We start from the raw sequence: 114,232 nt of genomic DNA on the forward strand, positions 1-114,232 counted from the left end.
GCATTGCCTACATCACGCTGGCGATGGTCAAGGAGCGTGCCGAGTTGCGCTTCAAGGCCGCCGCCTTCAGCGATGCGCTGACCGGCGCCGGCAACCGCCGCGCCTTTATGCTCAAGGGCGAAAAACTGCTGGCCGACTGCAGCCGTCGCCAGCGCAGCGCGGCCCTGCTGCTGTGCGACCTGGACCACTTCAAGCGCCTGAACGACAGCTTCGGCCACCCCATGGGCGACCAGGCGCTGATCGCCTTCAGCCAGATGACGCGGACCATGTTGCGCAGCGGTGATGTGTTTGCGCGTATCGGCGGTGAAGAGTTCGCCTGCCTGCTGGCCGACAGCGATGCGGCCGGGGCGTTTGAAGTGGCCGAGCGCATCCGCCGCGGGTTTGCCGAACTGGACCTGCTGACGCCGGGGTTCTTGAGCGTGAGCATCGGCATCGTCACCACCACGGCGGCAGGCCACGACCTCTCATACTTACTGTCCCAGGCCGACCAGGCGCTGTACCAGGCCAAGGCCTATGGACGCAATCGCGTGCAGGTGGTGGCGCTCGCCTGAGCGGACGACGCTTGAATGCCGCAATACTTTGCAAGCAATCCCCACTGACGGCCGTCGAAATAATTCCTGCCTCCGTAGGCCATCTGGTAAAACCCGTGCTTCGTCTTTGCCCTGGACCCTTTATGCCTTCTCGTTTCCTCTCCCGCCTGGGCCTGCGCTGGTTTCCCCTGCTGTGCATGGCCATCCTGATCCTCGGGTTGCCGGTGGGTTGCGCCGTGCTGCAACACAAGGAGCGCGAGCTGGTGTTTCGCATCGAACCGGGCACCGCGAGCTGGTACAGCGGCTTGCCCAAGGCGGTGCAGGAGTTCGAACTCACGCCCGCCAGTTTCAAGTCGGGACAGAACATTCATGGTTGGTGGTGGCCGGCGGACAAGAAGGACGCGCCGGCCATCCTGTACCTGCATGGCGTGCGCTGGAACCTCACCGGGCAGCTGTTCCGCATCGAGCAATTGCACGCGCTAGGCTACTCGGTGCTGGCCATCGACTACCGCGGCTTCGGCCAAAGCCAGGGCGACCTGCCTTCGGAAACCACGGTGTACGAGGACGCACGCATCGCCTGGGAACGCTTCCAGCTGTTGCAACCCGACCCGAGCAAACGCCTGATCTACGGGCATTCCCTGGGCGGCGCGGTGGCGATCGACCTGGCCGCTGAACTGGGCCGGCAGGTCCCCTTGCCCGTGCGCGGGCTGGTGATCGAATCCACGTTCACTTCCCTGGCGGATGTGGCCACCGCCGTGGCGGATACCGCCTTGCCGGTGCGCTGGCTGCTGTCGCAGAAATTCGATTCCATCGACAAGATTGCCGACATCCATATGCCGCTGCTGGTGGTCCACGGCCTGGACGACCGCTACGTCCCCCCACGGTTCAGCGAGCAATTATTTGCCGCCGCCCAGGAACCCAAGCGCCTGTTGCTGGTGCCCGGCGCCAGCCACAACAACAGCATGAGCCTGGCCGGGCGCAGCTATCGCAAAGCGCTGGACAACCTGATGCAAGCGAAGATGCCGACACAGGTTGTCACCCACTCAACCGGGCGCGCCAACGACTCATAAAATGTGTTTTCGGCACTGGGTTCGCGCGGGGCTGTCAAGCGCAAACCCAGCCTATGCTGGCCCGCGCCAGAAGTTGATCAAATATTGATCTTGGGTTGAATCGCCAACCCCTGCCGGGCCCTCGCAAAGTTATCCACAGAGATACCCACGGTTTTCGTGGACAACTCTTTTTATTTTTTTACGATTTTTTTGCTCAGCCCGCGCCTTGGGGAAAGGTGCCAGGCAGCAAAATTTCGCGATTCACATCGCGTATATCGTTATACCCGCACAGCGCCATCGACACGTCCAACTCGCGGGCGATGATCTCCAGCGCCTTGGTCACCCCCGCTTCACCCATCGCGCCCAGGCCGTACAAATGCGGGCGACCGATCAGGGTGCCTTTGGCGCCCAATGCCACGGCCTTGAGCACGTCCTGGCCGGAACGGATACCGCCGTCGAGCCACACTTCAATACGCTCGCCCACCGCATCGACGATCGCCGGCAATTGGCTGATGCTCGATGGCGCGCCATCCAACTGACGACCGCCGTGGTTGCTCACCACCAACGCATCGGCGCCGGCATTCGCCGCCAGGCGCGCATCTTCCACATCGAGGATGCCCTTGATGATCAACTTGCCGCCCCAGCATTTCTTGATCCATTCCACATCGTCCCAACTCAAGCGCGGGTCGAACTGTTGGGCGGTCCATGCCGACAGCGAACTCATGTCCGCCACACCTTTGACATGCCCGACGATATTGCCGAAGCCATGACGCTTGGTGCCGAGCATGCCCATCACCCAGCGCGGCTTGGTCATCATGTTGAGGATATTCGGCAGGGTCAGTCTGGGCGGCGCCGACAGGCCGTTGATCAGGTCCTTGTGACGTTGGCCGAGGATCTGCAGGTCCAGGGTCAACACCAACGCATCGACACCGGCGGCCTTGGCGCGCTCGATCAACTGCTCGATAAAGGCGCGGTCGCGCATCACATAGAGTTGAAACCAGAACGGCTGGCCGACCTGTTCGGCGATGTCTTCCAGGGAGCAGATGCTCATGGTCGACAAGGTGTAGCGCAGGCCAAAGGCAGCAGCGGCACGAGCGGTGAGAATCTCACCATCGGCATGCTGCATCCCGGCCAGGCCGGTGGGCGCCAGGGCGACTGGCATGGCCATGTCCTGGCCGATCATGGTGGCGCGGATCGAACGTTTATCGATATTGCGCGCCACCCGTTGGCGGAATTTGATCTGGGCAAAATCGCTTTCATTCGCCCGGTAAGTGCTTTCAGTCCAAGAGCCGGAATCGGCGTAGTCGTAAAACATCCTTGGAACACGTTTTTGCGCCAGCTTGCGTAAGTCTTCGATGGTTGTGATCAACGACATCTGCGTCACCTCTCCCTGAACTGAGTAGGAAGAGTAACCGCCCATCCGCCGTACAACCAGCCATTGCGTTGATTGATCAGGCCGCTGACGGCTCGTCCGTGGCAGGTGACTCGGGGGTGAGTCCCCAGTCGCCGTGCTCGTACCAGTCATCGCCGATCATCTCGGCCGGGTGCATGGTACGGTCGGCGCCGTTGCCACAAGCCAGATCGGTCGTGGCGCAATAGCGGTCGCAGCCCCAGCAGATGCGTTCGGGGTGCTTGGGGTGCAGCGGAAAAGGCTTGGCCATGATGAGGTTCCCTACCGGCGAACAATAGAGTCAACCTAACCTGGTCGAGGGGGCATGGCCTTGACTGCGGTCAAGATTGGCCAACATGAAATATCACAGAAACTTGACAAGAATCATTATTATTTACGATCAACCTTCCTAGACTCGGGTTCTTTCCCCCTCACCCGTCAGGAAGCCTCCATGCGTATTCCTTCTACTGTGTCCCTGGTCCTGCTGTTGTCCACCTCTGCGGCGTTCGCCAAGGAGTACCCGATCGGCGAGCCGCAGCACTGCCCAGGCCTGGAAATCGGCGCGGTGTACCTGCAACCGATCGAAATGGCACCCGCCGGCATGATGCGCGCCACGGCCGACTCCGACGTCCACCTTGAAGCCGATGTGCGCGCCACGGCGGACAATGCCCAAGGCTTCCAGGAAGGCAGTTTCGTGCCCTACCTGAACCTGTCCTTTACGTTGAAAAAGCAAGGCAGCGACACGCCGATCACCGGTGATTTCCACGCCATGGTCGCCAATGACGGGCCGCACTACGGCGACAACGTCAAGCTGCAAGGCCCGGGCAAATACACCCTGACCTTCAGCGTATTGCCGCCCAGCGGCCACCAGTCCCTGGGCCGCCATACCGACAAGGAAACCGGGGTGGCACCGTGGTTCGAACGCTGCGAAGTCCACTACGAATTCGTCTATGCCGGCATCGGCAAGAAAGGCGGTTACTGATGCGTCGCGCCTTGCTGCTGGGCAGCTTGCTGCTGAGCGGCGCGGCCCTGGCGGCGCCGTTGCCGACCTATGAACTGACCTTGCAGGACGGCCACTTCATCCCGCCGCAACTCACGGTCAAGGCCGGCGAGCGCTTCAAGATCGTGCTGCACAACCTCGGCCAAGGCCCGGCCGAATTCGAGAGCACGCCGCTGCGCGTGGAGAAAGTCTTGTCGCCCGGCGTGACCACCTTCGTCGTGATCCACCCGCTCACGCCGGGGTTGTATCCGTTCTTTGACGAGTTCAACCCACAGTTGCCCGAAGGCAGCATCCTCGCCCAATAGCCCCGGGAGCCGTTGATGAATCAATCGATGTTTATTGTCTGGCGCGAAAGCGTCGAGGCGCTGCTGGTGATCGGCATTCTGCAGGTCTGGATCAGCCGCCAGACCGCGCACTCGCGCCTGGGGCGTTTCCTGTGGGCCGGGGTGGTCCTGGGCTTGTTCTGCTCGGCCGGCCTGGCCGGCTTGATGCTGTGGGCCGGTGAGGCCATGACCGGCCCCCAGGGCGAATGGCTGCAAGCGGCGCTGACGTTATTGGCCAGCGGCCTGATGGTGCAGATGGTGTTCTGGATGCATCGTCACGCGGCCACACTCAAAAACACCCTGGTACGCGAAGCCGATGAACGCCTGGCGCGCCAGGGCGGTTGGGGCGTGTTGCTACTGACGCTGTTGGCGGTGAGCCGCGAAGGCAGTGAAACCGTGGTGTTTCTGTACGGTGCCGGTGCGCGTCTGCAGGGCCCGGCGCTGAACCTGTTCGCGATCGGCGGCGTGCTGGGCCTGGTGTTGGCGGGGCTCACGGTGCTGTTGTTGCGCAGTACGCGGCGCTTCATTTCCTGGTCGCTGTTTTTCGCCCTCAGCGAAGCGCTGTTGCTGCTGCTCGGCGGGGCTTTGCTGGTGGCGGCCGTGGACCGTATCAGCGGGCAATTGCTGGCGATGGACATGCCCGAGTGGGTCTATTCGAGCTTCGGTGAAAGCCGCTGGGACAGCAGTACCCTGCTCAGCGACAGCCACGGCCTGGGCGCTATGTTGGCTGACTTTGTCGGCTACCGCGCCGCGCCGAGCCTGGTCACCGTGCTGGTGCTGCTCGGTTATTGGCTGTGGGTGGGCAACGGCCTGCGCCGTTCGCGGCACGCGGCATGAGCTGGCTGCAGCGCCTGGGCGATGGCATGCGCCGCCATGGGCGCTTGATCCGTGCCGTGCAATGGGCGGTGGTGCTGGTCTACGCCGTGCTGCTGGTGCTGCCGGCGCTGCTGCCGTTGCCGGACAGCCAGGCGCGCCTGGTGAACAACCTGACGCTGCTCGCGCAATTCATCTTCTGGGGCCTCTGGTGGCCGTTCGTGTTGCTGTCGATGGTGTTGTTCGGGCGCCTGTGGTGCGGCGTGCTCTGCCCGGAAGGTTCCCTGAGCGAATGGGCCAGCCAGCACGGGCGCGGCCTCGGCATTCCGCGCTGGCTGCGCTGGGGCGGCTGGCCGACGCTGGGCTTTTGCCTGACCACCCTCTATGGCCAATTGATCAGCGTGTATGACTACGCCCAGGCGGCCCTGTTGATTCTCGGCGGCTCGACCCTCGGCGCGGTGATCGTCGGCCTGTTGTTCGTGCGCGGCAAGCGCGTGTGGTGTCGGTACCTGTGCCCGGTCAGCGGCGTCTTCGCCCTGCTCGCCCGCCTGGCGCCGGTGCATTTCGCGGTGGATGAGCAACGCTGGAAAGCCAACGACGCGCCCCGCCTGCCGCTGCCCAACTGCGCGCCGCTGCTGGATATCCGCCGCCTGCAAGGGGCCAGCGAGTGCCATGCCTGCGGCCGTTGCAGCGGGCAACGCGGCGCGGTGCAACTGATCGCCCGCTCGTGCAATCAGGAGATCCTGCAGGCGCCGCGGCAACCCGGCTCAGTGTGGGACGCGCGGCTGTTGCTGTTTGGTGTGATCGGCCTGGCGATGGGGGCGTTTCAATGGACCGTCAGTCCGTGGTTTATCGCGCTCAAACAAACCCTGGCGACGTGGCTGGTCAGCCATGACTGGCTGTGGCCGCTGCAAGACAACGCGCCGTGGTGGTTGCTCACTCATTATCCGCAGCTCAATGACAGCTTCAGTTGGTTGGATGGCTTGTGCATTGTGTTGTATCTGGGGGGGAGTTCGTTGGTATTGGGGGGCGGCTGTTGGCTGCTGCTGCGGTTGGCCGCGTGGGTGGCGGGTGATCGTGCACTGTTTCGGCCCTTGGCGCTGACGCTGACGCCCCTCGGTGGTGCGGGTTTGTTCCTGGGGTTGTCGGCGACCACGGTGAAGTTGTTGCGGTATGAGGGGTTGGGGTTGGCTTGGGTGCAATCGGCGCGGGCAGTGTTGTTGATGGCGGCGGTTGGGTGGTGTTTGTGGTTGGGGTGGCGGCAGCTTCGGGGGGTTGGGGGGCTGCGGCGTTGGGGTGGGTGGTTGTGTGTGGGGTTGAGTGTTGGCTTGGTGGGGGGTGGATGGTGGTTGCAGTTTTGGGGGTGGGGTTGAGTACATATCCGTTGTTTAGGTTACGGCAGCTATTGGTTCCGCTCTTACAGCGGGTCACTTTGGAAAAGCCTGTACGGACCGGACACATGGTTGACGGGTGTGCGGGGCGCCTAAGATCAAGATCAAAAGCCAGAGCCAGAGCCAGAGCCAGAGCCAGAGCCAGAGCCAGAGCCAGAGCCAGAGCCAGAGCCAGAGCCAGAGCAGAATGAGTTCTATCTGATCCATGGAGATCAAAATGTGGGAGGGGGCTTGCCCCCGATAGCGGTGGATCAGTCATGCATGTAGTGACTGACATACTGCCATCGGGGGCAAGCCCCCTCCCACATTTCTGACCGAGTTCGGCTTGCAGGATCAGGTCGGATATAAGGCCGCGCCCAAGAGCAAGAGCCAGAGCAGAACGAGCTCTATCTGATCCATGGAGATCAAAATGTGAGAGGGGGCTTGCCCCCGATAGCGGTGGATCAGTCATGCATGTAGTGACTGACACACTGCCATCGGGGGCAAGCCCCCTCCCACATTTCTGACCGAGTTCGGCTTGCAGGATCAGGTTGGCTATAAGGCCGCCGCGCGTTGGTTACTTTTCGGGTTGGCCATTACCGAAGAAACGCATCGCCACACCACCTAAACCTTAAACCGCGCCACCGTCTGATGCAGTTCCCCCGCCATCCCCGCCAGATCATGCCCCGCCGTTTCGGTATGCAAGGCCCCTTGCAATACCTGTTGCGACAGGTTCCGAATCCCCACCAGGTTGCGATCCACTTCCCGCGCCACCAGTGCCTGTTCTTCGGTGGCGCTGGCAATCATCAAGTTGCGCTCATTGATCTGCGAAATCGAGCGGGTGATTTCATCCAGCGCCTCCCCCGAGCGTTGCGCTACGCCCAAGGTCGCCTGTACCCGTTCGCTGCTGCTGTGCATCGCGGCCACGGCGTGTTCGGTGTCCTGGCGGATGTTGCCGATCATCTGCTCGATCTCCTGGGTCGAGGTCTGGGTACGATGGGCCAGGGCGCGCACTTCATCGGCAACCACCGCAAAACCGCGCCCAGCATCGCCGGCCCGGGCCGCTTCGATCGCGGCGTTGAGAGCCAGCAGGTTGGTCTGGTCGGCGATGCTGCGGATCACATCCAGCACGCCGCTGATGTCTTGCACGCGGCCGGCGAGTTGCTGGATGCGTTCGGAGGTTTCCACCACGCCGGTGGCCAGGGTGTTGATCGAGGCCACGGTTTCCTGCACCTGCGCCCGCCCAAGCTGGGCGGTCTGTTCCGACAGGCGTGAGGCTTCGCTGGTGCTCACCGCGTTGCGCGCGACTTCATCGACGGCGGCGGTCATTTCGTTCACCGCGGTGGCGGCCTGTTCGATTTCCTGGCCCTGCAACTGCAGGCTGCTGCTGGTCTGGCTGCTGACTGCGCTCAACTCTTCGGATGAACTGGCCACGCCATCCACCGAGGCGGCGATCTGCCGGACCATCTGGTTGAGGTTCTGCTGCATCTGGTGCAGGTTGCGCATCACGCTGCCGTCGGCACTGTTGCCCAGCGGCACCTCGATGGTCAGGTCGCCCTGGGCGATATGGCTGAGCACCCGCGCCACCTCGTCCGGCTCGCCGCCCAAAGGCCGGGTGACGCTGCGCGTGACGATCACGGCGGCCGCCACGACCAGGCTCACGCATAGCAGCAACAGCCCGATCATCGTGCGGCGCGCATCGTCGTAGAGAATTTGCGCAGCCTGCTCGCGCTCGACGAACAGTCGGCCTTGCATGGCCATCAACGCATCGAGGCTCTTGAACACCTCAAGCTCGGCCGGCACCACCTGCTGTTTGAGCTGGGCCAGGCCCTGCTCGCGGGCGCCCTGCTTGATCAGCGCCTGCACCTGGGTAAAGGCCGCGACGTAGGTTTCCCGATGGGTTTTCAACGCGGCATAGGCCGCCTTGCCTTCGGCGGTATCGAACAGTGGCTCCAGGGTGGCGAACGCCTGGGTAATGCGCTGCCGGGTGGTGCCAATGGCCTCTTGGGCCTGCTGGTTATCCTGGTCGATCAGCAGGTCGCGGGTGTTGCGCCCGTTATCGCGCACGCCGGTGGCGATCACCATGATCGGTGCGATTTTCGGCCAGTCCTGCTGCACGATCTGTTCGGACTGTTGCTTGAGGGTTGCCAGGTCATGCAAGGCGTAAAACACCAAACCGACCAGAGCCAGCGGCGCAATCGCGAAGCCGATGACAATGCGTTGTGCCGTGGTTAACTGCGTCATTCTAAACATTCCTTGATGAATACCTGCCCGAAACGGGCAGCATCTTTAAAAATCCTGGGAGGGCGATCGGTCACCCTCGTAATACAAAAGCCGGAAACAACTCGCGCATGCAGCCCCATAACTCCGGCAATGCCATCTGTGCCGGGGCAATCGGCAGTTGCTCATCGAGCATGCTTGCCGTGCGGACCATCTGCACGGCGAAGCGCTTGACACCACTGGCTTGCAAACGCTGGGCCAGGCGCAGCAGGCGCGACGTATCAATCAGATGCCAATGCACCGTGGTGCGGCACTCGTAGTCCACGCCACTGGCCAGCAAGGTCTCCAAACTGCGCCAATTGGCGACGCCGCTGCCTTTGACCTGGGTGACCAGTTGATAGTCCTCGACCAGGGCCTTCACATCGAAGCCCACCCAGTCGGCATGGCGCAGCGCATTGGCAAAGCCTGCCGGTTTGATCCCCGCACTGTGCAGGCCCACGCGAAAGCCCATGGCGCGTACCTCGTCCATCGCCGCCGGCAAACCTTCCTGCAAGGTCGGCTCACCGCCGCTGAACACCACTGCGTCCAACAGGTCCTGGCGGCGCTGCAAAAACAGCAAAACCCGGCGCCAATCGATCTCCGCGCTACCGCGCGGTGCAATCAGGTCCGGGTTATGGCAGTAACGACAGCGCCAGGCACAACCCTGGCAGAACAGCACACAAGCGAGCATGCCGGGGTAGTCGAGGGTGGTCAGGGGCACCATGCCCCCAACCCGTAGCATTCGACTCATTGGCGCCCGGCCGCGCAAGCCGCTTCGGTAAAGTGAACACGCTCCTTGTGTTCGGACTGTTTGCCGGGGTTGAACGCGGACACCGGCCGGTGGTAACCCATCACCCGGGTCCAGACTTCGCAGCGCTGACGTTGTGGCTGGGATGTTTGCATGGTGAATCTCCTTGCGGGTTGAAAAACAGGTTCAAGACTGGGCGGCAAGCGCGAGGATCTCATCGCACTTGGGGCAGAACTCGTGTTCGCCGGCGAGGTAGCCGTGTACCGGACAGATCGAGAAGGTCGGGGTCACGGTCAGGTACGGCAGGCGGAAACGCCCCAGCGCTTTGCGCACCAATTGCTTGCAGGCCTGGGCCGAGGAAATCTGTTCGGCCATATACAGGTGCAGCACGGTGCCGCCGGTGTATTTGCATTGCAGTTCGTCTTGCAGCTCGAGGGCTTCGAAGGGGTCTTCGGTGAAGCCCACCGGCAGTTGCGACGAGTTGGTGTAGTACGGCGCATCCAGGCTGCCGGCTTGCAGGATGTCCGGGTAGCGCTTGCGGTCTTCCTTGGCGAAGCGGTAGGTGGTGCCTTCCGCCGGTGTGGCTTCGAGGTTGTAGAGGTGACCGGTTTCTTCCTGGAAGCGCAGCAAGGTGGCGCGCACATGGTCGAGCAGGCGCAGGGCGAACGCGCGGCCTTCTTCGGTGTGCGTGCCCTGCGTGTCATCCGTGAAATTGCGCAGCATCTCGTGCATGCCGTTGAGGCCGATGGTGGAGAAATGGTTGCGCAACGTCCCCAGGTAACGCTTGGTGTAGGGGTACAACCCGGCGTCCATGTGGTGCTGGATCACCTTGCGCTTGACCTCCAGGCTTTCCATGGCCATTTCCATCAGGCTGTCCAGGCGTTGCAGCAAGCCGCTGGTGTCTCCCTTGAACAGGTAACCGAGGCGCGCGCAGTTGATTGTCACCACGCCCAGCGAGCCGGTCTGCTCCGCCGAACCGAACAGCCCGCCGCCGCGTTTGAGCAGCTCACGCACGTCCAGTTGCAGGCGACAGCACATGGAGCGCACCTGGTTGGGTTGCATGTCCGAATTGAGGAAGTTCTGGAAATACGGCAGGCCATAGCGCGCGGTCATCTCAAACAGGCGGTCGGCGTTCTCGCTGTCCCAGGGGAAATCATGGGTGATGTTGTAGGTCGGAATCGGGAAGGTGAACACCCGCCCCTTGGCATCCCCGGCCTGCATCACTTCGATGTAGGCGCGGTTGATCAGCTCCATTTCCGTTTGCAGGTCGCCATAGGCAAATGGCATTTCCTCACCACCGATCACCGGCACCTGCTCGCGCAAGTCTTCCGGGCAGACCCAATCGAAGGTCAGGTTGGTGAATGGCGTCTGGGTGCCCCAGCGCGACGGCACGTTGAGGTTGTAGATGAACTCCTGCACCGCCTGACGCACCTCGGGGTAGCTCAACTGATCTTTGCGCACATAAGGCGCAAGATAGGTGTCGAACGAGCTGAACGCCTGGGCGCCGGCCCATTCGTTTTGCAGGGTGCCGAGGAAGTTGACCATCTGCCCCAGGGCACTGCTCAAATGCTTGGGCGGCCCCGCTTCGACGCGGCCCGGCACGCCATTGAGGCCTTCGTGCAGCAACGAGCGCAGCGACCAACCGGCGCAGTAGCCGGCGAGCATGTCGAGGTCGTGGATATGCAGATCCGCCTCACGGTGTGCGCGGCCGATCTGCTGGCTGTAGACCTCGTCCAGCCAGTAATTGGCAGTGACCTTGCCCGACACGTTCAGCACCAGCCCGCCGAGGGAATACCCCTGGTTGGCATTCGCCTGCACGCGCCAGTCTTCACGGTCGAGGTATTCGTTCATCGAGGTGGCGACTTCCACCAGGGTCTTGCGGTCACGGCGCAAGCGACCGTGCTGTTCGCGGTAGACGATATACGCGCGCATCGACAGGAAGTAACCGGCGTCCATCAACACCCGCTCGACGCTGTCCTGGATCTGCTCCACATCCAGCCGTTCGATGCCGCGCAGCCGCGCCAGTACCGCACCGAGCAACAGGTCGACCTCGGCCTCCCGATACTCGCCGGTGGCATTGCCGGCGGCGATCAGCGCCTGACGGATTTTTTCGGCGTCGAAGGCAACGAGGCTACCGTCGCGTTTGTGCAGGCGGTTACTGACCAGCGGGCTGAGCATGCTTTGCATTGGAAGGCTCCAGACACTACATATAGATTTAATAAATCTTTGAAACACAATATGCAGTGATATTACGGTCAAGCGTTTGGGCTGCCATTGATCAAGGTCAAGTCTGAACGAAGATCAAAATGTGGGAGGGGCGGTGCGACGATTCGGCTTGTTCCCGATAGCGGTGGATCAGTCATGCATGTATTGGCTGACACACTGCTATCGGGGGCAAGCCCCCTCCCACAGTAAGCCTCCTCCCACAGTAAGTTCCCTGCTACAGCAAGTCCCCTGCCACATTCAACCGCCGCTCATATTCATGAAGCGCACCACCTGCACCTCCCCTGCCCCGGTGAAATCATGGCGCAGCGGCTTACCCCGCAACCCCTTGTGCAACGCCTCGATCAACGGTGCGTCGTCCAACGGGTAACGCCGCAGCAAAGCGCGGAAGTCCACCGCGTTGTCCTGCCCCAGGCACAGCAGCAACTGCCCTTCGACGGTCATCCGCACGCGGTTGCAACTGCCGCAGAAGTTGTGGGAGTTGGGCGAGATAAAGCCGATACGCGTGCCCGGATGCCGCGCCAGGCGCACATAGCGCGCCGGGCCGCCGCTGTTTTCGGTGCTGTCGAGCAAGGCATGGTGACGGGCGATCACGCTGCGTACTTCATCACTGGCACAGAACGTCTCGCCGCGGGAGCGGCCCACGTCGCCCAGGGGCATTTCCTCGATAAAGCTGATGTCGATGCCTTGGTCAATCGCGTACTGCACCAGCGCCGGCACTTCATCGAAGTTGCGCCCTTTCATCACCACGCAATTGAGCTTGACCCGCTCGAACCCGGCCTCTCGCGCCGCCTCGATACCGTCCAGCACCTGGCGCAGATCACCGTTGCGGGTGATCGCGCGAAAGCGCTGCGCATCCAGGCTGTCGAGGCTGATGTTCATGCGCTTGACCCCGGCGTCCACCAGCGGCTGCGCGAGGCGCGCCAACTGCGAGCCGTTGCTGGTCATCACCAGTTCGCGCAAGCCCGGCAGTGCCGCGATATTGCGGCACAACCCGACAATGCCCGGGCGGATCAACGGCTCGCCGCCGGTCAGGCGGATCTTGCGCACGCCCTGGCCGACGAACAGCGCGGCCAGGCGTTCCAGCTCTTCCAGGGTCAGCACCTGCTGGCGCGGCAGGAACGTCATGTTTTTCGCCATGCAGTACACACAGCGGAAATCACAACGGTCGGTCACCGACAAGCGCAGGTAATCGATCGAACGGCCCACCCCATCCACCAGGCTCATGTCACTGCACCAGCGGCGAGTCGGCGCCCTGCAGCGCGATGCCACGAATGTCCGCCGCGCCGATCAGGGTTTGCAGGTACTGCACCAATGCCTTTTGCCACACGCCTTGCTGCAACTGGGTGCGGATCGCCACCGCCACCGCTTCATACGGCAGCGGTTGGCCTTCGATACGCTGATCGACATAGATCACATGCCAACCATAACGACTCTCCAGCGGCTTGCCGGCCAGGCCCGGCGCGAGGGTGAACAACTGACGCTCCAGCTCGGGCACGGTCTGGCCCTTGCTCACCTGGCCCAGCGAACCGCCCTGGGCCTTGGACGGGCACGCCGAATACTGCAGGGCCAGCTCGGCGAATTGGCCGGGCTGCTCGTTCAGGTTCTGCAGCAGCACTTCCGCCTGGCCGTGCGCCAGATGGCGCGCCTCGGCGTCGTCCGGCGCGCATTCGAGCAGAATGTGCCGCACCGCCAGCAACGGCGCGCTGTGAAAGCGCCCGCGGTTGTTCTCGAAGTAGCGCACACAGGTGGCCTCGTCGCACTCAGGCACCTTGACCTCACGCTCGAGCAGCAAGCGCGTGGCGGCTTCTTCTTCGTTCTCGCCGGCGGCGATCTCCACCGCCAGGCCCAGCTCGGCGATCCGCTGCTGCAACAGCTCGCGGATCACCAGCGCACGGGCGGCCAGATACACCGCCTCCTCGCGGCTTTCGGCCGGGTGATATTGCAACTCCAGGGCCATGGCCTCCGGCGTGACGGGCACGCCGTTGACGCTGATGATCGGCCATTCCTGTTCACTGCTGGCGATCAACTCAGGCGTCTTCAGTTCCTCGAACAGAGCCGGGGCCGCAACCTCGGCCACCACCGGTTCTTTGACCGACGAGCCGCAACCGCCGCTGCCGCCATTACCGCCACCACATCCGCATCCAGTTGTCATGACGCTCTCCTCAATACTTCTGCCGCACGATTTGATAACGACGCCCCAGGTACCAGATCGGCGCGCTGACCATATGCACCAAGCGGGTAAACGGGAACAGCACGAACAGGGTCAAGCCCAGCGCCACATGCGCCTTGTAGATCAGGCTGACCGGCTCGATCGACGCCGCCGCGTCCACTGGCCGCAACAGCACCACGTTCTGCGCCCAGTCGGCGAGCATCACCATGACCGAACCGTCCATATGCCCGGTGGACGCGACGATGGTCAGCAAACCGAGCACCAACTGCGCGAGCAGTACCAGCAGGATCAGGATGTCCGACGGGCTCGACGTGGCCCGTACACGCGGGTCGCCCAGGCGGCGCTTGACCAGCATCAGCAAGCCCACCAGGCACAGCAGGCCGAAGACGCCACCGGAGACCATCGCCAGCAACTGCTTGTGCTCAGTGCTGATCACATGGTGATAGACCGACGCCGGGGTCAGCAGGCCGACAAAGTGCCCGGCCAGCACGAACAGCACGCCAATATGGAAGAAGTTGCTCGCCACGCGCATGCCACGGTTGTTGAGCATCTGGCTGGAGCCAGCCTTCCAGGTGTACTGCGACAGGTCGAACCGCGCCCAACTGCCCAACAGGCAGATCGCCAGGGCGACATAGGGGTACACCCCGAATACCAGCAAATTCCACTTAGACATTACCCACCTCCGTGGCCGGCACTGCGGCCTGCCCTTCTTGCTGAAAATCCACCCAGTGCAACGGCACCGCGCTTTCTTCGCGGGCTTTGCCCGGTGCGCTGGGCATCGAGCTGCAACGGTCTTGTTGTTCGGCCTGCATAAAGTCCACCGCTTCCTCTTCCCAGATCTTGTCCAGGGCTTCGAGGGAGTCGTCACGCGGCTCGGCGGCGACCTGCGCGCGCAGTTCGGCCACGGCCTGGTGCGGCTCGGCACCCGAGATCTGCAGCAACGCACGGAAGCAACTGGCGTAGGCGCTCTCGCGCTCGTCCAGACGTGCGGCGAGCAGCGCCAGCAGGTGCGCCACATCCGCCAGGCCCTCGCGGGCCTCGATGTCTTCGCGGGTCGAGAGGAACTCCAGGTACAGCGGGATATAGTCCGGCAGCTCCTTGACGCCGATGGCAAACCCGGCCTCTTCGTACTGGGCCATCATGTCGACCATGGCCTGGCCACGGTCGCGGGACTCGCCGTGGACGTGTTCGAACAACAGCAACGACAGCGAGCGCCCACGGCCGAACAGCGCGCCGTAGTGTTCCTGGCCGTCCATCAGGTCATTGGCGCAGATCAGCTCGAGCAACTCGAACAACGCGCCGCGCTGCTTGGGGCTGATCTCCCGCGACTCGATGATCGCCTGTTCCAGTTCGTCGCGGCCGCTCACCAGGGTTTCGGTGGGGTAGTCCAGCAGCAACGAAATCACTTTGAGAATACGCATGCTCAGTCCTCCCAGATCTGTACGGTTTTCAACACGTCGCGACGGTTGGCCTTCTTGGCGCCGAACATGTTGGTGTCGGAGCTGCCGCTGCAACCGCTGCCGAAGCTGAAGCCACAGCCGGAGCGTTCGGCGAACGCGTCGCTCATGGCGTCTTCACGGTGCGCGCTCGGCACCACAAAGCGGTCTTCGTAGTTGGCGATCGCCAGGTAGCGGTACATCTCTTCCACCTGTTCCACGCTCAGGCCGACGTCTTCGAGCACTTGCAGGTCCTGCACGCCGTCGACTTGCTGGGAGCGTTTGTAGGCACGCATCGCCAACAGGCGTTTGAGCGCACGCTTGACCGGTTTTTCATCGCCGGCAGTGAGCAGGTTGGCCAGGTAACGCAGCGGAATGCGCAGGCTGTCGACATCCGGGATCACACCGTTCATGCCCACGGTGCCGGCGGCGGCAGCGTTCTGGATCGGCGACAGTGGCGGTACATACCAGACCATCGGCAAGGTGCGGTATTCCGGGTGCAGCGGCAGTGCGAGTTTCCAATCGACGGCCATTTTGTAGACCGGCGAGCGCTGGGCCGAGTCGATCACCGACTGCGGCACGCCATCGGCCAGGGCCTGGCGAATCACCGCCGGGTCATTCGGGTCGAGGAAGATTTCCAGCTGTTTCTCGTACAGGTCTTGCTCGTTGGCGGTGCTCGCCACTTCGCTGATGCGGTCGGCGTCGTAGAGCAGCACACCGAGGTAGCGAATCCGGCCGACGCAGGTTTCAGCACACACGGTGGGCATGCCGGCTTCGATGCGCGGGTAGCAGAAGATGCACTTCTCGGATTTACCGCTCTTCCAGTTGAAGTAGATCTTCTTGTACGGGCAGCCGCTGATGCACATGCGCCAGCCGCGGCACTTTTCCTGGTCGATCAGCACGATGCCGTCTTCTTCACGCTTGTAGATCGCACCGCTCGGGCACGAGGCCGCGCACGCCGGGTTGAGGCAGTGCTCGCACAGGCGCGGCAGGTACATCATGAAGGTGTTTTCGTACTCGCCATAAATGTCGGCCTGGATCTGGTCGAAGTTCTTGTCCTTGCGGCGCTTGGCGAACTCGGTGCCGAGGATTTCTTCCCAGTTCGGGCCCCACTCGATTTTCTGCATGCGCTTGCCGGACACCAGCGAGCGCGGACGCGCGGTCGGTTGGTGCTCGCCCAAAGGCGCGGTGTGCAGGTGCTGGTAGTCGAAGTCGAACGGCTCGTAGTAGTCGTCCAGGCTCGGCAGGTCAGGGTTGGCGAAAATGTTCGCCAACACGCGGAACTTGCCGCCGATGCGCGGGTTGATCGAGCCGTTGGCGTTGCGCACCCAGCCGCCCTTCCACTTGTCCTGGTTTTCCCATTCTTTCGGGTAACCGATGCCGGGCTTGGACTCGACGTTGTTGAACCAGGCGTACTCCATGCCTTCACGGCTGGTCCAGACGTTTTTGCAGGTGATGGAACAGGTGTGGCAGCCGATGCATTTGTCCAGGTTCAGGACCATGCCGATCTGTGAGCGAATCTTCATCTCAGTTCTCCTCGATATCAGTCGGCAATGGGCGCGGCAAGTCATCGCCGGTGGAACCATCGAGCCAGTCGACCTTGGCCATTTTGCGCACCACGACAAACTCGTCGCGGTTGCAACCGACCGTGCCGTAGTAGTTGAAACCGTAGGCTTGCTGGGCATAGCCGCCGATCATGTGGGTCGGTTTGAGCACCACGCGGGTCACCGAGTTGTGGTGGCCGCCGCGGGTCTTGGTGGTTTCCGAACCCGGCACGTTCACGATGCGTTCCTGAGCGTGGTACATCATCACCATGCCTTCCTTGACGCGCTGGCTGACCACCGCACGGGCGGTCAGTGCGCCGTTGACGTTGAAGCACTCGATCCAGTCGTTGTCCTCGATCCCGGCGCGCTTGGCGTCGATCTCCGAGAGCCACACAATCGGCCCGCCGCGGCTCAAGGTGAGCATCAGCAAGTTGTCGCTGTAGGTGCTGTGGATGCCCCACTTCTGGTGCGGAGTGATCCAGTTCAGCACGATCTCGGTTTCGCCATTGCTGCGCTTGCCCTTCACGCCTTCAATGGTCTTGGTGTTGACCGGTGGCCGGTAGCTCATCAACTGCTCGCCGAACGCCTGCATCCACGGGTGATCCTGGTAGAACTGCTGGCGGCCGGTGATGGTGCGCCACGGGATGTTTTCATGGACGTTGGTGTAGCCGGCGTTGTAGCTCACGTGTTCGTCTTCCAGGCCGGACCAGGTCGGGCTGGAGATGATCTTGCGCGGCTGCGCCTGGATATCGCGGAAGCGGATCGCTTCATGGGCCTTGGAAATCGCCAGGTGGCTGTGGTCGATACCGGTGAATTCCGACAGCGCGGCCCAGGCTTTCACCGCGACCTTGCCGTTGGTTTCCGGAGCCAGGGACAGGATCACCTCGGCGGCGTCGATAGCGGTGTCGATTTTCGGCCGGCCATGGCTGATCCCGGCATCGTTTTCGTGATGGTTCAGTTCGCCGAGGAACTCGACTTCTTCATCGGTGTTCCAGTTGATGCCCTTGCCGCCGTTGCCGAGTTTTTCCAGCATCGGGCCCAGCGACGAGAACTGCTTGTAGATGTTCGGGTAGTCGCGTTCCACCACTGCGATGTTCGGCGCGTTTTTGCCGGGTACCGGGGCCACGCGTGCGCTTTTCCAGTCGGTGCCGCCAAACGGTTGGGCCAGTTCGCCGACGCTGTCGTGCATCAGCGGTACGGTGACCAGGTCTTGTTCCACACCCAGGTGACCGACCGACATGGCCGAGAACGCCTTGGCGATGCCTTTGTAGATTTCCCAGTCGGAACGCGATTCCCACGCCGGGTCGATAGCCGCCGACAACGGGTGGATGAATGGGTGCATGTCCGAGGTGTTCATGTCGTCTTTTTCGTACCAGGTGGCGGTCGGCAAGACGATGTCGGAATACACGCAGGTGGAGGACATGCGAAAGTCCAGCGTGGTCACCAGATCGAGCTTGCCGATGGCGCCGTCCTCGACCCATTCGGCCTCGGTGGGCTTGCATTCGGTGCTGTGGCCGATGTCTTCGTTCATCACGCCGTTCTTGGTGCCCAACAGGTACTTGAGCATGTACTCATGGCCCTTGCCCGACGAACCGAGCAGGTTGGAGCGCCAGATGAACATGTTGCGCGGGAAGTTCACCGGGCTGTCCGGCTGTTCGCAGGCAAAACGCAGGCTGCCGTCCTGCCAGGATTTGACCACGTAGTCTTTCGGCGTCATGCCGGCTGCGGCCGCCTCGCGGCAGATGTGCAGCGGGTTGGTGTTGAGCTGCGGCGCGCTGGGCAACCAGCCGGCGCGTTCGGCGCGGATGTTGTAGTCCAGGGCGTGTTCGGGGAACTGCGACTTGTCGGCCAGAGGCGAGAGCACATCGTGCATGCTCATTTTCTCGTGGCGCCATTGCGAGCTGTGGCCGTAGAAGAAGCTGGTGCCGTTCATCTGGCGCGGTGGGCGGTTCCAGTCCAGGCCGAAGGCCAGGGGCAGCCAGCCGCACTGCGGGCGCAGTTTTTCCTGGCCGACGTAGTGGGCCCAGCCGCCGCCGGTCTGGCCGACGCAACCGCAGAGCATGAGCATGTTGATCAGCCCGCGGTAGTTCATGTCCATGTGGTACCAGTGATTCATCGCCGCGCCGACAATGATCATTGAGCGACCCTTGGTCTTGTCGGCGTTGTCGGCGAACTCACGGGCGATCTGGATGGCTTTCTCGCGGCTGACGCCGGTGATCGCTTCCTGCCACGCCGGGGTGCCCGGCACGCTGGCATCGTCGTAGTCCTTGGCCACGTTGTGGCCGCCCAGGCCACGGTCGATGGCCAGGTTGGCCGCCGACAGGTCGAACACGGTCGCCACCTTGGCCACGCTGCCGTCGGCCAGGGTCACGTTGTGGACCGGCACGCGGCGGTACTGCACCGCCTCGCCAGCGACGTGCTGGAAATGCTCCTGGACTTCGCCGGCGAAGTACGGGAACGCCACTTCGGCGACGTCGTCACCGATCAGGCTGAGTTTCAGGTCGATCGCGCGGCCTTCACCGCCCTCTTTGGCGAGGATGTTCCACTTGCCCTTCTCGCCCCAGCGATAGCCGATGGAGCCTTGCGGCGAGACCAGTTCACCGCTCTCGTCGAGGGCGATGGTTTTCCATTCCGGGTTGTTGTCCTGGCCGAGGTTGCCGGTGAGGTCCGAGGCGCGCAGGAAGCGGTCCGGCTGGAAGCCTGCGCCGGGAGCGAAACCGGTCATCGGCTTGAGCATCACCAGCACCGGCAAGTCGGTGAAGCGCTTGGCGTAGTCGGTGAAGTAGGCGCTCGGCTTGTCCAGGTGAAATTCTTTGAAGATCACATGGTTGAAAGCCTGGGCCAACGCGGCGTCGGTGCCCTGCTTGGGGTTGAGCCACAGGTCGGTGAGCTTGGCCACTTCCGAATAGTCGGGGGTGATCGCCACGGTCTTGGTGCCCTTGTAGCGCACCTCGGTGAAGAAGTGCGCGTCCGGGGTACGGGTCTGCGGGACGTTGGAACCCCAGGCGATGATGTAGTTGGAGTTGTACCAGTCGGCCGATTCCGGCACGTCGGTCTGCTCGCCCCACACCATCGGCGAGGCCGGTGGCAGGTCGCAGTACCAGTCGTAGAAGCTCAGGCACACGCCGCCGATCAGCGACAGGTAACGCGAACCCGCCGCGTAGCTGACCATCGACATGGCCGGGATCGGCGAGAAGCCGACGATGCGGTCCGGGCCGTATTGTTTGATGGTGTAGACGTTGGAGGCGGCGATGATTTCATTCACCTCCTCCCAGTTCGAGCGAATGAAACCGCCCATGCCGCGCTTGCTTTTATAGGAGTCGGCCTTGGCCTTGTCCTCGACAATGCTCGCCCAGGCTTCCACCGGCGCCAGGGTCTGGCGCGCTTCACGCCACAGCTTGAGCAGCGGCTTGCGGATCTTCGGGTACTTGAGCCGGTTGGCGCTGTAGATGTACCAGCTGTAGCTCGCACCGCGCGGGCAGCCACGGGGTTCGTGGTTGGGCAGGTCGTTGCGGGTGCGCGGGTAGTCGGTCTGCTGGGTTTCCCAGGTGATCAGGCCGTTCTTCACGTAGATCTTCCACGAGCAGGAGCCGGTGCAGTTCACGCCATGGGTGGAACGCACGATCTTGTCGTACTGCCAGCGCGAACGGTAGACGTTTTCCCAGTCGCGGGACTCTTTACGGGTCTCGCCGTGGCCGTCGGAAAATTCGTTTTGTTTGCGGTTGAAGAACCGCAGTTGATCCAACAAATGACTCATGGTGCTTTCCTCATCAGGCGTGCTGCGGGGTGCGTTGCCCCGCGAATTCAGGTCGGACTAGCAGGGGGTGGCGCAACCTTTGCGGGCATACCACCACCAGGTCACGACAATGCAGCTCAGGTAGAAACCGACAAACATGTAGAAGGCCATCGCCGGGCTACCGGTGGCGGCCATGGAGGTGCCGAAGGACTTGGGAATGAAGAACGCACCGAAGGCGCCCATGGCCGAACTGAACCCCAGTACGGCAGCGGATTCCTTGCCGGCATTCTTGATGGCCTGCTCGCGCTCGGCGGCGGATTTACCGGCGCTGGCTTTCTCGTGCTGGGTGCGGAAGATCACCGGGATCATGCGGAAGGTGGAGCCGTTGCCCACGCCTGTGGTGATGAACAGCAACATGAACAGGCCGAGGAAGCCGTAGAAGTTGCCGCCCTGGCCGTTCTGCGGCAGGAAGTGCAGCACGCCGAATACCATCACGATCATCAGCACGAAGTTCCACAGGGTCACTCGCGCGCCGCCCAGTTTGTCCGCCAGCCAGCCGCCCAGTGGGCGTACCAGGGCGCCAACCAGCGGGCCGAGGAAGGCAAACTTCAACGCTACTACGTCCGGAAACGAGGTTTTGATCAGCAGCGGGAACGCCGCCGAAAAGCCGATGAACGAACCGAAGGTCGCCAGGTACAACCAGCACATCAGCCAGTTGTGCTTGCGTTTGAAGATCACCGCCTGCTCGCTGAACGAAGCGCGGGCGCTGGACAGGTCATTCATGCCGAACCAGGCCGCCACGGTGACGGTGAGGATGAACGGCACCCAGATGAACCCGGCGTTCTGCAGCCACAGCTGGCTACCGTCGGGCAGGGTTTGCGCTTGCCCGCCGACCATGCCGAACACCCCGAAGGTGATCACCAGCGGCACGCAGAACTGCATCACCGACACGCCCAGGTTACCGAGGCCGGCGTTCAGGCCCAGGGCCGTGCCTTGCTGCGACTTAGGGTAGAAGAAGCTGATGTTGGACATGCTGGAGGCGAAGTTGCCGCCGCCGAAGCCGCACAACAACGAGATCAGCACGAACACGCTGTAAGGGGTGTTGGGGTCTTGTACCGCGAAGCCCATCCACAGCGCCGGCAGCAACAGCGACGCGGTGCTCAGGGCAGTCCAGCGGCGCCCGCCGAAGATCGGCACCATGAACGAATAGAACACCCGTAAGGTCGCGCCGGACAGGCCGGGCAACGCCGCCAGCCAGAACAGCTGGTCGGTGGTGAAGCTGAAGCCGATGGCGTTGAGGCGCACGATCACCGTGCTCCACACCATCCACACGGCGAAAGCCAGCAGCAGCGCGGGAATCGAGATCCACAGGTTGCGGGTAGCGGTTTTTTTGCCGCTGGCCCCCCAGAACGCGGGGTCCTCGGGGCGCCAGTCGTGAATCACCGGGCCCGAATCGGGCTTTTGCGCGATGGACATGTTCATTCTCCTTGGAGACGTTGGGCGGTGTTGCCCAGCAGCGGTTGTTTGCGGATTTCGCTGAGGTACATCCAGGTCAGGGACACCCAGACCACGCCGTACATCAACATGAAGCAGGACGAGCGCACGCCGGTGAGGTCCACCAGGGCGCCAAACAGAATCGGCAGCACAAAGCCCCCCAGGCCACCGGCCAGGCCGACGATGCCGGACACCGCGCCCATGTTCTGTGGGTAGTCATTGGCGATGTACTTGAACACCGAGGCTTTGCCGAACGCGAAGGCGATGCCCATCACGAACAGCAGCACGGTGAACAGGGTGGGGTTGAGGCCGATGTGCAAATCCAGGGGACCGTTGACGGTCTGCACCTGCAATTGAGTCTGCGGGTAGCTGAGCAGGAACAGGCAGACCCAGCTCACCCACAACACCCACCAGGTCACGCTCTGGGCGCCCCAGCGGTCGGACATCCAACCGCCGACTGCGCGCAGCACACCGCCGGGCAGGGAGAAACAGGCGGCCAGCAGCGCCGCGCTTTGCAGGCTGAAACCGTATTCCTGCACGTAGTACTTGGTCATCCACAATGCCAGGCCGACGTAGCCGCCGAAGACAATCGAGTAGTACTGGCAGTAGCGCCACACGGCCGGGTCTTTCAGGCACCGCAGTTGCTCGCGCAAGGTGGCGCCGCCGGCACTGCGGTGGGCCTTGTTCTCGCTGGTGAGGAACCAGAACAACAGCGCGGTGATGAACAGGATCGCGCCGAACACCTTGGGCACCAGGTGCCAGGTGCCGAGGGCGATCAGCGCCGGGGCGAGGAACTTGGTGACCGCAGCCCCGGCGTTACCGGCGCCGAACACGCCCATGGCGAAGCCCTGGTTGTCCTTGTCGAACCACTTGGCGACGTAGGCGATGCCCACCGAGAACGAACCGCCGGCCAGGCCGACAAACAGGCCCAGCACCAGGAACTGCCAATAGGCGGTGGCGTAGGTGATCAGGTACAGCGGCAGCACGCAGGCGAGCATCAACAGGAAGAACACGATGCGCCCGCCGAAGCGGTCAGTCAGCAAGCCCAGTGGCAGGCGCACCAGGGAACCGGTCAAGACCGGCGTGGCGGCCAGCAGGCCGAACTGGGTTTCGTTGAGTTGCAGCAGCTCTTTGATGGGCACGCCCAACACGGCGAACATCATCCACACCATAAAGCAGACGGTGAAGGCCAGCGTGCTCATGCCCAGCACCAAGCCTTGTCTTATACGGGGTTGAGTCACGGTATGCGCTCCAAAAGGTGATTTCATGAGCGCAGGTTAGGGGCGACACCCCCTTGGAACTTGACGCAGATCAACGTCGGCCAGGGGGGTATAAGGCTATGCTGATCCCATATACCTCTAAGGAGGTAGTCCCTATAACAAGAGAAAGTCTTTATTTATCAATGGATTGATCTCTTGTGCCGGCGTTTTCCCGTGGGAGGGTTTGCCGGCAACTCTTTAGAGGTAGTGCGCCAGGGATCGCCGTTTTCCAGCTCGTTTTTCCTTTTCAGGTGCCGCCATGCAGGCTTTCTCCCCCCTCCGACTACGCCGTGATGTTTAACTGGCTACGCAGCTCCCTGCCCGCACGCGCCGGCTTGGCTGTGATCCTGATCGCTATCCTGGCCCTTGCCAGTTCCTTGAGTGCGGGGCTGATCGCCTGGTTCAGCCAGGGCGACGCCGCCGCAATCAACACCGCCGGCTCCGTGCGTATGGAGACCTACCACCTCAGCTGGCGGCTCGCCGCCGCCGCGCCGGCCGAAGAGATCGACACCATCACCCAGAGCCTGCAAAGGCGACTCGACAGCGACTCGCTCAAAGCGGTGCTGGAAGACGGCCCGAACAGCGCCCTGCTGCAGAGCTACCAACAGATCCAGCAACGCTGGAACGACGAGCTGCGCCCGGCCCTGACGCGCGGTGATACGGCGCAATTCCAGGCCAGCGCGCCGACATTCGTCGAGCAAATGAATCAATTCGTCAGCCTGTTGCAGCAACAGAGCGAACGCAAACAAAGCTGGCAGCAAGGCATCCAGGGCCTGGCGCTGTTCAGCACGTTGATCATCCTGTTGATCGGCCTGTATGAATTGCAGTACGGCGTGGTCAACCCTTTGCAGGAACTGGTACAGGCCACCCGGCGCTTTCGCGACGGCGACTTCAAGACCCGGGTCAACCACCGCTCCGACGATGAGCTGGGGCAACTGGCCCTGAGCTTCAACACCATGGCCGAGACCATCGAGGCGTCCCACCGCACCCTGGAAAGCCAGGTGCGCCTCAAGACCCTCAACCTGCAACAAGCCAACGCCGCCCTCGAGCTGCTGTACCAGAGCAGCAGCAGCCTGGCCACGCGCCTGGCCAATGCCGAGGGCCTGGACGAATTGATCCGGCGCTTCCAGAAACGCCTGCCGGGGTTGCGCCTGTCGTTGTGCCTGCAAGGCCACTTCCTCGCACCGGCCCAGCAGATGCTCGCCTTGCACGGCGGCGACAGCCGTAACATCTGCGCCATCGGCGATTGCGCGAGCTGCCATAAACACAAAGTGGCGCCGCCGCAGATATTCAGCATCAGCAACCAGGGCTCGGAACTGGGCGAACTCAAGGCCCACTTCGACGATGGCCACCCTCCGCAAGACTGGGAAAAGCAATTGATCCAGGCCCTGGCCAACCTGATCGGCACTTCGCTGTCGCTCAAACGCCAGCGCGAACAGGACCATCGTTTGCTGCTGCTCGACGAGCGCACCATCATCGCCCGGGAACTGCACGACTCCCTGGCGCAGGCGCTGTCGTACATGAAGCTGCAAGTCAGCCGCATGCAAACCCTGATCCGCCGGGGCGAACCCGTGGAAACCCTGGCCACCGTCACCGCCGAACTGCGCGACGGCCTGAACAACGCCTACCGCCAACTGCGCGAGCTGCTGACCACCTTCCGCCTGCAAATCCACGATGCCGGGTTGGTACAGGAGCTATCGGAAACCGCCGAAGAGTTCTCCCGGCGCGGCGAATTCCAGGTCCACCTGCACGTCGACGCCCTCGCCTTCCAATTGTCGGCCAGCGAACAGATCCACTTGCTGCAGATCACCCGCGAGGCCTTGTCCAACTGCCTGCGCCACGCCCATGCGCAAAACGCCTGGCTGCAACTGCGCCAGGAGGGCGAGACCGTGAGCCTGAGCATCGAGGACGACGGCCGTGGCTTTTGCGGCGCCGTCGACCAACGCGAACACCACGGCCTGACCATCATGGACGAACGCGCGCGCAGCCTGCACGGCCAACTCGACATCAGCCCCCGCGAGCCCCAGGGCACACGGGTGCATTTACGTTTTCAACCGGAATTTCTCGGGCAACCTCTACAAGGTAACCTCCCATGAGCACACTCCCCCGCCACCGCATTTTGCTGGTCGACGATCACCCGATGATGCGCCATGGCATGCGTCAGATACTCGAACTCGAAGACGATCTGCAGGTGGTCGGCGAAGCCGGCAATGGCCAGGAAGCCCTGGACCAGATCGAAACCCTGCAACCGGACCTGGTGCTGCTGGACAACAACATGCCGCAGATGAACGGCCTGGAAACCCTGCGCCGCCTGCGCGCCATGAACTATGCGGGCAAGGTGCTGCTGTTTACCGTGTCCGATGCCGAGGATGACATTCGCGATGCACTGCGCCTGGATGCCAACGGGTATCTGCTCAAAGACATGGAGCCGGAGTTGGTGGTGGAGTTCATCCGTGATGCGTTGCATGGAGCGCTGGTGATCAGCCCCGGGTTGACGCGGGTGCTGGCCCAGGCACTGCGCTCGCCGCAACCCCATGCGGCAGTGGACTTGACGGAGCGGGAACGGCAGGTGCTGCGCACGATTGCCAGTGGCTACAGCAATAAGGTGATCGGGCATAAGTTGGGGATTACCGAAGGGACGGTGAAGGTGCATGTGAAGAATCTGCTGCATAAGTTGGGGTTGCGGTCACGGGTGGAGGCGGCGGTTTGGGCGATGGAGCACTTGCGGCAGGCGGGTTGATGGTTTTTCGGGGGGGTGGGTACATATCCGTTTCTTCGGTAGCGGCGGCTGGTGGCTCCGCTCTTGCCCCAACACTCGGCACCTCACTAATGCTCGGGCAAGGGCAAGAACAGATCAAAAGCAGAGCAAGGTCTATCTGACCCATGGAGATCCAAATGTGGGAGGGGGCTTGCCCCCGATAGCAGTGTGTCAGCCACTACATGCATAAGTGATCCACCGCCATCGGGGGCAAGCCCCCTCCCACATTTTTGACCGAGTCCAGCTTCCAGGATCAGGTTGGCTATAAGGCCGCGCCTAAGAGCAAGAGCAAGAGCAAGAGCAAGAGCAAGAGCAAATACAGAATGAGGTCTATCTGACCCATAGAGATCCAAATGTGGGAGGGGGCTTGCCCCCGATAGCAGTGTGTCAGCCACTACATGCATGACTGCTCCACCGCCATCGGGGCAAGCCCCCTCCCACATTTTTGACCGCGTTCGGCTTGCAGGATCAGGTTGGCTATAAGGCCGCACCTAAGAGCAAGAGCAAATACAGAATGAGGTCTATCTGACCCATGGAGATCCAAATGTGGGAGGGGGCTTGCCCCCGATGGCAGTGTGTCAGCCACTACATGCATAAGTGATCCACCGCCATCGGGGGCAAGCTCCCTCCCACATTAAGGCCACATCTTTAACCCAAGCTGACCGAACATGGGAAGAGGTACCCCCTTCGAGGCATATCCCCAAACCCCGGGCCGCCCTACCCTGATGAACCGCGGAGGCCCTTATGCTCACCCATCCCCACATCGTTCTAACCCTGCGCAGGCATCACCTGTTCAGCCGGCTGCCTGAAAAAACCTTCCAGGATGTCTGCACCCTGGCCAGTCTCAAGCGTTTGCCCAATCACACCCCGCTCATGCACCAGGGCGATCCCGCCGATCGGTTCTTCCTGCTGGTCAGCGGCCAGATCAAGCTGCACCGGGTCACTGGCGAAGGTCAGGAGCATCTGGTGGAAGTCATCCGCCCCGGCCAGACGTTTGCCGAAGCGCTGCTGTTCACCCAAGCCAAGGCGTACCCGGTGAGTGGCACCGCGCTCAAGGACAGCGTGCTGGTGAGTATCGAAGGCCAACACTATCGCCGCGCCCTGGAAGACCAACCGGCCATTTGCCTGGCGATTCTGGCGAGCATGAGTATTCACCTGCATCAGCGCCTCCAGGACATCGACACCCTGACCCTGGCCAATGCCAGTCGCCGGGTGATCAATTTCCTGTTCCAGGAGCGCGACGACGTCAGCGGTGAGGTGGTGTTGCAGGTGCCCAAGCGCCTGGTGGCGTCGAAGCTGGGGATTCAGCCGGAGACGTTTTCGAGGATTCTGCATCGGCTGGTGGAAGGCGGGTTGATCGAAGTGCGCCAACGCACCATTCGAATCCTGAACGCAGAACAGTTGATGGGGTATCAAGCCGGTTGATACCCCCTCGCGGTCAATGCCCGCTGTGCATCATCGGCATCGGTTGCTGCAACAGCGCCAGGTCGATCTGCTCGAAACGCAACAGCCGGCCACCGGTGTCCGCCGCGACTTTCTGCGCTTTGGCCTCATCGGCAAACGAAGCCAGGACCACGCCCATGGCGCCCTTGAGCCCGGTGCCGATCACGTAGTACGCAGTGCGGGCGTCGATCAGGTGCTTGTCGTCCGGGGCATTCCATTGGCTGCGGCCCATGTCGTGTACGTACAGCTTCGCGTCGTCGTGCCGGTTTTCCGGTTGCAGCCACCAGCCGAGCATTTCGGCGGTAGAACAGAATTTCTTCACCCCGCCCCGCTCCACCACTTGGCCCTTGGGCCCGGGGAATTCGTTGATCACCATACCGCACACGTGGCACTCGTCGTTGGGATGAAACGCCACCGGCGCGTCACTGAAGCTCGACTCCGGCGCCTTGTCGCACGCGCTCATCAACAAGCCGACCAACAAGGCCGCCACTACCCGTGTATTGAAACCCATTTCACTCACTCCAGCAGTCATAAAAAATCCTCACGCCGCGCGGCGGCGGAACAGCCCGTAGGCCAGCGCCAGCGGCACGGCCACCCATGCCAGCAGGCACGCCCACAGGGCCAGCGGCGGCACGTCCAGGTCCGAACCCAGGGCCATGACCCCGACGGACTGGGTGCCCGTACCGAAACCCGAGAGGTTGATCAACCGATACACGTCGGTGGGGTTGAGCAGCAGCAACCAGGGCAGCCCCTGCGGGTTGAACTGGCCTTTGCTGAGCACCAGCAAGGCCAGCAGCGCCAGGTCGAAGACCAGCACGAAGAAGAACCACACGCCGAGCGCCAGCCCGGCGGCGGTGGATTTTTCCGCGCACAGGCTGCTCAGACCATAAGCCAGCCCGAGAAAGCACCAGCCAAGCAGGGCCGAGGTCAGCATGAACCGGCCAAAGGCCCAGAGCAGCATGGCGAAGTCCACGTCGTCGACCAGCAACGCAATGGCGAGCATCGCGCAGCCGAAGCCGAGGACCGTGGCCAGCGCGAGGATCAGCCCATGGCCGACGAACTTGCCGAGCAAGATCTGCCCGCGCCCCAACGGATAGGTGAGCAACAGCAACAAGGTGCCGCTCTCGTCTTCGCCGACGATCGCGTCGTAGGCCAGCAACAGCGCGATCAGCGGCATCAGGAACGTCGCCAGGCTGGCCAGGCTGGCGATGGTCGCCGGGATCGAGGTGAAGCCCAGTTGCCCGGCGGCGGCGGCGCCCAGCCAGGCGATGCCGATGGCCAGCACCGCGAACAACAGGCTGATCGCCAACAGCCAACGGTTGCGCAAGCCGTCGCAGAACTCTTTGCGGGCCATGTTCCAGATCGGGTTCATAAGGCCGCCTCCTGTGCCGTGACCATCGCGCTGTCCATGTAATGCCGGTAGATGTCTTCAAGCGACGGCGGCAGGATTTCCACGTCGCTGGGGCTGTCCTCGGCCAGCAGTTGGCGCAGCAGTTGCACCTTGCTGCCGTTGTGCGCCGCCACTTGCAGCCCTTCGACGCCCCAGCGCCGGGTGACATGGCCGGCGGCGCTCCAGCGTTGTTGCAGCGATTCGACGCGCTGCAAGCCGCAGGTGCGGATCAGCGTCGGCAAGCCGGCCTCGGCGCGCAACTGCGCCAGGCTGCCCAAGGCCAGCAGGCGGCCCTGGGTCAGGATCGCCGCACGGTTGATGTGCGCCTCGACGCCCGGCAGCACGTGGGAGCACAGGATGGTGCTGGTGCCGGCCGCACGCAGGCGGTCGAGCAGGCGATACAAGTCCTGGGTGGCGAACGGGTCGAGGCCCACGGTGGGTTCGTCGAGCAGCAACAGGCGCGGCTCGCCGAGCAAGGCCTGGGCCAACCCGAGGCGCTGGCGCATGCCCTTGGAATAGGTCTTGACCCGCCGCCCTGCCGCCGCGGTCAGGCCGACGTCGTCCAGCAGGCTGTCGACCTGATGCATCGGCGCGCCCTTGAGCCGGGCGAAGTGACGCAGGGTTTCGACGCCGCTCAACTGTGCATAGAACGTGACGTTTTCCGGCAGGTAACCGAGCCAGCGGCGCACGTGGGGATCACTCGGCGCACGGCCGAACACCCGCACCTCGCCGGCGCTGGCGCGCAGCAGGCCGAGCACCAGCTTCATCGCCGTGGTCTTGCCCGCGCCGTTGTGCCCGAACAACCCCAGGACTTCGCCGGGGGCCAGGCTCAGGTTCAGGTCGTGCAGCACCGTGGCACGCCCATAGCGCTGGCTGACGCCTTCGATCTCGACGACATTCATCATGCAGGTTCCTTCTGAGTGGGGGCTTGCATCAGGGGGTGGCTGTCCATCACACCCGGCGACTTCATCACCGGAAACGCACGTTGCACCCAGCGCAGCAACTCGATGCCGGGGCTGTTCATCAACAGCCGCACCTGGGGGTACAACCACAGCAGGCGGTCGACGTTGTCGTTCGGCTCATACGCCACATCGCCGAGGCCATCGCCGTTGCGGTCCCAGCCGAGGTAGTCGCTCCAGTAGTTGCCCCGGCCGTCCGCCGACCATTCCTGCAAGCGGCTGGCGACGTATTTGACCTGGCGCTGGTTGTCGATGAAGGCGTTGCCGGCGATGCGGTTGTCTTCGGAGCCGGCGGTCAGGTGAATGCCCACCGCGCTGCGCGCGAAGCGGTTGTTTTCGATGCGGTTGAACAGCGAGTTGTAGATGAACAGTGCCTTGCCTTCGCCGCCGGCGATCATGGTGTCGCCGGTGGAGCCGTCGCGCACATCGGTGACGACGTTGTCCTGCAAGGTCGAATAGGTGATGTAGTTCATCAGGATGCCGTAGTTCTGGTCCTGCTCGGAGCGATTGCCGATCACCGTCAGCTTGCGGCTTTGCATCAACGCATAGCCGGTACGGGTGCGGCGGGTGGTGTTGCCCAGGACCTGGTTGTCGTTGGCAAACATGTAGTGGATGCCGTAGCGCAGGTCTTCCAGGGTGTTGCCTTGCAGCAGGTTGCCGTTGGAGGTGTCGATGTAGATGCCGTCGCGGGTGTCGCGCACGTGGTTATCGATGACGCGGGCACCATGTACCGCGTACAGGTGAATGCCGTTGCCACGGTCCTGCGAACGTACCGAGGTGTCACCCTGGATGCGGTTGCCGATCACGCTCACGTCCTGGGTACCATCGACCCAGATGCCAAAGCCCTGGCCTTGCAGGCGGTTGCCCAGCACTTGCGCGCCACGCGCCTGGGGCTGGATGAACACAGCGGCGTTCATGGCTGTGAGGTCGTCGCCCCAATCGAGGAACGTGCAGCCTTGGACGCTGACATCCGGCGCGCTGATCAGCAGGCCGTTGCCCTGCCCTTCGGCCTGGAAGATGGCGCCGGGGGCGCAGGTCAATTGCAGCGGTTGGTCGATGCGGAACGAGCCCCGGTACTCGCCGGCAGGCAAGCGCCAACGGTTGGGGCCGTCGGCTTGCAGGGGTAAATCGGTGATGGGGCGAACGGCGGCGACCGCTCCCGCCGAAGCCACTATCAGCATCACCAGGATGACGAGTAATCGAGTCACGATGATGTCCTCTTAAAGGAAATGCGGCTAAAAGTGGGAGGGACGGTGCGACGATTCGACTTGCTCCCGATGAGGGTGTGTCAGTTGATGCATCTGTGACTGATTCACCGCCATCGGGAGCAAGTCGAATCGTCGCACCGTCCCTCCCACATTTGCCTTGTGTCGTTTCTCAAACAGCGTGTCAGGCGGGCTCGACCTTCATCCGCCCGACCATTTCCATGTGCAGGGCATGGCAGAACCAGCTGCAGTAGTACCAATGCAGCCCGGGTTTGTCGGCAATGAACGTGATCGACGAGGTCTGCTGCGGGCTGATCTCCATGCTCGCGCCGTGGTTGACCATGACAAAGCCGTGGGTCACGTCTTCGATCATGTCGATATTGGTGATGGTCACGGTGACTTCATTACCCTGTTTGACGGTGAACTCCGAAAGCCCGTAGGCCGGGGCCATGGAGGTCATGTACACGCGCACTTTGTTGCCGTCGCGGATCACCTTGCTGTCGGTTTCCAGGTTGATCCCGTCCTTCTTGGCGATGGCCACCGTTTCGGCGAAGAATGGATCGTTGCGCTCCCAGATTTTCTTGGTCTTGATCTGGTCGCGACGCGCCATCACACAGTCATGGGGCTCGGCGAAAGCCGGGCCGTCGTGGACCAGTTTCATTTCATCGCCGGAGATGTCGATCAACTGGTCGTTTTCCGGGTGCAGCGGGCCGGTGGGCAGGAAGCGGTCCTTGGAGAACTTGCTCAAGACCACCAGCCACTGGCCGTCGGCGTCGCGGGTTTCGGTCAGCGACGCATGGTTGTGACCGGGCTGGTACTGCACATCGAGCTTCTGCTTGATGTAGTTGACCTTCTCGCCGCCATAGGCACGGATGGCCTCGGCGATGTTCCACTTGACCACCTGGCTGTCGATGAACAGCGTGGTGTAGGCAAAGCCGCGTCCGTCGTAGGTGGTGTGCAGCGGGCCCAGGCCCAGCTCCGGTTCACCGACCACCACACCGCGCGGGTCGCTGATCTTGCCGCTGAACAGGTCGTCGAGTTTTTCGATGGCGATGATGGTGCAGGTCGGAGACAGCTTGCCGTTGGCGATGAAGTACTTGCCATCCGGCGAGGTGTTGCAGCCGTGGGGGTTTTTCGGCACCGGAATGTAGCGGGTGAACTCGCTGTCCTTGCCGTCCTCGGATTTGCGTCCGTCCACCACCGGCACCTTGACGCCGTCCACATTGATGAACTTGCCGGCCTTGATCGCCGCTTCGATGCGCGGGATGTTGAACACCACCACCCAGTCGCGCTCATTGCGCATCATGCCGGCCAGGTCGGTGGCCTTTTCCGAGTTGTAGCAGGTGGCCGCTGCGTACTTGCCGGTGTAGTCCATGTCGGCGTTGTCGAGGTTGCCGTCGACGATCACCTGGAAGGCCATCTCCATTTTTTCCGCATCGATGGCGTTGAACATGGTGAAGCTGTTGCGATCCTGCAGGTCGAAGTTTCGGCCGTCATTGGGGTGCGGGATGATGAATTCGGCGTTGCAGAACACGTACTTGGTGTAGGGCACCTTTTGCAGGCGCAGGCCGTGGATGGCCTGGACGTTCGGTACGGTGAGGATTTTGTCGCACTTCATGATGTCCAGGCGGATGCGCGCCACCCGGCTGTTGGCCTTGTCATTGATAAACAGGTACTTGCCGTCGTAGTGGCCGTCGGTGGTGGACAAGTGCGGGTGATGGCAATCGCCGTTGGAGTACTTGGCGCCCTCGCCGAGGATGCGCTTGCTCTCGTTGGTCAGGCCCCAACCGGTGGCCGAATCGACGTTGAACACCGGGATACGCATCAGCTCGCGCATCGACGGGACGCCCATCACCCGCACTTCGCCCTGGTGACCGCCACTCCAGAAGCCGTAGTAATCGTCGAGCTGGCCGGGTTCCACATGGATTTTCGATTTGGCGTCCTTGGCCGCCGCCGCGAAGGATTCACGGGTAAACACCGCGCCGCCGAGGGCCGACGCACCCGCCAGTACGGCGCCGGTCACCGCACCGGTGCCGAGGAAACTGCGCCGGGTCAGGCCGTCATGTTTATCGTCTGTATCGTTCATGGGTTGCTCCTTCAAGCGTTGGGATTTATCTGCACTACGGGAATCTGTTCGGGCGCCGCCTTGTTGCGCTTCTTGCGTTTGTTGATCAGCGGCGGGCATTTGTTTTCGTTGTGCCAGGTCATCTGGCAGTCGAGGCAGTAGTGGCATTCGTTGGCGTTGATATGGCCGTCCGGGTGGATCGCCTGGATCTCGCATTCCTTCGCGCACAGCTGGCACGGGCTACCGCATTCCTGGCGCCGCTTGAGCCAGTCGAACAGGCGGAATTTGCTGGGGATCGCCAGGGCGGCGCCGAGGGGACAGAGGTAGCGGCAGTAGACTTTGCGGGTGAACAGGTTGATCACCAGCAACGCCACGGCGTAGAGCACGAACCACCACTGGCGGTCGAACTTGAGCGTGATGGCGGTCTTGAACGGTTCCACTTCGGCAAAGCGTTCGGCGGTGGCCATGGATTCCAGGGAGAGGCCGAACAGCACCAGCAGGATCAGGTACTTGATCGCCCAAAGCCGTTCATGCACCGCGAAGGGCAATTCGAACTGGCGGATCTTCAGGCGGCGCGCGGCCTCGTTGAGCAGTTCCTGCAAGGCCCCGAACGGGCACAGCCAGCCGCAGAACACCCCGCGCCCCCACAGCAGGATGCTGGCGGCGGTGAAGACCCAGAGCATGAAGATCAGCGGGTCGGTGAGGAACAGTTCCCAGCGGAAGTCCTGGACCAGCGCATGCACGAAGGTCAGCACATTGACCACCGACAACTGCCCCAGCGCATACCAGCCGATGAACCCCACGGTAAACACCAGGTAGCCGCGGCGCAGCCAGTGCAGCAGGTGCGGGCGCCGGGCCAGGCTGTCCTGCAGGAACAGGATCGCGGTAAGCAGCAGCAGCGCGACGCCGAGCACCATGACCTGCACCTGTTTCTGGTACCAGATGCTCAACCACAGTGGGCGGCTGGCCTCATCCAGCGCGGCTTGTTCGGCGGCGGTGGGCAGCGGCCGTTCCAGGTACTGTTCGGGCATCTGGTAAGGCAATTCGAAGCTGCTGAACGTGCCGCTGACCGGGCCGGTCTGGCGCCGCACCAGCAGTTCCAGGGTCCAGGGCGAGCCGGGGTCGAAGCCGGCCTGCGGGCGCACGATGAATACCGACATCTCGTCGAAGGCCGGGATGCCCTCGGCGTAGACATCGTCGACGCGCTGGTGGTCAAGGTCGCGGAAGCTGATCACGTTGCCGAACTGGCGCAACTGCACCCGGTCGAAAATCCCGCCGCGCACATAACCCGAACCCTTGAACGAAAACAGCCCACGGCCGAGCACGGCGATGGCCTGTTCGCCGGGTTTGAGCCCCTGCATCAGGTTGCGGTAGTGCTCTTCGCCCAACAGGTTGCGGCCGATGCTCGGCGGGTTGATGTCGGCCACATAGAGGTCGATGAAGGTCTCATCCGCGGCCTCGGCGCCTTCGGCGGCGGTGTCCTTGAAGGCCGCGTCGACCTGGCCCCGGGTCAAATGCAGGCGGCGGATCGCGCCATTGCCGGTCAATTGTGCCCAGGTGGCGGGGTCAAACCGGTCGGTGCGGATCAACGCGACTTTCTGCGCGGTCGCGGCCTTGCCGTCGATCAGCTTGAGCCACACCGCCACGTCATGGGCCGCCCGCATCACCACTTCATTGACCACCATCGCGGTCACGGTCGCACCGGCAATCGCGTCCACCGTCACCGCCTTCGGATCGCTGGAACGCCCGACCACCACGCGCTGGCGCACATCGACGCCGGAATAGTGCGCGGTGAATTCGTGCAGTTTGATCTCGGGAATACCGATCAACAGGATCGGCTCGTGGTGTTCCAGCACGTAGGCATCGCGGATCACCCCGGCGGCGTCGAGGATCACCAGGGTGTTGATCGGCTTGCCCGAATACGCCGGGATCGCCACCACATCCAGGCTCTGAAACACGTAGCCAATGGGCTTGCCGGCAGTCGAAATGGTCCGCACCTTGAACGGACCGTCGGGTGCGGAGACCGCATCCTGGGCAGGGAAAGCGCGTTCGATACGCTGCTGTTCGATGTCGCCGTAAGGCCGGGCCTGGGCGGTGAAGCTGGTGATGAGCAACACCACCAGCAGCGTCAGCCAGTGGCGTGTCAAGCGCGCGGAGCGAGTCATGGAGTCCCTTGAGGCGTCGGGCTGAAGAGGGCCCCGATAGTGGGGCGACGATGGCAAGTGGCCCTTGATCGAAATCAAGTCGAGTCCGATGAGGGTGCGGCGCATACGCACGGCTGGCGCGTTGTCGCACCTCTTACTTGAGCTTCAGGCGCCGCGCCAGCTTGTGCAGGTTGCTCGCGTCCACGCCAAGCAAGCGCGCGGCACTCGCCCAATTGCCGGCGCAGTGTTCCAGGGCGTGGCGAATGTTCCAGCGCTGGCACTCGTCCACCGCCACCGCCAAGGGTTGGAAGGCCTCGATCGATGACGCGGGCATGGCTCGCTCCACCGCGACGGCGGCCGTGTCCAGGCCCAGGGCGTGCGGCTCCAGGCGGATCACCGAAGTGCGCGGTTCGCCACGACTGAGCTGCTTCAACGCGGCGCGACTGATCACATGCTCCAGCTCACGCACATTGCCCGGCCAGGCGTACTCGAGCAGCGCCTGTTGCGCCGTCGGCGACAGTTGCAGGTCATGCAAGCCCAGGCGCTCGCGGCTGAGCTCAGCGAAATGACGCGCCAGCAGCAACACATCCTCGCCACGCTCGCGCAACGCCGGGATCGGCAGCGGGTACACCGACAGCCGGTGATACAGGTCGGCGCGAAACAGGCCGTCACGCACGCGGTCGGGCAGGTGGCGATTGGTGGCGGCGATGATGCGGACATCCACATGCAATGGCCGATCGGTGCCCAGGCGTTGGATCTCGCCATTCTCCAGGGTACGCAGCAGCTTGGCCTGGATGCTCAAGGGCAATTCGCCGACCTCATCGAGGAACAAGGTGCCGCCGTTGGCCGCATCGAACCGCCCGGCGCGGTCGTGGGTGGCGCCGGAGAAGGCCCCCTTGACGTGACCGAACAGCTCGCTTTCGGCCAACGCCTCCGGCAGCGCCGCACAGTTGACCTGCACCAGAGGCTTGTTGCCGCGTTGCGACAGACGATGCAGGCGCCGCGCGAACAGCTCTTTGCCGACCCCGGTTTCGCCGAGCAACAACACCGGCAACTGCGTTTCGGCCAGCAGCGCCAGCTCGTCGAGCAACTCCTGCAACACCGCGCTCTGGCCGAGGATGCCGTCGAGCGGCGCGGTCATTTCGACCCTCCTGGGGTTCAGAGCACCCTGGAAGCGTGTGGTCATGATTACCTTACTCCGGGATAAATCGTTACGTTTCAATGCGTTAAAATTGGCACGCTGCCTGCAATCACTGGTTCATACCCGTATTGCCGATGAGGAAAGCCCGATGACCGTGAGCGACTGGAACACCCAAACCCAGGACCACTTGATCGACCATCTGCTGGCGCGCTACCACGCACGTCATCGCGAGCAATTGCCGGAACTGGTCCGCATGGCGAGCCGCGTCGAACAGGTCCACGGTCAGCACCTGCAATGCCCCAACGGCCTGGCCGACCTGCTGCTCGACATGCAGCAGGAACTGGAGAGCCATATGCTCAAGGAGGAACAGGTATTGTTCCCGATGCTGCAAATGGGTATGGGGCCGCAGGCGTCGACGCCGATCCAGGTGATGCGCTACGAGCACGACCAACACGCCGAGGCCCTGGAGCAGCTGTTGAGCCTGACGAACCAGATCACCCCGCCGGCCGACGCCTGTAATACCTGGCGCAGCCTGTACCGCGAGCTGAGCGCCTTTCATGCCGACCTGCGCGAACACATCCGCCTGGAGAACGACATATTGTTTGCCCGGGCCGCGCCCAGCCTCGCCGCGGCCCGCGCATAGCGCACTTTCACAAGCGTTCACTGCGACGATCGTGCAGCGTTGCCTGTGCGCTGCCCTTGTCGTAGATCAAGTACGGCCGACGCCAACAGGATTAACCTTGGGTATCCCTTCCCGATATTCCCCGAGGTCAAGATGGTGCTCCATCGTGTTCATCACCAGATCCTGCGCAGCCACCACTTGTTCGAACCCCTGGACGAGGCGCAGTTGAACGAGCTGATGAGCAGCAGCCAATTGCTCAGTGTCGACAAAGGCGAACCGCTGTTCCGCCAGGGCGAACCGGCCGATGCGTTCTACTTCGTGATCGCCGGCGCGGTAAAAATCTACCGCCTCACCCCGGACGGCCAGGAGAAGGTGTTCGAGGTGATCGGCGAACGGCAGACCTTCGCCGAAGCCATGATGCTGATGGATACGCCCAACTACGTAGCGTGCGCCGAAGCGGTGTGCCCCACGCAGTTGTACCGGCTGTCCAATGCCACCTACATGCGTTTGCTGCAGAGCAACAGCCGCCTGACCTTCGCCCTGCTCGGCAAGTTGTGCGTGCGCCTGCACCAGCGGGTCAACGAGATCGAAACCCTGTCGCTGAAAAACGCCACCCACCGTGTGGTGCGCTACCTGCTCACGCAACTGGTGCGCTTGCAAAGCACCACCGACTGCAGCTTCGAGCTGCCGATGGCCAAGCAACTGATTGCCGGGCACCTGTCGATCCAGCCGGAGACGTTTTCGCGGATTATCCGACGCTTGATCGACGAGAAAATCATCACCCAGGACGGCCGGCAGATCGCAATTCTCGACCGCCCGCGCCTGGAGCAATTCGAGTGAAAACCTGCCTGGTCTGCCAGCACGGCAATGCCGTGGAGCGCGACCTGTGCGAGCGTTGCGCCACACCGCTGCCCGAGGCCCACGCCAGCACCCAGGCGCGCCGACTGAAGCGTTTCCAGTGGTTCTGCCTGGGCCTGACGCTGTTCTGCGTGGTGATGTTCTTCTGGTTGCCCAGGGACTTTTACTGAGTCTCGGTCAACTGCCGATACAGCTGCGGCAGGCGTTGCGGTAATTGTTCCGGGCGATGGATCAGGGTGAAACCATGGGCGCCGAACATGTACGGCAGATAGTCGCCGGCCTGTTTGTCGATGGTGATGCAGAACGGAATCAAGCCCTGGCGCCGCGCTTCGACCACCGCCTGGCGCGTGTCCTCCACGCCGTAACGTCCCTCATACAGGTCCAGGTCATTGGGCTTGCCGTCGGTGATCAACAACAGCAACTTACGCCGCTGCGGGCAGGCGCCCAGCAACTGGGTAGCCTGACGGATAGCCGCGCCCATGCGCGTGTAGTAGCCCGGCTTGAGGCCCTGGATCGCGCCGCGCGTGCGGTCGTCATAGGCTTGCTGGAACGTTTTGAGCACCTGCAAGCGCACCTGGTGCCGCCGCAGTGAAGAAAACCCATACAACGCAAAGCGATCCCCTGCCCCGGCCAGGCTTTCACCAAACAGCAGCAGGCTGTCGCGTATCACATCGATGACCTTTTGCTCATCGTTGACATGGGCATCGGTGGACATCGACAGATCGGCCAGCAACAGGCACGCCAGGTCGCGGTGGGTGTGGCGTTGTTCAAGGAACAGCCCGCGTTCGGCGCAGGCGCCCTGCTGGCGCTGCACATGAAAATCCAGCCAGGCCTGCAGGTCGACCTCTGACCCCTGGGGCTGCTGGCGCTGCCATTGGCGGTCGGTGCGCAGGCTCTGGAATTGCCGGCGCAAGCGCTGGGCCTGGGCCTGCAACCGCGCGGGCAAGGGTTGCGGGGCGTCGCAACGCGGCTGCATCAATTGCAGGTTGACGAAGCCTTCCTGCAAGCACTGCCGGCGATAGTCCCACTCGGGCAACTTGATGCCGTCGCCCAAGGGGATGTCGTCGACATCGGCGGGCGGCAGATCCAGGTGCAGCTTGAGCCCGCCGCTCTTGCGCACGCGCTGGCGCGACAGGCTCAACTGGTCGAGGTCTTCGGCGACGCGGGCAGCGTCCGGGTCCTGGCTATCGTCGGACCAGCGATCGAGGTCGACGTGTTCGCTCCAACTGAACAGGTTTTCCAGGCGCACCACCAGCAGGCCGCCATCGCGACTCGCGTCGTCAACGCGGGTGGCACGCTTGGGCCCGCCTTGCTGCTCGCCGGGCGGGGCTGAGAGGTCGTCGCCCTCCTCTTCCAGGTCGGTATTTTGCGCGGTGTCCAACTGCAGCGCCGGGTACAGCCATAACGGCAACGGCCAGGCGGCCCGTGAACTGCGCGGCAAGTGACGCACGCTGCCGGGTTCGCGCAGGGCCTTGCGCAAGGCCCGCTCCAGGGCGGCTTCGTCGGGTTTGAGGCTGGCGGGGTCGGGGCGCAGTTGCAGGTGCGCCTCCACCAGGCGTTGGTAGCGCGGCAGCATCGCCGGGTAGCGCTGCAACAGCAGCCAGGTCCAGCGTTGGTTGTCGCGCGCCCAGTGGCTCATCGGCCCGGCGTGGGCCGCGAGCAGCGCCAGCCAGCGGTACAACTCGTGATTCAGCGCCGCGTCGGGAAACACCGCCAGGCGTGCCGGCAAGCGCAAGCGGTTACCGTCGCAGGACGCCAGGGGGGCTTGCTTGCAGGTGCCGGCGATACGCATCAACAGGTTGCGGCGCAGCAACAGGTCGCGCTCGCAGGCCGCCTCCAACGCCATCCCGCCAGCGCCGCCCAGGGCGCGGAACAACAGGGCCAGGCTGCGCTGATGGTCCGTCAGCGCGACCTGCGCCTCGGGGAAATCGACATTGGCACGGCGGGTGATGAAGCGGTGCCAGACGCTGCCGACCCACTCTTCCAATTCCAGGGTAAAGGCCATGAGCCGTGCTCCAAACGTAAAACGGCCCGCTGTACCAGCCGGGCCGCCCTCTTAGGGATTGACGATCAATACACAATCGGCGCCGGCGCACCGGCGACGGCTTGGCGTTGGCGGAAGCTGTACAGGTAGCAGAGCAGCCCCAGCAGGAACACCACGCCACTGGCCAACCGGGCCCAGAACAAGACGGTCAAATGCTCGACCGTGGCCATGAACGGCAAGGCCACACCGTCCGCCGGCCAGCGCTGCAACCACACCTGCACCACACCGGCTGCGGTGAGGAGCAAGGTGATCATCACCATCGACAGCACCATCAGCCAGAAGCCCCAGATTTCAATGGTCTGCGAACGCGCATCGGGCGCTTCGCCGAGGCCGCGCAAGCGTGGCATGGCGTAGCTGATCAGGGTCATCACGATCATCGCGTAGGCCCCGAAGAACGCCAGGTGACCGTGGGCCGCCGTGAGCTGGGTACCGTGGGTGTAGAAGTTGACCGGTGCCAGCGTATGCAGGAAGCCCCAGACCCCGGCGCCGAAGAACGCTGTCACCGTGGTGCCCTTGGCCCACAAGGTCGCCGCGCGGTTCGGGTGCTGGCGCCGCCGACGCTTGACCATGGTGAAGGCGAACATCACCATCGCCAGGAACGGCAGCGGCTCCAGGGCCGAGAAGATCGAGCCGACCCACAGCCACACCTCGGGTGCGCCGATCCAGAAGAAGTGGTGCCCAGTGCCGATGATCCCGGTGATCAAAGCCATGGCGATGATCACGTACAGCCATTTCTCCACCACTTCACGGTCGACGCCGGTGACCTTGATCAGCACGAACGCCAGCATCGAGCCCATGATCAGTTCCCACACGCCTTCTACCCAAAGATGCACCACCCACCACCAGTAGAACTTGTCACGTGCGAGGTTGCCGGGGTTGTAGAAGGAGAACAGGAAGAACACCGCGAGGCCGATCAGGCCGGTCATCATCACCATGCTGACCGTGGTTTTGCGGCCCTTGAGCAGGGTCATGCCGATGTTGTAGAGAAAGCCCAGGCACACCACCACGATGCCCATTTTGGTAATGGTCGGTTGCTCGAGGAACTCGCGGCCCATGGTCGGCAGCAGTTCGTTATGGGTCAGCTTGGCCAGTGCCGCATAGGGCACCAACAGGTAACCGAGGATGGTCAACACCCCGGCTGCGGCAAACACCCAGAACAGCACGATCGCCAGTTTGGGGCTGTGCAGTTCGCGGTCGGCCTCCTCGGGTATCAGGTAATAGGCGGCGCCCATGAAGCCGAACAACAGCCAGACGATCAACAGGTTGGTATGGACCATCCGCGCCACGTTGAAGGGGATCAACGGGAACAGAAAGTCGCCCACCACGTATTGCAGGCCCATGATCAGGCCAAACAGCACCTGGCCGACGAACAGGATCAAGGCAAACACAAAGTAGGGTTTGGCCACGGCCTGGGATTGGAATTTCAGATAGGGATTGGCGCTGCGCATGGCTCAGCCCTCCTTGTTGGGTGGCCAGTTATTGGTATCGATCTTCGAGCTCCATTTGAGGAACTCGGCCATGTCGTCCACCTCCTGGTCGCTGAGGTTGAATTGCGGCATGGCGCGACGCCCTGGCACCCCAAGGGGCTGCATTTTCATCCAGGCGTGCAGGAACGGCTTGAACCCTTCGTCACCCCCACGACGCTTGAACACATTGCCCAGCTCCGGCGCAAAGTACGCGCCTTCGCCCAACAGGGTGTGGCAACCGACGCAGTTATTACGCTCCCAGACGCTTTTGCCGCGGATCACCGATTCAGTGAGCTGGTCGACATTGCTACGGGCGGGAAAGGTTTGTTCGGTGTGGTAGGTCAAGGCCAGGAAAATCAGGAAGAAGAACACGCTTCCTCCGAAATAGATGTTCCTGGCCATGCCCTTGGTGAAGGTCTCTGACATGGTCGCTTCCTCATGGCTTGGCGGGGGTCATGATAGGAAGGTGGAGGGTGAAAACCGCTTGATGGCGATCAAGAATTGTTGATCGGGGTGGTCAAGTATTCTTGGGGGATTGAGTCTGGGTCGGTTGCGGCGGTGACAGTGCCTGTTTTCTGGTATTGGCTGAACACTGCTGAATGGCCATTCAGCCCCCCACAAGCCCCACCACCAACACCAGAACCACCGGCCAACCCAGAACCAGCCGACGCCAAAACCTGGGAGCATGCCGCAACTCCATGAACCCATCGGCAATCAGCCACGCCTTGACCACCGCCAGCAGCAAAACCGCCAGCCACAGCCCGGAGCCGCCGGCGAGCACGGTGCCGACGCTGAGCACGACCAACGTGGCCCAACACACGATCAGCCCTTGGGAAATGGACATCGGTACCTCATCCAATCACGTAAACCAACGGAAACAGCACCACCCACACCAGGTCCACCATGTGCCAATACAGCACCCCCGACTCCAGCCCGCCGACCGACAGCCCGCCGCGCCAGCAGCCCAGCGCCAGCCACGCGAGAATCACCATGCCCAGCAGCACATGCAGGAAATGGAACCCGGTCAGTAGCCAGTACAAGGTAAAAAACGTGCTGTGCTCCAGGCCCAACCCGGCAGCGCCGAGGTGGGCGTACTCGGTGAGTTTGATCGCCACGTAGACCAGCGCCACCAACAGCGCCGCGACGAACAAGCCGGCGCCGCGCCGCCAGCGCTGCAATCGCACCTGCTGCAACGCCAGCGCGGCGAGCAACCCGGCGGTCAACAGGCTCAAGGTCATCGCCAGCCCGGTGGAGGTGTCCAGTTGCGCGCGCCCTTCGGCAAACACCTCGGGCTTGAGCACCTGGGTCACGGCGAACGCGAGGATCAGAATCGCGAACACCGACAACTCGGCAAGGATGAAAAACCACATCGCCAGGTCGCCCGGCAGGCGGCGCGGTTCAGGCAAAGTACACATCGACCACGTCCATCAAGGCGGTCACGGTGTGCGGGTCGTCCGTCAGCGCCTCGGCCAGGCATGCCAGGCAGGCTTCGCGAATGGGCATGCCGGCGGCGATCAGGCGCGCGGTGAAAATCAGCAGACGCGTGGAGGCCACTTCTTCCAGGTCGTGTTGATCGAGGCGGCGCAAGGCCTGGCCGAGGCGCACCACCTGGGTCGCCAGGGCAAGGTCCACCTGGGCCTCGCGCGCCACGATGCGCGCTTCGCCCTCGACGGCCGGGTAATCGAAGCGCATCGCGACGAAACGCTGGCGGGTGCTGGGTTTCATGCCCTTGAGCAGGTTCTGGTAACCGGGGTTATAGGACACCACCAGCATGAACGACGGCGGCGCCTTGACCACTTCGCCGGTGCGCTCCAGGTACAACTCGCGGCGGTCGTCGGCCACCGGGTGCAGCACCACGGCGGTGTCCTGGCGCGCCTCGACCACTTCGTCCAGGTAGCAGATGCCGCCTTCGCGCACGGCACGGGTCAGCGGGCCGTCCTGCCACCAGGTGCCCTCGGCGCCGATCAGGTGACGGCCGATCAGGTCGGCGGCACTCAGGTCGTCGTGGCAGGCCACGGTGTACAGCGGCAAGTTCAGACGATGCGCCATGTGCTGCACGAAACGGGTCTTGCCGCAGCCCGTGGGGCCCTTGATCAGCACCGGCATGCGGTGGCGCCAGGCATGTTCGAACAGCAGGTGTTCATTGTCCAGGGGTTGGTAGAAGGGCTCAGTCATGACAGGCATCCACAGCGGGTTTGATGGCCACGCTAAGGGCGCCTGCGACAACCTGGCAAGCACCGCCCGAGACAAACTTGATCGTGATCAAGCGAAGTTTGCGGTGCTGCCCCCTAGTCTGGCCCCGCACGAAGAACCTGCGCCCCGCACCGTGTTGCGAGGCAACGCAAAGGTCCCGCCTGAGGAGTAAATGGAATGCTGACTCGCAACAGAAAACCCTTCACCCTGAGCCTCGCCGCACTGAGTTGCGCGTTGGCCTTGGCACTGCCCTTGAGCGCCCATGGCGCACCCCAGCCGGCCGAAGTGAAAACCGCCGGCGCGCCGGACATGAGTCAGGCCGACTTCGACACCTCCAAACAGATTTACTTCGAGCGCTGCGCCGGTTGCCACGGCGTGCTGCGCAAGGGTGCCACCGGCAAACCGCTGACACCGGACATCACCCAGGCCCGTGGCCAGGCCTATCTGGAAGCGCTGATCACCTACGGTTCCCCCGCCGGCATGCCGAACTGGGGCACCTCCAATGCGTTGACCAAAACCCAGATCAGCCACATGGCCAGTTTTATCCAGCACACCGCGCCAACCCCGCCGGAATGGGGCATGGCCGAAACCCTCAAGACCTGGAAAGTGCTGGTCAAGCCCGAAGACCGTCCGAAGAAACAGCTGAACGATCTGAACCTGGAAAACCTGTTCTCCGTCACCCTGCGCGACGACGGCAAGATTGCGCTGATTGATGGCGACAGCAAGAAAATCGTCAAACTGATCAACACCGGTTATGCCGTACACATCTCGCGGATCTCCGCCTCGGGCCGCTACCTGCTGGTGATCGGCCGCGACGCCAAGATCGACATGATCGACCTGTGGCCCGCCGAACCGACCAAGGTCGCCGAGATCAAGGTCGGCATCGAGGCGCGCTCGGTGGAGACCTCGAAATTCAAGGGCTACGAAGACAAGTACGCCATCGCCGGTTCCTACTGGCCGCCACAGTTCACCATCATGGACGGCGAGACCCTGGAGCCCAAACAGATCGTGTCCACCCGCGGCATGACCGTCGACAAGCAGGAATATCACCCCGAGCCCCGCGTCGCGGCGATCATCGCCTCCCACGAATGGCCGGAGTTCATCGTCAACATCAAGGAAACCGGCAAGGTGATGCTGGTCAATTACCAGGACATCAAGAACCTCACCATCACCACCATCGACGCCGCGCCGTTCCTGCATGACGGTGGCTGGGACAGCACGCACCGCTACTTCATGACGGCGGCCAACAACTCGAACAAGGTCGCGGTGATCGACTCCAAGGAGCGCAAGCTCACTGCCTTGGTCGAGGTCGGCAAGACCCCGCACCCAGGCCGTGGCGCCAACTTCGTACACCCTACCTACGGGCCGGTCTGGGCCACCAGCCACCTGGGCGACGGCGGCATTTCGGTGATCGGCACCGACCCGATCAACCACCCGCAATACGCCTGGAAACAGGTGGAATCGCTCAAGGGCCAGGGCGGCGGCTCGCTGTTCATCAAGACCCATCCCAACTCCCGGCATTTGTATGTCGACACCACCCTCAATCCCGACGCCAAGCTCAGCCAGTCGGCCGCGGTGTTTGACATCGACCATCTGGACAAGGGTTACACGGTGCTGCCGATCGCCGAATACGCCGGCATCAAGCAAGGCGCGCTGCGCGTGGTGCAGCCGGAATACAACAAGGCCGGCGACGAGGTGTGGTTCTCGGTGTGGAACGGCCAGACCGAGGAATCGGCGCTGGTTGTGATCGACGACAAGTCCCTGAAGCTCAAAGCTGTTATCAAGGACAAGCGCCTGATCACCCCAACCGGAAAATTCAACGTCTACAACACCCAACACGACATTTATTGAGCCCCATCAACACAAGGACTTCCGATGAAAAATACTCTCCTCGCACTGCTGACCTGTGCCGCCGCATTCAGTCTGCAACCGGCCTTCGCCCAAGACGGGCTGGCCTTGTTCAGCAGCAAACCCTGCGTCGGCTGCCACATGGTTGACAGCAAACTGGTGGGGCCGGCCTTGAAGGACGTCGCGGCCAAGAACGCCGGGGTGAAAGACGCCGCCGTGACCCTCGCCAGCCACATCAAAAACGGCACCCAAGGCAACTGGGGGCCGGTTCCGATGCCACCGAATATGGTGACGGAAGACGAAGCCAAGGTCTTGGCCGAATGGGTCCTGACCTTGAAATAAGCACAAGGAGCGCGCCATGAATGCATCGATGATCGGTACGGCCATGGCGCTGTTCCTGCTGATTCCCACGTGGGCGCTGGCCACACCGGACGCCGCCCGCCTCGAACACCTGCTGACCCAGGACTGTGGCGCCTGCCACGGCCTGTACCTCACCGGCGGCCTGGGCCCGCCCCTCACCCCGGCGGCCCTCGCCGGGCAAAGCCGCGACAGCCTGACCGCCACCATTACCTATGGCCGCCCTGCCCGCGCGATGCCCGGCTGGGCGCCGTTGCTCAGTTCCAGCGAGATCGCCTGGCTGGTCGAACGCCTCTTGCAAGGAAGCCCCGCACCATGATGCGCCCCACTCTTCTATCGCTGTGCCTGCTGCTCGGTGCCTGTGCCCAACCGCCGCTGCGCGGTACTGGCGACCTGGGCCTGGTGATCGAACGCGCCAGCGCCAGTGTGCAAATCATCGAGACCAGCGGGATGACGGAGCTGGGCCGGATCGACGGCTTGGGCGACCTGTCCCACGCCTCGGCGGTGTTTTCCCGCGACCAGCGCTACGCCTACATTTTCGGCCGCGATGGCGGCCTGACCAAAGTCGACCTGCTGCGCCAACGCGTTGAAAAACGCATCATCCAGGGTGGCAACAGCATCGGCGGCGCCATCAGCCAGGATGGCCGCCTGATTGCCGTGTCCAACTACCAACCCGGCGGGGTCAAGGTGTTCGATGCGCAGACCCTGGCCCAGCTGGCCGACATTCCCGCCACGCCCCTGGCCGACGGCAAACGCTCGCGGGTGGTGGGCCTGGTGGATGCGCCCGGCCAGCGCTTCGTGTTCAGCCTGTTCGACACCGGCGAGATCTGGAGCGCCGACTTCAGCCAGGGCAACACCCCGCAGATCACCCGGTTCCGCGGCATCGGCGAACAACCCTACGACGCGCTGATCACTGCCGATGGCCGTTACTACATGGCCGGGCTGTTCGGTGAGGACGGCATGGCCCAGCTCGACCTGTGGCATCCCGAGCACGGGGTCAAACGCGTGCTCGCGGATTACGGGCGCGGCCAGGCAAAACTGCCGGTGTACAAGATGCCCCATCTCGAAGGCTGGGCCGTGGCCGACAACCAAGCCTTCGTGCCCGCCGTCGGCCATCACCAGGTGCTGGTGATGGATGCACGCAGCTGGCAGCAGACCGCCGCCATCGACGTCGCCGGCCAACCGATTTTCGTCACCGCACGCCCCGACGGGCGCCAGCTGTGGGTCAATTTCGCCTACCCGGACAACGACCGCGTACAGGTGATCGACACCGAGACCCACAAAGTGGTGGCCGACCTGCGCCCCGGTCCCGGGGTGCTGCACATGGAGTTCACCGGGCGTGGCGAACAGCTCTGGCTGTCGGTGCGCGACGGTGAGCAGGTGCAGGTCTGGGACCCGTACCGCATGACCTTGCTCAAGACCTTGCCGGCCTTGAGTCCCAGTGGAATTTTCTTCAGCAGCCGCGCGCAAAAAATGGGGTATTGAGATGGACCTTGACCTGCTTAGCCGTCAATTGATCGAACGCTACCAGCACGGCATGCCGCTGTGCGCCGAACCTTATCGCGAAATGGCCCAGGTGCTGGGCTGCAGCGAGGCCCAGTTGATGACGTGCCTGCACCGCCTGGAACTGGCCGGTTCGCTGTCGCGGGTCGGCCCGGTGTTCGAACACACCCGCGCCGGCGCCAGCACCCTGGCTGCCCTGGCGGTGCCGGTCGAACGCCTGGAACAGGTGGCACGGCGCGTCAGCCAGTACCCGGAAGTCAACCACAACTATGCGCGCGAGCATCAGTACAACCTGTGGTTCGTGTTGACCGGCCCACACCGTCAGCACCTGCGACAGATCCTCGACGAGCTGGAACAAGACACCGGCCTCATTCCCCTGGATCTGCCGATGCTCACCGCCTATCGCATCGACCTCGGGTTCTCCCTGGGAGCGCATCCGTGATCATCCCGCTGAGCCAAGAGCAAATGCTCGACCTGCGCCAATGCCTGGAACGCGGCTTGCCTCTTGTCTCGCGGCCCTACGACAACCTCGCCGAACAGATCGGCGCGCATCACGACCAGGTGTTGCAGCAGATGCAGCAATGGCAGGACCAGGGCCTGTTCCGCCGTGTCGGCCTGGTGCTCAATCACCGCGCCCTGGGCTTTGTCGCCAATGCCATGCTGGTGCTGGACGTGCCCGATGCGCTGGTGGACGAAGTGGGCAACCGCCTGGGCCGCGCGCCCGGTGTCAACCTGTGTTACCAGCGCCCACGCCGCCTGCCGCAGTGGCGCTACAACCTGTTCTGCATGGTGCATGGCCGCGAACGCAAGGAGGTCACGGCGCATATCCAGCGGATGCTGGAACAGCAGCAACTGAGTGACCTGCCGCACCAGTTGCTGTTCAGCACCCACGCCTTCAAGCAATGCGGCGGGCGCTTTACGCCGCCGTCGTCGCAGGTATGGGCCCATGGATGATCTCGACCGGCGCCTGATCAATCGCCTGCAACACGGCCTGCCGCTGGTGCGCGAACCCTGGCGGCAGGTGGCGCAGGAACTGCACAGCCACCCGAGTGAAGTGCTCGACCGCCTGCACGACCTGCTCGAAGACGGGGTGCTGACGCGCTTCGGTCCGATGTTCGATGTCGAACGCCTCGGCGGCGCCTTCACCCTGGCTGCGCTGGCCGTACCCGACGCGCGCTTTGACGCGGTCGCCGAACAACTCAACGCGCTGCCCCAGGTGGCCCACAACTACCGCCGCGAACACCGCTGGAACATGTGGTTCGTGCTGGCCTGCGGCACCGAGGCCGAACTGGCCGCCACGCTGTCCCGCATCGAGACCCTGACGGGGTTGGCGGTGCTCAATCTGCCGAAGGAGCAAACCTACCATGTCGGTCTGTATTTCCCGGTCTGACCACCACCTGGCCCTGCGCCTGGTCGCCCTCACCCAGGGTGGCCTGCCGCTGCTGGACGATCCCTGGGCCTGGCTCGCCGAGCAGTTGGGCATCAGCGTCGAGTCGACCCTCGACTTGCTCAAGCACCTGCAGGCTGAAGGCGCGATCCGGCGTGTCGCCGCCGTGCCCAACCATTACCGCCTGGGCTATCGCCACAACGGCATGACCGTGTGGGACGTGGCCGACGTGCAGATGCCGCGCCTGGGCGAATTGATCGGTGCGCAGCCGTTTGTCAGCCATTGCTACCGCCGCCCGCGCCGTCTCGACTGGCCCTACAACCTGTTCGCCATGGTGCATGGGCGTAGCCGCGAGGAAATCGACAGCTACCGCGAACACCTGCGGTTCCTGCTCGGCGATGCCTGCCGCGGCGACGAGATGCTGGTGAGCAGCCGCATCCTGAAAAAAACCGGCCTGCGCCTGACGCCGGCACCTTAGAAGGAGCGTCCTATGCTACGGATCAGTCAGTACCTGCGTACCCTGGCCGGAAAATGCCCGCCGCCCCGCACCTCGCCGCCCGGCAAGGAGCGGCCGCCGGTGGTGATCTGGAACCTGCTGCGGCGTTGCAACCTCACCTGCAAACACTGTTACGCCACCAGCGCCGACAGCGTGTTCCGCGATGAACTGGACACCCCGGCGGCGCTCCAGGTGATTGACGATTTGCACGCGGCCGGGGTGCGTGTGCTGATTCTGTCGGGCGGCGAACCGCTGCTGCGCGCAGACCTGTTCCAGCTCAGCGCCTATGCCCGGGACAAAGGTTTTTTCGTCGCGCTGTCGAGCAACGGCACGCTGATCGACGAACACAATATCCAGCAGATCACCGACGCGCGCTTCGACTATGTGGGCATCAGCATCGACGGCCTGCAGGCGACCCACGATGCGTTTCGCCAGTTGCAGGGCAGCTTCCAGCGCTCGATGCACGCCATCCGTCTGTGCCGCGAGGCCGGCATTCGCGTGGGCCTGCGCACCACCCTGACCCAGGAAAACCATGGGCAGTTGCCGCAACTGCTGGCGCTGATGCGTGACTACGATGTGCAGAAGTTCTACCTGTCGCACCTCAACTACAGCGGGCGCGGCAAACGCAGCCGGCAGTTGGACGCGCACCGGCAGATGAGCCGCGATGCGATGACGCTGATTTTCCAGCAGGCCTGGCACGACATCGAAAACGGCGTCGACAGTGACTTCGTCAGCGGCAACAACGACGCCGACGCCGTGCTGTTGCTGCAGTGGGTCCACCAGCATCTGCCCGAGCATTACCCGCAGTTGGAACACCTGCTGCACGGCTGGGGCGGCAATGCGTCGGGCAGTGGCATCGCCAATATCGACAACACCGGCGAGGTACACCCCGACACGTACTGGTGGCAGCACTCGGTGGGCAATGTGCGCAACACCACGTTCCGCCAGCTCTGGCTGGACCGGCCCGACCCGTTGCTGCTGCGCCTGCGCGAACACCCGCGGACCATCGGCGGGCGGTGTGCCGAGTGTCGCTGGCTGCCGATCTGCAACGGCAACACACGCACCCGCGCCTGGGCCAACGGCGACCTTTGGGGCCCCGATCCGGGTTGCCACCTCAGCGACGCCGAGATCGCCCTGCAGCCTCGCAACCTGATCCCTTGCTCGACCACCCGGTGACACAACCGGGGGCAGCCTACCTGATGATGTATCAAGGACGTCTCATGCACACTCCGACCACCTTACCTGCCAGTTTGCACAGCCCCTTCCACCCCGGCGAAGTCGCCTTGGTGGGCGCCGGCCCCGGCGACCCGCGCCTGCTGACCCTGCGGGCCTGGAGCCTGCTGATGCAGGCCGATGCGGTGGTCTTTGACCGGTTGATCAGCGCCGAGATGTTGGCGCTGATCCCGCTGACCTGCGCGCGCCATTACGTGGGCAAGGCCAGCGGCTGTCACAGCCTGCCGCAGGATCAACTCAATGAACTGCTGGCCGAACTGGCCGACCAGGGGCAACGGGTGGTGCGCCTCAAGGGCGGCGACCCGTTTATCTTCGGCCGTGGCGCCGAAGAGCTGGAATACCTGCTGGCCCGAGGCGTGCCCTGCCAGGTGGTGCCGGGCATCACCGCCGCGTCCGGGTGCAGCGCCTATGCCGGCATCCCCCTGACCCACCGCGATCTGGTCAACTCCTGCCGCTTCGTCACCGGGCACCTGCAACGCGACGGCGCGTTGAAGCTGCCTTGGGCCAGCCTTGCCGAGCCGAGCCAGACGCTGGTGTTCTACATGGGCCTGTCGAACCTCGCGCTGATCGCCGAACACCTGGTGGCGGCGGGCCTGCCGGCGGACACCCCAGCGGCGCTGATCAGCAACGGCGCGCGAGCCGACCAGCAGGTGGCCCGTGGCACCCTGCGCCAGTTGCCGACGATGGCCGCCGACTGCGAACCCGGTGTGCCGACCCTGACGGTGATCGGCCATGTGGTCAACCTGTTCGCCGGAGCCGCCCTGCACTTCCCCGCCAGCCTGTCGCCGGCCCGCGAAGCGGTGGCGGTATGAAACGCCTGCTACTGCTGCCCTTGCTCTGGGCCGCCGCCGCCCACGGCACGCCGGCCGAGGACTACCAGCGTCACTGCGCGAGCTGCCATGGCGTCAACCGCATCGGCGCCAGCGGCCCGGCGTTACTGCCGGAAAGCCTGGGGCGGATCAAGCCGGAGGAAGTGCGCAAGGTCATCGAGCAAGGGCGCCCGGCCAGTCAGATGGCGGCGTTTGCACCACAGTTGAGCGCTGCGCAGATCGACGGCCTGGCGAATTTCCTGCAGCAACCGCCTGCCACACCGGCGACCTGGAACGAGCAGGACATCCATAACAGCCACACCCTGCTGGCAGACCTGAGCCGCTTGCCGACTACGCCTCAGCATCATGCCGACCCGCTCAACCTGTTTGTGGTGGTGGAGTCCGGCGACCATCACATCGACATTCTCGACGGTGACACCTTTGCCGTGCTGGACCGCTTCCCGACCCATTTCGCGGTCCACGGCGGGCCGAAATTCTCCCCCGATGGGCGCTTTGTGTACTTCGCCTCGCGCGACGGCTGGATCAGCCTGTACGACTTGCACAACCTCAAGCTGATCGCCGAAACCCGCGTGGCGCTCAACACCCGCAACCTCGCGGTGAGCAAGGACGGGCGCTGGGTGCTGGTGGGCAATTACCTGCCGGGCAATCTGGTGGTGCTGGATGCCCGGGACCTGTCGCTGGTCAAGACCCTCGACACCGCGTCGCGGGTCAGCGCGGTGTACACCGCTCCGCCGCGCAACAGCTTTATCGTGGCACTCAAGGACGTGAATGAAGTCTGGGAACTGTCCTATGCCGCCGCCCGGCCCAGCTTCGAACCCCGGCGCATCCAGGCCCAGGACGTGCTCGATGACTTTTCGTTTTCCCCGGATTATCGCCAACTGGTCGCCACCTCACGCAAGGCCGGCGGCGGCCAGGTAATCGATCTGGACACCGGCCACGTGGTCACCGACATCCCACTGTCCGGCATGCCGCACCTGGGCTCGGGGACGTATTGGCAGCGCAACGGTGAGTGGGTGTTTGCCACGCCCAATATCAGCAAGGGGCAAATCTCGGTGATCGACCTCAAGACCTGGAAGCTGATCAAGCAGATCCCCACCCTCGGCCCGGGCTTTTTCATGCGCAGCCATGCCAATTCGCGTTATGTGTGGAGCGATGTGTTTTTCGGGCCGGACAACGATGCGATTCACCTGATCGACAAACAGACCCTGGAAATCGCCCACACCCTACGCCCAATGCCGGGCAAGACCGCCGCCCACGTGGAATTCACCCGCGACGGCCGCTACCTGTTGCTGAGCATCTGGGCCAACGATGGGGCGTTGATCGTCTATGACAGCCAGACACTCAAGGAGATCAAGCGCATCCCGATGAACAAACCGTCGGGCAAGTACAACGTGGGCAACAAAGTCGAATTTGCCGAAGGCACATCACACTGAACCTCGCGCCGGGCACCTGCTCGCCAGCGAGGAAACCCCGGCATGGGTTGAAATGGAAATCGACAACTCCCACAAAGAGACCGCGCTGCGGGCGGACATGGTGATCTACTGTGGGAGGTGTCGAGCCCCGGCGAGGCTGCGACGGGGCCGGTACTGCTGACAGTTTTGCTGCCTGACCGTCCGCTATCGCAGCCTCGCTGAAGCTCGACAGCTCCCACAAGGAGACCTCGGTGCGGCCGGACATGGTGATCTACTGTGGGAAGTGTCGAGCCCTGGCGAGGCTGCGACGGGGCCGGTACTGCTGACATTTTTGGCGCCTGACAGCCCGCTATCGCAGCCTCGCTGAAGCTCGACAGCTCCCACAAGGAGACCGCGCTGCGGGCGGACATGGCGATCTAGTGTGGGAGGTGTCGAGCCCCGGCGAGGCTGCGACGGGGCCGGTACTGCTGATATTTTTGGCGCCTGACCGTCCGCTATCGCAGCCTCGCCGAAGCTCGACAGTTCCCACAAGGAGACCGCGCTGCGGGCGGACATGGTGATCTACTGTGGGAGGTGTCGAGCCCCGGCGAGGCTGCGACGGGGCCGGTACTGCTGACAGTTTTGGCGCCTGACCGTCCGCTATCGCAGCCTCGCTGAAGCTCGACAGTTCCCACAAGGAGACCGCGCTGCGGGCGGACATGGCGATCTACTGTGGGAGGTGTCGAGCCCCGGCGAGGCTGCGACGGGGCCGGTACTGCTGACAGTTTTGCTGCCTGACCGTCCGCTATCGCAGCCTCGCTGAAGCTCAACAGCTCCCACAAGGAGACCGCGCTGCGGGCGGACATGGCGATCTAGTGTGGGAGATGTCGAGCCCCGGCGAGGCTGCGACGGGGCCGGTACTGCTGACTTTTTTGCTGCCTGACAGCCCGCTATCGCAGCCTCGCTGAAGCTCGACAGCTCCCACAAGGAGACCGCGGTGCGGGCGGACATGGCGATCTACTGTGGGAGGTGTCGAGCCCCGGCGAGGCTGCGACGGGGCCGGTACTGCTGACTTTTTTGCTGCCTGACCGTCCGCTATCGCAGCCTCGCTGAAGCTCGACAGCTCCTACAAAGGGACCGCGCTGCGGGCGGACATGGCGATCTACTGTGGGAGGTGTCGAGCCCCGGCGAGGCTGCGACGGGGCCGGTACTGCTGACTTTTTTGCTGCCTGACAGCCCGCTATCGCAGCCTCATGCTCGTTCCCACATGTTGATCGGTGTATGACCTAACTCATCCAGTTCCCGCCATCGACGTTGTAGGTCTGGGCGACGACATAGTCGGCGTCCTTCGACGCGAGGAAGATCGCCATACCGGTGAGGTCTTCAGCGGTGCCCATGCGTCCGAACGGCACCTCGTCGCCTACTCGCTGCTTCTTCTCGCCCGGCGCCAGGCCTTCGTGCTTGGCGAACAGTGCGTCCACCCCGTCCCAATGCTCGCCGTCGACCACGCCCGGGGCGATGGCGTTGACGTTGATGCCCTGCTTGATCAGGTTCAGCCCCGCCGATTGGGTGAGGCTGATCACCGCCGCCTTGCTCGCGCAGTACACCGCGACCAGCGGCTCGCCACGCCGCCCCGCCTGGCTGGCCATGTTGATGATCTTGCCGCCGTGGCCCTGGCGGATCATCTGCCGAGCCGCGGCCTGCAGGGTGAACAGGGTGCCGGCGACGTTGATCGAGAACAGCCGCTCGACACTCTCGCGGGTGATGTCGACAATCGGCGCCAGATCGAACAGCGCCGCGTTGTTGATCAGAATATCCAACTGGCCGGCATGGGCCACCACGGCGGCAATCGCGGCGTCGATCGACGCCTGGTCGGTGACGTCCATCGCCACCGCGTAAGCCTGCGGGCCCAGTTCGGCTGCTGTGGCCTGGGCCCGCTGCAGGTCGATATCGGCGATGGCAACCGTGGCGCCTTCATGGATATAGGCCTGGGCAAAGGCGCGACCGATGCCTCGCGCCGATCCGGTGATCAGCGCGCTCTTACCTTCCAGTCGTTTCATGGGGTGCGTGTCCCTCGGGCATTGATGGGGGATAACCGGCGCGTTTGATCTCGTGCTCGGCGGTGTCCACCGCTTGTTTTTATGGTCGAGGGCCGATTACAGCAGCTTGGCCGGGCCCTCACAAACCCGTGGCGAATGCCCGACCGATACTTTTTTAACCGCAGGCCCGGAATCAAAAAAGTATCAGTGTCGGGCGAAAGCTTCGGTAGCGCGGCTGTCGCCAACACGCGTATTTTGGCGCAATTCCCCAAGTACAAGAGGCATCACCATGCCCATCAGCCGCGCCGAGTTGTTCGAACACCGCCCCGCGGAACTCGAAGTGATCCTGCCCGAGCCGGAACACTGTTTTCGCTGGTTCGAACATGACTACCCCTACGAACTGGCGCGCTGGAATCACCACCCGGAATTCGAGATCCACCTGATCCGCCAAGGCAGCGGCAAGTTGGTGGCGGGCGATTACATCGGCGCATTCGGTGCCGGGCATGTTGCGCTGATCGGCCCGGACCTGCCCCACGACTGGATCGGCGACCTAGCCCCCGGCGAACACCTGAACGGCCGCGATGTGGTGCTGCAATTCGACGGCAGCGCCCTCCTCGCCCTGCGCAAGACCCTGCCGGAACTCGGCGACGTGCAGCCGTTGTTCGAACAGGCCCGGCGCGGCCTGGCATTCAGCGGCGAAACCGCTGCGCAAGCGGCCCGCCTGCTGGAAGAAATCGGCAGCGCCCACGGCCTGCAACGCCTGATCCTGTTCCTGCAACTGCTCGACACCCTCAAGAACGCCCCGCCGCCGCAGGTGCAGGCCCTGGCCAGCCCGTGCTATGCGCCGACCCTGGACGCGCGCAGCGCCGAGCGCATCAACAAGGCGTTCGACTACCTGATGCGCGAATTGACCGGCGATGTGCGCCTGTCGGTAATCGCCCGGCAACTGGAGATGAGCGAAGCGGGCTTCTCACGCTTCTTCAAGCGCAACACCGGCCACGGCTTTATCGACCTGATGCGCAAGTTCCGCATACAGCGGGCGTGCCGGCTGTTGCTGCAAAGCGAGCTGTCCGTGGCGGCGATCTGCTTTGAAGTGGGCTACGCCAACCTGTCCAATTTCAACCGGCACTTTCGCATCGAGATGCACCAGACGCCCAGTGAATATCGGCGCGAAACGGCCATGCACCTGTTCCAGCGCAGCGAAAAAATGACACCGCGTCAATACTGACCAAATGGTCGATTAATTAGAATTTTTCCCAAGCTATTCAGCCCATTGAGTAAAGTTGGTACAGCTTGTGCAAACGTTTGCGGAACGAACTTGGCCGCCAAGTTCACCTCAACCCGAAGAATCGGGTCTAAACCGCAACTGAATAGGGATTTTCAATGCACCCCACCTCAAGGCATTCCGCTTCCTTTGGTGTTTCCCTGCTATTGAGCGCCGTTACGGGAGTACTCAGCCCGCCCATTCTGGCGCAGGAACAACCCGTCGATGACTCAGCACAGGGCGAAACCCTGAGCCCTGAAGCCAGCCCGGCGAAAAAAGGCGTGTACCTGTCGGACTGGTTCAACCAGGACCTGACATTGATCGGCAGCAAAGACATCAGCTTCGGCCCCAAGCCGGCCGATGACGTCTACCTGGAATACGAGTACTTCGGCCGCAAGGGTCCCTTCGAGCTGTACGGTTATATCGACGTGCCGAAGATTCTCGGCATCGGTAACAGTAATGACAAAGGCGCATGGGATCATGGCTCGCCGCTGTTCATGGAGCACGAGCCACGGATCTCCATCGACTACCTGGCGGGGCGCAGCCTGGCCATCGGCCCGTTCAAGGAATGGTACGTGGCCTTTGACTGGATCTACGACCACGGCAGTAACACCGCCAACCGTGCCAACACGCTATACAGCGGCCTCGGCACCGACATCGACACCCACTCGCGGGTCAACCTGTCGGCGAACTTTTATGGGCGTTACCAATGGGAAAACTATGGCGCCAGCAATGAATACGCATGGGACGGCTACCGCGCGCAGATGAAGTACATTGTGCCCATCGACACGTTCGACAACGGCGCCTCGCTGACCTATATCGGCTTCACCAACTACGATTTCGGCTCGGACCTGCACAAGGACAACCCGGCGCGCACCGCCAACGCGCTGGTGGCGACCAACGTGCTGCTGTACTCGTTCACCCACCTGCGCTTCACTCTGGTCGGTCGTTACTTTCACAACGGCGGTAACTGGGAGGATGGCAGCGAGCTGAATTTCGGCGACGGTAACTTCCGCGCACGCTCCAACGGCTGGGGATACTACGCCGGCGTAGGCTACCAATTCTGATCAAGGAGTTTTAGATGAGTCTGTTTACCCGTGTCTCGCTGGCCGTCGGCCTGGCGCTGCTGCCCCACCTGGTACTGGCGCAGGCGCCTGCGCCGATCAAGCCCAAGGTGATGCTGATCACCATGTTCGCCCCCGAGGCGCAAACCTGGATCGATCGCCTGGCGCTCAAGCAGGAAGTCCGCGTGCCGGGCTTGTCTGCCGAATACCCGGTGATTCGTTGCAATACCGAAGACGTCTGCCTGCTGGTGACCGGCATGGGCCAGACCAACGCCGCCGCCTCCACCCTGGCGTTGGCGCTGTCACCCAAATTCGACTTGCGCCAGAGCTACTTTCTGATCGCCGGGATTGCTGGCATCAGCCCCAAACACGGCACCCTCGGCACCACCGCCTGGGCGCATTACCTGGTGGAGTTCGGCACCCAGTGGGAAATCGATTCGCGGGACGCGCCCAAAGACTGGCCGACCGGCTACATCGGTATCAACACCAAGGGTCCGAACGAAAAACCGCCGCTGGACTACAAGACCGAAGTGTTCGAGCTGAACCCGAAACTGCAGGCCAAGGCGTTTGCCCTGTCGCAGAAGGTTGAGCTGACGGAAAGCCCGGAATCCAGCGCCTGGCGCAAACACTACCCTGCGGCACCGGCCAACCAACCGCCGCAAGTTACCCGCTGCGACACCCTGGCGGGCAACACCTGGTTCTCCGGCACGCGCCTGAGCGAGCGCGCCGAAGTCTGGACGCGGTTGCTCACCGACAACCAAGGCGAATACTGCACCACCCAGCAGGAAGACAACTCCACCTATGAAGCCCTGCTGCGCGCCAGTCGCGAAGGGCTGGTGGATATCCAGCGCCTGGCGGTGGTGCGCGCCGGGTCGGATTTCGACCGGCCTTATCCGGGCTACAGCGAGGTGGATAACCTGCTCAAATATGCGGACCAGGGCGGCTTCGTGCCGGCGCTGGAGAACCTGTACCGCACGGGCAACCCGTTGGTCCAGGCGATCCTGAAGCACTGGTCGGCGTGGGAAAAAGGCGTGCCCGACGCCTAGTCAAAAACCACCGGTGGGAGCGGGTTTGCTCCCACCTGTTCAAGCGCGTCAGGGCAGCAAGACGATCTTATCGGCGCTGCCCACATTCACCTCCTCGAAGCATTTCACACCCTCGGCCAACGCCACTTCGCGCAGGCCGCTCGGCAGCGGCAGCAACCCTTCGTCAAAGAAGTGCCCGAACTGCTCCAGCATCACCGCACATTGTTCGCAGTTGTAGAGCAACGAATTGATCCCCACCACCGAACCGCCCTTGCGATACAGGGCCAGGGCCGGCAGTTGCACCTGACCGTCGACCGGCGCGGCAATGATCGCGATGCGCCCGAACGGCGCCAGCCCCGCCACGGCGGCGGGCAACCAGAACCCCGTGGTGTCGAAGATCACATCGGCGCCGCCCTTGAACACGGCATTGACCTGCGCGCCCAAATCCTCCGGCTGGCCCAGGGTAATCGCGGCGATACCTTGCGCCTGCAACACTTCGGCCTGCTCAGGGCGTCGCACCGCCGCCAGTACCTGCGCCCCAAGGATTTTCGCCAAGGCCAACGCCGCACTGCCGACGGCCCCGTTCGCACCGATGACCAGCACCCGCGTGCCCTCGCCGACCGCGCTGCGCTGCAGGGCGTCCCATGCGGTGGTGTACGGCACACCGAGGCTGGCGGCCTGGGCAAAACTCAGGTGGCTGGGTTTGTGCGCCACGCCCTTGGCCGACACAGTGAGGTACTGGGCGTGGGAACCGTCGGCGAAAAAACCGAGGTCACGCCCGGTGCCCCAGACCGCCTGCCCGACCCATTCCTGCGGGCCTTCGACCACCACGCCGGCGAAGTCGCGACCGGGAATGCGCGGCAGCGTGGTGTAGGGAAAGCGACCGAGCACATTCTTCACGTCGCTGGGGTTGAGACCGGCGGCCTTGATCTGTACCAGCACGTCCCCGGCGGCGGGCACCGGGGTGGCGACGTCGACGAAACGCAGGGTGGAGAGGTCGCCGGTGGCGGAAAATTGCAGCGCTTTCATGAGCGGCATCCATCAAAGGGGAAAGGACATTCAGGACAACCAACCACTGACCAACTGACGCCCCATCGGCCACAGTTTTTCGCCGAGCAACATGCCCATCAGGCCTACCAGCGCGATGGCCGGCGGCGCGGGCGAGCGGAAATCCAGCGCACCGTAGATCACGCCGACGAAGAGGCCAATGGCAAGGGAGATCAAGTAACTCATGGGGGCAGCGCCTGGTGGTTGGATGGCGCTTAGTGTAGGAAGCCGCCGCCCACCTCATCGGCCAAGTGCTTCAGGATTTCGGCCAAACCTTCAACCGCGGTACTGCGACGGTGCCACACCGAGTTCACGACGGAACATGTCGCTGAAACTGCTGGGCGAGTAACCCAGGGACCGTGCGATCGCGCTGACTGACTGGCCTTGGATCAACTCAGCCACCGCCGTGGCCAGTTGCACCTGGCGGCGCCATTCGGCGAAGCCCATGCCAAGGTGGTTCTGGAACAGCCGCGCCAAGGTCCGCACACTGGCACCGGCGGCCTCGGCGTGATGCTCGAAGGGAATCGCCAGGGATGGCGCCGCCATCACCGCCTGGCAGGCATTGACCAGGCGGCGGTCGGCCTCCAGCGGCATGGCGATGCGGATTGACGCACGACGTGCGCGCTGCAGCTCCAGCAGGGCCAGGCCGACCACCGCGTCGTAATAGCCGGCATCGCCACTGTCGCCCTGCTCCACCAGGGTGACGATCAACTCGCGCAGCAGCCCGCCGACTTCAATCACCTGCACCTGGCTGTCCAGCGTCGCGGCCAACGCCGGGCGCAGGTAGATATTGCGCATCTGCAAATCCGAAACCACGCGTATCCCGTGTTCCACGCCCGGCGGCAGCCAGACGGCGCGTTGGGGCGGCACCACCAGCGCTTCGCGTGGCGTCTCGACCCACATCACCCCGCTCATGGCATAGAGCAACTGGCCCCAGTCATGCCGATGGGGCTCTACATACCAACCACGCGGGTAGGTCCGCGCCAGCGGCTGCACGGGCACGGCGTGATCACTGAGGTCGGGGGGCGTGGCCAGGGCCATGGGGAACACATCCGGCAAGGGTGAGCGGCCATGGTAATGACCAGCGCCCGACAAGCCGAGCGAATTTTTACCGCGCTCAGCCTTTAGCCGACTTGGCGCATTCGCAGCCCGTCGGCGCCACACACGGCTCACCATGGGCATGGTGTTCGGCACAGCCCTGGCAGCAATAGCCCTTACCGTCTTTCATCACCGCCTCCACTCCCAGCACACATTTGCAGTGTGGGCAGGCACAGGTTGTATCTGGCATGGTCAGACTCCTTCGTTATGGTCGTCCCGGTGCGGCGGGCGCCGACACCTTTAGCAGTGACTGCGGGCCGGCGCGGATGGTTCCTCCCATCAGTCGGTGCGGGCGTTGCTGCGGTACATGAACACCAGCGCTAGCGCCAGGCAGGCCATTGCCACGATCCGGCTGCCCGACAGCTCGATGTCCGGGTGGCCCAGCCAGCCGAAATGGTCGATCAGCACGCTCATGGGGAAAACGCCTCGCGGTTAAAGTAGGTCCATTCCGATTTTTCGGGCCACTATTCCTAAGCCCGGCACGCTGCGACAGACTTCGACGAAATCCTTGTTTGGAGCAATGCCATGGATGTCATATACCGCAACCCGTCGCGCTCAAAACGGTTGGCGTCAACCAGCGGTCAGGCTGTCTTTGATAGCGCCAGCAGTTCTGGCTATATTTGGCCAAAATATGCGGAGAGCCCCATGATTACAGTGCCGTTGGGCGAAGCCAAAAACACGCTGTCAAAACTGGTTGATGAGGCAGCTGCCGGCAAAATCATCACCATCGCCAAGCATGGGCGAGCGATGGCGCAGCTTGTCCCTGTTGGAAAATCCAAAGGCCGGCGAATTGGCGCCATGCAAGGCAAGCTGGTGATTCCGGATGACTTCGACGCGCCTTTGTCCGACGACCTCATCGCGGCGTTCCAGGGCACTCATTCATGAGAGTGCTGCTGGATACCCACATCCTATTGTGGACGTTGAACGATGACCCCAAGCTCTCCAGCAAAGCCCGAAAGCTGATTGAACATGCCGCAGAGATCTACGTCAGTGCCGCCACATTCTGGGAACTGGCGATCAAGGTCGGCCTGGGGAAACTCACTGTCGATCTGGATGAAGTCCGTGAGTGCTGCCTGCAAAGCGGTTTCGTCGAACTCCCCATCACGTCAGAACACGCCATTGCGGTCAAGGATCTCGAGCCTCATCACAAAGACCCTTTCGATCGGCTCATCGCTGCAACCGCCCTGAGCGAACCAATGAAGCTATTGACGGCCGATCCGCAGGTTGCCCAATACACATCGCTGGCGGTCCTGGTGTAGATCGCCCCAGCACCGCGGGCCTTGGATCAAAACAACCACTGCCCGATCAACCACGCATTCGCGCCACTGATCAGCGCAAACAGAAACCACGCGAGCAAGCGCGTCGGCAGGCGATTGACGAACGGGCCCATCAGTCGCGCGTCGCCGGTCATGCGAATCAGCGGATACAACGCAAACGGCAACTGCAGGCTGAGCACCACCTGGCTGAGAATCAGCAATTTGCCAATGGCCGCGTCGCCCATCAGCCACACGCCCACGAACGCCGGGATCAGCGCCAGCCCACGGGTGATCAGGCGTCGCTGCCAGCAAGGAATGCGCAGGTCGAGGTAGCCCTCCATGATCACTTGCCCGGCGATGGTGCCGGTGAACGTGGAACTCTGCCCGGAAGCCAGCAAGGCGATGCCGAACAGGATGCTGGCGAAGGCGCCGCCGACCAGAGGATCGAGCAAATGGTAGGCGTCCTGGATCTCAACCACATCGGTATGCCCGGTTTTATGGAACGCAGCGGCGGCAAGTACCAGGATCGCGGCGTTGACCAGCAAGGCCAGGGCCAGGGAGCCGATGGTGTCGATACGCGCCAGCTTGACCGCGTCCTGCTTGCTGGCGAGGTCTTTGCCGATCAGCCGGGTTTGCACGATCGAGCTGTGCAGGTAGAGGTTATGCGGCATCACGGTGGCACCGAGGATACCAATCGCCAGGTACAACGGCGCGGCATCGCTGATGGCCGACAACGACGGCGCAAAGCCGCTGAACACGTCCGGCCAATAGGGCTTGATCAGCACCAGCTCGATGAAGAAACACACGCCGATGGTGGCAACCAGCGCCAGCATGATCGCTTCCAGGCGGCGGAAACCACGGTTTTGCAGGGCCAGCACCAAGAGCGTGTCAAACGCGGTGATGACAATGCCGGTGGTCAACGAAACACCGAGCAGCAGGTGAAACGCCAGGGCGCAGCCGAGCACTTCGGCGAGGTCGGTGGCGATGATGGAAATTTCCGCCAGCACCCACTGGGTGCGGGCCGAGCGTTGGCTGTAGCGTTCGCGGCACAGTTGCGCCAGGTCCTTGCCGGTGGCGATGCCCAGGCGCGAGCACAGGCACTGCACCACCATGCCCGCCAGGCTGGCCAGCAGCACCACAAACAGCAGGTTGTAGCCGTAGCGCGAGCCGGCCTCGATCGCCGTGGCCCAGTTGCCCGGGTCCATGTAGCCGATGGAAATCAGCAAGCCGGGGCCGGCAAACATCAGCATTCGTTTGAAAAACGACGCCTTGGGGTCGACGATGACAGAGCCAGCCACTTCCGGCGGGCAAAACGGAGCGGTAGCGATTTTCGGCAGGCTGAATTTCACGCAGTATCCCAGGCAAACACTCTAGACAAGCCCGTAGCTTATCAGTCGGATGCAACCGTTCGCATCACCGTGTCCCGCGGCAGGTCAAACGCTTCGACCACTTGCACCACCAGGTCCATTTCCTGGTTCAACGCTTCGCGCTCCATGCGCTGGCGGATCACCCCGATCACCAGTACCGCCAAGGTCGTGATCGAATACGCCGGGCCGGAAAACGCACGCACCCCGCTCACCAGCAACATCGCCGCCGCCAGTGCCTGGCCCACCAGCGGAATCGCCGTGGCCGCGCCGCGCCGCAGGATGAACCCGGTCAGCCCCGCCAACGCCGTACCGCTCAACGCCGTAGCGGCCGAACGGCCGACATCGATGCGATGGAACAGGCCCTGCTCCTTTTGCGCCGCCGCCTGAAGCTCGGCGTCGAACGCCTGTCGGTCGGCGTGGCTGAGTTTGTCCTTGTATTGTTCGATGAGTTTTTCCGCGACCCGCGCTTCGATATCCGCCAGCACGACGGTCTCCATCGGTTCATCGAACTTGATCCCCAGCCGCTGCGCCACATCCTCGGCGATCTGGCGATACCCCACGCCGTGCCCCCGGGCGAGGTTCATGAAGCTGTCGCCGCCCATGCGCTGCAACTCGATGGCCAACTTCAGCGGCTCGCGCACCGTGGCATCAATCGAGGCACTGCGCTTTTGCGCGATCAATTCGGCGAGGAACTTCAGCTCGTCCGGGCGCGCCCGCACCAGCACCGGGAACAGTTCGTCATCTTCTTCGGCAAAGCGCACCTCGCTACTGCGCTGGTCGGCGCGGATCATGCCGCGTCGCTCCTGCAGCAGGTCGGTGTACTGCACCACCGTCTGCAACTGCGGCCAATAGGCCGCGTGATCGAAGCTGGCCAGGTGAACGTTGGTCACCTTGGCCTTGAGCGCGGGTGTGATCGGGATGGCGTAGCGACCGATGCAACGCTCGGTATCCGGTTTCATCGCCAGGGCCCAATCCTTACTGGAGTGACAGTTGATCACCCGCCCCGAAAGCGCTGCGCACACTTCATCCCAAGGGCTCGACGTACAGATCGCCCCGCCCATCAACAGCAAATGGTTCAACGGCAGTTCGCGCGCAGTGTCGGGGTTGGCCAACACGCTCTTAACCAGGATGCGCGCGCCGAGGGAATGCCCGATCAGGTTGATGCGCCGCACCTGCAGCGACTCGCCGTGGAGGAATTCGGCCAATTCCGGCAACAGGCTGCGGGCCACTTCATCCACCCGCGCCTCGACACTTTTGTAATGGTCGAGAAAATACCCGATCGCCTTGCCCACTCCTACCGTTGCCGCTCCCAGGCCGCCGCCGCCGAGCATCGCGGTGATCACGTCCTTGAACGGTGCGAACAGGTTTTCCAGAAAATGCCCGGCCGGCCAGAACAGCATCAGGTTGGTCGAACCTTCGATACTTGCCAGTTGCGCCGTGAAGTTGCCCAGTTGCTGCCGGTTGAAGAACGCCGAGTAACCGTGAACATAGAGATTGAGCACGTCCCCCTGAGGCTCGCCGCACAGTACGAACGTGGGCTTGCGGGTACGGTGCATTTCATCCCACTGGTGCTGCATGGGCCGGTGACTCCTGGTGACGAAGGACGCCGATAGTAACAAAGGGCGGGCCACAGGAAGGTGAATCCTGACGGGCGCGGACGCCGCAACCCCCTCAGAACAACGGCGCGGCCTTTGATTTAGTCAGATAACGCGCCGGGGTATCGCCCAGGTTGCGCCGGAACAGCGCGGTGAAGGCGCTGGCACTGCTGAAGCCCAACTCAAGCGCCACCTCGGTGATGGACACGCCGTGGCTGAGCCGGGCAGTGGCTTCCAGCAGGCAGACTTGCTGGCGCCAGGCGACGAACGTCATGCCCGTGCTCTCAAGGAAATGGCGGGTAAAGGTGCGCCGGCTCATGCTCGACCACGCGGCCATTTCGTCAATCGAAGTGTGTTGCGTAGGGGCCTCCAGAAAACGCTGGCAGGCGCTCGCCAGCCGTGGCTCGCGTGGCAACGGCGCGCTGAGGGGCAACTCGGGCATCGCTCCGATCTCATCGATCAGCAGCGTCAGCACGCAGGCCTGCCTGGCATTGGGTAAGGTCGAAGGCTCGATGGCCAGCGCCGCCTGCAACAGATGCCTGAGCAGGGGCGACACTTCAAACACCTGGCAGCGTGCCTGCAACCCCGCCCGTGCGGCGGCGCCGGCGTCCAGGTAGGTATTGAGCATCACCACATCGCCGCGCATCTGCATTTCATGGGGCACGCCGCCGGGCACCCAGATCGCCCGCTGCGGCGGCACCACCCAGTTGCCCAGGTCGGTAAACATTTTCAGCGCGCCGGTGGAAGCGTAGGCGAACTGACCTCGCGGGTGCGTGTGCCGCGCAAACACGGTGCCAGAGGGGTATTCGCGCAGCGTCACCAGCGCGTCGGGGCTGTCGGAATCAAAAGTGGGCATCATGGCCCGATTCTGTCAAAAGTTGACCTGACACAGCAAGCGGGCCATTGCCTTGCCGCCTAACATCGACGCCTTTGAAGCTGCACTCTGCCTAAAAGGAAACCCCATGCAGAAAAAACACCTGGTGCTTGCTGTGCTGGTTACGTTGGTCTGGGGGGTGAACTTCCCCCTGACAAAATTGGGCCTGCGTGCAATCGACCCCTTTGTCCTCACCGGCATACGCTTTGCCCTCGCCGCCCTGCCGCTGGTGTTTTTCATCAAGCGCCCCGCCGTGCGCTTCCACTATGTGGCGGCTTACGGGCTTATCTTCGGGCTGGGGATGTGGGGCGTGATCAACTACGGCATTCAGGTCGGCGTCAGCCCGGGAATCGCCTCGCTGATCATCCAACTCAGCGTGTTTTTCAGCATGGGTTGGGGCTATGTGCTGTTCCAGGAAAAAATCCGCAGGGCCCAAGTGCTCGGCGCCGTGCTCGCGGTGACCGGCCTGGCGGGGATTATCGCGACGCAACACGGCGACCACGCGCTGCTGGGTATTCTGTTGATCGTCTTCAGCGCGCTGGCCTGGAGTGTCGGCAACGTGATCATCAAGCAATCGGGCGTGAAAGAGATCTTCTCGTTCATGGTGTGGGCCAGTCTGTTCCCACCGATTCCGCTGTGGCTCATGGCCTGGTGGCTGCACGGCAGCGCAGCGTTCGCCAACGTGGGCGCCAACCTCGACCTGACGGCGGCGGGTTCCATCCTGTTCCAGGTCTACCTGGCCACGCACTTTGCCTACTGGGGCTGGAACTCACTGCTCAAGGCATACCCGGTATCCACCGTAGCGCCGCTGTCCCTGCTGATTCCGGTGTTCGGCATGACCAGTTCGATGCTGATCATCGGCGAGCGCATATCCACGCCCAACCTGCTCTCGATCGCACTCATCATCACCGGGCTGGCCGTGGGGTTGTACCGCACGCCCGCCAGTGCGCCTGGAAAAACACTCAGCCAGTGAAAGACACGCCCGCGAGAACGCAGTCGCCCAGCAAAAAAACCCGCGCCCAGCACGATCCCACACTGCAAAAACACAATTATCGACATGTAAAAAGCGCTCTAATAGCCGCCTGTTGATTGGCTTTAAAGATTTTGGAGTTCGCAATGCCCCATGAAGGCAACCTGTTACAAGCAGCCGTGGTGTTCCTGCTCGCCGCCGTGCTGACCGTGCCCCTGGCCAAGCGCCTGCAGTTGGGCGCGGTGCTGGGCTATCTGTTCGCCGGTGTGATCATCGGCCCGTCGGTGCTGGGCCTGATCGGCAACCCGCAAAGCGTCGCGCAGTTCTCGGAGTTGGGCGTGGTGCTGCTGCTGTTCATCATCGGCCTGGAGCTGTCGCCGAAACGTTTATGGGTGATGCGCAAGGCGGTATTCGGTGTCGGCCTGGCCCAGGTGCTGCTCACCGGCCTGGTGATGGGCGGGGTCGCGCTGTGGCTGTTCGGCCAGTCGTGGAACAGCGCAATCGTGCTGGGCCTGGGCCTGGCGCTGTCGTCCACCGCCTTTGGCCTGCAAAGCCTGGCCGAGCGCAAGGAGCTGAACCAGCCCCACGGGCGCCTGGCTTTTGCGATTCTGCTGTTCCAGGACATTGCGGCGATCCCGCTGATTGCCATGGTGCCGTTGCTGGCCGGGGGCGATCACCCAAGCACCCAGGCCCAGGGCGTGCAGCACGTGTTACAGATCCTCGGCAGCATCGCCGTGGTGATCATCGGCGGGCGCTATCTGTTGCGCCCGGTGTTTCGCGTCGTCGCCAAGACCGGCCTGCGCGAAGTGTCCACGGCCACCGCGTTGCTGGTAGTGATCGGCACCGCCTGGCTGATGGAGTTGGTCGGCGTGTCCATGGCCCTGGGCGCGTTCCTCGCCGGCCTGCTGCTGGCGGACTCGGAATACCGCCACGAACTGGAATCCCAGATCGAACCGTTCAAGGGCCTGCTGCTCGGCCTGTTTTTCATCAGCGTGGGCATGGGCGCCAACCTCAGCCTGCTGCTCAGCTCGCCGCTGGTGGTGATCGGCCTGACCCTGTTGTTGATCGGTTTGAAACTGCCGCTGCTGTATGCCGTCGGCCGGCTGGTGGGCGATCTCAACCGCGAGAGCGCCTTGCGCCTGGGCGTGGTGCTGGCGGCAGGCGGTGAATTCGCCTTCGTGGTGTTCAAGATCGGCCGCGACCAAGGCCTGTTCGAACCGCACCTGTACGACATCCTGGTGCTGACCATCACCCTGTCGATGGCCGTGACGCCGCTGCTGTTGCTGGTCTGCCCGAAGCTGTTCAAGCCCAAGGTCAAACCCGTGGAAGTCCCCGAGGAATACCGCACCATCGAAAGCGATGCGCCGCGCGTGGTCATCGCCGGCATGGGCCGCATGGGGCAGATCGTCGCGCGAATCCTGCGCGCGCAGAACATTTCGTTTATCGCCCTGGACACCTCGGTCGAAACCATCGAGCTGACCCGCAGTTTCGGCGGCATGCCGGTGTTCTACGGCGACCCGCAACGTCCGGAGATCCTGCACGCGGCCAAGGTCGACCGGGCGGAGTTCTTCGTCATCGCGATGGATGACCCGGAGATCAACATCAAAACCGCCGAACTGGTGCGCAGCCTCTATCCGCACATGAAGATCATCGCCCGCGCCCGTAACCGGCAGCACGTCCACCGTTTGGTGGACCTCGACGCGTCACCGGTGCGCGAAACCTTCTATTCCAGCCTGGAAATGAGCCGCCGCACCCTGGTGGGTCTCGGCCTGAGCCAAGCCCAGGCCGACGCGCGCATCACCCGGTTCAAGAACCACGACCTGCAGGTCCTCGCCGCCCAGCACGCGGTGTACGACGACGCGGCCAAGGTCATGCAGACCGCCCAGGAAGCCCGTGCGGAACTGGCGCGGTTGTTTGAAATGGACCGTCTTGAGGAAGAGTCCGACAAGGTGTGATGGTGCGGATGAACGATCTTGCGAATTTTCTGACAGAATACGGCGCAATTTCGTTCATCTACCGGAGCGCTTCTTCATGGCCACTTTCACCAAGACCGCCGTCCTGCTGGCCCTGGCGCTTAGCGCCGGCAGCGTATTCGCCGCGGCCAAGCCGGCGGATCAGACCATCTCCACCTTGGGCGGCAAGTTCAGCTTCGACCTGCCCAAGGCCTATGTCGCCGACACCCTGCCAGCCGGCAAGGCAGCAGACGGCACCGGGGATACCCAAGGTACGATGTACGCGAACCAAACCACGAAAAGTGTGGTCATCGTCGCCGAAACCGTGCGCAACGACGGGGTGACCATTAAAGATAATGACCCGCAGTTTCTCGACGGCGCAGTCGCCGGGTTCGTCAAGGACCAGAGCGCCGCCCTGCCCGACTTCAAGAAACAGAACGAAAAGAAACTGACCTTCAAAGGCCTAGGCCTGCGCCAGGTGGACAGCACGGCCACCCAAGGCGGCGGCAAAACCTTGAACTCCACCTTCCTCGGCGGTTCCGGCAATCACTTACTGGTGATCCAGGCGATTTCGCGGGCGGATGATGTGAAGGGGCATGCGCAGTTGGTGAAACTGATCACCGGCGGCAAGTAAACCGACCGTTAAAACCACACCGATCAACTGTGGGAGGGGGCTTGCTCCCGATGGCGGTGCATCAGTCATGCATGTGTTGGCTGACACACTGCTATCGGGAGCAAGCTCCCTCCCACATTTTTAGCGGTGTTCACTTCACATTGGTTTCCAGCCAGGCCTTCAAGTCCTGCACTTCCGCTGCGCTGATGGTGTGGTTCATGCCCGGATAAGTATGAAACTGCGGCTTGAGCCCCAACCCCGACAACACCTCGTTCGCCCGCGTCGCCGAGGCATACGGCAGCGCTTGGTCCAACGTGCCGTGGCCGATGAAAATCGCCAGCTGGCCCAATCGCTCATCCGGCTTGAGCTGCGTCTTGAGCACCGGCAGCACGCTGCCACTGAGCGCCGCAATCCCGCGCACCAACTCAGGGTCACGTAACGCCACCTCGTAAGACATGATCGCGCCCTGGCTGAACCCCACCAGGAACACCCGGTCAGGGTGGGTGTGGTATTTGACGGTAGCCTTGGCGACAAACGCCTTGATCAGCCTGGCGCTGCTCTGCAGGTCGTCGGTCATCCCATCGTAATCGCCGTCACCCGGTGTCTTGGTGAACCAGCGGAACCCTTGGGCGTCCACCGGCATCGGCGCGCGCGCCGACAGGTAGGTCCAGGTGGACGGCAGCGCATCCTTGATGCCGAACAGGTCTTCCTCGTTGCTGCCAAAACCGTGCAGGAAAATCACCAGCGGCTGGTTGCGCGCATCGCCCTGGGTCTGTTCCAGGTACAACAACGGCAAGTCGGTGTGCAGGTCGGAATCGGCGTGGGCGGCACCGGCCACCAGGGTCAGCACCAGCGCGAACAGTTTGAACATGGAGATCGACCTCAGGGTTTGCGCAGCAAATAAGTGTCCATGATCCAGCCGTTGGCCAGACGCGCAGCCTTGCGCACCCGTTGGATGTCTTCAGCGACTTCACTCACCTTGCCGCTGATGAGGATTTCATCCGGCGTGCCGAGGTAGGCCCCCCAATAAATGTCCAGATCCTGATCGGCCACGGTGCGGTAGGAGTCTTCGGCGTCGAGCATCACCACCAGGGTGTCGGCATCGCTCGCCTGCCCCGCCGCCAAGCGGCGCCCGGTGGTGATCTCGATGGAGCGGCCGATGCGGTTCAGCGGCACTTTGTGCTGGGCCGCCAAGGCCTGCACGCTGGTGATGCCGGGGATCACTTCGAATTCAAAGACGCAGCGGCCACTGGCCAGGATCGCCTGCAGAATGCGGATGGTGCTGTCGTACAACGCCGGATCGCCCCAAGCCAGAAAAGCCCCCACTTCGCCGTCGGCCATTTCTTCATTGATCATGCGCTCGAAGGTCTGCTGCTTATCGCGGTTGAGGTCCTGCACGGCGCGGGTGTAGTCGATGTCCCCGCGCACCCGCTCGGGGCAATCGGCCTCGACGAAGCGGTAGCCGGGCTCGGTGATGTAGGTTGCGCAGATCTCACGGCGCAGGTCGATCAGCTTGTCTTTGCTCTGGCCCTTGTCCATCAGGAAAAACACGTCGGTGCGGTTCAGCGCCTTCACGGCCTGCATCGTGATGTAGTCAGGGTTGCCGGCGCCAATGCCGATGATCAGGATGCGTTTCATGGGTTGCTCTCATTGCGGGGCGTGGATTTTGCCATGTTCACGCACTCAGGCGTGAGTTTCCAGGCGCAGGCGCCAGACGCCGTTGAAACGCAGCTCCGTGCAAGACAGCGGCTCCACATCGATGCGATAAAACATCGCGACGGGAAACTGCATGACGTAGAGCAACGCGGCGCGGATGACAAACGGATGGGTGATGGCCACGACATGGCCGGATTCGGTCTGCAGCGACTGCATCCACTGCGCGACGCGCGCGCAGAGCCGATCCACCGACTCGCCACCGTGGGGTGCGCTCGCGCTGTCGGTGAGCCAGGTCGTCAGTTCGGCGCTGTCGAGCGCGGCGATGTCCTGGCCTTTCCAGTGCCCGACATCGCCATCGCGCAAGGCCTCTTCGATCTGCGCCCGACCGCCGAACAAGCTCGCTGTCTGACGGGTTCGCGCCTCGGGCCCACAGCGCAGCCGCACGTTTTTCTTGAAGCGACCGGCCAGGGATAACGCCGCGTTTTGCCAATCCATCGCCAACGATTCGTCATCGGCAAAGCAGCCGCGCTTTTGCAACGGCGTGACGGCATGGCAGATCAGAGTCAAACGGGTGGCTTGCATCGCGGATCGCAGCTACAGGAAGGATGAGGCCGCCAAGACTGGCGCAGTTGGGGCGATCACGCAACGTCCGGGGCCGGATCCTGCACTAATCAAACCACTCCCGCCGCCCCTCGAACGTACTGGTGATCAACTCGACGATCATCTGCACCGCCTCGGCATGCTGCACCTGCGCTTTCACCGCCAGCCACACCTGGCGCTGCATGGGCTCGGCGAGCAATCCCGGCAAGGCCACCAGGCCACGGTCGAAGCTGCCCATGTAGCGCGGCAGCAAACCGATGCAGGCGCCGCAGCGGATCATCTCGAGCATCAACGAATAGGCATGCACCTGCACGACCGCGGCCAGGCGCTGTGCCACCACCGTGTTCCATGGCTGTAAGGCGTTCACCTGCCCATCCGGCTGCCACTGCACCAGCATGTAGTCATCCAGGTCTTCGACACTGTCGGGGCGGGTTGTCAGCCGCGAGTAACGCTTGGCGATGTGCGGCAGGTACTCCAAGCGCGCCAGCACTTGAGGCGGCGCAGTGGGGAAACTCGGGCCGGGCGTGGGGCCATCGGCGTCGGAGAGCCACAGCACCACGTCAACGTCCACCGCTTGCAGGGACAATTGGCTGTCGATGGAGATGATTTCCAGGCGCACGCTGGCGTTGCGGCGCAGCAAGGCGATCAGGTCGCGCCCGAGGATGTCGTGCAGGATCGGCTCGGCCACGGCCAGGCGAATCAGCGGTTGCTCCACCACCGGCAGGCGCCGCGCATGGGCCAGGGCAATCAATTGCGCCTGCAGCAGTTGACCATCGCGGCTGAGTACCAGGCCGTTGCCCTGAAAACTGAACAACACGTGGCGCAGCTGTTCCTCCAGTTGCGCCAGGCGTTTGCGCAGCAGCGTCGCCTTGATATTCAGGCTGCGCGCCGCCTGCATGAAACAGCCGCAGCGCGCACTCACCAGAAAGTAGCGCGCGACCTCCGGCTCGATGTCGTTGGCCAGGGCCAACCAGGCGCTGCGGGACTGGCTCGGCTCGCGATAGGGTGCAGGCCCCTGGGGGCCAGACGGTTCTAGAAATGCCATGGGAGACTCCCTGTCTTGTAGGTCTTGTGCATCCAATGCGGTTGACGCGGGTTACTCCAGCACCTGGTTCAACTGCGCGCCGTCGATGCTCAAGGTCGCGGTATTGAGCATGCCTTCCAGGTACGCCTTGGCGATCTGTTCCTGGCGTTGCGCGCGCAGGGCCTGGGTCAGGCGCTCGCGCAGTTCGTCGAGGGTGGCGGTGCGCGCCGGTTGCTGGGCGGTGAGTTTGAGCACATGGAACCCCGCCGGGCTTTGCACCACCTCCGAGACCGCGCCGACCTTGAGCCGCGACACCGCTTCGCGCACCGCCGGCACCAGTTGCTGCAACGGCTGCAAGCCCGAGTCGCCACCGCGCTGGGCGGTGTCCGGGTCTTGCGAGTATTGCGTGGCCAGGGCGGCAAAATCCCCCGGCGCGGCCTGGGCCTTGCGGCTCAGTTCCTGGGCCTGGCGACGTACCGCGTCGACACTTTGCGGGTCATTCAGCGCCAGGAAGATCTGGCTGACCCGGTACATCGGCGGCGTTATCCATTGTGCTTTGCCAGCGTCGTAGGCCTGCTGCAATTCAGCGGCGCTGGGGTAGTCGGCCGGCACCTGGCTGACCGAGAGCATGTAGTCGCGAAACACGATCTGTTCGGTGGCGGCGCGGGTCTGTTGCTCCACCTCCGGGCGCTGGCGCCAGCCCTGGGCGTCGGCCTGTTCGAGCACGGCCTTTTGCGCCAGGCGCGAACGCAGCCAGCCCTCCAGGGCGCCACGGTTGCCGCGCAGTTGCTCACGGGATTCGGCCGGCAGGCTCGCCAGCACGCTTTTCAGTTCAGGCACGTCGATCTGCTGGTTGCCCAGGCGTGCCACCGCCGGCGCGCCACGCTCGTTGGGCGAGGACGTGACGACAGGCGCCGGTTGCTGAGCGGCGACCGGGTCGCTGCCCGGTCGCAGGCTCAACCCCACCGCCACCACCAGCAACGTCAGCGCCCCCGCGCCGACAACCACGGTTCGCTTCTTCACAGCACCGGTACCTCTTCAGCCACAGGTTCAGCCGCCGCCTGGGCCTGCAACTGCGCGGCGTGCTGGCTGTACTCACGCAGGTAGACGATAAATTCCTGCAGCAAGCGGTCCCACAGTTCCAACTGGCTGCGCAGGTGCGTGGCGCCGACACCGGCCACCACCACGTCCATTTCCATCAGCAGAAATTCACCCTGCACCGACAGCCGCGCAAAACGGCGCGAGGCGTTCCACACCTGGGCCAGGCCTTCGGGCAGGTCGCCCTGCACGCGCAGCGCGCAGCTGTAGGTGAAATCCACGTAGCTGCCCGGCTCCGTCGCCGGGTTGCCGAAACGCACGGCAAAGCCAATGCCCTGGCTCGCGCTGAGCAGTTGCACGATGCCGTTCTGCTCGCTCTGGTTGACCCGGTAGCCGGCCTCTTGCAGCAACTCGGTGAGGCTCTGGGCGGTGACGCTGGTGATCAATTCGTTCATGGTCTGCTCTTCCTTGTGGATCAATGATTGACGCCCGCCTGGGGCGCATCGAAGCGGGTCTTGTACAGATCGTCGCCAAACCCCTGGGCCAGTTCCTCGAACTTGACCCGCGCACCGCTGGCGAAGGGTTGGCGAATACTCATCACCTCGGCCACGTCGATTTTTTCGTAGGCCGCGAGCAACTGCTGAGCCACGCCGTACATCTGCTGATTCTTGGCTGAACATTGCTGCACTTGTGTGTCACGTTCGCTCAGTTGCGCCTGCAGGCGTGCGCGCTCGGTTTCTTTGCCCTTGGCCAACACCAGCAGTTCGTCATAAGCCTTCTTGAACTTGCCGATCTGCTCGTTGCTCGCCGCCGCCTGGGCTTGCGCCTGGCTGTGCAGGTTCTGTTGCTGGCCGGCGAGTTGCTCGGCCACGCCACGGGCCTTTTCCAGCTCGGCGGTCAATTGCTTGATTTGCGCCTGGGCCTGCTTGGCCTGGTTTTCCGCCGCCAGGCGCGCGGCACTGGCCTGGGCCTGCTCGCTTTGCAACGCCTGCAACTGCTGGGTGGTGCTGCGCAGTTGCGTGCGCAGGCGCTCTTCCATGCCTTCGGCCGAAGCACCGGTGGTAACCAGCAGCAACAGCAGCGCGCATATTCGCGTGTTCATGGGGCATCTCCCTGCGCATCAGAAGCGCGTGTTGAGTTCCAGTTGCATCACATCGACTTCGAACGGCGCGCCATACACTTCCGACGCGCTCAACCAACGCGCACTGGCGTAGATGTTCTTGTCGATGCCGTAGTTGCCGCCAATGAAGTAGCCCTTGGCGTTGGTGCCGCCGAGGTGATACGAGGAGTCGTTGAAACCGTCGGGCAAGGCGTCAGGCTGGATGTACTTGTAGCCGGCCAGCACGTTCCAATCGCCACGTTTGCGCATCTCCAGCGCACTGCCGAGGGTGAACTGCACCATCATGGCGTTGCCGCCACTTTCAAACTGGCCCTTGCTATTGATGTTGTTGACGATCTGGCCTTCGCTGCGCTTGAGCATTTCGCCTTTGTCGTAGGCCAGGTTGCGGATGTAGTTGCCTTGGGTGCGCAACTTGAAGTCGCTGGGCAGTTCGCTGTCCCAGACCAGGTTGAGGTCCAGCACGTCGAACTTGGACGCCAGGCCTACGTACTGCGGGTCTGGCGTTCTGACAGGGTCCGCCGGGTTGGTGGTGTTGTTACGCAGCAGGAACACACTGTTGCCTTTTTGCATAAAGGCCACACGCGTGCCGTCGGTGTCGCAACCGGGGGCGCCGGCCCACGGCGAACAAGGGCTGGAGCGCTCGCCCTGGATGTCCTGGAACTGGTAGTAGGCCGCGGCGAGCTTAAGGCTGTTGCCGCGGTTGATCTTCCAATCGGCGCCGATTTGCCCGCCGAACAGCCATTTGGTCTGACTGTCTTCCTTGTCCTTGCCGTTGCTGCTGGCGGCATCCGCGGTGTATTCGACCGGGAATGCACCGAGGGTGCCGAACAGACCCCACTCGTTGTTGAGCTTGTGGTTGAAGATCGCAGCCACGCCGTCGAAATTGAGCTCGTTGGAATACATCATGTCGGTGGCGTAGAACGGATTGGCGATTCGCCCGCCGGTCAAGGTCATGTAGTCGGTGGTCTTCCACCTCAGGTAACCCTGGTCGAGCCAGATGTCCTTCTTGCCGAAGCCACCGCCCAGGGTCTGGGTAGTGGACACCGGGTTATTGTCAGAGCCGGTGCCCAGGCGAATGCCGGCGGTCCATTCCGGCGAAATCACCGCTTTCATGCCCAGGCGCGCACGCAGGCGGAACAGGCTTTCGCGGTCTTCACGGGTGTTGAGCAGCGGCGGCAACTTGGTGTTGGAGTTGCGGTTGACGTCGTAAGGCCCGTTCTCATTGAGCTTGGCGTAATCGAGGATTTCATTGCTGTTGTTACCCGAGAAATAGCGCGACTCGTCACGCAGGCGGATATCGCCATCAAAGCTGATGCGCGAGACCCAATCCGGGAAGGTATTGGGCTGGGCCCAGTTTTCCTGCTTGGCGGTGGCCATGACTTCGGCCTTGACCTGATCGCGGATCTGGTCGCGCACCGCTTGCGGCACATACTGCACGCGCACATCGCCAGGTGCCGCCGTCGGGCCGCTGGCGACCACCGGCGCGGCATTGGCCTGGCGTGCCTGCTGGGCCTCTTTTTCTGCCTGGGCGATCAGCCCATTGGCGGTGTCCTGGGTGAGCACGCCTTGCTGTACCAGCAGGCGGATCAGGTTGATCGTGACGTTTTCCGAAGGGGCGACCGGGGCGGCCGTCGCCTGGCCGACCAGGGTCGCGATGACCATGCCGACCGCCAGGGTCAGGCGATTCACGGGGGAAATCATTCGTAAGCAACTCCTGTAAAAAACTGCAAAAAATGGGTTCGATCAATCCGGACGCCGACCCTTGAGGGACAGGCGCACCGGCATGCTCACCGAGGCTGGAACGCGTTGCGCGGCATGCGGTACACGCAACGCCGCCAGCACCTGGGCGTCGGTCTCGCGGTCGCCGCTGGACTTGGCCAGCTCCACACGCGTGACCTGGCCCTCGGCGCTCAACCACACATCCGCCTGTACCGCGTAGGCCTTTTTGCGTAACTCCGGGTCTTCCCTCAGCAGGCGTTGAAACACCCCCGCCAGGTATTGCTTGTACGTGCCGGTACCCAGGCCACCACCGCCGGAACCGGCCATGCCGCCGCCCTTGCCCGCGCCGATGTTGAAGCCGTCGTTACCGGACTGCGCATCGCCATCGATCTGCATCGGGTTGGCCAAGTCGTCGGCCGGCGAAGGCGGTGCTTCTTCCGCCGGCTTCACCTCTTCGGGCTCCGGCGTGGGCACCGGTTCGGGTACTTTTTCTTCCACCTGGGGCTCGGGTTCCTTGGGTTTTTCCGGCGGCGGTGGCGGCGGTGGCGGCAACGGGATAATGGTCGGCACCTTGGGTGCTTCGCGGCGTACCCCACTCATGTCATTGGCCCATTGCCAGAGAAACCAGGCGGCCACGGCGCCCAGCAGCAGGCCGGCGCCCCACTTCAGCGGGCGCAGCGGCGGCTTGTTCTTCACGGGCAACGGCGGCATCGGGATCTGTGCGGTCATGACTCAGCCCTGGCTCGGTTTGCCGGTGACCAGCCCGACCTGGGACAGCTCCAACCGCCGCAGCAGGTCGAGCACCTCGATCACCTTCTGGTACTGCACCGTGGCGTCGCCGCGCACGATCACCGGGAAATCCGGGTTCAGCGCTTTCTCGATGCGCAGGCGCTCCTCCAGCTCGCCGAGGGTGACCGGGTAGGCATCGAGGAACACCTGGCCGCCGTCGTTGACGGAGATGGCCTTGGTCTTGGCCTCCGACAGCGACACCGAGGCGCTGGCCTTGGGCAGATGAATCTGGATGCCCGAGACCTGGGCGGTGGCGGTGAGGATGAACATCACCAGCACCACCATCAGCACGTCCACCAGGGGCGTGATGTTGATGCTGTCGACGGCGGCATCGTCGTCATCGTCGTGGGAGGCATTTACGGAAGCCATGGCGATTCTCCTCAGGCCGAAACCGGCGCGTGGTGCGGCACGCGGTGCGCCGTTTCACTGAACTGGCTCTCGCCGTGCATCTCCGCCAGGCGTGTGATGAACTCGTCGACGAACACGCGCATGTCGGCGCTGACTTCCTTGTTGCGCGTGATCAGGCGGTTGTAGCCGAACAGCGCGGGGATCGCGACGAACAGGCCCATGGCCGTGGCCAGCAAGGCCGCCGCCATGCCCGGGGCGATCGCATTGATGTTCACGTCGCCGGCCATGGCCGTGCCGAGGAACACCACCATGATGCCCAGCACCGTACCCAGCAGGCCGATGTACGGGCCGCCGGCGATGGCGTTGGACAGCGTCGACAGTTTGGAACTGAGCGCCTGGTTTTCGCGGGTACGCACGCCGTCCATGGAGCAACGGATGGCTTCGATGGTGGCCGCCGACACCGACGAGGTGTCGGCGCCCTGGGCGCGGCGGGTGCGGATCTCCTTGACCGCCACGCAGTACAGGCGCCACAGCGAAGAGTGGGTCAGGCGTTCGGCGAGTACGTTGTCGTCGTAGAACATTTCCAGGCGGGTGCCGATCTGCGCGAACTGCTCGCGAAACGCCTCGTTGGCACTGCTCACACGGCTGACCATACGGTTCTTGCGAATCATGATGACCCACGACTGGAACATCATCGCCACCAGCACCAGGATGATCACCCAGGCATCCATCGGCACCGCGTTGAGCAGAAAGCCCAGGCTGCCGAAACCGTAGCCCGACTGTTCTTCATCCACGCCGTAAGCGACCAGTTTCGACTCGGCGCCCTGGGCACTCGCATCGGCCAGCAACACGGTCGCCGGGCGGGCCACCTTGGACAGGCGCAGCTCATCCATCGCCCCGGCAAACGGCAAGTGCGGGCCGGCTGCTTCCGGCAGATCGGCGCCGATCGCCAGTTGTGTATTGAACGCCGGCATCGCCACCGCCAGGCTCGCGGTTTCGCGGCCGTTGACATACAGCGTGACTTTTTCACCCTCGGCGGTGAACGCCAGGTGCTGCCATTGACCGGGGTTCAGCGGCTGGGTCGAGACGGCGCGCTGGCCGTCGATTTCCACGAACGGCATGCCTTGGTTCAACCCGAGCAACAGGCTATGCGGAGCCTCACGCCGGGCGAGGACGATCTGTTCGCCGCTGGCCTGGTCCAGGCGCAGCCAGGCGCTGAACGTGAAGGCACCACCGGCGGCATGTTGCAGCGACGGGCTGGCCGGCAACAGCAAGGGCTGGCCACTGAACTGCAAGGCCCGCCCGACCACGCCGTCGATGCTGCTGCCGGTGGCATTCAGCGCAGTGTTGGCGTAGGCGGTGGTGTCCCGTGGCGGTGTGCCGCTGGCCCCGTCAAAGTGATACAGCGCGGTGTAATTCGGGTCGAAGGTCAGCTGGCCGTTGGCGGTGGCCGGGGCCTTCTGGTTGCCGTAGTACATCCACAGGTCCTGGCGCTGAGCGCCTTCGACCTTGGGCACATCGACCCAGATCAGCGCCATGCCCATCAGCGGGTCGAAGCTTTCGATCTGGTGGTTGAACACGGTCTTGTCATCGGCACCGACAAAGCGCAGGTCGCTGCCGTCGTCCTTGACCCCGTCAAAGGTGAAGTTGCCGGTGTGCAGGCGCACCAGCAGCGCGGTGCGGCCCAGGGCCTGGTTGATCGCGGCGCCTTGGGCGGTGGTGTCCACGCTGATCTGTTTGCGATAGTGCCAATCGTCCTGCCACCAGGCATGGGCGGTGGCCGGGAGCGCGAAGCCCAGGCAGATCAACAGGCTCAGGAATAGGCGTTGCATGGGAAGAATCTCCGGGAAAAAGGGTCAGAAGGTCGCCTGCACACTGAAGTGCAGTCGCGAGTCCTGTTTCTGGGTGTTTGGTCCGTCGAGCAGCGGGTAGCCCCAATCCAGGCTGCCGGACAACCATTTGCTCAAACTGGCGCGGGTGCCAAGGCCGACACTGGCCAGGCTGTATTCGTCTTCCTGCTCGGGCAGCGGGTCGTGCAGACGCAGGCGCGCGCCTTCGGCGAACGCGTAGAAGCGCCACTCCTGCACATAACTGCCGAGGAACTTGGCCAAAGACGGTGTGCGCAGCTCCTGGGAGAGCAGCAACCCCTCATCCCCCGTGCGCTCCGCCGCCAGGTAACCGCGCACCGAGGTGGCGCCGCCAGCGGAATACTGCTCGTTGGACACCAGCGGTCCCGAGGCCAACTGGAAGCCGGCCTTGGACGCCGACTGCCAGTCGTTGGCGAAGGTGTAGGTGTAATTGGCATCGCCCTTGAGCACGGCGAAACTCGGGCTGGAGTCCCAGCGCTTGGCACGGAATTCTTCGGCGTCGCTGCCATAGCCAAAGAATGCGCGGGTGCCGACGACCAGGTTCAAGCCCAGGCCCAGCTGGGATTTTTCGCTGTAGCGGTAGCCGTTGTAGCCAAAGGTGAACGGGGCATACTTGAGCGGCACCTGGTCGCTGCTGGCGCCGAATTTCAGCTGTTCGTCGAAGTCCTTGAAGTCGATGCCGAAGGAGAACGAGTTGGCCCAGTTCCCGTCCAGCGGCAGGTTGTAGATCGCCGACACCCCGTAGGAATGGCCCTTGCCCAACACGTTGCTGCCGCCGATAGTGGCGATGTTGCTGTCGGACTGATAACCGGAAAACTGCACGGTCCAGCGCTCATCCAGCGGCGCGCTGTAGGAACCCGACCAGACCTTGGCATTCGAGCTGTCCTGGGGCGCGGTGAAATACGTCAGCGAGATGCTGTGGCCCAGTTGCCAGAGGTTGTCGTAGCCCAGGGTCGCGACCGAGCGCAGCTTCTCGGTGTCGGCGCTGTAGTCGTTGTTCAGGCCGATACTGGCGTGCCATGGGTTCTGGTCCTCCACCTGCAAGTCGACGTCCATCGTGCCGGGGCGCTGCCCCTCGCGGACCAGCGGCGTGACCTGGCGCCCGGCACTGCGGTTGAGCCCGGCCAGCTGGGTTTGCACGCTGGCGAAATCCGGCACGGCGCCTTCCTTGAGCGCCGGTACTTCCTCGCGGATTTCCACCGGCGAGTAATGCTTGGCCCCCACCACCCGCACGCGGCCGACCTTGGTTTCGCTGACTTGCAGGTAGACGATGCCGTCATCGACCTTCTGCTCCGGCAGCTCCACAAACACCGACTGGTAGCCACGCGCCTGGTAGATCTTCTGCAGCGCGTCGCGGGCGCCTTCGATATCGTTCAGGGTCTTTTGCGGGCCGAGAAACGGGTACACCGCCTCTTCGATCGTTGCCGCGTCGAGCACGGTATTGCCGCGCACGAAGTACTCGTTGACGTCCACCCGGCGCGCCGGGGCATCGCCCTCTTCGGCCAGCGCCGGCTGCACCAAGGTGCCCAGCGCCAGGCAACACAGCGCCAGCGTTGACTTGAACAGATGCTCCACACAGCCCCCTAAATATCTAAAATGTTGCGCCCTCGCCGATTGCACGGCGTTTGGCCTGCTCAATTGCGGGTTGTCGAAAGTTGGCTGTGCCGTGCCAGCCAGGTGTGCAACAAGGCGAAGTTCAACGAGAACTCCGGCATGTGCAGCAAGGCGCCACAAAACACTTCACCGATGACGGTCTGGATCAATTGCACCGCCCGCGGGTTGCTCAACAGGGTGGCGATATCGCGCTGCAGCACCTGGATGCCCCACACCTTCTGGTGCAGGTCGAGGCCGACGAACCAGCGGAACAGCAGGTTGTAATTGAGCTGTTCGTGCAATTGCTGTTCGCTGGGCACGGAGTACAGCAATTGCAGCAGCAGGATCTGCAACACGGTGCGCGGCGCGATCTGCATCCCGGGTGCGGGCTGCAGCAGGTCGTGGTGCCGGTCGAACACCGCATCGATCTGCGGGCGCAACAACACCAGCGAATGGCCGGCGGGGATGTAGCTGGAGACTTCCTTCAAAGCGCCCTGCCAATCGTCCTGCGAAACGATCCACACCCAGGGCGCGCCGTAGCGGTACACCGAAACCGGCTTCTTGCGCGCGGCTTCGACGATCTTCGACAGGCGCTGATCGAGCTCCTGCATGCCGACTTTCGAGTAACGTTCCATAGTTCCCATGTGCCCCACTCCTGGCGTCCTGCTGACGGCTGGGGAGACGACTTGTGGCCGCCTCCAGCGCGTTACATAGGCAAGACGGGCGTGGCCGGGCACTACCGAACTTTTGTCACGAAAGCTTCATTTTGGATTGAGTGGGGGGCATTTTTTGGGGAGGGGGTGATCGGCTACATGTCCGGTTCTTTGGGTTCTGATCCATGGAGATATCTGATCTATGGAGATCAAAATGTGGGAGGGGGTTTGCCCCCGATGGCAGTGTGTCAGTCACTAAATGCATAACTGATCCACCGCCATCGGGGGCAAGCCCCCTCCCACCCTTCCAGCCGAGTTAGCCATGAAACACCAGCCTGCTATTAGGCCGCCGCGCCAACAGCAAAAAAAACGGGGCAATCACTGATTGCCCCAAACGTACATCGAGAGGTCCTTCCACCTACAACGTGATCTGCTTGCGCTCCTCATCCGTCAACCGCGCACGCGCCTGTTCGCTCAACGGCCCCGCGCCCAGCACCTGCACCGGGCTGTTGGGGTTGTACTCCGAGGTTTTCTGCTGTTCCTGCGGCTCGCGCTGCACCGGCTCGGAGCCAAAGCTCAACACTTCCACCGTCACGATCGACGCCCTGCCCTGCTTGGCCGCCGCCTGCTGGCTGCGCGCCGCGTCTTCCGCCGCCTGGGACGCCGCCGCCCCCGCGGCGCTGGCCGAGGTCATGGCGCCGGTGTTGACGGTGGCCGTCACCGGCACCCCGGACGACTTGCCCTGGGTCTGGATGTTCGCCGCGTTGACCACGTGCAAAGCGGCGATGTTGACGTTGCCCGAGACCCGAATGCCCGCCTCGCCCGCGTCGATGGTGCCGGCCGGAGCCAGCAGGTCGATGTCACCGGCCGGCACTTCGGCAATCGGTGCCAGGGTGGCAATACCGGCACCGGCGCTTGGCACACTGGGTGACAAGGTCACGTTGCCCCAGGTGTCATAGAGCCGCTTGGGCGGTGTGTACAGCACGGTGGTTTTCGAGCCACGGCCGGCGTTGATGTCGCCTTCGTTGGACCAGGCGAGAATCGCCCCGCCAAAGGTGGTCATGATCCGGCTCTGGCCTAGCAGGATGCTGCCCCGGGAATACAATTGAATATCCCCGGCACCCTGCGTGAGGACCCCAGCACTGGCCGGCGGCACGTTGCCTTCAATCCCGAACACCTGCTGCCCGCCCGGGCTGAGCATCTGGATATTGCCGCCAAACAGGGTATGCACCCCGGCACCGCCGTACAGGGTGATGTCGCCGTTGTACACGATCGGGTTACCCGCCACGTCCTTGCTCGGCAACAGTGCGTTGATGGCCGCGCGGCTGCGGACAAAGCTACCGGAACGCGGGCCAGCGGCCAGGTTGTATTCGCGACCACCTTCGCGCACTTCGGCGAAGTACACCGAACGGGCGAAGATGCGTTGCTGCTCGGGGCCCAAGCCTGCAAAGTACGCCCGCGCCTGCTCGGCATCGCCGCTGAAGGCGTAGCGCTCGTTGAGCCATTGCAACAGTTCGGCCTCGTAGGTTTTCGCCACCTTGCCGGCTTGCGCGGCCAGCGCGACACCCTCGACCGCCTGATTAGCGCGGTCCAGGTAGGGCGTGACGAACTTCAGGTAATCCAGGCCGTTGAGCCCGACCCCGGCTTCCAGCACGATGGATGCCCCCGGACGGGAGTCGCCCACCGCCACCGGTCCCAGGCTGGTGATGGATGCTTTGTCGGCCATCAACAGGTTGCGCCCGGCACTGACTTCCAGGGTGCCGGGGCCGGCGACGTTGAAGCTGCTGTAGAGAATGTCGCGCCCGGCAGAAACCACTGACACGTCCTCAGGGCGGCTGTGAACGAACAGGTTGCCGCGGCTTTCACCCAAGTAATCGCCGTTGTAACCCAACAGTTTAGGAAGCACCGTCGACGAGCCCATATCGGTACCTGAACTGACAATGTCGCGCCCCGCCCGCATCCAGACCGGGCCTGCGGACTCATAGCGGACCTGGCCTTGACGCGGGCTGCCGAACGTCAGGATCTCACCGCTGCGCAGCCCCACGATGTCGCCCTGCTGGGCATAAAACCTGGCCGGCTCTGCCTGGGAAGCCGGACGCGCAAGATCAGTCGCGCTGCGGAAGGCGAACAAGGAAAGGTCGTCCTGTATCGCGTCACTGCCCAGGTTGTTGACGACTAGGCTGAACCCATTCCTGCCGACAAAGGCTGGCGCGAACGGCGTCGGTATAGCACCCTGGCTGTCACCCGACTGGTTGACCGCATAACCGCTGGCGTAAATTGAGTCCCCGGCCAACATGGCCAATCGTCCTTTGCTCGACGGCGCCAATAACAGCGAATAAGCGGGATTGTTAGGCAGCGGGCCAGCACCCAGCGCGGATGCGCCGAGATAAATACTGCCATTGGCTGCTACCACGCCGAGCTTGGAGGGGAAGATGAAACGCCCGTCCGAACTGGAGTAGTTTTGCTCGGGCAGAGGATTCAGCTGGCCATTGGCGCTCAGCGACATGCTCTGCACGCTAGGCGTCAAACTGCCACCTGCGGAGAACAAGTCGATGGCGGTACGCTCGGTCCATAATGAGAACCATGTGGTGCCATTGCCATAAGCGCTACCGTTGTAACTGAACGCTTGGGTATTTTCGGTAGAGACGCGTCCAGGGTCGCCGGTCCCCGCCAACACCAGGTCACCTCGCGTCGACAGCGTGGCCGTGGCGTCGCCCAGCATCAAGGTGATCCCGCCCGTGGCCGTGCCCAGGCTTGCGGTGTACGGCGAGTAGGCTCGGCTTTCCTTGACATCCTGATCGTTACGCATACTGCCGTAATTCAAGGCAATGCCCCCCAGACTGCCTGCCTGCAGGTTCAAGGCGCCACGCAGGTTGGTCAGCACGCCATTGAGGCTGAGTGTTTGTGCCTTATAGTCGACTGATTGCAAGCTGGCGGCATTACTGCGGGTCGCACGAGCGTCCAGCCCAGGGTTCAAATCGCCTCCCATGCGTACATCCAGGTCGCCGCCCCCCGTCAACAGCAATTGACCGTCCACCACCCGCCCGGTACTCCCCACTGCCAACACCAGGCCTTCACTGCGCGGTGCTCTCAAGCCATCCACGGAGCCACGGCGCGTCTGCATGCCACCATCGCTGCCCAGGTCCAGGGTCAGATTGCCGCCGCCCAGCGTGCCGACACCGGTGAACCCCACCAGGCGTGGCAGCTGGTCTATCTGTGCAGCGTCGTCAAAATACCGGTTGGCAGTGCCGCTTTTGCCCTTTATATAAGTGCCAAAGTTGATCCACCAACTGGTCGGTATCGGGGTGACACCCGCCGTGCTGCCTGTGCCTTGGCGCCACAACCAGTTGCCCAGGTTCGCACTGTTGAGTTGGCTGCGACCGTCATTGTCCATTGGCCTATCTTGCATCGACGTCCAGACAGCGCCCGTCAGGCTACCGCCGGTGCGCAGCAACACGTTGCCGCCGCCGTCGGGGTACCAGGCGGCGTAAGGGCTGGCGCTGCTTTCATCGACCAAGGCTTCATACGCCTTGGCCGCGCTGCCCAGCACCGTCCCATCCTCAGCGGTGACGCGAGCCTGGTTGAAGTCGGCGGCGGCACCACCTGCGCGAGACGCGCTGGACGCCCCTGCGGTGTACACGCCGTAGGGCGATTGCATTGAGACGTTGCCCGCAGCGATCAGATCCAGATCACCGGTGCCGGTGCGCAGCACACTGAAATGCTGACTCACGGGTGAAACCAGTTTGACCGGACCGACGATCACCTGTTCAGGGATTGCTGGAGTGGGTTCGCCCAAGGAAACGCACAGATCTGCGTCGCACATACTTTCGTTTTCGGGTGACACCGGCGCCCCGGGAGTAAAGCCAAACAACTCGGCTAAGTCGCTCCACACGTAGTTGACGCGCACGCACAAGTCCGGGCAAGAAGCCCACTCGGACTCCGGCACCGGAGTACCCGCCGTGACGCCGAACAGCTCGGCGGCAAAGTCACTCCAGTACCAGGCGCCGCCTGGCCGGGCCGGTTGCCCCGGGATGATGGTTTTACTGTGAGTCTCGTAAATGCCGTAGTGCGTGTCCGCCAGGGTCAGGTCGCCGGCAAAGGCCGGCTGGATAGAACGCGTGTCGGCCGCCTGGGTATCAGCACCGGACACCAGACGCAACGACCACGACTGCGAGCCTTCGGCCAACATCGGCGCTACAGCCCAGTTCTGGCGTGCCGTGGCGCCGGTCACGGTGCGCAACGGCACCGATATCGCGCCGTTCGGCAGTTTGACGTCCGTGCCATAAGGAATCAGCGCGCCAACCTTGAGAGCCAGGTTCACAGCCAGCAAAACACCGTCGGTCGCACTGCCGATCAGCACCCCTCGGCTGGGTAACGGCACGCCGGCCGGCCAGGTCATCGCGCGCAGGGCGGCAGCGCCCGCCAATACGGTGCCGGCGTCCAGTCGTGTATCGGCAGCGAGCACCACAGGTTGTTGCAACAACGTGCCGGCGGCATACAGCAGGTTGCCGGCGCTGTCGCGCACTGCCGCGCTCAACACGGTATTGGCCGGCAGGGTCAGTGGCGCATCGAGGATGCCCTGCGTCGGCAGCACAGTGCCTTGCGCCAGCGTGGTGGCCTGGATCGGTAACGAGTAGTTGAGGGTCTTGCCAGTGGGGAATGCACTGCCCTCTGCCAGCACCACACCAGGGCCGGGCACGATCACATCGCTGCCGAACCCTTGCAGGCCGGGAGTCAGCACCCAGCCGTTGTCGTCCGGGGTGGGCGGCGGCGGGGCAAAACCGTCGTTGATGCTGCCGTAGACGTCCAGATTGCCACCGGCACGCACCACCAGGCTGCCGACCTCGCCCGAACCATACACCGACGTCTTCGGCGTATTGCGGTTGAGGCTGGCATAGCGCATGCCCGACAGGTCCAGGTCGCCACTGACCACCAGATCGCCTTCGGCGACGATTTCCACGCCTGGGCGCAGGTGGAAGGCGTCGGCGTAGCGGCTGTTGTTCAAGCCCGCCAGCTTGCCTTGCGTCAACCCGAGGTTGTTCAAGGCATTGTTGATAAAGGTTTCACTGAGCGCGTGTTTTTTATTCAGGTATTCCTGATCGATCACCTGATACGGCCGGCCACTGGCCGACGGCTCAACGCCGGGCGGCGCATCGGTGTAACGGGCAACGGCGTTCAGCGCGATGGAGCGAGCGCCAAGGATATCGACGCGCCCGCGCGCATCGATGGCCACGTCATTGGCATTCAGCCGGGGGGCATTCAGTTCCAGGGTGCCACGGGCCAGGCCGTCGTATTGCCCCGGGCCACGACCCAGGACCGCAGCCGTGCCGTGGCGCACGTCGATACGCGCGCCATCGGCCAAGGTCAATTGACCGTCACCGCTGTTGAGTTCAACCATCGCCCGGTTCGGCGCATCGATGATTTTGCCGTAGCTGTCGACCCGCAACGCCGTACCGTGGGCATCCAGCACCGCACTGCCGGCGAGGGTCAGACCCTGCTTGCCGGCCAGGCGGATACTGCCGACCCGCTCACCACTGGCGTCGATAGTGCCCACCACCGTCAAACTGCCGTTATCCACCGAGACGTTGACCTGATTGGCCTTGAGTTCATCGCCGATAACCAGGTTGCCCTGCTTGAGCTGGAAGCTGCGCGAACCCCACACCTGTCCCTGGTTCAAGCGTTGGTTCAACGCGGCGAAATCCCCCATCTGCTGCGCACGAATGTCCACCCCGCCCGCCTGGTACGGTACCAGGGTGCCACCGGCATCGTAATAGCCGCTGCTACCGGCGCGGATCTGCCCTTGCAAGTCGACCTGCCCTGCTCCGGCGTCCACCGCCACGGCTTTGAGCAGGCCACCTTGGTTGTATCGGGCTGACAGGTCGACGAGCGCACCTGCCGCCTGATAAATGTTGCCGTGGCGGCTTTCCAGGCTGACGTCACCGCCCCAGCTGTATTTGCTCACGTCGTTGTTCCGCACGGTGCGACCACTGAGGTCCAGACGCGAAGAGGCGCCCAGGGTCAGCGCTTCATCGGCGCTGAGGGTCAGCTTGCCGCTGGGCAACACCACCGCCGTATCGACCGCCACGCTGCGCCCGGACAGCAATAACTCGGCGCCCAACGCGTCGATGGCCGTCGCATCCGCCGGGGCCGCACTGTTGGCCGGGGCCACTACGGTCACTGCGCCACCGGCGGTGATCCGGTTGACCGAACCGGCTTCACCGGTCAACAGCGGCGCGGTGATGGTCAAGTTGCCGCCACTGTAGGCAAAGCCCTTGCCCGCTTCATAAGCGCCCTGGGACTGATGCACCGCCAGGCTGCCTTTGTGGTTGGCCGTAATGCGTTCGTCGGCGTTGAGGTGGACATTGGCAAAGCCCAGGGTCATGCGGCCATTCTCGGTCAGGCCATCGGGCTGGGCATTGCGGCCATAGCCAAATTCGATGCGCCGAGCCTGCAGCTCCAGGGTGCCGCTGCCGGTGCCCGCACCTTGGTTGATCACAGCCGGCGGCGCACTGGTATCGCCTCCCCACACCAAGGTGCCGGTCTGGATCAACGCCACATCCGCCGCGTTGCCATAGCCATAGATCGCCGGAGTCGTCAGTAACAGTTCATCCAGCAGTGACTTACCCGAGCTGTCGAGGGTGCTCAGGGTGGCGCTGCCATAGAAGTTCAAGGATTGCCCAGCTGTCAGTGCCAGGCTTTTCAGGGCCGGTGCGCCGCGTGAGGTATCGCCGCGCAACAGGCGATCCATCACTTGCTGATTGAGGGTCAAGCCCGACGGCAACACGCCGCGCGCGGCGGCCTCAGCCAACGCCTCCGGGCTGCCGACGTTGATCCCACCCACCGCCAGCGCCAGATGACGGGTGCCGTAGCGCACACCGTCACCCAAGGCAAAGCGGTTGGTGGTGGCAAAGGCAATCGAGCCCTCGGAATACAGTGACGTTTCACCGCTGCAAGCCCCTGGATTGCACTGGCCGATCAGGATGCTGCCTGGTCCTCTATTATTGTCGCCAGCGGTTGGGGCCAGCATCTGCAAGCGCCCATTGGACACTGCCAGGACACTATGAGCGCCTGGTCGATAGATAAAACCATCATCCGAGTCATAGGCAGCCTTGCCGAGCCCCAGGGTGTTGATCGACGCACCTTGTTCGATCTCAATGGCGCCCGAGGACGTACCCGTCATCAAGAACACTTCCGGCGCCGCCAAGCTCGCACCTTGACGCACAACCACCGAGTTCGCGCTGGATCCTGTGTCGAACCCGACAAAATTACCACCCTGGCCGTACATCACCGTCGTCAAGCCGCCCACCACCAAACGGGCGGCCCCCAAGGCATTCAAATCGCTGGCGCGTACCGCCACTGTCGACGGCGTGGTACTGGCTTGGGCAGTGTCAGAAATCACCTCGATAGCGTCGCCCTGCACCGTTACAGTGGCACCGAATCCACCCTCCGCGGGTTTAAAACGCCCCTCGCCATCAAAGGTGAACCCCACGTCTTTTTGACCGGCGATCAGTTGCAACTTCAGGGTTTTGGCGTCGGCTTCAAGGGCCGCACGCGGGACGCCCAGGCGCGCAGCGTCAGCGCGCACGAAGTCTGCGTAACGGGTTTCGTTGTACTGGGAATACCGGCGCAATACCGCCGCCGGCGTGACGATCACCTGGCTCGACAGGCTGTCGCGAATGCCGGTGTGGGCAATCGACAGGAAGCCCTCGGTTGACCAGGAACCGTTATTCATGGCCGAAGCGTTCGGCATCGAACCTGCGGCAAACGCCGTTGCCAAGCCGTTGATCTCGACCCGAAACGCCCCCGGCAACAAGGCGTAACTAGACGGCAGCAAGGTGTAGGTCCCCGCCGGCAAGCCTGGAACCCCGGCACCGATACTGATTTGTTGCCCCACCAGCGGCTGGGTCGCACCCGGCTCGCCACCGCTGGGCGCGACTCCCGGCTGGGCGCCGGGAACAATCGCATAGATCGGGTTGGTGGCCAGCCCCGGCAAGGTAAAGCGCCCGTCCGCACCGATTTGCACCAACGGGTTGTAGCGCGCATCGGTGGAGCCGCCGCGCCCGGAGACAAACGCCGCGCCGAGCAACTCACCGCCACCGGCAAGGTCCAGCACCGCGCCCTGCTGCACATTCAGCGAGCGCCCGACCAATTGCATACCAACGGCCAGACTGCCCGTGTTATAGGTGCCGCCGACGCCCAGCAACTCCACCTGTTTGCCGTTGTACTGCCAGGTCACGCCGTCGACTGTCCCGCCATACGGCAGCACCAGGCCACCGGCGCTGACGGAGGTCAGGCTGCCAGGCAACAGGCTAATCACTTTGGTGGAACGGACGATGCCGCCATCCATGCCCAGGGTCAGCACGCCCATGGGCGCCCGTAACACGCCGCCTTGTTCGATGGTCGAGGCACTCAGCAGTAAGCTGCCAAACACTGAATAAGGTTGCGCCGGGGCCTCACTGCCGACCCGGCCGATGCGCAAGGTGCGTGTCGGGTCAAAGTCGCTGTTAGGCCCCGTGTAGCCGGCCGTGACCTCGGCAACGGCCCCCGTAGCCGGGTAAATCTGCGCCGCCGTCAGGCTCAAGTCGGCCTGGGTGGTCAAGGCGGTTTTAGTATTGTTCGCGCTGCGGGCCAGAAAGCGCATATCCCCCAGGCTGACCAACTGGGCCTGATCGAAGGCGCGTCGGTCAATGCCGTTGGCCAACGCCTTGGAGCGCTCGGCATGGGCACCGAAGTTGAGGCTATCACGCACATCCAGCACGTTTGCCGCTTCAACCCTCAAGAGCCCGGCTGTACCCTGCGTGGAAACGCCACCCTGGACCGTCGGACGAACGGCGCCGTCGCTGCCCTGGCTGTTGTTGCCAACCCCGGCCAGGCGTACATAAGGCGCCGCCAGGAGCACCTGGGACTGTCGGGGCGCGCCATCCGTCAACGCCATGGCCCCGGAATACAGGCTCAGGCTCTGCCCCAGACGCAGGGACACGTCACCGTCGAAGCTGATCAGACCATTGCTCAACAGCGACAGGTTATCGAAGCCGCCGGCGTCGACCTGGCTGACCGTGAGCCGGCCATGACCGTAGACCAGGCTGCCCGCGGCCGATTCGGGGGTGCTGCCGGCGGGCAACGGCACGCCCGGATCGGCGGCACTGACAATCAATTCACGGGCTTGCCGCACGCGAGCCGCGGCCGATTCGGCGTACAGCGGCGTTTCCAACGCCAGGCTCAGGGAACCACCCGCCGCACCGGCACCACCGCTGCCGGCCTTGAGCGTACCGTCGAGGTACACGCCGGTGTTGGATGCCAGGGAGATGTTGCCGCCACGGCTGGCGATCACGCTCGGGCCGGCACCGTCCAGGTCCAGCACCGCCTGGCTGCCGGAAGCGTCAAGGCGCGCGCCTTCGCGCACCACCACAAACAAGTTGGCGGCGGAGGCGATCCCAGTGGCCGGGTCGATCACCCCGCCAATCACGATAGTGCCGCCCTGGCCGACCGTACCGTAGCGCCGGCCGAGACTGTCCACTGCGGTGAACGCCCGCCCGGCCACGTCCAGTACTGCGTGTTCACCGATCCAGATCGAACGGCCATGGCCCTGGTTTTCAACGCCATCGGCCACGTTGGGTTGCACGCTGACAGCGCCCAGCGTGATGCTGCCACCCCAGGCATTCAGGCTGCCATCCACGGTCAACTGGCCAATGCTGCGTAGACTGATCGCTTGACCCGGATCAACCTCAATCCGCGCGCCCTGGCCGATGCGCAGTTGCGCCGACGCCATCTGCGCCGCTGTCGACAACAACGTACCGGCTTGCAAGCTCACACTCGCGCCTTTGCGGGGGGTCAACAGGCCCTTGGTGGGGTTTTCCTGATACTGCGGCGGAGTCCAGATCTCCAGCGCAGTGCGTGGCGCTGCACCGCTCGCCACGCTTTGTGCGTTGTCATTGAGGCGGTACACCGGGGTTGTCACGGCAAGCTGGGTGCCATCGGCGACCACCAGACCTTCATTGCCCGTGATGTCATAGGCGCCAAAGCCCTTATTGAAGAACCCACTGCCGAGCTGCAACGTCCCGGTACCTGGGGCAACCGCCGAATCGCTGATCAGCACCTGGCCGGCCTGCACACTCAGGCGCCCGCCGCCATTGACCCCATACCCGAGCAACTCACCGTCGAGGGCCAGGCTGCCTCGGCTGTCGCCACTATTGGCGTTGGCCGCGAGCGTCAGGTCACCACCCTTGCCGCCAGTGAGCTGGCCCTTGGCATCCAGGGCTGCGCCGGATGACACGTCGACCTGGCTACCTGCCGTCAGGGTCATATCACCGCTACTGCGCAACGCCACGCTGCCGCCGTTGAGATAGGGCAAACGGCTGCCATCGCCGGTGCCCAGCCGCTGATTGCTCCACAAGCCGCTGGCATCCAGGGACACGCCGTTGTTCACCGTCAGGCTGCCACGCCCGCCGAGGGTCACATCGACTTTGCCGGCGGGGGTGATCTGCGTTTGTACGTTACCCAGTTGCAGGCTGCCGGAATGCGCGGTCAGGTTGGCATTGACCTCGATTTTCGGAGCAAACAGGGTGATGTCGCCGGCTGCGGCCACCTCCAGCGCACTGTTGACCAGAATCGAACCGGTGCTGGCGATTTTGATCGCGCCCAGCTCCGTCGCGTTCAAGGCATCGGTGTCCAGATAGAGCGTGGACACCCGATCAGCCGGCAGTGCGGTGGTCAAGTCCAGACCTGCGGCGATAGCCGCCGCCCGCTGCCCGAGCACGACGTTTTTCACGGTGCCGGCATCCGCCCCCAGGGCGTACTGCAACGTGGCGCTGTCCTTGACGTAATACGGCACGTAACTACCGACCACGAATTGGGCACCGCGGGCCACGGCTTTTTGCGATTGCAAATAACCGTCCAGGCCTTTTTGCGCGGCCTGGGTCTGGCGTTCGCCCTGATAGGTGTCACCCACAACCTGGCCCTCCAGAACCGCACTGGCGGTACTGACGACCAAGCGTCCGGCATCGCGCCCCACGGTGTAGGCACCTTCTGAACGCTCACGCGGGGCGATCAAAGGGTTGTAGTAATACTCGGTCACGCCCCAGCGCTGGCTGTGGTCCTCATAGCCTTTGTAAATCCCGCTGTAGAGCAAGTCCCCCGGCGCGGTGGACAGTTCATACAAACGCCCGTCCGGCCCTTTGAGCCAGGTTTGCTGGACCTTGCCCGCCTGCACATCGAGGGTGCCGCCGGACAGGTTGATCTGCGAACCCTGTTGGGTCACCACGTCCTTACCGCTGAAGGTCACCGTACCGCCCTGGGCCATCCACTCGCCAATGCCGTGGTTACGGGTGCCCAAATAACCGCCCACTTCCAGCAGGCCGCCTGCGGTGTACCAGCGGTCGGTGGCATAGCCATTGGTGCCAGCCGCGACAAAAATCAAGTCGCGGACATCCACCCACACATCGTTGTTATTCAGGGACTTGTCGTCGCGATTGACCGCCGCATCGCGCTGCTCGTTGCCTTGGATATTGACCTTGACGCTATTGGACGCCATCGACACCTTGACCCCGGTGGCGCCGGACACGTCGATCACCGCGCCGTCGCGCACCAGGGTGCGCTGCGCAGCCTTGATACCGACTTGGCCGCCAGTGGCCAGGGTCACGGAACCGCTGCGAAAATCCACCGTGCCGTCGCTGGTGATTTCCACCAGGGACTGGTCACGGCGGTAGGTATCGGCCGGCACAATGTTGCCGTTCTGATCGAGCGACGGCGTCATCAGCCCGGCGCGCTGGCTGTCGAGGGCGCTGCTGCTGTCGAGCAAAATCGCGCTGAGGCTGCCCTCGCCCAGGGTCACGCTAGCGTTGTTGCCCGTGCCCTTTACATGCAGGGTACCCCGGGCTTCCACCGACGAACTGGCGAGTAACACACCGTTTTGCAACACCTGCTGGCCAGCCAGGGTGATGTCACCGGTAGAGGCCTGAATCAGCCCGCTGTTGCTGACCTTGCCGCTGCCGGTGACGCTGACTTCATTGCCCCGCGTGGTGGACGCAACATTGCCATCGGTGCTGTAGCCCTTCTTGATCACAAAGCTGTCGCCCGCCGCCAGGGTGGTCTGGCCTCGCGCGGTGGAAATGGTCCCGGCGTTCTCCACCTCTTTGCCGAGCAACAGCACATAACCGCCGCCCGCAGTGGAGGTGGCGGGCACCTGGGTCTGGATCTGCGCGCCACGCTCGACCGTCACCTTGCCGGCGGCCTGGGTGAAACCGGGCGCGCTGTTGCTTGAACTGTACAGCCCCTTGGCGGTGAATTGCTCATCGCTGAAGCCCGTGGCGGCAGCCACCAGGTTGCGCACGTTGACCTGGCTGCTGCCGCTGAACACGACGCCGTTGCTGTTGAGGATCAGCACCGTGCCGTCAGCCTTGAGAGCCCCTTGGATCTGGCTCGGCGCCGTGCTGTTGTTGACCTTGTTGAGCGCGGCCCAATCGCTGTTCTGTTGGAACTGCACGGTGGTGTTGCGACCGATGTTGAAGGTGTCCCAATTGAGGATCGCCTTATCGGCCGTTTGCTTGATCGAGACCAGCGTCTTGCCGTTGGCATCGGTTTGCACCGGCCCCTCGGCGTTGACGAACAGCGGCTTGCCATCCGCGCCGATCACCACATTCAAGCCGTTGCCGCCCAGACCGTTATGGATCGTCTCCGGCCCCGCGCTGGCGTTATTGCGGGCAGCGGCCTGCGCCGCCTGTTGCGCGGCAATTGCGGCGACGCTGGTGTTGAGGGTCTGAAAGGAGCGTTGCAACTGCTGACCAAGCACCTGTTGCTGGGCCAACGGCGGCGGCGTTCCCGGTGACGTCGCGCCAGGGCGTGCGCCGCCATCGGCCTGCGTCACGCCCTTGGCGGCAAACCAACCCGAACTGAACGCCTGGGGCTGCGCCGCGTGGGCACCGCCGGTAAATACCAGCAGTGCGATCACATGGGCCAGGGGTTTAAGGCGCAACACCGGTTGACCGGCAGTGGCAGGCACGTTGGCAGCGCGGTTGGCAGGCAGCTTCAGACGGGAACGCATCACTTACAGGTCCTTTTGACGGGGCAGGCGAACGACGGGCGCGCGAACACTGCGCGGGCACGTGTTGTGGTTATTGCTTAAGGCGGTTGCCGAGGGGTGCGACCGAACTGATGTCACACAATGTTCATACAACGCGGTTCAACTGGCGGGTCGCGATGCACAACGACAAAACCGGCAATGACGCGAAGTCATTGCCGGTTGTGGGGCCAACCCTGTCGAGACGGGGTGTTACAGCGGACGACCGATACCGTTGCAGGTGTTGGTGTCGCCGATGCGCAGCGAGCTGGTGGTGGCAACGAAGTTGTCGTAGACCGCTTTCTGCCAGGTGGTGGACAACGGAATGAACGAGTGGCTGCTGATAGCCGCGTTGTTCACGCCAGTGTAGTGACGTTTCAGGAAAGTCTGGATGCGGGTGTTGTCAGCGGTGTCTTTGTAGCACTGGCTGAAGACCAGGTTGGTGTAGCCGACGATGGGGTAGCCCGCAGTCGGGTTGGCAAACGTGGGGACCCAGTTCAACGGGTCGGTGGCGGCGGCGGAACCGACGGTCGGTGGCGCAATAGTATCGAGAGAAGCTTGAACGTTCACTTCAGTCGGCAGGAAGCCATTGACCGAGGCAACGGCGGCGGCGCTGTTGAACGCTGCGTAGTCAGGGCTGACGTAACCGATGGCACCGTTGTTATTGGTGATCGCGGTGGCGACACCTTGGCTGCCGGTTACAGCGAGGTAGCTTGAACCGACCGGAGCGCTGGTGGCTGGGTCAAAGCCGATGGCGGTGACGAAGCTGTTGCTGACATTCGGTACCGACGCGGGTTTTACCGCTTTGAGGTGGTTGGTAAAAATCTCGGTGGTCCCGCTGGTTTCCTGACGGTAGACCACTTTGATCTGCAGGTCTGGACCGGCAGCCCCGTTGAATTGCACGTTTTTCCAGTTAGTGATCTTGCCGGCGAAGATATCAGCCAACTGAGCACTGGTGAGCTGCAGCGAGGTTTTACCGTCGATGTGGTAAGGCACGGTCACCGAAGTGGCTTCAGCCGGGACTTGAACCAGCGGGCCATAGGCGGCGCGGCCTTTAACGGTATCAGCGTTGTAAGCAGCCAGTTCCGCGGCGCTCACCACCGAATCGCTACCGGCATAGTCAACGGTGATACCCGAGGCCAATTTCAGCTTGGTCGAATCGTTACCGAAGAACGCCTTCTTGCCGTCGCCGCTGCCTACACCGATGTAGGGGCTAAAACCTGGAATGCTGGCAGAGAGGATGCCGGTAGCCGTCGTCGATGTGGCAGTGCTGCCGTAGAGTTTTTCCGGCAAGGTGGCCCCGCCACCGACCACTGCGGCCATGGATTGGGCCGAAGCCAGTGCTGCAACTGCCAAAGAGGCCGCGATCATAGTGCGCTTAAACATGAAGAATCTCCTTTCGTCGTGTTTGTACGTTTGAGGTAGATGGCTCTTGCATGACGCCATGGCTTCGGTCCCAAGCCGTGTTCCGGGGGTGGCTGGGGGTGAGGCCATGGCTAGAGAATTTCGCAGCTTCCGATGACAGCTAAGGGAAAAAACCTCGGGAGGAAGGGCTTGATTTTTAAAAAGATTCTCGGGTGTTTTGGTCATGGTTTTGAGCGGTTTGGAGGCAGGTGACAGCGCGGTTTCAGTGGGGGTTTCGTCAAGGCGGCGTAGGCTGCGGCGAGGGGCTTGGCTGTGACGAAACGATGAACCCGAGGTTGCGGGCTGGCGGTATCGGCCCACCCCAAAATCAACTGAACAGGTAGGGTCCAATGTGGGAGGGGGCTTGCCCCCGATGAGGGAGTGTCAGCCAAAGATGCATAGATTGACCCATCGCAATCGGGGGCAAGCCCCCTCCCACATTCAGGTCACCAGTTGGTTGATCTCGATGATCGGCAACAGCACCGCCATCACGATCACCAGCACCACGGCGCCCATCACTACGATCATCAGTGGCTCGAGCAGCGCGGTCATGCCCATGGCGCGGCGTTCGATGTCCCGCGACAGGGTCTGCGCCGCGCGTTCGAGCATGGGCGGCAGTGAGCCGGTTTTTTCACCGCTGGCGATCAGGTGGATCAGCACCGGTGGGAACACCTTCTCCACCGCCAGCGCCGGAGCGAGGTTGACGCCCTCGCGCACTTTGGCGGTGGCGTCGTTGACGCACTGGCTCAGGCGCTCGTTGGACAGGGTCTGGCGCGCGGCTTCGAGGGCGCGCAACAGCGGCACGCCAGCACCGCCGAGGATCGCCAGGGTCGAGGCAAATCGGGCGGTGTTCAGGCCCAGCACAAAGCGCCCGATCAGCGGCAAGCGCAGCACGCGGCTGTGCCAGTTCAAGCGCGCCACCGGGTCGCGCAGGTACAGGCGCCAGCCCCAGAAGCTGCCGACGATCCCGGCAAAACACAGCCACCCCCAGGCGCGGATGAAGTCGCTGGCGTTGAGCATCGCCAGCGTCAGCCCCGGCAGGTCCTGGCGCGCCTGGGAGAACGCGCTGACCACCTGGGGCACTACGTAGCTGAGCAGGAAAATCACAATGCCGATGGACACCAGCCCCACCACGCCGGGGTAGATGAATGCGGTGAGGATCTTGCCGCGCAGGTTGTTGCGCTCCTCGATGTAGTCGGCCAGGCGCTCCATCACCTGAGCCAGGTCGCCGGACTCCTCCCCCGCCGCGATCAGCGCACGGTAGATCGACGGAAAGTCCCGTGGCCGTGCCGCCAGGGCATCGGCCAGGCGCATGCCGCCGCGCACATCGGCGCGCACAGCGGCCAGGGTCTGGGCGATGTGTTTTTTCTCGGCCTGTTCCACCGTCGCGCTCAGCGCCGCTTCCAACGGCAGGCTGGCGCCGAGCAGGCTCGCCAGTTGCCGCGTGGCCCAGGCCAGGTCGTTGTCCGACAGCTTGGCGCTGAACAGGCTGCTGCCGCCCGCGGCCTGTTGATTGCCTTCGACCTGCACCAGAAGCGCGGTCAGGCCACGGCTGCGCAACGCGGCAAACGCCGCGCTCTGGCTGTCCGCCTCCAGGTGCCCGGCCTCGACCTTGCCGCTGGCGTCGGCGGCTTCATAGCGATAGCGATTCATCAGGCGTCCCGTGTTACGCGCAGGATTTCTTCGGCCGCGGTGGTGCCGCTGCGCACCCAGCGCTCGCCGTCTTCACGCATGCTGAACATGCCGGCGCGGCGTGCCGCCAGACGCAGCTCCTGCTCGCCAGCGCCCTGGTGGATCAGGCTGCGCACCTCGTCGTCGACGCAGAACAATTCATGGATACCGGTACGCCCGCTGTAGCCGATCTGGTTGCACTGCGCGCAGCCCACCGGGCGCCAGGTGCCCGGCACGGCCGGGTCTGCCTGCTTGCAGTGCGGGCACAGGCGCCGCACCAGGCGCTGGGCCAACACGCCCAACAGTGAAGACGCCAGCAGGAACGGTTCGACGCCCATATCGATCAGGCGGTTGACCGCCGACACCGCATCGTTAGTGTGCAGGGTGGCGAGCACCAGGTGGCCGGTGAGCGAGGCTTGCACGGCGATCTGGGCGGTCTCCAGGTCGCGGATTTCGCCGATCATGATGATGTCCGGGTCCTGGCGCAGGATCGCACGCAAGGCCAGGCCGAAGGTCATGTCGATCTTGGCGTTGACCTGGATCTGGCTGATGCCCGGCAAGTCGTACTCCACCGGGTCTTCGACAGTGAGGATATTGCTGGTGCTCGCATCCAGCCGCGCCAGCGCGGCATAGAGGCTGGTGGTCTTGCCGCTGCCGGTGGGCCCGGTGACCAACACGATGCCGTGGGGCTGGCGGATCAGCGTGTCGAGGCGCGCCAGCAGTTGCGGCTCCATGCCCAGGGTCTCCAGTTGCAGGCGCCCGGCCTGCTTGTCCAGCAAGCGCATCACTACGCGCTCGCCATGCCCGGTGGGCACTGTCGACACGCGGATATCAATCGGCCGCCCGGCCACGCGCAGGGCGATGCGGCCGTCCTGGGGCAGGCGTTTTTCGGCGATGTCGAGCTGGGCCATGATCTTGATCCGCGACACCAGCGCGCCATGCAGCGCCTTGCGCGGCGAGACCACGTCGCGCAGGGTGCCGTCGACGCGGTAGCGCACCACGGAGTGGGTTTCGTAGGGTTCGATATGGATATCACTGGCCTCATCGCGGGCGGCCTGGGTCAGCAAGGCGTTGATCATGCGGATCACCGGCGCGCCGTCCTGGGTGTCGAGCAGGTCGGTGATCTCGGGCATGTCCTGCATCAGGCGGTCGAGGTCGACTTCGTTTTCGGCGGCACCGACCACCGCAGCGGCGCTGCCGGTGTCGGCATAGGCGCTGGCGAGCAGGCCGTCGAGTTCATCATCGCGCACCTGTTCAACGCGGCTCTGGCCGAACTGACGTTGCACTTCGCTGATCGACCAGCCGGGGGTCGACGGGCAGACCGTCAGCAGCAGGCCGGCCTCGCCGGGACGCAGGAGGATGCGTTGGGATTTGGCCCAGGCGTAGGGCAGCAGGCTCATGGGGTTGACCCTTTTGGATTGAGTACATATCCGTTGCTGCGGTAACGGCGGCTTATGGTTCCGCCCTTACGGCGGGCCGCCGCGCACTGTAAATGTGGGAGGGGGCTTGCCCCCGATAGCGGTGTGTCAGTCAATTCATCTGTAACTGAACCACCGCTATCGGGGGCAAGCCCCCTCCCACATTTTGAAGCGGTGAGTGCCCAGGAATTCTCAGTCAAATCCGACTGCACCCGTCTGGGCACTGCATTGATTGCAGCGGAGTTGTGGCACAAATCCAGGCCATGAAAAAACACCGCCCCCCCGCGTAAACACGATGCGAAGCGAGCCGCTTTTGATCTTAAACCACGCAAGCCTGCGTTCGGGCACACCGAGCCCAAGCGAGGTGCCGAGTGGTGGGGCAAGGGCCCTTTGGTTACTTTGGGGTTTTTCCAAAGTGACCCGCCGTGAGGGCGGAACCATAAGCCGCCGTTAGCGAAGCCCCGGATCTGCACTCGCTCAATATCAATCACGAGCCGGCACCGCCCTGATCACCGCCCTCGGCCCAGCCCCCGGAATCGCCTTCTCCACCGACGGCAACTGCGGTGCCTGCACATCCGGCATTGCCCAACTGCGCTCCGGCTGCAAGCCTCCCTGGGCGCGGCGCATGAACTCATAGCGGTTCAACGTGATACTGCGCCCCGCGCCACTGTCGCGAATGATGTAAGGGCGCAAAAACACCATCAGGTTGGTCTTGTTCACACTGCGCTTTTCATTGCGAAACAACGCGCCCAACCCCGGGATATCCGACAGCCACGGCACCGCGTCATTGCTCTGGCTGTAGCCGTCCTGCAACAACCCGCCGAGCACCATGATCTGCCCGTCGTCCAGCAGGATGCTGGTATCGATCGCCCGCTTGTTGGTCACCGTGCCCGCGTCCACCGACGCCCGCGCGTCCACGCTGCTGACTTCCTGGTAGATATCCAGCTTCACCGTGCCGCCTTCGGAAATCTGCGGGCGCACGTTGAGCTTGAGCCCCACTTCTTCGCGCTGCACGGTCTGGAACGGGTTGTTGCTGGTGCCGCCGCCGCCCGTCACATAGCTGCCGGTGACGAACGGAATGGTCTGCCCGACAAAAATGCTCGCGGCTTCGTTGTCCAGGGTCAGCAGGTTCGGTGTCGACAGCACGTTGGTGCCGCCCTTGCTCTTCAAGGCGCGGGCCAGCACTTTGAGGTCGAGCACCTTGCCGATCCCGGGGATGTCGACGCTGCCATCGACCAGGCCGATATTCAGGCCCTTGGGCAGCACATCGATGCTGGTCTTGCTGGTCGACGTGCCATTCACCCCGCTGCCCCCCAGGTTCACCCCGCCAAAACCGCCCTTGCCGCCGAGGTTGCCGGCCTGCCACTGCACGCCGAACTCGCTGGCGTCGTCTTCGTTGACTTCGACGATCAGGCTTTCGATCACCACCTGGGCGCGGCGCTGGTCAAGCATGTCGATCACTTCGCGCAGGTTGCGGTACAGCGGGTCCGGCGCGGAGATCAGCAAGGTGTTGGTGGTGGCGTCGGCCTGGATCGTCACGCCGCCGGCGCTGAACGCGGTGTTCTGATCGCTGGGGCTGCTGCCGGTCGCCGGTTTGTCCTGGCCATACCCGGCCTGCACGCCGCTGCCGGTGGGCGTGCCGCTGCTGTTCTGCGCGGTGCTGTTGCCCTGGGTGCTCTGGGCATTGCCGCCCATGGCACTGAGCTTGCCCCGCGCCTCGTCGCTGACGCCGGACTCGCTCTCGCCGGTGAGCAAGCCGCGCAGCGACTGCGCCAGCTTGCCGGCCTGGGCGTTGCGCAGGTAGACCACGTGCATGTTGCTCGGGTTGCTCTGGGCATTGTCGAGTTTGTAGATCAGGTTGCGCGCCAGCTCGGTGCGCTCGGGGCTGCCGGAACGGATGATGATCGAGTTGGAGCGCGGGTCACCGATCACGTTGATCTTCTGGGTCTGGTCGGCGCCCTGGGTTTCCAGGAGTTCGCTGACCATGGCGGCGATGTCCACGGCGATGCCGTTCTGCACCATCACCACGTCGGTGTCGATGGCGCTGGGGGTGTCGATGCCGTCGATGATCTGCGCCACTCGCGCAAGGTTTTCCGCGTAATCGGTGATGACGATGCTGTTGTTGCCCGGGTAGGCGTTGATCGGGTTGTTCGGCGACACGATCGGGCGCAGCACCGGGATCAGGTTCACCGCGTTTTCATATTGCAGGCGAAAGGTGCGGGTCTGCATGCCGCTGCTGCCGGCGCTGTAGATCGGCCCGCCGAGCAACTTCGCATCGGCCTCCGGCACCACCTGGGCCACGCCGCCGACGTCGACCACGCTGAAGCCCTGCATGCGCAGCGCCGCCAGCAGCATGTCGTAGGCTTGATGCGCCGGCACCTGGCCTTCGCTGACCAGGGTCAGGTTGCCTTTGACTCGAGGGTCGACCAGAAACTGCTGGCCGGTGGCACGGGACAGCGCGCGCACCACCGCCTGGATATCGGCATCGACAAAATTCAACTGCACCGGCTGATCGCCCAGCGGGTTGCGCGTCTTGACCGCAGCCGGCGCGTGGCCACGGGCGCTGTTGGTCAGCGGGTGCTGGACGCGGGGCTTGGGCGCCGGCTCGCGCTGGCGCTCCAGCACGCTCTCGCTGCTGCGCCGGGTGTCGGCCAGGGGCTGGCCGAGTTCGCTGTCCACCTGCAACGGCTTGGTCGGCGACGGGTTGTTGCTGCACGCGCTCAAGGCCAGTAACAGCAGCGGCGCGATCTTGCGAAAAGGCGCAGGGTTGGGGACTGACCACTTCATGAAGCTTCCTTAGCGCCAAGCGCCTGATCCATGCGAACGGTCCCGGACACAGTGCCGGCCGAGTTGTCGATAGCGTCCGCGCTACGCTGCAAGCGCGCCTCGGACACCTCCAGGGAAAACGAACGGGGATTGCCCAGTAACCAGTCCATCACCGCATCGGCCGGCGCGTTGTCGAAGCTCAGGCGCCAGGCGCCGGCATCCAGCGCCTGCAACTGGTAGCGACCTTGCAGGCCGGCGCTGTCCAGGGCCTGTTGCAGCGTGGCGGCATCGGCGGGCCGCGGCGCCGCGACGCCCTGCAACAGCGCGTGCAAGGTGGCGGCCTGGGTGCGCAACTTGGGGGTTTCGGCCTGCCAATACGCGATCGTCTTCAAGGGCGGCTGAATCAGCACCAGCCAGGTCAACAGACCTGCCAGCACCAGGCCGGCGCCGCTGAGCATGCGTTGTTCGCGCAGGGCCAGGCCGCTCCAGAACGCCTGGGCCTGGCTGCGTAGACGGCGCCACTTATTCATCGACGGCTCCCGGTTTTTCGGCGGTTTCCACCGGACCCAACGTCCAGCCATGCTCATCGCGGGTCGCGCTAAACCCGGCCTGGGCCAGCGCCGCTTGCCCATCGCCCGGCGCCGTCGGGCTACGGCTGTCGGCCAGCAAGCCCACGTGCAAGCGGCCCTGTTCGAAGCTCAGGTTGTCGACGTTGCCGACCATGAACGGCAGGCTGCTGCCGGCTACTTGCAGCAGGCTGCCAAAGCGCTGGGCGGGGTCGGCGGCGGCGCCGGTTTGGCGGGCGGCCAACTGTTGGCGGGCCTGCTGCAAGGGGTTGAGGATCACCGGTAATTCGGGGAAGGCCTGGCGCACCTGCTGACTCAGCAGCGCCTTGAGCTGCTGGCCTTCGCCCGCCTGGCGCGCGGCGTACAGGTTCAGGCCCAGGGTCCAGACGGCAGTGGCCAGCGCGACAGCGGCCAGCGCCCTGCCCCAGCCACCGCTCGCCGATGGGTTGAGGCGGCCGTGCAAGCCCCAGCCAGGCACGGCGCCACTCCAGCGTTGCGCCTCCGGCGCCAGCGGCACCTCCAGCCCTTGATCCAACACCTGTTGCCCGAGCGGATGCACCGCCGTTTGGTGCAGGCTATGGCGTGTCAGCAAATAACCGTCGTGCATGGCCGCGGCGCCGAGCGGCAAGGCATACGGCGCCGGGTACAGGCCGCGCAACCTGAACTGGCCCTGCGCCAACACCTGGCCCAGGCGCTCCAACCCGGCCTTGGACACCCAGGCCACCTGCACGCGCCCATCGCTGTCGCGCGGGCCGTGGGCCACCTGCATCTGCTCCACCGGCCCGAGGATCAACGCCTGTGCGGCACAGGCCACGGCGGCGGCGGTTTTGGCGGCGGCCAGCGGCGGCAGCTCGAGGCTGGTCGACAGGCTGTCGGCGGGGTGCAGAAAGCACTCCACCGACGGCTTGGACCGGCCCAACTGCAGCAGGCTTTCGCAACCCTCGCTCACCACGGCACCGCGCTCCAGCCAGGCAAATTGCACCTGGCTGTCGACCGTCAGTTGATCGAGTGGCGGCAAGCCGATCCGCAGGCGTTTCATGCGCCCACCCGCGACCAGATCACCTGGGGCCGGCGGTCTTCGGGGCGATGCAACAACGCGTCGATCGTTACCCGGCGCTGTTCACGGCGTACCTGGCCCTGCAGGCGAAACCACTCGCTGGTAATGCCCACCTGCACGCTGTCCACCGCCACTTGGGGCAGGTGCAGGCGGTTGACGAAATCGCCACGGTTGATAAACCAGCGCCCGCTGTCGCGCTCGGCCACCAATGCCTGGGCCTGGGCCAGGCTGAGTTCCGGCACCACCGCGCTGAGCACTTCGGCACTGGCGGTGTTGCCGTTGACCCAGGTATTGCCGGGCAGCACGCCGACGAAGGTCTGCAGGCGTCGTAACAACAACGGGTCGAGCCCTTCGATACCGCTCAGGTCATCCAGGCTGCGCAGCATCGGGTAGCGCGCCGGCAACAGCGTCTTGTCGGTACGTTGATCATAGGAGGCGATCACTCGCCGGCTGATACGTCGGCTCACGGCCGGGTCGATGTCGATCAGGCGGCACAGGCGCTCGAAAGCTTGCAGTTGTTCGGCGTCCAGCCGCTGGCGATTGACCAGGTTGCGCAGGTTGAACTTGCCCTGCTCGTCCTCCAGGCGCCCTTCAAACGCCCCGCCCTGGGGCCGCGCCCACGGCTGATCGAGGCGCGTCAGCACGTCCTTCTGGCGCGCCTCCCACAGCAACAGGCGGCTGTGTTCCAGGCGACCTTGCAACAGCCACTGACCCTGAATGCGCAATTGCTCGGCCTCCACGCTGCGGGTGAATACGCTCTGGCGCGTGAGCATGGCGCCGGCGATCACCGCCACCACCGCCGCGATCAGTAACGCGCTGATAATCGCCATGCCGCGCTGCTTCGCCGCTGCGGGCGAATCCCGTTTCATCGCGCGCCTTACAGCTGCCAGGAGCCGATATCGGCATTCACGCCGTCGCCATCCGGTTGGCCGTCGGCGCCCAGGGAGAACACATCGACCTCGCCGTTGGCGCCTGGGTTGAGATAGTGATAAGGACGGCCCCACGGGTCATTGGGCAGGCGGTCGAGGTAGGCGCGCCAGTTGCTGTTTTTCGCGTCCGCCGGGCGTTCCACCAGCACTTTGAGGCCCTGGTTCATCGTCGGGTAAGTGCCGTGGTCGAGGCGATAGAGTTTCAGCGCCTGCATCAACCCGCCGATGTCCTGTTTCGCCGCGGTGGCCCGCGCCTGGTCCGGGCGGTCGAGTACCTTGGGCACCACCATCGCCGCCAGAATCCCGAGAATGACCACCACCACCATGATCTCGATCAGAGTGAAGCCACGCTGGCCGCGAGGGCCTGGCAGTGGGGATGTTAGGCGTGCGATATCCATCTCGACATTCCTTGGCTTGAGTGCATTTCGGGGCGCAGTGTTGCAAGAACACATGTCAGTCGTATTGAAAATCCTCGGGAGTTTCGGTCGCCAATCGGTCAACTGCCAGCGCTAGGCTGCGCACCTGTTTCCAGGCTTTGAGAACGCCATGCGCAGGCACCGCAACGAGCGAGGTTTTACCCTGATTGAAGTGCTGGTGGCGCTGGCGATCATCGCGGTGGCCATGGCCGCGGCCGTGCGCGTGGCCGGGTTGATGACCCAGAGCAACGGCCTGTTGCGCGACAAGTCGATGGCGATGCTGGCGGCGCAAAGCCGGCTGGCGGAGTTGCAGTTGGAGGGGCGTTTGAGCAGCGGTAAGAAGACCTTCGCGTGCGATCAGGGCCGCTTGAAACTGCGTTGCGAGCAGACCCTCAGCAACAGCCCCGACAGTCAGTTGGTGCAGGTCGATGTGCAGGTGCGGGACGCCAGCCGCGAGGCGCCGCCGTTGGCGCGCCTGGCGACGACCCTGGCCAGGCCGCAGGTCAAGGCCGAGTGAGGCGTGGCAATGCGGGCGCCTGCGGCAACGTGTCGAGCTGCACGCGCACCTTCTCGCCGCCGCGCTCGATCTCGACACCGTCGCCCGCGATGGCCGTCAAGCGCACGCCGGGGCTGAGGCGCTCGCCGAGCAGAAAACTGCGCGGCGGGCCATCGTTGAGGCTGAGGATCGCCACCGCACCCCGCGCTCCGGCCAAGACCCCCGAGACCTTGACCTGCAATGCCGTCGGCGCCGTGGAAAACCACTGCAACGCCGGGTTATCGCTGCGCGCCGCCAACACCTCGGCGGCCGCCGGCGGCGTGTGGGATTCGGCGGAAGTGAGCAGCAACGGCGTCCAGACCGCCACGCCGGCCAACGCGGCAACCACGGCCAGTGCCTGCACGCCGAGGGCGGGAGAAAAACGAAGGGCAAGTGCCATGGGTGGACCTCCTGTTTGTCCGTGGCATCAGCCTACAGGCCAATTCGCACGTTTTTATTTCATAACCTCGCCAGCTTTCCAGGTGCCGCCCCATGAAACAGCAAGGTTTCACCCTGATCGAACTGATGGTGGTGCTGGTGATCATCGGCATTGCCAGCGCCGCCATCAGCCTGACCATCAAGCCCGACCCGCTGCACCTGCTGCGCAAAGATGCCGAGCGTTTGAGTCAATTGCTGCAAGTGGCCCAGGCCGAAGCCCGCGCCGATGGGCGGCCGATCACCTGGCGCGCGGACGCCAAGGGTTTCCGCTTCAACCGTCGCAGTGATGACGGCCTCGGCGTGGAGTCATTCCAGGGCGACACCCAACTGCGCCCGCGCCTATGGGAGAGCACGCCGATGCAGGTCACGATCGAGCCCCGGCAAACCTTGGTGCTCGACGCCGAATGGATCAACCCGCCGGTGCGGGTCGAACTGTCCGACGGACAACACCGCCTCAGCCTGCAACGTGATGCCGCCGGTTTGATGCGCGTGGTGAGCCAGCCATGAGTGCCTCGCAGAAAGGCTTCACGCTGATTGAGGTGATGGTGGCGATCATGCTGATGGCGCTGGTCAGCCTCATCGCCTGGCGCGGCCTCGACAGCGTGACCCGTGCGGATCAGCACTTGCAGGCCAGCACGGAACAGACCGAGGCGTTGTTGCGGGCGCTGAACCAGTTGCAGCGCGATCTCAACATGCGCGCCAGCGTGGAGCTGAGCGTGCCGGCTTCTCTGCAAGCCGATAAAACCAAGCCCAGCGGGTTGGCGGCGGTGACGGTGCGCAGTTCCGACAGCAAGGGCTTTCGCCTGGACGTGATCCGCAGCGCGCCGGTCGCGGCGGATGGGCTGCAACGGGTGCGGTGGTGGCTCAAGGGCGACAGCCTGTACCGCGCAGCCGCACCGGCGCGGGATCGCTTTCCGTTGCCGGCGGCTAAGGATGGGGTGGTGGTGTTGACCGGGGTCAGTGATCTGCAGGTGCGGGTTTGGGAGGCGGACAAGGGCTGGCGGCAGTTGAGCGGGAATCGGCGGGAAGATCCGCTGGGGCTGGAGGTGAGCCTGGTGCGGCAGACGGCGCAGGGGGTGGAGCGGTATCGGCAGGTGGTGGGGCCGCTTTGGTAGGGGTGGGTGATGGGGGCATATTCGTTTTTTCGGTAATGGTGGCGGTTGAGTACATATCCGTTTTTTCGGTAATGGCGGCTTGGGGTTTTGATGGGGGACATATCCGTTTTTTTGGTAACGGCTGCTTAGGGTTCCGCTCTTACAGCGGGTCACTTTGGAAAAGCCTGTACGGACCGGACACATGGTTGACACCTGTGCGGGGACATAGTGGACACATTATGCACCGTAGTCAGGGGTATTCACGTCGAAGGTCCGTAGGAAGTGATGGCAGAAGTAGACGTCAAACAAGCCATCGCTTTCAGCGTTAGGGCGTATTGCGATGTGCTGTCCAACCAGTCCTTTGGCGATGCTGAAGTAGCGTTTCTGAAAGCGAAACCGACTGTGATAAACCTTGGCCAACACATCATCCGGGCCATATTCAAAGTCTGACAGTTGCTGCGGATACGCCCAGGGGCTGCTCCGATAGCGGTCCATAGGCACCTTGTAGCCCAGCGCCTGATGCGGGCGTTGTAGGTTATAAACCTCACGCCATTGATCAAAAGCCGATTGAGCGTCCATCAGTGTGGAAAAGTGACGTCCATTGAGCACTTCTGCTTTGAGTGAACGATGGAAACGCTCGAGCTTTCCATTGGTTTGAGGGTGTCGAGGACGGCTAAAGCTGATCCGAATTCCCAGTCGAATCAGCCAGATACTCAGCTCTGTAATTTCTCCTGGATTGCGTGGCGAACCCCAGGGCGGGCCGTTATCAACGTTGATACGAGCCGGCAAGCCATAGCGCTGGAAAACCTCAATCATCTTCTCCTTCACCGTGGCTCCCCGTTCGTTGTCACAAGCCTGAATGGCCAGGCTGAACCGAGAGTGGTCGTCCAGCAGGGTCAGGGGGTGGCACCGACCTTGTTGCAGCGCGAAATGCCCTTTGAAATCCATCTGCCAAAGATCATTAGGCGCGTCGTGTTCAAACCGCAGCGTCGCCGCTTGTTCTTTCTGAGACGGTTGAATCAGGCCATGCCGGCGCAAGACATTGGTAACGGTACTTGGAGCGATACGCCTTTCCAACAGGCTGCTAATGGTGCGTCCGCCCCATGCTGGATGGGCCTGCCTAAGGGCGATGACTTGTGCTTCCAAAGCGGCCGGGGTCAGTTTGGGGCTGGTCGCTGGTCTGCGGGATTTTTCTTGCAGACCAGACTGGCCCTGCGCTTCGTAGCGTTCGATCCACTTGTACGCTGTTTGCGGGCTGATACTGAATCGTCGGCACAGCTCACGTTTATTGCTGCCGGGTTGCCGTGCTAAGGCAACAAATTCTTCTTTCAGGCTCATGGTGTCTCTCGTAGTCCAAGGCATGATGGTTTTCCGGCGAAATTAGCTCGCTGGAAAGTGTCCACCATGTCCCCGCACACCCGTCAACCATGTGTCCGGTCCGTACAGGCTTTTTGTACGGACCGGAACCATAAGCCGCCGTAACCTAAATAACGGATATGTACTCAATCCAACCCAATCCAAAAAAAATGCCCGGTCAACCTAACTCAACAACACCACCCCCCCCGGCAATTCCGTACACTTCGCCCCATACGCATCACGAATCAACAACGCCACCCCCGCCAACTGCTGCAAACTGAACCGCGCCTGCACCCGGCGCTGGCCCAGTTGTTTGTTCAATAACACCAACATCCCCGGCCGGTAGCGATTGATCTCGTCCACCACCGTCGCCAGCGTCGCGTTGTTGAACACCAGCACCTGCTCGCGCCAAGCCACCACCGCCTGGGCGTCCACCGTCTCCACCGCGCCGATCCCGGCGGCGCCATAGGTGAGTTGCCGGCCACTCTCCATGTGTACAGTGCGTCCGGCGACATCCACCGACAGCCACCCTTCGATACAGGTGACGCACACGTTGCGATCGGTATGCCGCACATTGAACCGCGCCTGCGCCGCACTGACCCAGCCAGCGCCGGCCTGGACCTTGAGCGGCTGGGCCACATGGGCGAGCACTTCGACTTCGCCTTCGAGCAATTCGATCCCCTGCCCCACCCGGCTGATGCGCGTCTGGGTATTGAGTTCCAGGCTCACGCCGTCGCTCAACAGTACCTGGCGCTGCTCGCCGACCGCAGTGCGATAGTCCGCGGTCAAGCCGGCCAGCCCACCCGGGGCGCCGACGCCCACCATCACCAACGCCGCCGACGCCGCTATTGCGCCGCCGAGGAAGGCTCGCCGGCCAAAATGGCGCGGGGGCTGCGCCTGTTCAGCCGCTGTGCCCACTTGCCGCCATAACGTCTTGGCCTGCTCGAACGCCTGGGCATGCTCCGGGCTCTGGGCGCACCACGCTTTCAGGGCCTTGGCATCGGCTACGGTGGCCCGACCCGAGGTCAGCAGAAGCAGCCAGTCGCGGGCTTCATCGTGCAATGGGCTGGCGGGGGTTGCCCGGGCGGTGGAGAGGCTAAAAATGTTCAAGCGCGCAAATACTCACGGATTTATCAGGGACTCAACACTAAGACGGTTTTCCGGCCCCGGGACCGAACCGCTGGATCACTTTTCTTTCCAGGCGCTTGGCACAGTGGCCCAGGGCGGCCTTGATTTCCTTTTCGACCATGCGCGTGGAAATGCCGAAACGTTGGGAGATTTCCAGGTGCGGCGCTTCTTCCAGGCGCGCGGCGATGAGGATCTTGCGACGGCGCGCCGGCAGTTCGTAGAGCGCCTTGACCAGGGACTGGATTTCTTTCTGCCCGCCCACTACCCGCGAGGGGTCCTGGGCTTCGTCGGCGCTTTGCAGCAGCTCTTCGACTTCGCTGCCGGTCAACAGCCGGGCGTCGGCTTCGCGGCGATCGGCGGCGATGTTCAAGGCCATGCGGTACAGGTAGGCATTGGGCTGCGCCAGGTTCGGCGGCATGTCCATGCGATCGACGCGCAGGTAGGTTTCGTGCAGCACATCGTTGGCCAGGTCCTCTGAGCCCAGGCGCTTGCGCAGACGCACCTTGAACTCCTCGTAGGACGCCAGGAACAGGCTGACCATCGTGCTGTGCCCGGAATCTTTCATCCGCCCCAGGCTCCTTTCCCTGCTGTGCATTCCATGCGCGTTCCTGTTGTGTCGGGCATCAAAAGTAAAGTCACCGGCTGGCGCAGCGAGCTCGGCGCCGGGCGTTCGACCCGGGCAGCGCCCAGGCTGCGCACCAGGGCTTCATCGCGTTGTTCATCGCCGGTGGAACTGACCAACCGGCTGTATTCGATCAACCCCTGAGGGCTGACCCAGACCTGCACCAGCGCTCTGAAGCTGCCGGGGTGGGTCAACGGCGAACGGCACAGGCTGGTTTCGATCGCCTGTTGCAACGCCGCGGCATAGCTGTTGTTGATCCGTGCTGCGTTGCGTGCCGATGCACCACGGGCGGCAGGGGGTTGGCTGACCTCGGGCAGTTGCAAGGTGAACGCGTCACTGCGTGCATAGCGCGCCATCAGGCCACTCCCCGTCAGCAACATCGCCAAAGCCTCCTGCGCCGTGAAGCGCCCGCGCACGCTGATGGAGCGCCGGCCCCGCGTCAGTTCACGGTCGACCAGCACCGCCATGCCGGTGGCGCGGCTGTACGCTTGCAGTGCGTGTTCCAGATCTTGTGCCGGCAGGTCCAGTATCAACAGCGGCGGCTCTGCCCTCGCCGGGGTACCCAGCGCCAGCAGCAACAGCAAGGCCAGGGCACCGATGGCGCGCCGCAAGCCCCACTGTTCACCCCCCGCTCTGCATCGCTGCACGGCCGACGTGTCCTTGAAAACCGTCATCCTGAGGCCAGTTTATGAACCTGATGTTACGGTGATAGCAAAAAAAACATCACGGTGATGGGAAACCCGCTGCACTACACTTTCAAGCCTTATCGGCCCAATTCCCCAGGCCCGCCAGGAGGCCCCATGAAGCGACTCCCCACCCTCGCCAGCCTGTTGCTGTGTACCGCGCTGCCCCTGCTCGCCCACGCCGAAACCGCCGCCAAAGGCTGCACCGAGGTGACGGTGGATGGCTATAAGGCTCCTGACTATGGCTGCCTGGGCCAGCAGATGGGCAACAACGCGGACGCGGCCAAGGCGGCGCAGAAAAACCGCGAGGCGCAGAACGTACCGGTGCAGAAGCGGCCGCCGAATCAGGTGGGACTGTCCACCCCGGCGGCGACCAGCATTCGCATGGGCAATACGTTCGGGACGTCGGTCAAACCGCAGCGGCCTTGAACCTCTGACAGGCCATCAAGGCTGAACCGCTCAACCGAGCACGCCCATACAATTCGCTTGGCTGCCCTACCCCCTAATCTCCTGACTTTCCAAAAAGGCGGGAGAGTAGGCATGTACAAAAAAGTGAGAACGGTATCGCTGGCATTGACGCTGTTGACCGGCGCCATGATGAACTGCGCCTTTGCGGCGACGCCAGCGGTCGCCGTGGCACCGCAATATGACACGAGCCATGTGTACGTCGCCCCGGCCGATGTGGACCGTTTCACCCAGAGCTTCCTCGCCACTTTCGGCGGCAGGAGCACGCCCCAGGTGGTGGTGAATGTGCTGCCGGTGCCCAGCAGCACCACCTCGCAGTTGCTGCAGACGCCAGCAGGCACGGTGTCGCTGTTTGGCTTCACCACCCCCATCCCGCATCCGTTCGGCCAGGAGCGCAACGGCTATCTGGTCAAGGACATGGACGCAGCGCTCAAAGCCGCCCGGGACAACGGTGCGGCGGTGATCGTCAGCGATTTTCCCGACCCGATTGGCCGGGACGCGGTGATCCAATGGCCAGGTGGTGTGAACATGCAACTCTACTGGCACACCAAGACCCCAGACTACGCGGCGTTCCAGACCCTACCGGAAAACCGCGTTTACCTCTCCGCCGATCGGGCCGACACGTTCATCCGGTCGTTCCTGGGCTTCTCCCATGGCAAGGTGTTGGCCGATGACAAGCACGCATCCGCGGTCGACGTGGGCCAGGTCAGCGGCACCTACCGGCGCGTCGAGATCGAATCGCCGTTCGGACGCATGACGGTGCTGGTCACTAACGGCCAACTGCCCTACCCGTTTGGGCATGAAACCACCGGCTACCAAGTGGCGGACCTGACCGCCACGCTCGGTAAAGCCACCGGCTCGGGTGCCAAAGTGCTGGTGCCGGCCTTCACCAGTAAAAACCGGCGCAGCGCGCTGGTTGAATTCCCGGGCGGCTATATCGCGGAAATTCACCAGCTCAATACGGTGCACTGAGCCCATGCCAATGACTCGACGCACCGGCTGGGGCCTGGCTGTGCTGTGGCCGCTGCTCGCCAGCAGTGGCCATGCAGACGAGTTGGCCACGCGACCGGCGATCAAGACCAACCGCTGGCAGGAAGACTGGTCCGTACTCAGCGATCCGGCGCTGCGCACGCAGCCACTGGACAGCTTGAAGTACCTCCCGCTGTCCAGCGCCAACCCATTCACCTACCTGTCCCTCGGCGCAACATTGCGCGAGCGCTTCGAGATGAACGATGCCAGCGGTTTTGGCGTACACAACGTGGCCCGTGATAGCTACTTGCTCCAACGCTTCCAGGTCCATGCTGACCTGCACTTGAATGAAAACTGGCGTGTGTTCACCCAACTCGAAGATGTGCGGGCCTACGACAAGACCACGATCGGCGGCGCCGATCAGAACCGCGTGGACCTGCGCCTGGCCTTCGCCGAATACATCAACACCTTCGACGCCGGCACCTTCAAGAGCCGTATCGGCCGCCAGGACTTTGCCTTTGACTTGCAGCGTTTCATCTCGTCGCGGGACGGCCCGAATGTGCGGCAATCCTTTGATGCGCTGTGGGCCGACTGGGAGACCCGTCAGTGGCGCTTTATCGGCATCGCCAGCCAGCCGGTGCAGTATCAGGACGGGCGGCACTTCGACGACACATCCAACAGCGATGCGCGCTTTCATATGCTGCGAGTCGAGCGACTGGTAGGCGGCAAGAATGAACTGTCAGCCTACTACGGCGTGTATGAGCGCAGCGCCGCGCACTATCTGGATGCGGACGGCGATGAAACCCGGCATTTCGTCGACGCACGCCTGGGCGGGGCGGCCCAGGGTTTCGACTGGGACATCGAAGCCATGCTGCAAAGCGGCTCGGTAGGCCACAAGGACATTCGCGCCTGGGCCGGCGGCAGCCGCACCGGATACACCTTCGATAGCCTGGCGTGGAAACCGCGCATCGGCCTGCAATTGGATATTGCCTCGGGCGATCGTAAAGCCGGCGACGGCACCCTCGGCACTTTCAACCCGCTGTTTCCCAACGGCTACTATTTTTCCCTGGCGGGCTATACGGGCTACAGCAACCTGATTCACGTCAAGCCCTCGATCACCGTTCAGCCTGTCGACAAGCTGAGCGTGCAGACCGCCGTCGGCCTGCTCTGGCGGCAGACCACCAGCGACGCGGTCTACACCCAGCCGAACTTGCCGGTCGCCGGCACCGCAGGCCAGGGTGATCGCTGGACCGGCGCTTACGCTCAACTGCGTACCGACTATGTATTTACGCCAAACCTCAGCGGCGCGGTTGAAGCGGTGCATTACGCAGTCGGCCGGACTTTGCGCGATGCCGGAGGCGACGACAGTAATTATTTGGGGGTAGAGCTCAAGTTCAGTTGGTGAACCCAAGCAAGCACACCCATACAAGCCCGTTGCCCGGTTTGGGGCAATAGTGATCCTGATGTTTTTCGTTCCTCAACCAAGGAGTTTTCCATGAGCACATTCGTTGCCAAAGACGGTACCCAGATCTACTTCAAGGACTGGGGCAGCGGTAAACCCGTGTTGTTCAGCCATGGCTGGCCGCTGGACGCCGACATGTGGGAATACCAGATGGAATACCTGAGCAGCCGCGGCTTTCGCACCATTGCGTTTGACCGCCGGGGTTTCGGGCGCTCGGATCAGCCGTGGAGCGGTAACGACTACAACACCTTTGCCGACGATATCGCCCAACTGATCGAACACCTGGACCTCAAGGACGTGACCCTGGTCGGCTTTTCCATGGGTGGCGGCGACGTCGCGCGTTACATCGCCCGCCACGGCAGTGCCCGTGTCGCCGGCCTGGTGCTGCTGGGCGCGGTGACGCCGCTGTTCGGTCAGAAACCGGACTACCCGCAGGGTGTGCCCACCGATGTGTTCGACGGTATCAAGGCCGGCCTGCTGAAGGATCGGGCGCAGTTCATTGCTGATTTCAACCTGCCGTTCTTCGGCATCAACAAAGGCCAGAAAGTCTCCGACGGCGTACTGACGCAAACCCTGCAGATCGCCCTGCTGGCATCGCTCAAGTCGACCGTGGATTGCGTCACCGCCTTCTCCGAGACCGACTTCCGCCCGGACATGGCCAAGATCGACGTGCCGACCCTGGTGATCCACGGCGATGGCGACCAGATCGTACCGTTCGAAACCACCGGCAAGGTAGCGGCCGAGATGATCAAGGGCGCCGAGCTGAAGGTCTACAAAGACGCGCCGCACGGGTTTGCAGTGACCCACGCCCAGGCATTGAACGAAGACCTGCTGGCGTTCCTGAACCGCTGAACCGCTTAGATCCCGCTCTCCTTATTTGGCCGGGCTTGCCCGGCCTTTTTTTGCTCAGGCAAAACGCTGACCGAGGGTGAAGCGACCCGGCCCGG

General features: G+C 63.4%; 100 protein-coding genes and 2 pseudogenes (2 of these 102 only partly in view). 38 read left to right on the forward strand and 64 right to left on the reverse strand.

Annotated features, from left to right (window positions below; genetic code table 11):
- Together ACP7E3_RS04945 and ACP7E3_RS04950 are read left to right on the forward strand one after the other, a co-directional pair.
- Positions 1-551 carry the 3' end of a GGDEF domain-containing protein gene (locus ACP7E3_RS04945; protein ID WP_057006078.1) on the forward strand. The gene continues 601 nt to the left of window position 1, outside the view, so 551 of the gene's 1,152 nt are visible here — the last part of the coding sequence; its start codon lies off the left edge, out of view; the stop codon is at positions 549-551.
- A 122-nt stretch (positions 552-673) separates the two neighbouring features.
- Positions 674-1,600 carry an alpha/beta hydrolase gene (locus ACP7E3_RS04950; protein ID WP_057006079.1) on the forward strand — a complete coding sequence of 309 codons (927 nt, stop codon included), beginning with the start codon at positions 674-676 and terminating at the stop codon, positions 1,598-1,600.
- Positions 1,601-1,793: 193 nt separating this feature from the next.
- Here ACP7E3_RS04950 and ACP7E3_RS04955 read toward each other — a convergent pair whose 3' ends face one another.
- Positions 1,794-2,954, reverse strand: a complete 1,161-nt coding sequence (locus tag ACP7E3_RS04955; RefSeq protein ID WP_057006080.1) for an alpha-hydroxy acid oxidase — start codon at positions 2,952-2,954, stop codon at positions 1,794-1,796.
- 76 nt (positions 2,955-3,030) lie between these two features.
- Positions 3,031-3,240 carry a DUF3079 domain-containing protein gene (locus ACP7E3_RS04960; protein ID WP_426122454.1) on the reverse strand — a complete coding sequence of 70 codons (210 nt, stop codon included), beginning with the start codon at positions 3,238-3,240 and terminating at the stop codon, positions 3,031-3,033.
- Positions 3,241-3,420: 180 nt separating this feature from the next.
- Between ACP7E3_RS04960 and ACP7E3_RS04965 the strand changes: the two genes are divergently transcribed.
- From ACP7E3_RS04965 to ACP7E3_RS04980, 4 genes are read left to right on the forward strand one after another with little or no spacing between them, the layout of a single operon-like run.
- Complete coding sequence (locus tag ACP7E3_RS04965; RefSeq protein ID WP_017849309.1) at positions 3,421-3,951, forward strand: iron transporter; 531 nt, start codon at positions 3,421-3,423, stop codon at positions 3,949-3,951.
- Positions 3,951-4,274: a cupredoxin domain-containing protein gene (locus ACP7E3_RS04970; RefSeq protein WP_017849310.1), complete on the forward strand. Its 324-nt coding sequence runs from the start codon at positions 3,951-3,953 to the stop codon at positions 4,272-4,274. Before ACP7E3_RS04965 ends, ACP7E3_RS04970 begins: the two co-directional genes overlap by 1 nt.
- A 15-nt stretch (positions 4,275-4,289) precedes the next feature.
- Positions 4,290-5,129 (forward strand): FTR1 family iron permease, encoded by an 840-nt coding sequence (locus ACP7E3_RS04975; protein WP_046383091.1) that lies wholly within the window; start codon positions 4,290-4,292, stop codon positions 5,127-5,129.
- Positions 5,126-6,478 (forward strand): 4Fe-4S binding protein, encoded by a 1,353-nt coding sequence (locus ACP7E3_RS04980; RefSeq protein ID WP_261755422.1) that lies wholly within the window; start codon positions 5,126-5,128, stop codon positions 6,476-6,478. Before ACP7E3_RS04975 ends, ACP7E3_RS04980 begins: the two co-directional genes overlap by 4 nt.
- Positions 6,479-7,099: 621 nt before the next feature.
- On the opposite strand, the gene ACP7E3_RS04985 is transcribed toward ACP7E3_RS04980, so the two are convergent.
- From ACP7E3_RS04985 to ACP7E3_RS05040, 12 genes are all read right to left on the reverse strand, one after another.
- Positions 7,100-8,719 (reverse strand): methyl-accepting chemotaxis protein, encoded by a 1,620-nt coding sequence (locus tag ACP7E3_RS04985; RefSeq protein WP_108526374.1) that lies wholly within the window; start codon positions 8,717-8,719, stop codon positions 7,100-7,102.
- A gap of 70 nt (positions 8,720-8,789) precedes the next feature.
- Entirely contained in the window at positions 8,790-9,485 is a 696-nt protein-coding gene (locus ACP7E3_RS04990) for an anaerobic ribonucleoside-triphosphate reductase activating protein (RefSeq protein ID WP_169850799.1), read from the reverse strand.
- Positions 9,482-9,637, reverse strand: a complete 156-nt coding sequence (gene nrdD, locus ACP7E3_RS04995; RefSeq protein WP_017849317.1) for an anaerobic ribonucleoside-triphosphate reductase — start codon at positions 9,635-9,637, stop codon at positions 9,482-9,484. Before nrdD ends, ACP7E3_RS04990 begins: the two co-directional genes overlap by 4 nt.
- Positions 9,638-9,668: 31 nt before the next feature.
- The gene (locus ACP7E3_RS05000) at positions 9,669-11,669 is read right to left on the reverse strand and encodes a ribonucleoside triphosphate reductase (RefSeq protein WP_017849318.1); all 2,001 of its coding nucleotides are present in this window, start codon (positions 11,667-11,669) and stop codon (positions 9,669-9,671) included.
- Positions 11,670-11,945: 276 nt separating this feature from the next.
- Positions 11,946-12,932 (reverse strand): GTP 3',8-cyclase MoaA, encoded by a 987-nt coding sequence (gene moaA / locus ACP7E3_RS05005; RefSeq protein WP_017849319.1) that lies wholly within the window; start codon positions 12,930-12,932, stop codon positions 11,946-11,948.
- A gap of 1 nt (position 12,933) precedes the next feature.
- Complete coding sequence (locus ACP7E3_RS05010; protein ID WP_057006085.1) at positions 12,934-13,860, reverse strand: peptidylprolyl isomerase; 927 nt, start codon at positions 13,858-13,860, stop codon at positions 12,934-12,936.
- A gap of 10 nt (positions 13,861-13,870) precedes the next feature.
- Complete coding sequence (gene narI, locus ACP7E3_RS05015) at positions 13,871-14,551, reverse strand: respiratory nitrate reductase subunit gamma (RefSeq protein ID WP_017849321.1); 681 nt, start codon at positions 14,549-14,551, stop codon at positions 13,871-13,873.
- Complete coding sequence (gene narJ, locus ACP7E3_RS05020) at positions 14,544-15,299, reverse strand: nitrate reductase molybdenum cofactor assembly chaperone (protein ID WP_046383085.1); 756 nt, start codon at positions 15,297-15,299, stop codon at positions 14,544-14,546. The genes narI and narJ overlap by 8 nt, the downstream gene beginning before the upstream one ends.
- A 2-nt stretch (positions 15,300-15,301) precedes the next feature.
- The gene (narH, locus tag ACP7E3_RS05025; protein WP_017849323.1) at positions 15,302-16,840 is read right to left on the reverse strand and encodes a nitrate reductase subunit beta; all 1,539 of its coding nucleotides are present in this window, start codon (positions 16,838-16,840) and stop codon (positions 15,302-15,304) included.
- 1 nt (position 16,841) lies between these two features.
- The gene (locus tag ACP7E3_RS05030; protein WP_057006086.1) at positions 16,842-20,615 is read right to left on the reverse strand and encodes a nitrate reductase subunit alpha; all 3,774 of its coding nucleotides are present in this window, start codon (positions 20,613-20,615) and stop codon (positions 16,842-16,844) included.
- Between the two features lie 57 nt (positions 20,616-20,672).
- On the reverse strand, positions 20,673-22,070 hold the full coding sequence (locus ACP7E3_RS05035; protein WP_169866070.1) for a NarK family nitrate/nitrite MFS transporter: 1,398 nt from the start codon (positions 22,068-22,070) through the stop codon (positions 20,673-20,675).
- Between the two features lie 2 nt (positions 22,071-22,072).
- Positions 22,073-23,329: an MFS transporter gene (locus ACP7E3_RS05040; protein WP_032804979.1), complete on the reverse strand. Its 1,257-nt coding sequence runs from the start codon at positions 23,327-23,329 to the stop codon at positions 22,073-22,075.
- Between the two features lie 311 nt (positions 23,330-23,640).
- On the opposite strand from ACP7E3_RS05040, the gene ACP7E3_RS05045 reads away from it, so the two are divergent.
- The 3 genes from ACP7E3_RS05045 to ACP7E3_RS05055 all read left to right on the forward strand — a co-directional run bounded on the left by ACP7E3_RS05045 (position 23,641) and on the right by ACP7E3_RS05055 (position 27,530).
- Positions 23,641-25,443, forward strand: a complete 1,803-nt coding sequence (locus tag ACP7E3_RS05045; RefSeq protein WP_128192647.1) for a HAMP domain-containing protein — start codon at positions 23,641-23,643, stop codon at positions 25,441-25,443.
- On the forward strand, positions 25,440-26,087 hold the full coding sequence (narL, locus tag ACP7E3_RS05050; RefSeq protein ID WP_017849328.1) for a two-component system response regulator NarL: 648 nt from the start codon (positions 25,440-25,442) through the stop codon (positions 26,085-26,087). Before ACP7E3_RS05045 ends, narL begins: the two co-directional genes overlap by 4 nt.
- A 762-nt stretch (positions 26,088-26,849) precedes the next feature.
- Positions 26,850-27,530 carry a Crp/Fnr family transcriptional regulator gene (locus ACP7E3_RS05055; RefSeq protein ID WP_017849329.1) on the forward strand — a complete coding sequence of 227 codons (681 nt, stop codon included), beginning with the start codon at positions 26,850-26,852 and terminating at the stop codon, positions 27,528-27,530.
- Positions 27,531-27,543: 13 nt separating this feature from the next.
- On the opposite strand, the gene ACP7E3_RS05060 is transcribed toward ACP7E3_RS05055, so the two are convergent.
- The 7 genes and pseudogenes from ACP7E3_RS05060 to norR form a co-directional block, all read right to left on the reverse strand.
- A complete protein-coding gene (locus ACP7E3_RS05060) occupies positions 27,544-28,059 on the reverse strand; it encodes a nitrous oxide reductase accessory protein NosL (protein WP_426122462.1) in 516 nt (171 codons plus the stop codon).
- A 30-nt stretch (positions 28,060-28,089) separates the two neighbouring features.
- On the reverse strand, positions 28,090-28,920 hold the full coding sequence (locus tag ACP7E3_RS05065; RefSeq protein ID WP_046383080.1) for an ABC transporter permease: 831 nt from the start codon (positions 28,918-28,920) through the stop codon (positions 28,090-28,092).
- Complete coding sequence (locus ACP7E3_RS05070) at positions 28,917-29,840, reverse strand: ABC transporter ATP-binding protein (protein WP_017849332.1); 924 nt, start codon at positions 29,838-29,840, stop codon at positions 28,917-28,919. The genes ACP7E3_RS05065 and ACP7E3_RS05070 overlap by 4 nt, the downstream gene beginning before the upstream one ends.
- Positions 29,840-31,078: a nitrous oxide reductase family maturation protein NosD gene (locus ACP7E3_RS05075; RefSeq protein WP_057006108.1), complete on the reverse strand. Its 1,239-nt coding sequence runs from the start codon at positions 31,076-31,078 to the stop codon at positions 29,840-29,842. The genes ACP7E3_RS05070 and ACP7E3_RS05075 overlap by 1 nt, the downstream gene beginning before the upstream one ends.
- A 208-nt stretch (positions 31,079-31,286) precedes the next feature.
- Positions 31,287-33,188 (reverse strand): TAT-dependent nitrous-oxide reductase, encoded by a 1,902-nt coding sequence (gene nosZ / locus ACP7E3_RS05080; protein WP_046383078.1) that lies wholly within the window; start codon positions 33,186-33,188, stop codon positions 31,287-31,289.
- Positions 33,189-33,199: 11 nt separating this feature from the next.
- Positions 33,200-35,332, reverse strand: a complete 2,133-nt coding sequence (nosR, locus tag ACP7E3_RS05085) for a transcriptional regulator NosR (RefSeq protein WP_128191886.1) — start codon at positions 35,330-35,332, stop codon at positions 33,200-33,202.
- A 133-nt stretch (positions 35,333-35,465) separates the two neighbouring features.
- Positions 35,466-36,569 (reverse strand): annotated as a pseudogene (gene norR, locus ACP7E3_RS05090) (nitric oxide reductase transcriptional regulator NorR); the annotation flags it as partial.
- On the opposite strand from norR, the gene ACP7E3_RS05095 reads away from it, so the two are divergent.
- The 3 genes from ACP7E3_RS05095 to ACP7E3_RS05105 all read left to right on the forward strand — a co-directional run bounded on the left by ACP7E3_RS05095 (position 36,496) and on the right by ACP7E3_RS05105 (position 38,102).
- Positions 36,496-37,095 carry a hemerythrin domain-containing protein gene (locus tag ACP7E3_RS05095; RefSeq protein ID WP_261755625.1) on the forward strand — a complete coding sequence of 200 codons (600 nt, stop codon included), beginning with the start codon at positions 36,496-36,498 and terminating at the stop codon, positions 37,093-37,095. The pseudogene norR and the gene ACP7E3_RS05095 overlap by 74 nt on opposite strands.
- 132 nt (positions 37,096-37,227) lie before the next feature.
- Positions 37,228-37,914 carry a Crp/Fnr family transcriptional regulator gene (locus tag ACP7E3_RS05100; RefSeq protein ID WP_017849338.1) on the forward strand — a complete coding sequence of 229 codons (687 nt, stop codon included), beginning with the start codon at positions 37,228-37,230 and terminating at the stop codon, positions 37,912-37,914.
- Positions 37,911-38,102, forward strand: a complete 192-nt coding sequence (locus tag ACP7E3_RS05105; protein WP_017849339.1) for a hypothetical protein — start codon at positions 37,911-37,913, stop codon at positions 38,100-38,102. The genes ACP7E3_RS05100 and ACP7E3_RS05105 overlap by 4 nt, the downstream gene beginning before the upstream one ends.
- On the opposite strand, the gene ACP7E3_RS05110 is transcribed toward ACP7E3_RS05105, so the two are convergent.
- The 6 genes from ACP7E3_RS05110 to ACP7E3_RS05135 form a co-directional block, all read right to left on the reverse strand.
- Positions 38,096-39,937 carry a nitric oxide reductase activation protein NorD gene (locus tag ACP7E3_RS05110; protein WP_017849340.1) on the reverse strand — a complete coding sequence of 614 codons (1,842 nt, stop codon included), beginning with the start codon at positions 39,935-39,937 and terminating at the stop codon, positions 38,096-38,098. The genes ACP7E3_RS05105 and ACP7E3_RS05110 overlap by 7 nt on opposite strands.
- A gap of 65 nt (positions 39,938-40,002) precedes the next feature.
- Positions 40,003-41,424, reverse strand: coding sequence for a cbb3-type cytochrome c oxidase subunit I (locus tag ACP7E3_RS05115; RefSeq protein WP_128191884.1), 1,422 nt, complete (start codon positions 41,422-41,424; stop codon positions 40,003-40,005).
- 3 nt (positions 41,425-41,427) lie between these two features.
- A complete protein-coding gene (locus ACP7E3_RS05120) occupies positions 41,428-41,868 on the reverse strand; it encodes a c-type cytochrome (protein WP_017849342.1) in 441 nt (146 codons plus the stop codon).
- A gap of 181 nt (positions 41,869-42,049) precedes the next feature.
- The gene (locus tag ACP7E3_RS05125; protein ID WP_128191883.1) at positions 42,050-42,286 is read right to left on the reverse strand and encodes a cytochrome C oxidase subunit IV family protein; all 237 of its coding nucleotides are present in this window, start codon (positions 42,284-42,286) and stop codon (positions 42,050-42,052) included.
- A gap of 7 nt (positions 42,287-42,293) precedes the next feature.
- Positions 42,294-42,857, reverse strand: a complete 564-nt coding sequence (locus ACP7E3_RS05130) for a cytochrome c oxidase subunit 3 (RefSeq protein ID WP_017849347.1) — start codon at positions 42,855-42,857, stop codon at positions 42,294-42,296.
- Complete coding sequence (locus tag ACP7E3_RS05135) at positions 42,841-43,617, reverse strand: CbbQ/NirQ/NorQ/GpvN family protein (protein WP_017849348.1); 777 nt, start codon at positions 43,615-43,617, stop codon at positions 42,841-42,843. Before ACP7E3_RS05135 ends, ACP7E3_RS05130 begins: the two co-directional genes overlap by 17 nt.
- A 327-nt stretch (positions 43,618-43,944) precedes the next feature.
- On the opposite strand from ACP7E3_RS05135, the gene nirS reads away from it, so the two are divergent.
- Genes nirS through ACP7E3_RS05190 form a run of 11 tightly spaced genes read left to right on the forward strand, consistent with a single transcriptional unit; the run spans position 43,945 to position 52,722 of the window.
- Positions 43,945-45,486, forward strand: a complete 1,542-nt coding sequence (nirS, locus tag ACP7E3_RS05140) for a nitrite reductase (protein ID WP_232591892.1) — start codon at positions 43,945-43,947, stop codon at positions 45,484-45,486.
- Between the two features lie 24 nt (positions 45,487-45,510).
- Entirely contained in the window at positions 45,511-45,825 is a 315-nt protein-coding gene (locus tag ACP7E3_RS05145) for a c-type cytochrome (RefSeq protein ID WP_046383072.1), read from the forward strand.
- A gap of 16 nt (positions 45,826-45,841) precedes the next feature.
- Complete coding sequence (locus ACP7E3_RS05150) at positions 45,842-46,159, forward strand: c-type cytochrome (protein WP_017849352.1); 318 nt, start codon at positions 45,842-45,844, stop codon at positions 46,157-46,159.
- Positions 46,156-47,325: a cytochrome D1 domain-containing protein gene (locus ACP7E3_RS05155; RefSeq protein ID WP_169866072.1), complete on the forward strand. Its 1,170-nt coding sequence runs from the start codon at positions 46,156-46,158 to the stop codon at positions 47,323-47,325. The genes ACP7E3_RS05150 and ACP7E3_RS05155 overlap by 4 nt, the downstream gene beginning before the upstream one ends.
- A gap of 1 nt (position 47,326) precedes the next feature.
- Complete coding sequence (locus ACP7E3_RS05160) at positions 47,327-47,785, forward strand: Lrp/AsnC family transcriptional regulator (RefSeq protein ID WP_017849354.1); 459 nt, start codon at positions 47,327-47,329, stop codon at positions 47,783-47,785.
- A 23-nt stretch (positions 47,786-47,808) separates the two neighbouring features.
- The gene (locus tag ACP7E3_RS05165) at positions 47,809-48,297 is read left to right on the forward strand and encodes an Lrp/AsnC family transcriptional regulator (protein ID WP_032804989.1); all 489 of its coding nucleotides are present in this window, start codon (positions 47,809-47,811) and stop codon (positions 48,295-48,297) included.
- A complete protein-coding gene (locus ACP7E3_RS05170; RefSeq protein WP_046383070.1) occupies positions 48,290-48,733 on the forward strand; it encodes an Lrp/AsnC family transcriptional regulator in 444 nt (147 codons plus the stop codon). Before ACP7E3_RS05165 ends, ACP7E3_RS05170 begins: the two co-directional genes overlap by 8 nt.
- Positions 48,708-49,208, forward strand: coding sequence for a nitrite reductase (locus ACP7E3_RS05175; protein WP_426122471.1), 501 nt, complete (start codon positions 48,708-48,710; stop codon positions 49,206-49,208). The genes ACP7E3_RS05170 and ACP7E3_RS05175 overlap by 26 nt, the downstream gene beginning before the upstream one ends.
- 12 nt (positions 49,209-49,220) lie before the next feature.
- The gene (gene nirJ / locus ACP7E3_RS05180) at positions 49,221-50,402 is read left to right on the forward strand and encodes a heme d1 biosynthesis radical SAM protein NirJ (protein ID WP_017849358.1); all 1,182 of its coding nucleotides are present in this window, start codon (positions 49,221-49,223) and stop codon (positions 50,400-50,402) included.
- A 44-nt stretch (positions 50,403-50,446) separates the two neighbouring features.
- Positions 50,447-51,271, forward strand: a complete 825-nt coding sequence (gene cobA, locus ACP7E3_RS05185; protein ID WP_017849359.1) for a uroporphyrinogen-III C-methyltransferase — start codon at positions 50,447-50,449, stop codon at positions 51,269-51,271.
- Positions 51,268-52,722: a cytochrome D1 domain-containing protein gene (locus ACP7E3_RS05190; protein WP_057004357.1), complete on the forward strand. Its 1,455-nt coding sequence runs from the start codon at positions 51,268-51,270 to the stop codon at positions 52,720-52,722. Before cobA ends, ACP7E3_RS05190 begins: the two co-directional genes overlap by 4 nt.
- A gap of 1,244 nt (positions 52,723-53,966) precedes the next feature.
- On the opposite strand, the gene ACP7E3_RS05195 is transcribed toward ACP7E3_RS05190, so the two are convergent.
- A complete protein-coding gene (locus tag ACP7E3_RS05195; protein ID WP_017849171.1) occupies positions 53,967-54,740 on the reverse strand; it encodes an L-iditol 2-dehydrogenase in 774 nt (257 codons plus the stop codon).
- A 268-nt stretch (positions 54,741-55,008) separates the two neighbouring features.
- Between ACP7E3_RS05195 and ACP7E3_RS05200 the strand changes: the two genes are divergently transcribed.
- The 3 genes from ACP7E3_RS05200 (at position 55,009) to ACP7E3_RS05210 (ending at position 58,093) form a co-directional block, all read left to right on the forward strand.
- On the forward strand, positions 55,009-55,947 hold the full coding sequence (locus ACP7E3_RS05200; protein ID WP_426122474.1) for an AraC family transcriptional regulator: 939 nt from the start codon (positions 55,009-55,011) through the stop codon (positions 55,945-55,947).
- A gap of 155 nt (positions 55,948-56,102) precedes the next feature.
- A complete protein-coding gene (locus ACP7E3_RS05205) occupies positions 56,103-57,050 on the forward strand; it encodes a nucleoside-specific channel-forming protein Tsx (RefSeq protein WP_201021164.1) in 948 nt (315 codons plus the stop codon).
- A 14-nt stretch (positions 57,051-57,064) separates the two neighbouring features.
- A complete protein-coding gene (locus ACP7E3_RS05210) occupies positions 57,065-58,093 on the forward strand; it encodes a purine-nucleoside phosphorylase (RefSeq protein ID WP_046383067.1) in 1,029 nt (342 codons plus the stop codon).
- A gap of 48 nt (positions 58,094-58,141) precedes the next feature.
- Here the strand turns inward: ACP7E3_RS05210 and ACP7E3_RS05215 are convergent, their stop codons facing one another.
- From ACP7E3_RS05215 to ACP7E3_RS05235, 5 genes and pseudogenes are all read right to left on the reverse strand, one after another.
- Positions 58,142-59,101, reverse strand: a complete 960-nt coding sequence (locus ACP7E3_RS05215) for a quinone oxidoreductase family protein (RefSeq protein WP_046383066.1) — start codon at positions 59,099-59,101, stop codon at positions 58,142-58,144.
- A gap of 30 nt (positions 59,102-59,131) precedes the next feature.
- Positions 59,132-59,305: a DUF1427 family protein gene (locus ACP7E3_RS05220; protein ID WP_017849167.1), complete on the reverse strand. Its 174-nt coding sequence runs from the start codon at positions 59,303-59,305 to the stop codon at positions 59,132-59,134.
- 90 nt (positions 59,306-59,395) lie between these two features.
- Entirely contained in the window at positions 59,396-60,160 is a 765-nt protein-coding gene (locus ACP7E3_RS05225; RefSeq protein ID WP_046383065.1) for an AraC family transcriptional regulator, read from the reverse strand.
- Between the two features lie 76 nt (positions 60,161-60,236).
- Positions 60,237-60,407 (reverse strand): metallothionein, encoded by a 171-nt coding sequence (locus ACP7E3_RS05230; protein WP_079444133.1) that lies wholly within the window; start codon positions 60,405-60,407, stop codon positions 60,237-60,239.
- Positions 60,408-60,496: 89 nt separating this feature from the next.
- Positions 60,497-60,631, reverse strand: a pseudogene (locus ACP7E3_RS05235) (DMT family transporter); the annotation flags it as partial.
- 111 nt (positions 60,632-60,742) lie between these two features.
- On the opposite strand from ACP7E3_RS05235, the gene ACP7E3_RS05240 reads away from it, so the two are divergent.
- Positions 60,743-61,102 (forward strand): type II toxin-antitoxin system Phd/YefM family antitoxin, encoded by a 360-nt coding sequence (locus ACP7E3_RS05240; RefSeq protein ID WP_227778671.1) that lies wholly within the window; start codon positions 60,743-60,745, stop codon positions 61,100-61,102.
- Positions 61,099-61,476, forward strand: a complete 378-nt coding sequence (locus tag ACP7E3_RS05245) for a type II toxin-antitoxin system VapC family toxin (protein WP_046383063.1) — start codon at positions 61,099-61,101, stop codon at positions 61,474-61,476. Before ACP7E3_RS05240 ends, ACP7E3_RS05245 begins: the two co-directional genes overlap by 4 nt.
- Positions 61,477-61,502: 26 nt before the next feature.
- Here ACP7E3_RS05245 and ACP7E3_RS05250 read toward each other — a convergent pair whose 3' ends face one another.
- From ACP7E3_RS05250 to ACP7E3_RS05260, 3 genes are all read right to left on the reverse strand, one after another.
- Positions 61,503-62,822 (reverse strand): Nramp family divalent metal transporter, encoded by a 1,320-nt coding sequence (locus ACP7E3_RS05250; protein ID WP_046383062.1) that lies wholly within the window; start codon positions 62,820-62,822, stop codon positions 61,503-61,505.
- Positions 62,823-62,863: 41 nt separating this feature from the next.
- Complete coding sequence (locus ACP7E3_RS05255; RefSeq protein WP_046383061.1) at positions 62,864-64,417, reverse strand: DUF726 domain-containing protein; 1,554 nt, start codon at positions 64,415-64,417, stop codon at positions 62,864-62,866.
- Between the two features lie 94 nt (positions 64,418-64,511).
- Entirely contained in the window at positions 64,512-65,294 is a 783-nt protein-coding gene (locus ACP7E3_RS05260) for an AraC family transcriptional regulator (RefSeq protein WP_426122480.1), read from the reverse strand.
- A gap of 103 nt (positions 65,295-65,397) precedes the next feature.
- Between ACP7E3_RS05260 and ACP7E3_RS05265 the strand changes: the two genes are divergently transcribed.
- From ACP7E3_RS05265 to ACP7E3_RS05275, 3 genes are all read left to right on the forward strand, one after another.
- A complete protein-coding gene (locus ACP7E3_RS05265) occupies positions 65,398-66,282 on the forward strand; it encodes an EamA family transporter (protein ID WP_104902991.1) in 885 nt (294 codons plus the stop codon).
- A 143-nt stretch (positions 66,283-66,425) separates the two neighbouring features.
- The gene (locus ACP7E3_RS05270; protein WP_046383058.1) at positions 66,426-68,234 is read left to right on the forward strand and encodes a monovalent cation:proton antiporter-2 (CPA2) family protein; all 1,809 of its coding nucleotides are present in this window, start codon (positions 66,426-66,428) and stop codon (positions 68,232-68,234) included.
- A 76-nt stretch (positions 68,235-68,310) separates the two neighbouring features.
- Positions 68,311-68,865, forward strand: coding sequence for a hypothetical protein (locus ACP7E3_RS05275; protein ID WP_017849157.1), 555 nt, complete (start codon positions 68,311-68,313; stop codon positions 68,863-68,865).
- A 130-nt stretch (positions 68,866-68,995) separates the two neighbouring features.
- Here ACP7E3_RS05275 and ACP7E3_RS05280 read toward each other — a convergent pair whose 3' ends face one another.
- The 22 genes from ACP7E3_RS05280 to gspG form a co-directional block, all read right to left on the reverse strand.
- Positions 68,996-69,715, reverse strand: a complete 720-nt coding sequence (locus ACP7E3_RS05280) for an alpha/beta hydrolase (protein ID WP_426122483.1) — start codon at positions 69,713-69,715, stop codon at positions 68,996-68,998.
- Between the two features lie 11 nt (positions 69,716-69,726).
- A complete protein-coding gene (gene cobF / locus ACP7E3_RS05285) occupies positions 69,727-70,482 on the reverse strand; it encodes a precorrin-6A synthase (deacetylating) (RefSeq protein WP_108525161.1) in 756 nt (251 codons plus the stop codon).
- 45 nt (positions 70,483-70,527) lie between these two features.
- Positions 70,528-71,082 carry a histidine phosphatase family protein gene (locus ACP7E3_RS05290; RefSeq protein WP_169864323.1) on the reverse strand — a complete coding sequence of 185 codons (555 nt, stop codon included), beginning with the start codon at positions 71,080-71,082 and terminating at the stop codon, positions 70,528-70,530.
- Positions 71,083-71,167: 85 nt separating this feature from the next.
- Positions 71,168-72,145: a LysR family transcriptional regulator gene (locus tag ACP7E3_RS05295; RefSeq protein ID WP_046383054.1), complete on the reverse strand. Its 978-nt coding sequence runs from the start codon at positions 72,143-72,145 to the stop codon at positions 71,168-71,170.
- A gap of 51 nt (positions 72,146-72,196) precedes the next feature.
- Positions 72,197-73,147 carry a peptidylprolyl isomerase gene (locus ACP7E3_RS05300; RefSeq protein WP_169864327.1) on the reverse strand — a complete coding sequence of 317 codons (951 nt, stop codon included), beginning with the start codon at positions 73,145-73,147 and terminating at the stop codon, positions 72,197-72,199.
- Positions 73,144-73,617, reverse strand: coding sequence for a YbjN domain-containing protein (locus ACP7E3_RS05305; RefSeq protein WP_046383052.1), 474 nt, complete (start codon positions 73,615-73,617; stop codon positions 73,144-73,146). The genes ACP7E3_RS05300 and ACP7E3_RS05305 overlap by 4 nt, the downstream gene beginning before the upstream one ends.
- A gap of 20 nt (positions 73,618-73,637) precedes the next feature.
- Positions 73,638-74,264: a hypothetical protein gene (locus tag ACP7E3_RS05310; RefSeq protein WP_017849150.1), complete on the reverse strand. Its 627-nt coding sequence runs from the start codon at positions 74,262-74,264 to the stop codon at positions 73,638-73,640.
- An 18-nt stretch (positions 74,265-74,282) separates the two neighbouring features.
- Positions 74,283-75,983: a putative porin gene (locus ACP7E3_RS05315; RefSeq protein WP_057004369.1), complete on the reverse strand. Its 1,701-nt coding sequence runs from the start codon at positions 75,981-75,983 to the stop codon at positions 74,283-74,285.
- A gap of 42 nt (positions 75,984-76,025) precedes the next feature.
- On the reverse strand, positions 76,026-76,730 hold the full coding sequence (locus ACP7E3_RS05320) for an energy transducer TonB family protein (RefSeq protein WP_057004370.1): 705 nt from the start codon (positions 76,728-76,730) through the stop codon (positions 76,026-76,028).
- Between the two features lie 3 nt (positions 76,731-76,733).
- Positions 76,734-77,159 carry an ExbD/TolR family protein gene (locus ACP7E3_RS05325; protein WP_017849147.1) on the reverse strand — a complete coding sequence of 142 codons (426 nt, stop codon included), beginning with the start codon at positions 77,157-77,159 and terminating at the stop codon, positions 76,734-76,736.
- A gap of 11 nt (positions 77,160-77,170) precedes the next feature.
- Positions 77,171-78,970 carry a DUF2341 domain-containing protein gene (locus tag ACP7E3_RS05330; RefSeq protein WP_057004371.1) on the reverse strand — a complete coding sequence of 600 codons (1,800 nt, stop codon included), beginning with the start codon at positions 78,968-78,970 and terminating at the stop codon, positions 77,171-77,173.
- 24 nt (positions 78,971-78,994) lie between these two features.
- Positions 78,995-80,581: a ShlB/FhaC/HecB family hemolysin secretion/activation protein gene (locus ACP7E3_RS05335; RefSeq protein ID WP_046489230.1), complete on the reverse strand. Its 1,587-nt coding sequence runs from the start codon at positions 80,579-80,581 to the stop codon at positions 78,995-78,997.
- Positions 80,582-80,640: 59 nt separating this feature from the next.
- Entirely contained in the window at positions 80,641-81,234 is a 594-nt protein-coding gene (locus ACP7E3_RS05340) for a transposase (protein WP_017849144.1), read from the reverse strand.
- 436 nt (positions 81,235-81,670) lie between these two features.
- On the reverse strand, positions 81,671-94,291 hold the full coding sequence (locus ACP7E3_RS05345) for a filamentous haemagglutinin family protein (RefSeq protein WP_426122489.1): 12,621 nt from the start codon (positions 94,289-94,291) through the stop codon (positions 81,671-81,673).
- A 228-nt stretch (positions 94,292-94,519) separates the two neighbouring features.
- Positions 94,520-95,692, reverse strand: coding sequence for a substrate-binding domain-containing protein (locus ACP7E3_RS05350; protein ID WP_046383046.1), 1,173 nt, complete (start codon positions 95,690-95,692; stop codon positions 94,520-94,522).
- A gap of 459 nt (positions 95,693-96,151) precedes the next feature.
- Positions 96,152-97,363 carry a type II secretion system inner membrane protein GspF gene (gspF, locus tag ACP7E3_RS05355; protein WP_017849141.1) on the reverse strand — a complete coding sequence of 404 codons (1,212 nt, stop codon included), beginning with the start codon at positions 97,361-97,363 and terminating at the stop codon, positions 96,152-96,154.
- Positions 97,363-98,781, reverse strand: coding sequence for a type II secretion system ATPase GspE (gspE, locus tag ACP7E3_RS05360; RefSeq protein WP_177030137.1), 1,419 nt, complete (start codon positions 98,779-98,781; stop codon positions 97,363-97,365). The genes gspF and gspE overlap by 1 nt, the downstream gene beginning before the upstream one ends.
- Positions 98,782-99,282: 501 nt before the next feature.
- Positions 99,283-101,586, reverse strand: coding sequence for a type II secretion system secretin GspD (gene gspD / locus ACP7E3_RS05365; protein ID WP_126588325.1), 2,304 nt, complete (start codon positions 101,584-101,586; stop codon positions 99,283-99,285).
- The gene (gspM, locus tag ACP7E3_RS05370; protein ID WP_017849138.1) at positions 101,583-102,095 is read right to left on the reverse strand and encodes a type II secretion system protein GspM; all 513 of its coding nucleotides are present in this window, start codon (positions 102,093-102,095) and stop codon (positions 101,583-101,585) included. Before gspM ends, gspD begins: the two co-directional genes overlap by 4 nt.
- On the reverse strand, positions 102,088-103,170 hold the full coding sequence (gspL, locus tag ACP7E3_RS05375; RefSeq protein WP_426122494.1) for a type II secretion system protein GspL: 1,083 nt from the start codon (positions 103,168-103,170) through the stop codon (positions 102,088-102,090). The genes gspM and gspL overlap by 8 nt, the downstream gene beginning before the upstream one ends.
- Positions 103,167-104,057, reverse strand: coding sequence for a type II secretion system minor pseudopilin GspK (gspK, locus tag ACP7E3_RS05380; protein ID WP_017849136.1), 891 nt, complete (start codon positions 104,055-104,057; stop codon positions 103,167-103,169). The genes gspL and gspK overlap by 4 nt, the downstream gene beginning before the upstream one ends.
- An 8-nt stretch (positions 104,058-104,065) precedes the next feature.
- Positions 104,066-104,515: a type II secretion system major pseudopilin GspG gene (gene gspG, locus ACP7E3_RS05385; protein WP_057004376.1), complete on the reverse strand. Its 450-nt coding sequence runs from the start codon at positions 104,513-104,515 to the stop codon at positions 104,066-104,068.
- Between the two features lie 148 nt (positions 104,516-104,663).
- Between gspG and gspI the strand changes: the two genes are divergently transcribed.
- Positions 104,664-105,050, forward strand: coding sequence for a type II secretion system minor pseudopilin GspI (gspI, locus tag ACP7E3_RS05390; protein ID WP_017849134.1), 387 nt, complete (start codon positions 104,664-104,666; stop codon positions 105,048-105,050).
- Here the strand turns inward: gspI and ACP7E3_RS05395 are convergent.
- Positions 105,037-105,468 (reverse strand): type II secretion system protein N, encoded by a 432-nt coding sequence (locus ACP7E3_RS05395; RefSeq protein ID WP_079444148.1) that lies wholly within the window; start codon positions 105,466-105,468, stop codon positions 105,037-105,039. The two genes, gspI and ACP7E3_RS05395, sit on opposite strands and share 14 nt — an antisense overlap.
- A 92-nt stretch (positions 105,469-105,560) precedes the next feature.
- On the opposite strand from ACP7E3_RS05395, the gene gspH reads away from it, so the two are divergent.
- Positions 105,561-106,013, forward strand: a complete 453-nt coding sequence (gspH, locus tag ACP7E3_RS05400) for a type II secretion system minor pseudopilin GspH (RefSeq protein WP_046383040.1) — start codon at positions 105,561-105,563, stop codon at positions 106,011-106,013.
- A complete protein-coding gene (locus ACP7E3_RS05405; protein ID WP_046383039.1) occupies positions 106,010-106,621 on the forward strand; it encodes a type II secretion system protein GspJ in 612 nt (203 codons plus the stop codon). Before gspH ends, ACP7E3_RS05405 begins: the two co-directional genes overlap by 4 nt.
- Positions 106,622-106,837: 216 nt before the next feature.
- Here the strand turns inward: ACP7E3_RS05405 and ACP7E3_RS05410 are convergent, their stop codons facing one another.
- From ACP7E3_RS05410 to ACP7E3_RS05425, 4 genes are all read right to left on the reverse strand, one after another.
- Positions 106,838-107,962: an IS481 family transposase gene (locus ACP7E3_RS05410; protein WP_032804350.1), complete on the reverse strand. Its 1,125-nt coding sequence runs from the start codon at positions 107,960-107,962 to the stop codon at positions 106,838-106,840.
- 177 nt (positions 107,963-108,139) lie between these two features.
- The gene (locus ACP7E3_RS05415) at positions 108,140-109,066 is read right to left on the reverse strand and encodes a FecR family protein (protein ID WP_057004378.1); all 927 of its coding nucleotides are present in this window, start codon (positions 109,064-109,066) and stop codon (positions 108,140-108,142) included.
- Positions 109,067-109,103: 37 nt separating this feature from the next.
- Positions 109,104-109,649: an RNA polymerase sigma factor gene (locus ACP7E3_RS05420; RefSeq protein WP_017846682.1), complete on the reverse strand. Its 546-nt coding sequence runs from the start codon at positions 109,647-109,649 to the stop codon at positions 109,104-109,106.
- Complete coding sequence (locus ACP7E3_RS05425) at positions 109,646-110,290, reverse strand: secretin and TonB N-terminal domain-containing protein (RefSeq protein WP_126588347.1); 645 nt, start codon at positions 110,288-110,290, stop codon at positions 109,646-109,648. The genes ACP7E3_RS05420 and ACP7E3_RS05425 overlap by 4 nt, the downstream gene beginning before the upstream one ends.
- A 216-nt stretch (positions 110,291-110,506) precedes the next feature.
- Here ACP7E3_RS05425 and ACP7E3_RS05430 point away from each other — a divergent pair, with 216 nt between their 5' ends.
- The 4 genes from ACP7E3_RS05430 (at position 110,507) to ACP7E3_RS05445 (ending at position 114,137) form a co-directional block, all read left to right on the forward strand.
- Entirely contained in the window at positions 110,507-110,818 is a 312-nt protein-coding gene (locus ACP7E3_RS05430) for a hypothetical protein (RefSeq protein ID WP_046383038.1), read from the forward strand.
- Between the two features lie 111 nt (positions 110,819-110,929).
- On the forward strand, positions 110,930-111,826 hold the full coding sequence (locus tag ACP7E3_RS05435; protein ID WP_057004379.1) for a hypothetical protein: 897 nt from the start codon (positions 110,930-110,932) through the stop codon (positions 111,824-111,826).
- 10 nt (positions 111,827-111,836) lie between these two features.
- The gene (locus ACP7E3_RS05440; protein WP_026139986.1) at positions 111,837-113,228 is read left to right on the forward strand and encodes an alginate export family protein; all 1,392 of its coding nucleotides are present in this window, start codon (positions 111,837-111,839) and stop codon (positions 113,226-113,228) included.
- Positions 113,229-113,318: 90 nt separating this feature from the next.
- Positions 113,319-114,137 (forward strand): alpha/beta fold hydrolase, encoded by an 819-nt coding sequence (locus tag ACP7E3_RS05445; RefSeq protein ID WP_046383035.1) that lies wholly within the window; start codon positions 113,319-113,321, stop codon positions 114,135-114,137.
- Between the two features lie 54 nt (positions 114,138-114,191).
- On the opposite strand, the gene ACP7E3_RS05450 is transcribed toward ACP7E3_RS05445, so the two are convergent.
- A protein-coding gene (locus tag ACP7E3_RS05450) for a DoxX family protein (protein WP_026139987.1) crosses the window boundary here: on the reverse strand, positions 114,192-114,232 show its end. The gene runs 346 nt beyond the window's last position; only the last 41 of its 387 coding nucleotides appear in the window; the start codon falls outside the window, past its right edge; the stop codon is at positions 114,192-114,194.

Source organism: Pseudomonas sp. PSPC2-3 (assembly GCF_049898265.1).
Classification (GTDB): Bacteria; Pseudomonadota; Gammaproteobacteria; order Pseudomonadales; family Pseudomonadaceae; genus Aquipseudomonas; species Aquipseudomonas veronii.

Excerpts from the sequence above, each read along its gene's own strand:
- ACP7E3_RS04950 (WP_057006079.1), top strand. The coding sequence starts at position 674 with ATGCCTTCTCGTTTCCTCTCCCGCCTGGGCCTGCGCTGGTTTCCCCTG.
- ACP7E3_RS04955 (WP_057006080.1), bottom strand. The coding sequence starts at position 2,954 with ATGTCGTTGATCACAACCATCGAAGACTTACGCAAGCTGGCGCAAAAA.
- ACP7E3_RS04960 (WP_426122454.1), bottom strand. The coding sequence starts at position 3,240 with ATGGCCAAGCCTTTTCCGCTGCACCCCAAGCACCCCGAACGCATCTGC.
- ACP7E3_RS04965 (WP_017849309.1), top strand. The coding sequence starts at position 3,421 with ATGCGTATTCCTTCTACTGTGTCCCTGGTCCTGCTGTTGTCCACCTCT.
- ACP7E3_RS04970 (WP_017849310.1), top strand. The coding sequence starts at position 3,951 with ATGCGTCGCGCCTTGCTGCTGGGCAGCTTGCTGCTGAGCGGCGCGGCC.
- ACP7E3_RS04975 (WP_046383091.1), top strand. The coding sequence starts at position 4,290 with ATGAATCAATCGATGTTTATTGTCTGGCGCGAAAGCGTCGAGGCGCTG.
- ACP7E3_RS04980 (WP_261755422.1), top strand. The coding sequence starts at position 5,126 with ATGAGCTGGCTGCAGCGCCTGGGCGATGGCATGCGCCGCCATGGGCGC.
- ACP7E3_RS04985 (WP_108526374.1), bottom strand. The coding sequence starts at position 8,719 with ATGACGCAGTTAACCACGGCACAACGCATTGTCATCGGCTTCGCGATT.
- ACP7E3_RS04990 (WP_169850799.1), bottom strand. The coding sequence starts at position 9,485 with ATGAGTCGAATGCTACGGGTTGGGGGCATGGTGCCCCTGACCACCCTC.
- nrdD (WP_017849317.1), bottom strand. The coding sequence starts at position 9,637 with ATGCAAACATCCCAGCCACAACGTCAGCGCTGCGAAGTCTGGACCCGG.
- ACP7E3_RS05000 (WP_017849318.1), bottom strand. The coding sequence starts at position 11,669 with ATGCAAAGCATGCTCAGCCCGCTGGTCAGTAACCGCCTGCACAAACGC.
- moaA (WP_017849319.1), bottom strand. The coding sequence starts at position 12,932 with ATGAGCCTGGTGGATGGGGTGGGCCGTTCGATCGATTACCTGCGCTTG.
- ACP7E3_RS05010 (WP_057006085.1), bottom strand. The coding sequence starts at position 13,860 with ATGACAACTGGATGCGGATGTGGTGGCGGTAATGGCGGCAGCGGCGGT.
- narI (WP_017849321.1), bottom strand. The coding sequence starts at position 14,551 with ATGTCTAAGTGGAATTTGCTGGTATTCGGGGTGTACCCCTATGTCGCC.
- narJ (WP_046383085.1), bottom strand. The coding sequence starts at position 15,299 with ATGCGTATTCTCAAAGTGATTTCGTTGCTGCTGGACTACCCCACCGAA.
- narH (WP_017849323.1), bottom strand. The coding sequence starts at position 16,840 with ATGAAGATTCGCTCACAGATCGGCATGGTCCTGAACCTGGACAAATGC.
- ACP7E3_RS05030 (WP_057006086.1), bottom strand. The coding sequence starts at position 20,615 with ATGAGTCATTTGTTGGATCAACTGCGGTTCTTCAACCGCAAACAAAAC.
- ACP7E3_RS05035 (WP_169866070.1), bottom strand. The coding sequence starts at position 22,070 with ATGTCCATCGCGCAAAAGCCCGATTCGGGCCCGGTGATTCACGACTGG.
- ACP7E3_RS05045 (WP_128192647.1), top strand. The coding sequence starts at position 23,641 with ATGTTTAACTGGCTACGCAGCTCCCTGCCCGCACGCGCCGGCTTGGCT.
- narL (WP_017849328.1), top strand. The coding sequence starts at position 25,440 with ATGAGCACACTCCCCCGCCACCGCATTTTGCTGGTCGACGATCACCCG.
- ACP7E3_RS05055 (WP_017849329.1), top strand. The coding sequence starts at position 26,850 with ATGCTCACCCATCCCCACATCGTTCTAACCCTGCGCAGGCATCACCTG.
- ACP7E3_RS05060 (WP_426122462.1), bottom strand. The coding sequence starts at position 28,059 with ATGGGTTTCAATACACGGGTAGTGGCGGCCTTGTTGGTCGGCTTGTTG.
- ACP7E3_RS05065 (WP_046383080.1), bottom strand. The coding sequence starts at position 28,920 with ATGAACCCGATCTGGAACATGGCCCGCAAAGAGTTCTGCGACGGCTTG.
- ACP7E3_RS05070 (WP_017849332.1), bottom strand. The coding sequence starts at position 29,840 with ATGAATGTCGTCGAGATCGAAGGCGTCAGCCAGCGCTATGGGCGTGCC.
- ACP7E3_RS05075 (WP_057006108.1), bottom strand. The coding sequence starts at position 31,078 with ATGCTGATAGTGGCTTCGGCGGGAGCGGTCGCCGCCGTTCGCCCCATC.
- nosZ (WP_046383078.1), bottom strand. The coding sequence starts at position 33,188 with ATGAACGATACAGACGATAAACATGACGGCCTGACCCGGCGCAGTTTC.
- nosR (WP_128191886.1), bottom strand. The coding sequence starts at position 35,332 with ATGACTCGCTCCGCGCGCTTGACACGCCACTGGCTGACGCTGCTGGTG.
- ACP7E3_RS05095 (WP_261755625.1), top strand. The coding sequence starts at position 36,496 with ATGATTACCTTACTCCGGGATAAATCGTTACGTTTCAATGCGTTAAAA.
- ACP7E3_RS05100 (WP_017849338.1), top strand. The coding sequence starts at position 37,228 with ATGGTGCTCCATCGTGTTCATCACCAGATCCTGCGCAGCCACCACTTG.
- ACP7E3_RS05110 (WP_017849340.1), bottom strand. The coding sequence starts at position 39,937 with ATGGCCTTTACCCTGGAATTGGAAGAGTGGGTCGGCAGCGTCTGGCAC.
- ACP7E3_RS05115 (WP_128191884.1), bottom strand. The coding sequence starts at position 41,424 with ATGCGCAGCGCCAATCCCTATCTGAAATTCCAATCCCAGGCCGTGGCC.
- ACP7E3_RS05120 (WP_017849342.1), bottom strand. The coding sequence starts at position 41,868 with ATGTCAGAGACCTTCACCAAGGGCATGGCCAGGAACATCTATTTCGGA.
- ACP7E3_RS05125 (WP_128191883.1), bottom strand. The coding sequence starts at position 42,286 with ATGTCCATTTCCCAAGGGCTGATCGTGTGTTGGGCCACGTTGGTCGTG.
- ACP7E3_RS05130 (WP_017849347.1), bottom strand. The coding sequence starts at position 42,857 with ATGTGTACTTTGCCTGAACCGCGCCGCCTGCCGGGCGACCTGGCGATG.
- ACP7E3_RS05135 (WP_017849348.1), bottom strand. The coding sequence starts at position 43,617 with ATGACTGAGCCCTTCTACCAACCCCTGGACAATGAACACCTGCTGTTC.
- nirS (WP_232591892.1), top strand. The coding sequence starts at position 43,945 with ATGAGTCAGGCCGACTTCGACACCTCCAAACAGATTTACTTCGAGCGC.
- ACP7E3_RS05145 (WP_046383072.1), top strand. The coding sequence starts at position 45,511 with ATGAAAAATACTCTCCTCGCACTGCTGACCTGTGCCGCCGCATTCAGT.
- ACP7E3_RS05150 (WP_017849352.1), top strand. The coding sequence starts at position 45,842 with ATGAATGCATCGATGATCGGTACGGCCATGGCGCTGTTCCTGCTGATT.
- ACP7E3_RS05155 (WP_169866072.1), top strand. The coding sequence starts at position 46,156 with ATGATGCGCCCCACTCTTCTATCGCTGTGCCTGCTGCTCGGTGCCTGT.
- ACP7E3_RS05160 (WP_017849354.1), top strand. The coding sequence starts at position 47,327 with ATGGACCTTGACCTGCTTAGCCGTCAATTGATCGAACGCTACCAGCAC.
- ACP7E3_RS05165 (WP_032804989.1), top strand. The coding sequence starts at position 47,809 with ATGCTCGACCTGCGCCAATGCCTGGAACGCGGCTTGCCTCTTGTCTCG.
- ACP7E3_RS05170 (WP_046383070.1), top strand. The coding sequence starts at position 48,290 with ATGGATGATCTCGACCGGCGCCTGATCAATCGCCTGCAACACGGCCTG.
- ACP7E3_RS05175 (WP_426122471.1), top strand. The coding sequence starts at position 48,708 with ATGTCGGTCTGTATTTCCCGGTCTGACCACCACCTGGCCCTGCGCCTG.
- nirJ (WP_017849358.1), top strand. The coding sequence starts at position 49,221 with ATGCTACGGATCAGTCAGTACCTGCGTACCCTGGCCGGAAAATGCCCG.
- cobA (WP_017849359.1), top strand. The coding sequence starts at position 50,447 with ATGCACACTCCGACCACCTTACCTGCCAGTTTGCACAGCCCCTTCCAC.
- ACP7E3_RS05190 (WP_057004357.1), top strand. The coding sequence starts at position 51,268 with ATGAAACGCCTGCTACTGCTGCCCTTGCTCTGGGCCGCCGCCGCCCAC.
- ACP7E3_RS05195 (WP_017849171.1), bottom strand. The coding sequence starts at position 54,740 with ATGAAACGACTGGAAGGTAAGAGCGCGCTGATCACCGGATCGGCGCGA.
- ACP7E3_RS05200 (WP_426122474.1), top strand. The coding sequence starts at position 55,009 with ATGCCCATCAGCCGCGCCGAGTTGTTCGAACACCGCCCCGCGGAACTC.
- ACP7E3_RS05205 (WP_201021164.1), top strand. The coding sequence starts at position 56,103 with ATGCACCCCACCTCAAGGCATTCCGCTTCCTTTGGTGTTTCCCTGCTA.
- ACP7E3_RS05210 (WP_046383067.1), top strand. The coding sequence starts at position 57,065 with ATGAGTCTGTTTACCCGTGTCTCGCTGGCCGTCGGCCTGGCGCTGCTG.
- ACP7E3_RS05215 (WP_046383066.1), bottom strand. The coding sequence starts at position 59,101 with ATGAAAGCGCTGCAATTTTCCGCCACCGGCGACCTCTCCACCCTGCGT.
- ACP7E3_RS05220 (WP_017849167.1), bottom strand. The coding sequence starts at position 59,305 with ATGAGTTACTTGATCTCCCTTGCCATTGGCCTCTTCGTCGGCGTGATC.
- ACP7E3_RS05225 (WP_046383065.1), bottom strand. The coding sequence starts at position 60,160 with ATGGCCCTGGCCACGCCCCCCGACCTCAGTGATCACGCCGTGCCCGTG.
- ACP7E3_RS05230 (WP_079444133.1), bottom strand. The coding sequence starts at position 60,407 with ATGCCAGATACAACCTGTGCCTGCCCACACTGCAAATGTGTGCTGGGA.
- ACP7E3_RS05240 (WP_227778671.1), top strand. The coding sequence starts at position 60,743 with ATGGATGTCATATACCGCAACCCGTCGCGCTCAAAACGGTTGGCGTCA.
- ACP7E3_RS05245 (WP_046383063.1), top strand. The coding sequence starts at position 61,099 with ATGAGAGTGCTGCTGGATACCCACATCCTATTGTGGACGTTGAACGAT.
- ACP7E3_RS05255 (WP_046383061.1), bottom strand. The coding sequence starts at position 64,417 with ATGCAGCACCAGTGGGATGAAATGCACCGTACCCGCAAGCCCACGTTC.
- ACP7E3_RS05260 (WP_426122480.1), bottom strand. The coding sequence starts at position 65,294 with ATGATGCCCACTTTTGATTCCGACAGCCCCGACGCGCTGGTGACGCTG.
- ACP7E3_RS05265 (WP_104902991.1), top strand. The coding sequence starts at position 65,398 with ATGCAGAAAAAACACCTGGTGCTTGCTGTGCTGGTTACGTTGGTCTGG.
- ACP7E3_RS05270 (WP_046383058.1), top strand. The coding sequence starts at position 66,426 with ATGCCCCATGAAGGCAACCTGTTACAAGCAGCCGTGGTGTTCCTGCTC.
- ACP7E3_RS05275 (WP_017849157.1), top strand. The coding sequence starts at position 68,311 with ATGGCCACTTTCACCAAGACCGCCGTCCTGCTGGCCCTGGCGCTTAGC.
- ACP7E3_RS05280 (WP_426122483.1), bottom strand. The coding sequence starts at position 69,715 with ATGTTCAAACTGTTCGCGCTGGTGCTGACCCTGGTGGCCGGTGCCGCC.
- cobF (WP_108525161.1), bottom strand. The coding sequence starts at position 70,482 with ATGAAACGCATCCTGATCATCGGCATTGGCGCCGGCAACCCTGACTAC.
- ACP7E3_RS05290 (WP_169864323.1), bottom strand. The coding sequence starts at position 71,082 with ATGCAAGCCACCCGTTTGACTCTGATCTGCCATGCCGTCACGCCGTTG.
- ACP7E3_RS05295 (WP_046383054.1), bottom strand. The coding sequence starts at position 72,145 with ATGGCATTTCTAGAACCGTCTGGCCCCCAGGGGCCTGCACCCTATCGC.
- ACP7E3_RS05305 (WP_046383052.1), bottom strand. The coding sequence starts at position 73,617 with ATGAACGAATTGATCACCAGCGTCACCGCCCAGAGCCTCACCGAGTTG.
- ACP7E3_RS05310 (WP_017849150.1), bottom strand. The coding sequence starts at position 74,264 with ATGAACACGCGAATATGCGCGCTGCTGTTGCTGCTGGTTACCACCGGT.
- ACP7E3_RS05315 (WP_057004369.1), bottom strand. The coding sequence starts at position 75,983 with ATGATTTCCCCCGTGAATCGCCTGACCCTGGCGGTCGGCATGGTCATC.
- ACP7E3_RS05320 (WP_057004370.1), bottom strand. The coding sequence starts at position 76,730 with ATGACCGCACAGATCCCGATGCCGCCGTTGCCCGTGAAGAACAAGCCG.
- ACP7E3_RS05325 (WP_017849147.1), bottom strand. The coding sequence starts at position 77,159 with ATGGCTTCCGTAAATGCCTCCCACGACGATGACGACGATGCCGCCGTC.
- ACP7E3_RS05330 (WP_057004371.1), bottom strand. The coding sequence starts at position 78,970 with ATGCAACGCCTATTCCTGAGCCTGTTGATCTGCCTGGGCTTCGCGCTC.
- ACP7E3_RS05340 (WP_017849144.1), bottom strand. The coding sequence starts at position 81,234 with ATGGAACGTTACTCGAAAGTCGGCATGCAGGAGCTCGATCAGCGCCTG.
- ACP7E3_RS05345 (WP_426122489.1), bottom strand. The coding sequence starts at position 94,291 with ATGCGTTCCCGTCTGAAGCTGCCTGCCAACCGCGCTGCCAACGTGCCT.
- ACP7E3_RS05350 (WP_046383046.1), bottom strand. The coding sequence starts at position 95,692 with ATGTTTAAGCGCACTATGATCGCGGCCTCTTTGGCAGTTGCAGCACTG.
- gspF (WP_017849141.1), bottom strand. The coding sequence starts at position 97,363 with ATGAATCGCTATCGCTATGAAGCCGCCGACGCCAGCGGCAAGGTCGAG.
- gspE (WP_177030137.1), bottom strand. The coding sequence starts at position 98,781 with ATGAGCCTGCTGCCCTACGCCTGGGCCAAATCCCAACGCATCCTCCTG.
- gspD (WP_126588325.1), bottom strand. The coding sequence starts at position 101,586 with ATGAAGTGGTCAGTCCCCAACCCTGCGCCTTTTCGCAAGATCGCGCCG.
- gspM (WP_017849138.1), bottom strand. The coding sequence starts at position 102,095 with ATGAATAAGTGGCGCCGTCTACGCAGCCAGGCCCAGGCGTTCTGGAGC.
- gspL (WP_426122494.1), bottom strand. The coding sequence starts at position 103,170 with ATGAAACGCCTGCGGATCGGCTTGCCGCCACTCGATCAACTGACGGTC.
- gspK (WP_017849136.1), bottom strand. The coding sequence starts at position 104,057 with ATGAAACGGGATTCGCCCGCAGCGGCGAAGCAGCGCGGCATGGCGATT.
- gspG (WP_057004376.1), bottom strand. The coding sequence starts at position 104,515 with ATGGATATCGCACGCCTAACATCCCCACTGCCAGGCCCTCGCGGCCAG.
- gspI (WP_017849134.1), top strand. The coding sequence starts at position 104,664 with ATGCGCAGGCACCGCAACGAGCGAGGTTTTACCCTGATTGAAGTGCTG.
- ACP7E3_RS05395 (WP_079444148.1), bottom strand. The coding sequence starts at position 105,468 with ATGGCACTTGCCCTTCGTTTTTCTCCCGCCCTCGGCGTGCAGGCACTG.
- gspH (WP_046383040.1), top strand. The coding sequence starts at position 105,561 with ATGAAACAGCAAGGTTTCACCCTGATCGAACTGATGGTGGTGCTGGTG.
- ACP7E3_RS05405 (WP_046383039.1), top strand. The coding sequence starts at position 106,010 with ATGAGTGCCTCGCAGAAAGGCTTCACGCTGATTGAGGTGATGGTGGCG.
- ACP7E3_RS05410 (WP_032804350.1), bottom strand. The coding sequence starts at position 107,962 with ATGCCTTGGACTACGAGAGACACCATGAGCCTGAAAGAAGAATTTGTT.
- ACP7E3_RS05420 (WP_017846682.1), bottom strand. The coding sequence starts at position 109,649 with ATGAAAGATTCCGGGCACAGCACGATGGTCAGCCTGTTCCTGGCGTCC.
- ACP7E3_RS05430 (WP_046383038.1), top strand. The coding sequence starts at position 110,507 with ATGAAGCGACTCCCCACCCTCGCCAGCCTGTTGCTGTGTACCGCGCTG.
- ACP7E3_RS05435 (WP_057004379.1), top strand. The coding sequence starts at position 110,930 with ATGTACAAAAAAGTGAGAACGGTATCGCTGGCATTGACGCTGTTGACC.
- ACP7E3_RS05440 (WP_026139986.1), top strand. The coding sequence starts at position 111,837 with ATGACTCGACGCACCGGCTGGGGCCTGGCTGTGCTGTGGCCGCTGCTC.
- ACP7E3_RS05445 (WP_046383035.1), top strand. The coding sequence starts at position 113,319 with ATGAGCACATTCGTTGCCAAAGACGGTACCCAGATCTACTTCAAGGAC.